This is a genomic window from Streptomyces sp. NPDC047841 (genome assembly GCF_040704085.1).
Lineage (GTDB): Bacteria > Actinomycetota > Actinomycetes > Streptomycetales > Streptomycetaceae > Streptomyces > Streptomyces argyrophylli.
Genome location: NZ_JBEYRP010000012.1, coordinates 227,866 through 338,858 on the forward strand (window position 1 = coordinate 227,866; position 110,993 = coordinate 338,858).

Consider the following 110,993-nt stretch of genomic DNA (forward strand, 5'->3'; position numbering starts at 1 on the left):
CCGGCCCGCTCGAAGAAGCCCCAGCCGTAGGCCGAGTTGAAGGTGTCGGCATCGCTCACGCCCTTCACGCCCGAGTCGTCCTTGATCGTGAGGGCGATGGGGAACGTGACCTTCTTCGTCGTGCCGACGATCACGTTCCCGCCCTTGTTGACGACGGTCTTCACGACGCGGATGTCTCCCCTGCCCTCCGCGTGGGCGCCCGTCGCGGTCAGCAGCGTCAGGGCCGTGGCCCCGCCCGCCAGCGCCCAGGCCGTTCGAGACGTTCTGCCTCGCATGTTCCCTCCCCTTGTGGTGTGGAGAGGAGAGGTTACACAGCGGGGAGACAGGGATCTCACACGCGGCTTCCGTCAGGCGGCGCGGGCCGCGCCGTGGCGCCTCCTGTGGGGCTCGGGCTCCTGCGCCGGCCCGGTGGTCCGGGGTGCCGCCGGCCGCTCGGCCGCCCTGAGCTGGCGGTCGATGCGCCGGTCGCGCACGATGCCGAGCACGGACGGGAGGACCAGCAGGACCAGGATCCCGAAGGTGGCGAGCATTCCGATCAGGCCTTCTATCTGGTTTCCGTTCATGTACACCACTGTCGCTCCGGACACTCCTTACCGGGAGTGGCAGGACTGCCGTAGAGCCTCGAATTCCTGCCAGCGCCGAGGCACACTGGCAGCATGCTGAAGAACGTGGCCGCCGTGCTGCTGGACGGAGTGCATCCCTTCGAGCTGGGTGTCGTGTGCGAGGTGTTCGGCATCGACCGCAGCGACGACGGGCTGCCCGGGTACGACTTCGCCGTGGTGTCGGCGGAGGGGCCCGTCCTGAGCACCCACTGCGGGTTCACCGTGTCCACGCCGTACGGCCTGGAGCGGCTGGAAGAGGCCGATCTGATCGCCGTGCCGGCCGGGGAGACCTACACGCGGCGCGAGTATCCGGAGGAGCTGCTGGCGGCGCTGCGGCGGGCCGTGGACCGGGGCGCCCGGGTGCTCAGCGTCTGCTCCGGGGTGTTCGTCCTCGCGGCGGCGGGGCTGCTGGACGGGCGGCGGTGCGCGGCGCACTGGCACAACGCCGAGCAGCTGACCCGGCGCTACCCGCGGCTCACGGTCGAGCCGGATGTGCTGTACGTGGACGAGGACCCCGTGATCACCTCGGCCGGCACCGCCGCCGGGATCGACGCCTGTCTGCACCTCGTGCGCAAGGAGCAGGGACCGGAGGTGGCCAACAAGATCGCCCGTCGGATGGTGGTGCCGCCGCACCGGGACGGCGGGCAGGCGCAGTTCATCGAGCGGCCCCTGCCGAAGGCGCCCTGCGACACGGTCGGTGAGGTGCTCGCCTGGATGGAGGCCCACCTCGACCAGGAGGTGACCGTCGAACAGCTCGCCGCCCGCGCCCACATGGCGCCGCGCACCTTCGCCCGGCGCTTCCAGCAGGAGACCGGTACCACGCCGTACCGGTGGATCTTGCGTCAACGCGTGCTGCTGGCCCAGGAGTTGCTGGAGGGCACGGACGAGACGATGGACGCCATCGCCTGGCGCACCGGGTTCGGTACGGCCGCCGCGCTGCGCCACCAGTTCGTCCGGGCGCTGGGGACGACCCCGAACGCCTACCGGCGCGCGTTCCGGGGCCCGCAGGCCGCCTGAGCGCGCGCCGGTGCGGGCGGCCTACCAGGGCATCGCCCGCAGCAGCAGGTTCTGCGGGCGCAGCGTGATGCCCACGCGGGTGGTGTCGTCGGACCCGCCGGCCTGCTCGAAGCGGTACTTCGCGGAGATCGCCGCGGTGATCAGGCTCAGCTGGGCCATGGAGAAGTGGTCGCTGGGGCACTTGCGGTTGCCCACGCTGAACGGGCTCATCGCGTACTTCGGCACCTCCCTGGCCCGCTCGGGCAGCCAGCGGTCGGGGTCGAAGTCGAGGTGGCGGGCGTAGGAGCGGGCGTCGCGCTGGATGGCGTACGGGCTGTAGACGATGTCCGCCCCGGCCGGAATGCGATAGCCGCCGAGCGCGGTGTCGCTCACCGCGCGCCGCGTCAATATCCATACGGCGGGCCGGAGCCGCATGGCCTCGACGACGACATTGTTGGTGTGTGTGAGCGAGCGGACGTGCTCGAATCCGACCGGTCGGCCGCCGGTCACGGATTCGACCTCGGTCCGTACCTTCTCGGCGTGTTCCGGATGTGCGGCGAGGACCTGGAGCAGCCACATGATCGTGGACGCGACTGTTTCGCTGCCGGGGGTGAGTATGGCGACGACCTGGTCGTGGATCTCCTGTTCCCCGATGGGGTCGCCATTGTCGTCCTTCGCCTCCAGCAATGCCGTCAGCAAATCGTCCGGCTTTTGACCAGATGCCCTGCGCTCGGCGACGATCTCGTCCACCAGCAGATGCAAATCGGCCAGCGCCCGGTTGAATTCGCGGTTGGCCGGGAACGGCAGCCGGTAGAGCGGGCCGAGCGGGATCACCATCCGGCGGTACATACCACGGAAGACGGTGGCGAGATCGATGCTGAGCCGTTCCGCGCGCTCGTCCATGCAGTCGCCGCGCAGCAGGCAGCGGGCCGCGATGCGGACGGCGACCCGGAAGGACTCGGAGGTGCAGTCGATGGTGCCGCCGGGTTTCCAGCGGTCGGTCAGGGCGTGCGCCTCCTCCTCCATGACCGGGCCGTAACCGGGTATCGCGTCCAGCCGGAACGCGGGCTGTATGGTGCGCCGCTGCCGGCGGTGCCGGGGACCGTTCGCGGTGGCCACGCCCTCCTTGCCGAGCAGGCCTTCGAGCGATTCCCAGAGCGGGCCGTCGATCTTGAAGTCGGGGTTCAGGGCCAGTGCTCCGGTGAGCGCCGGGGTGGTGACGGCGTACACCGTCTTGGGGCCGAGCTTCAGCCGGACGACGTCTCCGTGCTCACGCAGCCCGGACATGAAGGCGAGCGGGTCGCGGACCAGTTTCAGACCGTGCCCGAGGACCGGTACGGCACCTCCGGCCAGGGGCGGTTCACGCAGGCCGGACGCCTCGGGGTTCGCGGGCGTCCCGGGGTTCGCGGGCGTCCCCGCGTTCGCGGGCGTCCCGGGGTTCGCGGGCTGTACCGACTCGACGGTCATTTCTCACCTGCCGCTTCGTTCGTGACGTACGGGGGCGTGGAGCGGTCGTCCCAGCTGTCGACCATGTACCGGCCGGACTCGTGGTGGAACCAGTAGACGGAGCTGAACCAGTTGCGCATAGCGCCGACACAGGACTGGACCGCGGCGCCCAGCTCCTTTCCGCGGACCGTTCCGTCGTCGATGTCGCGGGCGAACCCCAGGGCGTCCTGTTCGGCCAGGAGGAATGCACCGATGCATTCCTCGACGCGCCGCCGGACGTCGTCCACCGCTTCTTCCAGGGTCAGCCCCTTGTGGGTGATGAGGCTGATTCCGAGATTGTGCACCTCGTCGCCCGCTATTTCCTTCGGAAGCGAGCAGAGGTCGTTGTACCAGGCGGCGAATTCCTGACTGAGGAGGGCCGCCCGGCGGTAGGCCGGGTTCTTCCGCACGGCGTCCGGGAGTTCGCATCCGGCACTGGGTTCGAGCAAATCCGTCCATATCCAGTGCGCGAAGGTGAGCCGGCGCAGCGCGAGGTATTCCTCGACACCGGGTATGTATCCCTCGGTGCGGTTGCGGAATTCACGGTCGTAGGCCTCGACGACCGCGTGGAAGTGGCGGGCGAACCGCTGGTTCCAGGTGGGTGACAGGAAGCCGTACAGCCGCAGCACGCAGTCCGCGAAGCCCGCCACCAGCGGGTCGGGGTGGTGCAGATGGTGCCTGGGCGCGTCCAGGGCCGCGTGCAGCCGGTGCCGCAGCCGCCGCCAGTCCCCCGCCCGGCCGTGCACGATGTCGCGGTCGTGGCGGTCGTCCCAGACGAAGAACCAGGCGCTGTAGTCGGCTATGGCCTGCAGGACGTCGTCGGGCGCACCGGTGTAGTAGCCCGCCATGAGGTCGGTGTAGCACAGGCCATCGGCATATTCCCGAACCTTGGCCGGCGGCATGAGCCGCTTTTCCAGGAGCCAGAGCCGGGTCTTCTCCTGGAGCCGTGGCCAATACGGATGCAGTTGCCGTGGAAAGGCGGACTCGATCACCGGGAGTACCAGTGAGGGTGGGACTGTGACCGCCGTCTGCGTCGCTGTGGTGCTGTGTGGGAAAGCCTGCACGAACAAACCCCTCTCAGCCGCCAGGTGCGCACACCCCTCCCGTTGTGCCGGGCGTGCGCCGTTGCGTGTCCCGCACTTCCATTCAGCACCACAACTGACCGCCGTGGGAACGGATTTGCCTCATTCACCACCCCAAGGCGCCTCGAATCCCCCCTTGTGTGACTGGTTAAGGATCACCAGGGGGCGCAGAAGGGACCGTTTGTACGACGCGCGAACGAGCGGGATGCGGCAACGCGAAGGCGCCCCGCCCAGGAAGGATCCGGACGGGGCGCCCCGAGTGCGCGGCGTCGCTCAGTCGTTGGCGACCACGGGGTAGCGCGGCTCGTTCTCCGCCATCTGCCGCAGCGCGTCCTTGCGGTCCCGCTTCGACAGCCGGTCGATGTACAGGTAGCCGTAGAGGTGGTCGGTCTCGTGCTGCAGACAGCGGGCGAAGTAGCCGGTGCCGCGGACCTTGACCGGGTTGCCCTGCTCGTCCTGGCCGGTCACCTCGGCGTAGTCGGGGCGGGCGAGCGACGCGTACGCCGTGGGCACGGACAGGCAGCCCTCGTTGCTGTCGTCCAGCCGGCGCTTCTCGGCGGGCAGGTCGACGAGCTTGGGGTTGCAGACCACGCCCACGTGCCGGACGCCCGCGTCGTCCTGGCAGTCGTAGACGAAGACCTTCAGGTCGACACCGATCTGGTTGGCGGCCAGGCCCACGCCCTCGGCGGTGCGCTGGCTGGCGAACATGTCGGCGACGAGCTGCTGGAGATCCTCGCCGAACTCGGTGACGTCCTTGCACTCCTTGTGCAGCACCGGGTTGCCGACGACCGTGATCGGCCGGGAGGTGCCGCGCTCGCGCCAGGCCCTCTCGCGCTCCTCGCAGTCCTCCGTGTCGACGACATAGCCCTCGCCGTCGACGGGGAGCACGCCCGCGTGCTGCTGACCGGTGTCCTGCTGCGCCATGACCGACGTACGCCTTCCTCAAAGAACAGGGCAGAGATGTTGCTGATACAGGGTACGGCGCCCGCTCAGCAGACCTCTTCCAGATCGCGCCAGTCCCGCGAGTCCGGGCTGTCGGCGACCCATCCGTCGAGCAGCCCCCGCACCAGGGAGGCCGGGGCCGCGACACCGCACTCCCGCTCCGGCACCCACAGCTGCCCGTCCGTCCGGTGCCCGAGCGGCCCGGGGTGACCCGGCTCGCTGTGGTCGTGCGGGTCCAGGTGCACCCCCTCGCCCTCGTCGGACGGCATGCGGGACTCGCTGCACATCCGGCACAGCAGCCGTACCGACGAGGACCAGTCCTCCGCTGCGAAGCCCGCGTCCGCGGCGAGTTGCTCCAGCGCGTCCCGGTCGGCCTCGGTGGCCGCCTCCAGCAGGACCACCCAGGTGGGGACGGGCGACGGCGCCCACAGTTCGATCTCGTCGAAGACCGGGTAGGAGTGCCCGTCCGAGGTGGTGCGCTCGCCGTGCGGGACGCCGTCGTGCAGCACGACCTCCCCCCAGCGCCGCCCGGACGAGGGCAGCGGGATCGACAGCACCTCGATCCGTGCGGGGTCCAGCCGGCGGCCCCAGACCACCTCGGCCTCGCCTTCCGGGGAGAGCCGTACGGCCGCGCTGCCCAGCTCCATGCCGACGGGCTCGGCGGAGGCCGCGGCTCCGCCGGGCACCTTCAGCCCGTACGCCTGCCAGGCCCGGCGGGCCAGCGGCCAGTCCTGAAGGGCGGTCGCGGCGATGCCGACGTTCCACCAGTCGGGCGCCCCGGTCTCCCGTTCGAGCAGGGCGACCGCACGCAGTCCGGCCGCGCGCGCCTGCTCCCAGTCGTGCCGGAACTTGTGCAGCAGGGCGAGGTTGAACCAGGACTCCGACAGCCAGGGTTCCAGATCGGCGGCGCGTGTCAGCAGCTCACCCGCGTCCTCGTACCGGCCGTCGCCGATGAGCGTGAACGCCCGGTCGGTGGCCTGCCGCCAGGAGGCGGAGGGCCGGTGCCGTCCCTTGCCGAAGATCCTCACGATTCCCGCCTGCCAGTTCCATTTCCCGCTGTGGGCTGGCTTGTGCCCCCTGACACCCTCTCCCTCGCATCCAACCACGTGCCGCGGGAAAGGCGCTCATTACCCATGGGTTACCCAGCCGGGCGCGGGTCAGACAGTCCCGTTCGCCGCGGCGGCACCCGCTCCCGCACGCCCGGTGGCCTGGCCAGCACCCGGGCGAGCGACTCCACGACCTCGGGAGCGTAGTCGCCGGCGGTGCCGAGCCGCAGCTCCTCCAGTGCCCGCAGCGGGCCTTCGGGACCGGCGTCACGGGTCCGCTCCTCGTAGGCGTTCACGGCCCGGACGATCCGGGCGGCGAGCGGCTGCTCCCGGTAGGGGTCGGCCTGCCGTTCCACGACGACGGCGACGGCCGCGTCCACGCCGGTCTGCCGGACGACGGCACCGCCGAGCAGGGCGATGCGCCGCTGCTCCGCGGCGGGCAGGCCGGCGGTGGCGCCGGCCGGGACCGGGTCGACCAGGCTGAGCTGGCCGATGTCGTGCATCAGGGCCGCGTACTCCAGGACGGTCAGCTCGGGTCCGGTCAGGCCGAGGTCCCGCCCGACGGCGAGGCTGAGCGCGGCGACGCGGTGGGCGTGCCCGGCAGGGGTGCAGCCGGCGATCTCGGTGGCGCGGGCGAGGGAGGCGATCGTCTGCCGGTAGGTGGCGCGGACCGCCGCGTACCGGCTGAGGGAGAGCTGGACGAGCAGCATGGGCAGGCAGAACACGGGCAGCGCCCACAGGCCGACGACGGCGACCGCGAGGGCCATCACGGCACCGGTCGCGCAGATGGCGGAGCCGATGCCGAGCAGTCCGCGCAGTTCCTCGCGCAGCAGCGGGCCGAACGGCCAGCGGGTGCGGCAGTGGGCGAGCGCGGCGGCCAGGACCGCACCGCACAGGGAGGTGAGGGCGAGCAGGGTGAGCAGCAGCAGGGCGTAGGCGGGGCCGCCCCAGCGGGCGAAGACGCCCTGGCTGTAGAGGGGTTGGAAGCAGACGGCGGCGAAGCCGACGGTGAGGATCCGGCGGGCCAGGTGGTCGACGGTGGGGCTGCGGCCGGACCAGATGTGCGGGACGGCGCCGAGCACGGTGGCGAGGAGGACGACGGTGACGACCTGGGCGGCTCCGTGCTGGCCGGGCCGTCCGGCGTCGGCGCCCAGCAGGGCGTACGACAGGGCGCCGGCGGCACCGAGGGGCGCGGCCTGCCGCTGTCCCTGCTCGTCGCTCCAGCGGGTCAGTTCGCCGGCGGCTATGAGCACGCCGAAGGCGAGCGCGACGCCCCGGTCGTGCAGGCCGGTTCGCAGGGTGACGGCGAGGGAGCCGGCCGCGACGAGGGCGGCGGCGCCGTGGATCAGCCGCAGGGCGGTCATCGGGGCGCCCCGGTGCTGGGGGTCCGCTCGGCGGGCGCGGTGCCGTACGCGGGTTCGTCGGCGGTGACCGCCGGATGCCAGCCGGAGCGGCGCAGGGCGCGGACCAGCGCGCCGACCATCCGGGGGTCGAAGTGGGCCCCGGCGCAGCGCTCCAGCTCGGCGACGGCGGCCTCGACCGGGCGGGCCCTGCTGTAGCAGCGGGTGGAGGTCATGGCGTCGAAGGCGTCCGCGACGGCGACGATCCGGGCGCACTCGGGGATACGGTCGCCGGCCAGGCCGTACGGGTAGCCGCTGCCGTCGAGCCGTTCGTGGTGGTGGAGGATGGCCGCGCGGGCCTCGCCGAGGAAGGAGATGCCGCGGACCATCTCGTGGCCGTACTCGGGGTGCAGTTCGATGATCCGCCGCTCCTCCGGGGTGAGCGGGCCGTCCTTGCGCAGCAGCCGGGTGGGCACGCCCAGCTTGCCGACGTCGTGCAGGATGCCGGCGAAGCGCAGCACCTCGACGCGGTCGTCGTCCATGCCGAGTTCGCGGGCGATCAGCACGGAGGCGTGTCCGACGCGTTCGCTGTGGCCACGGGTGTAGCCGTCCTTGATGTCGACGGCCTGGACAAGGGCGCGGATGGTGGCCTGGTGGGCGGCGCGTTCGCGGTGGTACAGGGCGAAGACCCACCAGGAGACGCCCATCGGCAGCAGCACGAGCAGCGCGGCGACGGGGCCGTAGGGGCTGCGCCAGAGCACGGCCATCATCAGCCCGGCGAGTCCGTGCACGGCGACCGGGGCCGGCGAGCGCGCCGGCAGCCCGCGCCAGGCCCGCCGCAGCGGCACCAGCCCGACCGCCGCGCGCAGGCCGCCGTCGAGCGCGGTGAGCACCAGGCAGAACGCGAGGAGGGCCGCGCCCGCGGGCAGCAGCGCGGAGGGGAAGTCCGAGCCGAGGACGGCGTCCTCGCCGCCGAGTGCGCGGTGCGTCCGGGCGGCGGCCCACACGGCGAGCGCGGGCTGCGCGGCCCGCCACACGCGCCGGAGCAGGACGGGCGGGTGCTCGACCGGGGAGAGCAGCGCGGCGGGCACCGGGACGAGCGCGGCGGCCGCCGGGGGCAGCAGGAACGCACCGGCGAGCAGCACGGGGTAGAAGGTGCCGCCGAAGCGGCGGCGCCCGGCGTGCTCGCAGGCCGCGTAGAGCCCGGCGAGCAGGGCCGGCGCCCCCCACGGGGTGTGCGTGGCCGGCAGGGGCAGCAGGCACAGGACGGCCGACAGGGCGACGGCGGCGACGTAGCCGCGCGCCCTTGCCGGTACCGCGTCCATCACGCCCCTCCCCGACCGTGCCTCCTCCAGGGCTCGGAGCCTAGGGCGGAATCGGGGGATGAGGGGCTTATGACCTGAGGATTAGCACGTTCGGGTGATATGCCCCGGCGTGTCAGGACTCCTGCTGTGCCGCCGGGGCCTTGGTGACATCGTGCTCCGGCACGGTCTGCCCGGAGCGGATCAGGTCGATCCGCCCCATGACCTTGGCCCGCAGGTCGGCGGGCACGTCGTCATGCCCGCAGCACCGCTTCACCAGCTTCTTCACGGCCTGCTCCAGGCCGTACTTCTCCAGGCACGGCGAGCATTCCTCGAAGTGGTGCTGGAACTTGTCGCGGTCTACGTCCGGCATCTCGCTGTCGAGGAACTCGTACAGGTGGTCGAGGACCTCACTGCAGTCCGTCTCGTGCGGCTCTCCGCAGCTCATGAGCCCGAGCCTTTCGCTTCGTTCGACTCTCCGGCGCCGGCCGGGACCAGCCCGCGCTCACGGGCGTAGTCCTCCAGCATGCCGCGCAGCTGACGGCGGCCCCGGTGCAGCCGGGACATCACCGTACCGATGGGTGTCCCCATGATGTCCGCGATCTCCTTGTAGGCAAACCCCTCGACGTCCGCGAGGTAGACGGCGATGCGGAACTCCTCGGGGATGGCCTGGAGCGCGGCCTTCACGTCCGAGTCGGGCAGGTGGTCGAGCGCCTGCGACTCGGCGGAGCGCAGGCCGGTCGACATGTGCGACTCGGCACGGGCGAGCTGCCAGTCCTCGATCTCCTCCGCGGCGGAGCGCTGGGGCTCGCGCTGCTTCTTGCGGTAGGAGTTGATGAAGGTGTTCGTGAGGATGCGGTACAGCCACGCCTTGAGGTTGGTGCCCTCGCGGAACTGGTGGAAGGACGCGTACGCCTTGGCGTACGTCTCCTGCACCAGGTCCTCGGCGTCGGCCGGGTTGCGCGTCATGCGCAGCGCGGCCGAGTACATCTGGTCGAGGAATTCGAGCGCGTCCCGCTCGAAGCGCGCGCTGCGCTCCGCGGTCGACTCATCGGACGCGTCCGCGCTGACGCCCTGGCCCTCGGGCAGCTCCGCCTGGCCGTTGTCGGTCCCTGCGTCGGTACCGGTGACCGGACCCACCTCCTCAAGATCACGGGTAGGACCGAAACCGATCCCACTCGATTCGGAGGATAGAACACGACCCGTGCCTGCCGCCGCTCGAATAGGAGCGGTCTTGGCCGCGTGCAGCACGGACCAGTCCAGGTCAGTGCGGCTGCTGCGGGCCGGGCAGATGGTCGAACCCATGCGGCGGACTTCCTCTCCTGCGACGTCGGTGCCGAAGGCGTCGGCACTTCCGATCGAGTCAACAGGGCCCCACCGCACAACATTCCCGGGTCACCCGAGTGACGCGGTCCACTCCCGTACCGCGCCGGTGACGACGTCCAGCGCCCGCTCCTGGGTGATCTCCGCGCGCTTGGGCACGGCGAACCCGTGATCGCCGTGCGGCACCTCGATGAGCCGGAAGTCACCCTCCGGGAACTCCGCCGGCTTCCCGAAGGGGTCGTTGCCGCCCTGGACGACCAGCGTGGGCACCCCGGCCCCCAGCAGTTCCTCCGCCCGGGACTTCTCCGGCCTGCCCGGCGGGTGCAGCGGGAAGCTCAGCGCGAGCACGGCGTGCGCGCCGAGCTCGGCCGCCGTGCGGCAGGCGACCCGGGCGCCGGCGCTGCGGCCCCCGGAGATCACCGGCAGCCCCGGCCCGGTGAGCGCGGGCCACACGCCCCGCCAGCCGGTGTCCAGGGTCTTCGGCACCGGCGCGACCTTCTTGCCGGCGACCCGCCAGGGCTGCTCGACGAGGGCGACGGTCACGCCGTCGGCGGGCAGCGCTGCCGCGAGCGCCTGGAGGTCGCGTACCTCGATGCCGCCGCCGGCGCCGTGGCCGACGGCCAGCACCAGCCGGGGCTTCTTCGCCGGGTGCCAGGTGATCCGGGCGTCCCCGGCCTCCGTACCGACGGTCTGTGCGGTCGCCTCTGTCACGTCTGTCGCCTTGGTCACGTCAGAAGAGTGTGCCCTCTTCCGGGCCCTCCAGCTCCTTCAGCAGCTCCGGGCCGTTGTTGCGGACGTTGCTGACGGCGGTGGAGACCGGGTAGGCCCGCATCAGGCCGGCCGGCGGCGGGGCGAGCAGCCCGCGCAGATCGTCGGGGTCGGTGCGGGAGGGGTCGAGCCAGGCGTCCCAGCGGTCGGGGGTGAGCATCAGGGGCATCCGGGGGTGGATCTCGGCGAGGGAGCCCGGACCCTCGGCGGGGGCCACGGCCAGCGGGGTCTTCTCCGCCTCGGTGGTGATCACCGAGCAGGTGACCCACCAGGCGCGCGGGTGGTCGTCGGGCAGGGTCCGGTCGCGCCAGAACTCGTACAGGCCGGCCATCGCGAACACCGAGCCGTCGGCGGGCAGCACGAAGTACGGCTGCTTGCGCGGCCGCTTCTTCCTGCCCTCCACCTCCAGGTCGCGCTCCTGGGCGCCGGTGACCCACTCGTAGTAGCCGTCGGCCGGCAGGATGCAGCGGCGGGCGGCGAAGGCGCGCCGGTAGGCGGGCTTCTCGTGGACGGTCTCCGCGCGGGCGTTGATCATCCGGGCGCCGCCCTCCGGGGTCTTCGCCCAGGACGGGACCAGGCCCCACTTCAGCCGGCGCAGCTGGCGAACCGGACGCGGGGAGTCCGCGTCTTTCAGGGGGCGGTCCAGGACGGCGTAGACCTCCTTGGTCGGCGCCACGTTGTAGTCGGGCGCCAGGGTCTCCTCGGGCTCCCACACCTCGGCCTCGAAGACTCCCGCGAGATCCTCGGGCCTACGACTCGATGCATACCGTCCGCACATACGTGCCACACTGCCAGATTCCGTACCAGTACAGGGAGCCACTCCGACCGATGGACAGCCTCGCCGCCACCGCGCTGCCCGACCTCTGGGACCGGCTCACCGGCACCCAGCCCGATCCCGGCCTGTGGGTGGTGCTGGCCACGCTGGCCGCCGCCCTCGCCGTGGTCGTCCCGCACCCGGTGTGGCGGATATCCCGCAACGCGATCACCATCGCGCACGAGGGCGGTCACGGTCTGGTCGCCCTGCTCACCGGCCGGCAGCTCACCGGCATCCGGCTGCACTCCGACACCAGCGGACTCACCGTGAGCCGGGGCAAGCCGTACGGGCTGGGCATGATCCTGACGGCCGCGGCGGGCTACACGGCACCCTCGCTGCTGGGCCTCGGCGGGGCCGCGCTGCTGGCCGCCGGGCGCATCACCCTCCTGCTGTGGGCGGCCACCGCCCTGCTGGTGGCGATGCTGGTGATGATCCGCAACGCCTACGGCGTGCTGACCGTGGTCCTCGCGGGCGGGGCCTTCCTGCTGGTGTCCTGGCTGGCGGAGCCGCAGGTGCAGGCCGCGTTCGCGTACGCGGTGGTGTGGTTCCTGCTGTGCGGCGGGGTGCGGCCGCCGTTCGAGCTCCAGGCCAAGCGGTCCCGGTCCGGGGCGGGGGACTCGGACGCGGACCAGTTGTCGCGGCTGACGCACGTGCCGGCGGGCCTGTGGCTGTTCCTCTTCCACGCGGTGTCGCTGTGCTCGCTGATCGGCGGCGGCCGCTGGCTGCTGGAAGGTTGACGGCGCGCCCTCCTTATAAAGTGGCCCCATGGCCCCGAACACCTCCTCCACCGCCCTCTGGCCCGCCCCGCACGCGAGCGGAGCCGTCGACGCGACGGTCCACGTGCCGGGGTCCAAGTCGGTCACCAACCGCGCTCTGGTCCTCGCGGCCCTGGCCTCCGAGCCCGGCTGGCTGCGCCGCCCGCTGCGGTCCCGCGACACCCTGCTGATGGCCGGCGCGCTGCGGGCCATGGGTGTGGAGATCGAGGAGGGGGTGGGCCCCGACGGCACCGGTGAGGCCTGGCGGGTGCTGCCCACGGGTCTGTCCGGCCCGGCCACGGTCGACGTCGGCAACGCGGGCACGGTGATGCGGTTCCTGCCGCCGGTGGCCGCGCTGGCCGACGGGCCGGTCCGGTTCGACGGGGACCCGCGGTCGTACGAGCGTCCCCTGAACGGCGTGATCGACGCGCTGCGGGTGCTCGGTGCCCGGATCGACGACGACGGCCGGGGCACGCTGCCGCTGACCGTGCACGGCGGCGGGGCCCTGGACGGCGGCCCGGTGTCGATCGACGCCTCCTCGTCCTCGCAGTTCGTCTCGGCGCTGCTGCTGTCCGGCCCCCGTTTCAACCAGGGCGTGGAGGTCCGCCACACCGGCGCCAGCCTGCCCTCGGTGCCGCACATCCGGATGACGGTGGACATGCTGCGCGCGGTCGGCGCCCAGGTGGACACCCCGGAGTCGGGCGGTGAGCCGAACGTGTGGCGGGTGACGCCGGGCGCGCTGCTCGGGCGGGACCTGACGATCGAGCCGGACCTGTCCAACGCGCAGCCGTTCTTGGCGGCGGCCCTGGTCACCGGCGGCAAGGTGGTGATCCCGGACTGGCCCGCCCGGACCACCCAGCCGGGTGACCGGCTGCGGGAGATCTTCACCGAGATGGGCGGTTCCTGCGAACTCACCGAGTACGGCCTGGAGTTCACCGGTTCGGGGGCGATCCACGGCATCGACGTGGACCTCGGTGACGTGGGCGAGCTGACCCCGGGCATCGCGGCGGTGGCCGCGCTCGCCGACTCGCCGTCCACCCTGCGGGGCGTGGCCCACCTGCGGCTGCACGAGACCGACCGGCTGGCCGCGCTCACCAAGGAGATCAACGAGCTGGGCGGTGACGTCACGGAGACGGCCGACGGCCTGCACATCCGCCCGCGCGCGCTGCACGCCGGGACCTTCCACACCTACGAGGACCACCGCATGGCGACCGCCGGTGCGGTCATCGGCCTGGCCGTGCCGGGCGTGCGGATCGAGAACGTGGCGACGACGGCGAAGACCCTGCCGGACTTCCCCGAGCTGTGGACCGGGATGCTCGGGCAGTAGGGACGTACATCATGCGCCGCTACGGCAAGCACACCGACGAGGACGACATCCGCAGCCGTCCCAACCGCAAGGGCAACCGGCCGCGGACGAACATCCGGCCCAAGCACGAGGACGCGGCCGAGGGCATGGTCCTCACCGTCGACCGGGGACGGCTGACCTGCCTGGTCGAGGACCGGATCGTGATGGCCATGAAGGCGCGCGAGCTGGGCCGCAAGGCAGCCGTGGTGGGCGACCGGGTGGCCCTGGTCGGTGACCTGTCCGGCGCCAGGGACACGCTCGCGCGGATCGTCCGCATCGGGGAGCGCACGTCGGTGCTGCGCCGCACCGCCGACGACGACGATCCGTACGAGCGGGTGGTCGTCGCCAACGCCGACCAGCTGGCGATCGTGACGGCCCTGGCCGACCCCGAGCCCCGCCCGCGGCTGATCGACCGCTGTCTGGTCGCGGCCTTCGACGGCGGTCTGGAGCCGCTGCTGGTGATGACCAAGTCGGACCTGGCCCCGCCGGACAAGCTGCTGGAGCTGTACGGCGCCCTCGACATCCCGCACGTCGTCACCAGCCGCGGGGAACTGGAGAACGGGGACGCGGCGGACCGGGTACGCGAACACCTCGCGGGCAAGATCACCGCGTTCGTAGGTCACTCGGGCGTCGGCAAGACGACCCTGGTCAACGCGCTGGTGCCGCAGGAGCGCCGGCGTCTGACGGGCCATGTGAACGCGGTGACGGGCCGCGGCCGGCACACCACCACCTCCGCCCTCGCCCTGCCGCTGTCCGGAATGGACGGCTGGGTCGTCGACACCCCCGGGATCCGTTCCTTCGGACTCGCGCACATCGATCCGTCGCGCGTGATCCACGCCTTCCCCGACCTCGAACCCGGTACGGCGGGCTGCCCGCGCGCGTGCAGCCACGACGAGCCGGACTGCGCCCTGGACGCGTGGGTGGAGGAGGGGCACGCGGACCCGGCACGGCTGTACTCGCTGCGCCGGCTGCTGGCGACCAGGGAGCGCAAGGAAGGCGACTGAGCCTCGCGTTGTTTGCCGGGGTGCCCGGCCGGTAAGTGCATAATCGCACCGAGCCGGAGATCCGGATCAACGGGAGGACCGCACATGGCGTGGCTGCTGGTCATAGTGGCCGGGATACTGGAGACCGGCTTCGCCGTGTGCCTGAAGCTCTCGCACGGGTTCACGCGCATGTGGCCCACGATCGCCTTCGCGTCGTTCGCCCTGGGCAGTTTCGGTCTGCTCACCCTGTCGCTGAGGAAGCTGGACGTCGGCCCCGCCTACGCGGTGTGGACCGGCATCGGCGCGGCGGGCACCGCGATCTACGGCATGGTCTTCCTCGGCGACCTGGTCTCCACCCTCAAGATCGTGTCGATCAGCCTGGTCATCATCGGCGTGATCGGACTCCAGCTGTCGGGCTCCGCCCACTAGGCCGGCGCGGCCCGTCCACCGGGGGCCCAGGAGGCGCGGGCTCACACCAGGTGCCGTGGCAGCACCGCCCGCACCAGCTCCGCCACCCCGCCCTCACGGGAGCGCAGCAGTTCCGCCCCCCGGCCGGGTCGGCGCCAGGACCGGCCAGCGCGGCCGCCGCGCGGTCCCGGACGATCCGCAGGCCCTGTCAAGCCCAGGAGGCGCGGGCTCACACCACGTGCCGCGGCAGCACCGCCCGCACCAGCTCCGCCACCTCGCCCTCCCCCGGCGGCGCCGCCACGCAGGACAGGGCGAGGCGTACCACCAGTTCGCAGGAGCGCAGCAGTTCCGCGGTACCGGCCGGGTCGGCGCCGGGACCGGCCAGCGCGGTCGCCGCGCGGTCCCGGACGATCCGCACGAAGTCGCGGGGCGCGGGCAGCGGCCCGTCCGCGCGGCGCTGCGCCGGTACCGCGGTGGCGGAGGGCACGGCGGTGAGCGGCGGACTCGGCAGCCACTCGGTCCAGCAGCCGGTGAGCAGGGCCCGGACCAGCACGTTGTCCCGGGCGGCGGTGGCCGTCCACTCGGCGGTGGCGGTGAGCCGGTCCCGCGCTCCCGAGGAGCCGGCGAGGGCCCGCTCGACGCCGGCGAGGTAGCCGTCGGCCTCCCGCCGCACCAGCGCCCGGGCCAGGCCGTCCTTGCTGCCGAACTCGTTGTACAGGGTCTGCCGGGACACCCCGGCCGACGCGGCCACGTCGACCATCCGCACGGCGGACCACGGCCGGCGCGCGAGCGCCGTGTAGGCGGCGTCCAACAGCGACTCCCGGGCAGCAGGCATCCTCGCCTCCCTGGACCACACCGACTCTGCGCCCAGATTTGACGCGCTTGTATGCACTGTCAAGGGTTTGCGACAGGGCGGACGGTGCGTTGGGCCGTCCGCCGGCCGGGCGGGAGTGCCCCGCCCGGCCGCGCGGTTCCCGCGCCCCTTCGGGGCACTCCCGCCGCCCCCGGTGGCCCCGCGCCGGCCCCGCCCGATACCGTTCTGCACATGCCCGACTACCTCGACGACCTCCGCCTCGCCCACGTCCTGGCGGACGCGGCCGACGCCGCCACCACGGCCCGGTTCAAGGCCCTCGACCTCAAGGTGGAGACGAAGCCGGACATGACCCCGGTGAGCGAGGCGGACAAGGCCGCGGAGGAACTCATCCGCGGTCAGCTCCAGCGCGCCCGCCCGCGGGACTCCGTCCTCGGCGAGGAGTACGGCGTCGAGGGCACGGGCCCCCGCCGCTGGGTGATCGACCCGATCGACGGGACGAAGAACTACGTACGGGGCGTCCCGGTCTGGGCCACCCTGATCTCCCTGATGGAGGCGGGCGAGGGGGGTTACGAGCCCGTCGTCGGCGTGGTCTCCGCACCCGCGCTCGGCCGCCGCTGGTGGGCGGCGAAGGGCCACGGCGCCTTCACCGGCCGCAACCTCACCTCCGCGACCCGGATCCACGTCTCGCGCGTCGGCAGGCTCGCGGACGCCTCCTTCGCGTACTCCTCGCTCACCGGCTGGGAGGAGCGCAACCGCCTGGACGGCTTCCTGGAGCTGTCCCGCCAGGTGTGGCGCACGCGCGCGTACGGCGACTTCTGGCCGTACATGATGGTCGCCGAGGGCTCCGTGGACATCTGCGCCGAGCCGGAGCTGTCACTGTGGGACATGGCCGCCAACGCGATCATCGTGACGGAGGCGGGCGGCACCTTCACCGGCCTCGACGGCCGCCCGGGTCCGCACAGCGGCGACGCGGCGGCGTCCAACGGCCTCCTCCACGACGAGCTGCTGGAGTACCTCGCCCCGCGCCCGTGAGGAACGGGGACAGCACCGGAGTACTCCCGTCACGCCCTCACCTCGCGTCGCGCGCCCCCTTGTTGACCCGCCCTTTACCTGGCACTCTGGGCCCACCCCCACTTGTGAACTTGTGAATCCCTGAACTTTTCCAGGGGTTCCTAGGAGGTGCTCCGTCCATGCTCGTCCGTGACGCCATGAGCACGGTGATTCTCACCCTCGGCCCCGCCCACACCCTCCGCCAGGCAGCCGCCCTGATGTCCGCCCGCCGCGTCGGCGCCGCCGTGGTCCTCGACCCGGACGCCGGCGGCATCGGCATTCTGACCGAACGCGACATCCTCAACTCCGTCGGCCTCGGGCAGAACCCGGACGCGGAGCGCACCCACGCCCACACCACCACCGACGTCGTCTTCGCCGCCCCCACCTGGACCCTGGAGGAGGCGGCCCGCGCCATGGCGAACGGCGGTTTCCGGCACCTCATCGTCCTCGACCGGGGTGATGTGGCCGGCATCGTCTCGGTCCGCGACATCGTCCGCCGCTGGCTCCCGGCCCGCGAGCCCACGCCCGCGCTGTGACACGCGAAGCGGGCCGGACCCCGAGCACCGTGGGGTCCGGCCCGCCCAGCCGCGAGGGCGGCCGGCTCAGCCGCGCAGCTCCCGCACCGCCGCCTCCAGCCGCTTGCCGAAGTCGGCGTCGGCGTTCGCGAAGTTGCCGATCGCGCGCTCGGCGATGTCCTCGCGCGAGACCTGCGAGATCGCGCCCGCGAGGTTGGCGATCAGCCGCTCCTTCTCCGCCTCCGACATCAGCCGGTAGAGGTTGCCCGCCTGCACGAAGTCGTCGTCCTCGGCGTGCGCGGGCGTCGGGTGGCTGCCGGTGCCGGCCGTGAAGCCGTCGAACGGCTGCCAGAGCGGACGGCCGGTCTGCTGCGGCCCGCCGAAGCTGTTCGGCTCGTAGTTCTTCGCACCGCCGTGCCGGCCGTCGTAGAGGAAGCCGTCACGGGAGTTGGTGCGCGCCTCGGTGGCGTGCGGGCGGTTCACCGGCAGGTGGTCGGCGTTGATGCCGACGCGGTAGCGGTGGGCGTCGCCGTAGGCGAAGAGCCGGCCCTGGAGCATCTTGTCGGGCGAGGGGCCGATACCGGGCACGAAGTGCGCCGGGGAGAAGATCGACTGCTCGACCTCGGCGAAGATGTTCTGCGGGTTGCGGTTCAGCTCCAGCTTGCCGATCTCGATGACCGGGTAGTCCGCGTGCGGCCACACCTTGGTCAGGTCGAACGGGTTGAAGCGGTACGTCGCCGCGTCCGCCGCCGGCATGATCTGCACGCCCACGGTCCAGCTCGGGAACTCCCCGCGCTCGATCGCCTCGCGCAGGTCGCGCTGGTGCGAGTCGGGGTCCTTGCCCGCGAGGACGTCCGCCTCCTCGGCGGTGAGGTTCTTGATGCCCTGGTCGGTCTTGAAGTGGTACTTGACCCAGAAGACCTCGCCGGCCGCGTTGTTCCACTGGTAGGTGTGCGAGCCGAAGCCGTCCATGTGCCGGTAGGACGCCGGGATGCCGCGGTCGCCGAACAGCCAGGTCACCTGGTGCGTCGACTCCGGCGACAGCGACCAGAAGTCCCACACGTTGTCGGCCTCGGTGCTGCCGGTGTACGGGTCGCGCTTCTGGGTGTGGATGAAGTCCGGGAACTTGATCGCGTCCCGGATGAAGAAGACCGGGGTGTTGTTGCCGACCAGGTCGTAGTTGCCCTCCTCGGTGTAGAACTTCAGCGCGAAGCCACGCGGGTCGCGGACGGCGTCCGCCGCGCCGAGGTTGCCGGCCACAGTCGAGAAGCGCAGGAACACCTCGGTCTGCTTGCCGGCCTCGGAGAGGAAGGCGGCGCGGGTGTACGGCGTGACATCGGCGGTCACGGTGAAGGTGCCGTACGCGCCGGCGCCCCGGGCGTGCACCACGCGCTCCGGGATGCGCTCGCGGTTGAAGTGCGCCAGCTTCTCCAGCAGCAGCTGGTCCTGGACGAGGACCGGCCCGCCGACGCCCGCCGTCTCGCTGTTCTGGTTGTCGGCGACCGGGGCACCGGCCTCCGTGGTGAGCGGTCCCTGCGTCACGTGCGCCTCCTGCGTCATCCCTGACTAGTCCTGTCCTGTGGCCAAAGCCGGTTCCGATCCTACAATGGACATTGTCTAAGTCAAATAGCGATCCAAAATCACACCTATTCCCGACCTGGGGACTCTTCCTGTTAGGCTGGTGGCCATGAGCGACCTTCTGGAACGGCTGCGTGGACGCGGATGGCGGATGACCGCGCAGCGACGCGTGGTGGCCGAGGTCCTGAACGGCGAGCACGTCCATCTGACGGCCGACGAGGTCCACGCACGGGCTGTCGCCAAGCTGCCCGAGATCTCCCGGGCGACCGTCTACAACACCCTCGGTGAGCTGGTCTCGCTCGGCGAGGTGCTGGAAGTCACGACGGACAAGCGCGCCAAGCGGTACGACCCGAACGCGCACCGGCCGCACCACCACCTGGTCTGCGCCCGCTGCGGCGCCATCCGCGACGTGCACCCGAACGGCAACCCCCTGGCCGACCTCCCCGACACCGAGCGCTTCGGCTTCACGGTGTCGGACGTCGAGGTGACGTACCGGGGACTGTGCCCGAACTGCGCGGGCGCGTAAGCAGAGCGCGCACGTACACCGCTTCCCTGGAGCCCCGGCATCCGCCGGGGCTCTTCGCGTAGGACCGTCACCGCGCACGACCGGACGCACGAAAACACCGAGGGCCGGAACCCATCTCTGGATTCCGGCCCTCGGCCTTCAGTAGCGGGGACAGGATTTGAACCTGCGACCTCTGGGTTATGAGCCCAGCGAGCTACCGAGCTGCTCCACCCCGCGTCGGTGAACACGACACTACGTGAGGGAAGCGCCGAGAGGCAAATCAATCAAGGCCGGGGTGTCCGGCGTCACGCCGAGAGCTCCTCCCGCAGCGCGTCCCGCAGCCGTCCCGCCCGCTCGGCCACCTCCGCCGGCCCCAGCGCCACCGCCCTGTCGGCCCACCGCTGCCCCTCCGCCAGCTCACCGCGACGCGCGTAGACGAGGGCCAGCCGCAGGGCCGCCCGCCCGTGCCCGGCGTCGGCGGCCCGGGCCCACCACACCGCCGCCTCGGGCTCGCTCCCCTCGCGGGCGAGCAGCAGCCCCAGGTTGAAGGCGCCGTTGCGCGACCCGGCCTCGGCCGCCGCCCGGTACCAGCGCGCCGCCTCCACCACGTCACCCCGCGCCGCCGCGTGCATGCCGACCCGCACCTGCGCCCGCCGGTGCCCCTGCGAGGCGGCACGCTCGTACCACTCCTCGCACTCGGTCTTCTCCTGCACGGTCTCCCCCAGCTCGTGCGCGGGCTCCGGCGGCCGGCGCGCGTCGAGCAGGGTGGCCAGCCGGTATGCGCCCTCCGCGCTGCCGCCGCCCGCCGCGCAGCGCAGATGCCGTTCGGCCTCCTGCTCGTCGCCCTCGCGCAGCCGGGCGATCCCGACCTGGAGCGCGGCCTCGGCGTGCCCGGCGGCCGCCGCCCGCTCGTACCAGCGCAGCGCCATCGCGTCCTCGCCGCGCCCGGCGTAGAGGATGCCGAGGTTGAACGCGGCGTCCACGCTCCCGGCCTCGGCGGCTTTGGAGAACCAGGGCTCGGCCCCGGTCGGGTCGCCGTTCTGGAGCAGCAGGATGGCCAGCGCGTTCGCGGCCTCGCGGTGCCCGGCGTACGCGGCGCGCCGGTACCACTGCTCGGCCTGCGCGGTGCGGCCCTGCTCGGCGCAGAGCAGCCCGAGGTTGTAGGCGCCGTTGTCGTCACCGGCGTCCAGCGCGGCCCGGTACCACCGCTCGGCGGTCTGGGTCTCGCCGCGCTCGGCGTGCAGCGCGCCCAGCGCGTTGGCCGCGTTGCCGTCGCCGTCCTGGGCGGCGCGCAGCCACCACACGGCCGCGCTCTCGGTGTCACCGGCGTCGCGCAGCAGGAAGCCGAGCGCGCAGGCGGCCCGCGGCTCGCCGTCCTTGGCGGAGGTCAGGTACCAGCGCCCGGCCTCCTTCAGCTCGCCGCGCTTCTCCAGGATCGCCCCGAGCTGGAGCGCGGCCCGCCGGTGCCCGCGCGCGGCGGCCTGCCGGTACCACTGCTCGGACTCCGCGACGGGGGTGTCACCCCCGGTCTCCTCCCCGAGTCCGGCCGCGCGGTCGAGCGCGCGCGCCAGCCGGTAGGCGGCCTCCCGGTGCCCGCGCTCGGCGGCGGCGCGCATCCAGTGCTCGGCGCCGACGTCGCCGCGGTGCTCCAGCAGGTCGGCGAGCGCGTAGGCGCCGAGGACATGGCCCTGCTCGGCGGACTGGCGCAGCCAGTACTCGGCGGCCGGCTCGTCCCCGCGCTCGCGGTGGTGGCGGCCGAGCGCGTGCGCGGCGGCGGCGGAACCGGCGACGGCGGCGATCCGCCACCAGCCGGCCGCCTCCTCGGGGTAGCCCCGCTGGTGCAGCAGGACGCCCAGGTTGTTGGCCGCGGCCCGGTCACCGGCCGCGGTGGCCGCGCGCAGGTGCGGTTCGGCTCTGTCGAGGTCGCCGCGGCGCAGCAGCATGGCTCCGAGGACGCTCGCCGCCTCGGCGTCACCGCTCTGCGCGGCGAGCGCGAGGCGCGTCTCCTCGCCGGCTTCCCCCATGTCCGCCAACTCGTCGCGGGCCGGCTCCGCGTCGGAAGGCCGCACAAATCGCCCTGACTCGTACAGAGTTGCCTTGTCCCCCATAACGTCCATCGTCGCACCACCTGCAACCTGGGTACACCCGGTATACCGCAGCCCGTGAGGTCACTTGAGCGTTTTGTCGACATGCCCACAGAGAGACAAGTCAAACACACACCGCCCAACTCCCCACGGCGGCGCGGCCGGTCCCTCCCCTCAGCACATGAGTTCGCACACCACGAAGGCCCGGATCCGTTTCTGGATCCGGGCCTTCGACTTCAGTAGCGGGGACAGGATTTGAACCTGCGACCTCTGGGTTATGAGCCCAGCGAGCTACCGAGCTGCTCCACCCCGCGCCGTTGTGTGTCAACCGTACCACGGCGCGAGAGGGCCTTGATCAACTCTTGCTCTTGTCGCCGTTCTTGCCGCCGGTGCCGCCCGTCGCGGACTGGGCGTCCTCGGCACGCTTCAGCGCGTCCCGGAGGTCCTTCTGCGCCTTGGCGTACGCGTCCCAGTCCGGTCCGTTCTTCAGCGCCTGCTGCCCGGCGTCGAACGCCTTCTGCGCGTCTTCCAGCGCCTGCTTGACCGTCGGGTTGCCGGTGCCGGGCGGAGTCGTGGTGCCGGTCTGCGGGGGTCTGGTCGAACTCTTCACCCCGAACACCTCGTTGAGGGCCTCGTCCAGGGTGTCCTTGAAGGCGGTCCTGCCCCCGTAGGTGACCAGGACCTTCCTCAGCAACGGGTACTTGAGCGAGCCGCCGCGGACGTAGACCGGCTCCGCGTACAGCAGGCCGCCGTCCAGCGGCACGGTCAGCAGATTGCCGTACTCGACCTTCGAGTGCCCGCGGCTGAGGAGGCTGATGGTCTCCGCGATGTCCGATTCGGAGTTGAACTGGCTCTGGACCTGTTTGGGGCCGTCGACGGTCGTGTTCGTCGGCAGCTTCAGGACTCTGATCCTGCCGTAGTCGCTGGTGCGCGGGTCGGAGTCGACGGCCATGAAGGCGCTGAGGTTGTCCCGCCCGTTGGGCGTGAACGTCGTCGTCAGCGAGAACGCCTGCTCGCTCTGGCCCGGCATCTTCATGCTCAGGTAGTACGGCGGCACCGCGCTGCCCGAGTTGTTCGTCGGGTCGTCCGGGACCTCCCACACCTCGCTGCCGGTGAGGAAGGTCTGCGCGTCCGTCACGTGGTAGCGGGTGAGCAGCTCGCGCTGCACCTTGAACAGGTCCTGCGGGTAGCGCAGGTGGTCCATCAGCTCCGGGGAGATCGCGCTGCGCGGCTCCACCGTGTCAGGGAACGCCTTCATCCAGGTCTTCAGCACCGGGTCCTGGGTGTCCCACTGGTACAGCTTGACCTCGCCGGTGTACGCGTCGACGGTCGCCTTCACCGAGTTGCGGATGTAGTTGACCTGGTTCTGCTGGGCCACCACCGCGCGCGAGTTGTTCGTCGCGGTCAGCGAGTCGGCCGTGGTGTCCCCGAGGGTCGTACGGGAGGCGTACGGGTAGCCGTTCGACGTCGTGTACGCGTCGACGATCCACTGGATGCGATGGTTCACGACCGCCGGGTACGCGTCGCCGTCGATGGTCAGCCAGGGGGCGACCGCCTCCACGCGCTCCTTGGGCGTCCGGTTGTACAGGATCCGGGAACCCTTGCCGATCGCGCCCGAGTAGAGGATCTGCGGCTCGTTGAACGCCACCGCGTACGCGGCCCGGTTGACCGGGTTGTCGAGGTTGACCCCGCTCGCGCCCTGGTAGCTGGTGGTCATCTCACGCTCGTTGTCGGAGTAGTCGACCTCCTTCTGGGGGCCTCCGACGATCGAGTACGTGGTGGTCTTCTCGCCGTAGTAGATCCGCTGTTCGTACGTCCCGAGGTCACCCTGGGACGGCAGGTTCTTCTCGGTGAAGACGGGCCGGCCCTCGGAGTCGGCCTCGGTGCCCTTGGCGGCCACCACGCCGAAGCCGTGCGTGTAGCGGAAGTGGTCGTTGATCCAGTTGTTCTTCGGGATGCCGTCCAGGTTCAGTTCGCGCAGACCGATGACGGTGTCCTGCTCCTTGCCGTCCTTGGCGTACCGGTCGACGTCGAGGTTGGTCGGGAACCCGTAGTACGCCTTGATCTGCTGGAGCTGCTGGAACGTCGGCGAGACGACGTTCGGGTCCATGATGCGGATGCTGGCCGTGGCGTCGACCTGGTCGCGCAGCTTCGTCTTGTCCGAGGTCGTGGACCTGCCCGGGTACTCGGTGACCTTGGCCTGGTCGATGCCGTACGCCTCGCGGGTCGCCTTCAGGTTCTTCTGGACGTACGGCGCCTCCTTGGCCTGCTCGTTCGGCTGGACCTGGAACTTCTGCACGATGGCCGGGTAGAGGCCGCCGATCAGGATCGCCGACAGCACCATCAGGCCGAAGCCGATGACGGGCAGTTGCCACGTGCGCCGCCACAGGGTGGCGAAGAACAGCAGCGCGCAGATGACGGCGATGCAGAACAGGATCGTCTTGGCCGGCAGGTAGGCGTTGGCGTCGACGTAGCGCAGGCCGGTCCAGTTGCCGGTCGCCTTGAAGTCGCTGGACTTGACGGCGAGGCCGTACCGGTCGAGCCAGTAGGCGACCGCCTTGAGGGCGACGAAGATGCCGAGCAGCACCGACAGGTGTCCGGTCGCGGCGGCGGTGGCGCGCGCCCCCGGGCTGGTGACCCGCAGCCCGCCGTACAGGTAGTGCGTGAGCGCGGCGGCGATCAGGCACAGGATGGCGGCGGCGAAGCCGAAGCCCAGCAGGAAGCGGTACCAGGGCAGGTCGAAGGCGTAGAAGGAGACGTCCAGGTGGAACTGCGGGTCCTTCTCGTGGAAGGGCACGCCGTTCACCCACATCAGCCACGTCCGCCACTGGCTCGACGCGGAGGCGCCCGCGATCAGCCCGACCAGGGCGGTGACGGCGAGCAGCAGCCACTTCTTGTACGGCGCGATGGCCATGCGGTAGCGGTCGAGGCTCTGCTGCTCCATGGACATGGCGCTGAGCGGGGGCCGCAGCCGGTGCGCGAGCCAGATGTTGAGGCCGACCGCGGCCGCCATCAGCAGGCCGAAGACGAAGAAGAGCCCGACCTTGGTCGACAGCGTGGTGGTGAACACGGACGAGTAGTGCACCGACCGGTACCACAGCCAGTCCGTCCAGAAGCCCGCGAACATCGTGAACGCCATGCCGAGGACGGCAAGGACGCCCAGTGTCACGAGCAGGGCTCGGACCCTCCGGGACGGGCGGCCCGCTCTGATCCGTGGCCCCGTCGGGCCTCCGCCGCGGTCCGGCATCTGGAAAGCCAAGGTGCGCACCTCGAAGTTCGCTGTCGATCCGTCAGGCCCTCGGGTTCGCGGGCCCGCCGTGGCCCCCCTCTGATCGCGGGCCCACACCTATGCAACTTACTCACGGTTTACTCGGTTCCCGATTCCGGCCGGGAACGAGGCAGGATTGTGACCATGTCCAACACTCCCATGGCAGCGAGCCCGCTCACCCGGGCCGTACTCGAGATCGACGAGTACGTCTCCGGCCTCGGCTGGGACCAGCCCGCTCGCCTCTTCGCCCTCGTAGACACCGCACGGCTGCGGGTTCAGGAACCGTCGCTCGCGGCCCAGCTGGGCCTGCAGGACGAGTCCGAGACCGCGGGTCTCACCCCGATCGAGCAGGACGAGCTCCCGTCCGGCAAGCCCCTCGACGAGTTCCTCGGCACCATCGCCTGGCCCGACGCGGTGGCCGGCTGCGCGCTCGCCGTGGAGCGCCTGATGCTGCCGCCGTCCGCCGAGGCCCAGGTGCCCTCCGGTCTGGACGAGGCGGGGCTGGCCCGGTGGGTGGCCGAGCACCCCGAGCGCCAGGAGGTCCGGATGACGGTGGCCGTGCTGCGCGACGGCAGCCGGGAGTCGGCGCTGCGGCTGCGGGAGAAGGACTCCCCGACGGAGGTCCTGACCGGCCCCGACCTGGTGCCGGGCCTGGCGGACGCCCTGGTGGCGACGTTCGCGGACTGACCCGTCCCCTGCTGTACGGCGATGAGGGCGCCCCTGGTGGCCAGGGAGCGCCCCTACGCCGTGTCACGGCCCGTTCAGCCCTTGGTGGTGCACTTCGGCAGTGCGGCGGTGTCGCCGCTGCGGATGTCCTTCAGCGCGTCGAGGGCGTCGCCGATGGTCTTGACCTTGACGAGGGTGAGGCCGCCCGGGGTGTCCTTGGCGGCGGCCGCGCAGTTGTCGGCGGGGGTCAGGAAGTACTGGGCGCCGCGGTCGCGCGCGCCGACGGTCTTCATCTCGACGCCGCCGATCGGGCCGACCGTGCCGTTGTCGTCGATGGTGCCGGTGCCGGCGACGAACTTCCCGCCGGTGAGGTTGCCCGGGGTGAGCTTGTCGTAGATGCCGAGGGCGAACATCAGGCCGGCGCTGGGCCCGCCGACGTCGGCGAGCTTGATGTCGATGGTGAACGGGAAGGTGTGGTCGGTTCCGGCGGAGATGCCGACGACGGCCCGCGCGGCCCCGGTGTCGTGGGAGGTGGTCGTCGTGATGGTGACGTCCTGCGTCCTGGTCGCCGTCCGGTGCGCCTTCTCGGCGGCGGCCTGCTCCTTGGCGGGCACCACGGTGAAGACGACCTTCTGCCCCGGCTTGTGCTCGGTGACCAGCTTGGCGACGTCGGAGGGCTGCTTCACCGCCGTCCCGTCGACGGCCTTGATCACGTCACCGGCGTGCAGCCTGCCCTCGGCCGGGGAGCCCTTGACGACCGTGGAGACGATCACCCAGGACTTCACCGGGACGCCCAGCTCCTTCAGGGCGGCGACCTTGGCGCTCTCCTGGGACTGGCTGAACTCCTCGGCGTTCTCCTGGGTGGACTGCTCCTCCGTCTTGCCGTCCGGGTACAGCGTGTCGTGCGGGATGATCTTGCTGTCGTGGGCGAGCCAGCCGTAGACGGCCTCGACCATGTTCATCCGGTAGTCGGCGCCGGTGACCCGGACGGTGGTCATGTTCAGGTGGCCGTCCGCCGGATAGGTCTTGTGCCCCGAGATCTGCAACACCGGCTCGCCGTCGTGCTCGCCGAGCGTGTTCACGGTCGGGCCGGGAGACATCTCCGCGTACGGCACGGGGATGAGGACTCCCGCGCACAGGAGCGCGATCAGCATCAGGGTCGAGGCGAGCATCGTCGCGGTGCGGCGTGGCATGCCACGACAGTACGGGACGCCTCTGTCAGCGCACCGTCAGGGCACCCCCGTCAGGCGCCGCGCGCACCCGTGTGGGACTTCTCCATGGCCTCGCGGAACCGGGCGTATCCGTCCAGCTCAGGGCCGTCGCTCCGCGTCTTGCGGGTCCGATTGGCCCAGGTACCCCACAGCCCGCCGCCGATCGCGGCCAGAAGCGGGATCAGCAACCAGACAAGCACCCCCATGCCGACCTCCCATACGCCACGAGCGTCCGCAAATGACTGATCAGCAGATTAACGGTCTGCACGGACAACGCTCACGCTAGGGTCCCGGTTACGCAACCGGAGCAAAGCGTGTGCCGCGTGTGACGCCTTCGAGGGACCCACGAAAGCCCAGACGGATCAGCGGACGGGTGTGAAACGGGGGCTCGGGCGGGCCGGGCCGGCACCGGGCGGGGCCGCGGGCGCCGGTCCGCGGTGGGCGCGCACCCGGCGGGGACTGCGGGCGCCGGGGCGGGGCTTACGTCGTCGCGCGGAGGACACCGAGCGCAGGCCGCCGGACCAGCGGCGGACGGCCGGGAGGCATCACAGCGCGCCGGACGGGGAGCCGGCGGCCGCCGAGCCCGGATCGGCGGGCGGCCGTCCGGCACCGGAGGGCTCCGGACATCCAGCGGGCGCCCGCGCCGGGACGAGCCGGCGACGGGCCGGGGGTCAGCAGGCGCCGACCCACTCCTCCGTGCCGTCCGAGAACTTCTGCTGCTTCCAGATGGGCACCTCGTGCTTGAGGTCGTCGATCAGCTTGCGGCAGGCGTCGAAGGCCTCCGCGCGGTGCGGGCAGGCCACGGCGACGACGACGGCGAGGTCCCCGATCCGCAGGTCCCCCACCCGGTGCACGGCGGCCAGCGCCCGCACGGGGTAATCCGCGACGACCTTCTCGGCGACCCGCCGCATCTCGGCCTCGGCGCTCGGGTGGCAGGAGTACCCGAGCGCGTCCACGTCGGCACCCCCGTCGTGGTTCCGCACGGTCCCCACGAACAGCGCGATCCCGCCGGCCGCGTCGTCCCCGACGGCCTGGAACACCTCGTCAACGGAGAGCGGGGTCTCCCGGATGCCGATCAGCTTGATGGGGTCCTGAGCCGCCTGCTCACCGGGGTGATCGTTCGAAAGCGCCATGCCCCCATCGTGCCCCACGGGTGTGACAACGCGGAATACGAGTTTCCGCAGGCACGCGCGCGGGCCGTTTGGAGGCTCCTACAGCGCAGCTTCCGCATCGGCTGCTCCCCGCACGTCAGACGCGTCGCCGGGCCTTCCGGGCGCGCCGTACGACGGCTGCCGCGCCCAGCAGGGCGACCGTCGCCCCCGCCGCACCGGCGGCCGTCGCGTCCTTGCGGCCCAGCCGCCGCCCGGCCACCGTGTGCCGGCCGGCCACCTCCTCCAGCAGCTCGGCGAGCACCTGCTCGTTGGTCCACTTCGGCCGCCACCCGGACTCGTGCAGCCGGCTGCCGCTGACCACCCAGGGGTACATCGTGTACGCGAGGTCCCCCGCCGGGGACGGGGTGAGCCCGATCCGGTGCAGCCGGGCCGCCGCGCCGAGCGCGACCGTCGAGGGCAGCTCCATCCGCCGGATGCCGCTCAGCTCCTCGACCTCCTCCTGCTCCAGCCACCCGTCGCAGCCGACGGTCAGTTCCCCGTCGACCTTCTCCAGCACGGCGTACTCCAGGGCGCTGCACAGGTCCTCGACGTGGCAGAACTGCCACGCGGGCCGCGACCCGGCCACGACCAGCAGCCGCGGCGACTCGAAGTACCTGGTCAGGGCGGTGTCCGTGCCGCCGACCAGGACGGCCGGCCGCACCACGGTGACGTTCAGGCCCGGGTGCGCGCGCGGGGCGCGCCGCGCCAGGCGCTCGATCTCCAGCAGGTCCCCGACGCCGGTCGCCTCGGCGGTGGCGCGCAGCTCGGCGTCCTCCGACAGCGGCAGCTCGTTGTCGGGCAGCGCGCCGTAGACCATCGCGGAGGTGCACAGCACCACCCGGTGCACGCCGGCCGCGGCGGCGGCGGTCAGGACGGTCTGCGTCCCCCGGACGTTGTAAGCGGTGCGCGCGGCCGGATCGGTCTCCAGGTCGAGGTCGAGCGCGAGGTGGACGACGACGTCGGCGCCGCGCAGCTTGTCCGCGATGGCGGGGTCGCGGACGTCGAGGACGTGCCACTGCGCGTCGGCGCACTCGCCGCGCCGTTCGTCGATGGCGAGGACCTGTCTGATCTCCTCGGACGCGGCGAGTCGCTCGGTGAGCAGGGCGCCGACCCCGGTGGCGGCGCCGGTCACCGCGACGACGGGCCCGCGCGCGGCGGGAGAGGTTGAGAGGTTTCGCGCTGCGCGAACCTGCGGATCTGGGGAACTCACCGGGCGTCTCCAGCGGTTGTCTTCAGTACGGGCGCGAGTGACGCGCACGTACCAGGTGCATCCATCCTGCCGCAGGCGTTCCGTGGGCGAAGCACCGAGGCCCGATCGGGCCGGGGTGTCTACGCTGGGTGGTGTTGTCGGGCAGCCGCGCCACCGGAGCGAAACCGGTGGCCTTACCAGCCGAGGATTCCCGTGAGTGACACCCCATTCGGTTTCGGCCTTCCGCCGGAGGAGCCGGAAGACGGCGACGAGGGCAAGAAGAAGGACCAGCAGAGCGGTGGTGGGCAGGGACCGGCCAATCCGTTCGGTTTCGGCGGCCTGCCCGGAGCCGGCGGCTTTGGCGGCCCCGGCGCCGACAACCCGCTCGCAGCCATGTTCGGTTCCCTGAACCCCACCGACCTGGGCGCCGCGTTCCAGCAGCTCGGCCAGATGCTCTCGTACGAGGGCGGCCCGGTGAACTGGGACATGGCCAAGCAGATCGCCCGCCAGACGGTCGCCCAGGGCACGTCGGACGGCACGAAGGACGCGAGCGTCGGCCCGTCCGAGCGCAGGGCGGTGGAGGAGGCCGTCCGCCTGGCCGACCTGTGGCTGGACGACGCGACGTCCCTGCCGTCGGGCTCCGGCTCGGCGGTGGCCTGGTCGCGCGCGGAGTGGGTCGAGGCGACCCTGCCCGCCTGGCAGGAGCTGGTCGACCCGGTCGCCGAGCGGGTCGGCGCGGCCATGGGCGACGTCCTGCCGGAGGAGATGCAGGCCATGGCGGGCCCGCTGATCGGCATGATGCGCTCGATGGGCGGCGCCATGTTCGGCACCCAGATCGGGCAGGCCGTGGGCGTGCTCGCGGGCGAGGTCGTCGGCTCGACCGACATCGGCCTGCCGCTGGGCCCGGCGGGCAAGGCCGCGCTGCTCCCGGCCAACGTGGCGGCGTTCGGCAAGGACCTGGGCGTCCCGCAGGAGGAGGTGCGGCTGTACCTGGCGCTGCGCGAGGCCGCGCACCAGCGGCTGTTCGCGCACGTGCCGTGGCTGCGCTCGCACCTGTTCGGCGCGGTCGACGGCTACGCGCGCGGCATCAAGGTCGACACGGCCAAGCTGGAGGACGTGGTCGGCCAGTTCGACCCGCAGAACCCGGAGCAGTTGCAGGACGCACTCCAGCAGGGCATGTTCCAGCCGGAGGACACGCCCGAGCAGAAGGCCGCCCTGGCCCGTCTGGAGACCGCTCTGGCGCTCGTGGAGGGCTGGGTGGACGCGGTGGTCCACGCCGCCGCGAAGCCGCGCCTGTCGTCCGCCGACGCCCTGCGCGAGACGCTGCGCCGCCGCCGCGCGACCGGTGGCCCGGCGGAGCAGACGTTCGCCACGCTGATCGGCCTGGAGCTGCGTCCGCGCCGGCTGCGCGACGCCTCCCGGCTGTGGGCCTCGCTCACGGACGCGCGCGGGGTCGACGGCCGGGACGGCCTGTGGGCGCACCCGGACATGCTGCCGACCGCGACCGACCTGGACGACCCGGACGGCTTCGTCCACCGCGAGCAGCTGGACTTCTCCGAGCTGGACAAGATGCTCGGCGAGGCGGCGGGCGGCTCCGCGGGCAAGCCCGACCTGAACAAGAAGGACGGCGGGGAGAAGGACGTGGCCGACGGCGACGGCGGCGAGAAGGGCGGCTCCGACGGCGCCGGGGGCAAGGGCGACGACGCCGAGTGAGCCTGTACGACGACGCGGTCCTCGTCCTGAAGGGGTACGAGGGCCAGGAGGAACTGCGCGAGGCCTACCTGGATCATCTGGCGGCCCACCCGGACGGCCTGTGGAAGGCCTGCCACGCGGGTCATCTCACGGCCAGCGCCCTGGTGGTCGACCCGGAGCGCGGCCGGGTGCTGCTCACACTGCACCGCAAGCTGCGGATGTGGCTCCAGATGGGCGGCCACTGCGAGCCGGGCGACCCGACGCTCGAGGCGGCGGCCCTGCGGGAGGCGACCGAGGAGTCCGGCATCACCGGGCTGACGGTGCTCCCCGGCGGGCCGGTGCGGCTGGACCGGCATCCGATCCCGGCGCCGTGCCACTGGCACTTCGACGTCCAGTACGCGGTCCTGGCCCCGCCCGGCGCGGTGCACGGGATCAGCGACGAGTCGCTCGACGTGCGCTGGTACGCCTACGACGAGGTGGCGGGCGTGGCCGACGCGTCGGTCGTCCGTCTGCTGGACGCCACGCGCGCCCGGCTCTGAGCGTGCGAGGGGTGGCCGCCGAGGCGGTCACCCCTCGCCTCGGGCGGCTCAGCTCCAGACGTTGCCCTGGTTCTGCCCGCGCGCACCCTGCTGCCCCATGCCGAACTGGGCGGCGAGGCCCTGCCCGATCACCGCGTTCTGCGGCGGCAGCAGCTCGCTGGGCTGGACCAGCGCGAACCCGGTGCCCATGAAGCTCAGCTCCCAGCCCTCACCGGTGCTGCCGCGCCGGCGCCACACGCCGGAGGAGTGCGTCTGGGCCTGCATCTGCACGCGCAGCCCGGTGGACCAGGCCACGATCGCGTCGGCGTCGCAGTTGACGTACCGGTCGGGCGTGACCTGCATCAGCAGCGGCGCCCCGGAGGTCATGAGGGCGACCCGGCCGCGGCCGGTGATGTTGAGCTGGTACTTCCCGGAGCCGGAGATGCCGTAGAGGCTGTCGACGGCGACGACCTCGTGGTGCAGCGAGGAGTCCATGGCGAGGACGTAGGAGCTGTCGACGGTCAGCCCGTCCGGCTCGACGTCCATGATGTGCACGTGCTGGGCGAGGTTCGCGAGGTAGACGGTGCCCTGTCCGTGACAGCGCATCAGGTCCAGGCCCTCGCCGGTGTACGCACGCGCGCGTGCCTGGCCGTTGCTGCGGTACTCGGCGTCGAACTCGACCAGGCCCTGGTAGGCGACCATGGTGCCCTTGCGGGCGAGCAGGTCGTCCTGGCCCTCCAGGGTGACCCGGAGCATCTGCGGGTTCTGCAGGCTCCAGCGCTCCTGCGTCTGGACGTCGTTGTGTGCGAAAAGCGGGCTCTGCATGGTGTTCTGGCTCCCCCTCAGCCCCGGAACCGGAGGCGGTCGGTGCTGTCCTCGCTGGGCTGGACGACGACGATGCCCTGGCCGGAGAAGGCCATCTGGTAGGCCTCGCCGCTGCCCCGGCCGATCAGCGACTGGGCCTTGAAGCTGCGCTTGCCCTTGACCTTCAGGTTCGGCGACCAGGCGACGAGCGCGTCCGGGTCGACGTACGTTTCGTCCTCGCCGCCGCCGCAGTCCACGACGATCGGCTTGCCCCGGGAGGTCAGCGCGACCCAGCCCTGCCCGGAGATCCTCGTGTTCCACAGGCCCTGGCCGGCGAACTTCGCGAGCCCCTTCACCCGCTCCACGCCCCAGGTCAGGTGCGCGTCGAAGGCGAGGAGGTTGGTGGCGTTGACGGAGATGCCGTCGCCGTCGAGGTTGATCACGACGACGTCGGCGCCGTAGTCGGCGAGGTAGAGCAGGCCGTCGCCGGAGCACTTCATCAGCGGCGCGCCCTCGCCGGTGACCCAGTCGCGGGCGATCTGGCGGACGGCGGGCGGGTTCGGCTCGTACTGGATGAAGCCTTCGTAGGCGACCATCGACCCCACGCGCGCGAGGAGGTCGTTCCCGGTCTGGAGGGCGACCTTCAGCATGTGGTTGCCGTGGTTCTCCATGCGGGCGGTGACGGGTGCGGGGGCGAAGCCCGCGAGCGGCTGGTTCATGACGGGCTCCTTCAGACCTCGTAGGGCTGGACGACGATGAAGTTGCCGGGCGCGCCCCGGAACTGGAGGTTGACGCTCTCGCCGGTGTCGCCCGGGTAGGCGTTGCGGCGCATGCGGACCTGGCTGGAGACGATCACCTGGGAGGCGGCCGACCAGGCGACGACGGCGTTGCAGTCGGCGAAGGTGGTCGGCGTGACCGGCAGCACCACGGGTGTGCCGTGCGTCTTGACGACGATCGTGCCCGTGCCCTGGAACTGCATGGTGAACAGCGCGCCGCCGGGGATGCCGTGGCCCTCGATGCGGCGGACCTCGTGCTGGAGGCTCTCGTCGAAGGCGAGGACGTTCTCGGCGGACACGCAGATCGCGTCGCCCTGGAGCTCCACCGGGTGCAGGTGGGTGGAATCGTCGGCGAGGAACACCTGGCCCTGGCCGGTGCAGCGCATCAGCTGCATCTCCTGGCCGGTGGCGTTGCCGACGATCCGCCCGGCGAACCCGGCGCCCTTGTAGCTGAAGTCGACCTTGCCCTGGTAGAGCACCATGCTGCCCTGCTTGGCCAGCACGGGCTGGCCGCCGATGCCGAGGTCGACGCGGATCAGCTTCTTGTTCTGCTGGGTCCAGCGCTGCCCGGTCGGCGTCTCCTTGAACGCCTGGAGCGCGGCCGTCACCCCGGCACCGCCCTGGGGCGCGCCCTGCGGCACCCCGTACTGGGCGGGCTGCCGGCCGGGGACCTGTCCGTAGCCCGGAGGCATGGGCGGGGCGGGCTGACCGCCGTAGCCGGGGGGCAGCGGCGCGCCGGGCTGGCCGCCGTACGACGGCTGCTGCGGCGGCTGGCCGTAAGGCGCGGGGGCCGGCGGCGCGGCCGGCGGCGGGACGGTGCCGGCTCCGGGCGGGGTCAGGGGCGCGACGACCGTCGGCGCGGCGTGCACGTCCGGGCCGGGCGCCGGGGCCGGGGGCGGGGTGGGACCGGGCGGCGGGGCGAACCCCTGCGGCGCGGGCGCCGGGGCCGGCGCGGGGGCCGGGGCGCCGAACGCGGGCGGGGGCGTGCTCTGGGCGGGCGGGGCGAAGCCGGGTGCCACGCCGGCCTGCGGCTGCGGCTGCTGCGCGGCGGCGGGCGCCTCCTCCTCCAGCACCTCGCCGCCGAAGTTCTTCAGCAGCGCCTCCAGACCGCCGTCGAACCCCTGTCCGACGGCGGCGAAGCGCCACCCGTCCTTGAAGTAGAGGTCACCGAGCATCACGGCCCGCTCGGTGGAGAACTCCGCGCCGCTGAAGGAGTACCGCGCGACCTCCTCGCCGCCCGCCACGATGCGCAGGTATCCGGGAGCGATCTGGGACATCTGTCCGGCGCCGTCGACGGTCGCCGTGAAGGACAGCTTGCGGATGTGCGAGGGGATCCGGTCGAGCGTGACCCGGAACGACTCCGTGTCACCCGCCTGGGCGCCCAGCAGCTGGAGGGACTCCTCCGGGGACTTCGGCTGGTTGAAGAAGACGAAGTACCGGTCGTCCGAGAGACGCTCGTCGGCGTCCAGACCGAAGCAGCTGATGTCGAAGGTCAGTCCCGGGCCGGAGATCTGCACGCCTACGTACAGATCCGTGCCCGCCGTGAGGTCACTGATCCTGGCCTTGTGGCCGCGTTGGAATTCCCTGGCCATGCGTTACGACCGTCCCCCATCCCGAATGCGAGTGCGTCGCGCCAGGCTAACGGCAAAGACCGACAGTGACCCCCGGGGGTGCTGGTCGGTACAGACCCGGTACACAACCGCACCCGCCCGCTCACACAGGCGGCGCCCGGCGCGCGGGGCGGCTCCCGCTCACCCCGGCAGGACGCCGGACGCCCGGAGTCCGCTCAGGTCTCCTGCTCGTCGCGCGCACCCGGCACGTGCGGCAGCCGGGCGGCGGCGACCACCCCTTCCAGGTAGCCGCGGGCCCGCTCCGTACGCGGGTAGGCCTCCAGCAGCCGCCAGAAGCCGGGACCGTGACCGGGGACGAGCAGATGCGCCAGCTCGTGGCAGAGCACGTAGTCGACCACGTACTCCGGCATCCCCTGCAACCGGTGCGACAGCCTGATGCTGCCCTCGGCCGGGGTGCACGAACCCCAGCGGGTGTTCTGGTTGGTGACCCAGCGCACGGAGGCGGGCCGGGCCCGGCCGTCGAAGTACTGGGCGGACAGCCGCTCGGCACGCTCGGCCAGCTCGGCGTCGCCCAGCACCCGCTTGCTCTCCTGGGCGGCGAGCTTGTCGAGCATGAGGGTGACCCAGCGCTGCTCCTCCGCCTTCGACATCCGGGCGGGGATCAGTACGACGGTGCGGTCGCCCTCGCGGTACGCGGAGACCGTCCGGCGGCGCCGGGCACTCCTGCGGACCTCGATCGCGCTCGTCCCCGAGCCTCGGGGCGGCTGGCTCGTCGTGCTGCGCTGTGGTTCACCGGCACGGTGCAGTGGGTCGGCGGGCACGCCCCGACGTTACCCGCTGGACAGGGGCAAAGTCCCGGCCCGGGGACGGGTCACTCCGGATCCCCCACCATGTGTTTGATTCGTACGACCGGTCCATTCATCCTTTTCGCACCACTTCGCCCCGCCCGATTCATAGGAAGAACACCCCCAACCTGTGGATAACTCCCGACGCCCCGACCGCACCCCGGGCATGCTGGCGCAGACACGCACTCACGGACACGGGGGACCAGTCATGCATCCGGTGGTGAAGCCCGCGCTGCGGCGCGGCTGGCGCGACCGCAACACCGTGCAGTTCGGAATGACCCCGGCGCACGCCCTGACCCTGGGCCCGGTCGCCACGGCGACCGGCAGCTTCCTGGACCTGCTCGACGGCACCCGCGGACTGCCGCTGCTGCGCGAAGAAGGGCGCCGGGCGGACGTGCCGCCCCATCACGTCGACGCGCTGGTGGAGCGGCTGGGCCGCGCGGGCCTCCTCGACGACGCGCGCGGCGGCGGACCGGCCGCCGACGCGCTGCGGGCGAAGACGGGCGTCCTCGAACGGCTGCGCCCCGACCTCGCCTCACTGTCCCTCCTCACACCCGAGCCGGGCGGCGCGCTCGCGCGGCTCGCGGCCCGGCGCGCGCTGCGCGTCCGGGTGCGCGGCGCGGGCCGGGTCGGCGCCCTGATCGCATCGGTGCTCTCCGGCGCCGGCGTCGGCGAGGTCGACGTGTGCGACGTGGGCCGGGTGGAGCCGTGGGACCTGGCGCCGGGCGGACTGACCAGCGAGTCGCTGGGCGACCGCCGGGACGCGGCTGCCCGGGCCGCCGTCCGCCGCGCCGCACCGGACCGTCCACCGCGCCACGCCCACTCCCCGGGTTCCGGCGCCGACGAGCCCGGCCTCTCCCTGGTGATCTTCGCCCCCCGCGACGATGTCGCCGTGCACGCCCCGGACCCGTTCACCGCCGAACCGCTCATGGCCACCGGCACCCCCCACCTCTACGCCGGGGTCGTGGAGGGCACGGGTGTCGTCGGCCCGCTCGTCCTGCCCGGCGAATCGGGCTGCGCCGGCTGCCTGGACCGGGACCGCACGGACCGCGACCCGGCCTGGCCCCGCCTGGTCACCCAGTGGCGGTCCGGAAGGGCCCGCCGGGTCGGGGCCTGCGACCTGGCACTGGCCACGGCGGTGGCCGGTCTCGCCGCGGCGCACGCCCTGGCCTTCCTCGACGGCTGTTCACCGTCCGCCGCCGGCACCCGCTGGGAGGCGTCCCTGCCCGGTCTGGACTGGCGCGCCCGGCCGGTCCGGCCGCATCCGGAATGCGACTGCGGGGCGGCCGGGAGAGAGAAACGGCAGCACTCCGCAACCGACGGCGGGACGCGCGCGACAATGGCGGTGCGACGGCCGTCGACGAAGCGGCGACGCGAAGCAGGCGCGGCACGGCCGACTGGCACCTGGAGGGCGCATGTCTGATCTTCCCCGCAAGGCGGTCACCCGTACCGCCAAGCTCGCCGCGCTCCCGCTCGGCTTCGCAGGCCGGGCCACCTGGGGGCTGGGCAAGCGGATCGTGGGCGAGTCCGCGGAGATCGTCGGCCGTGAGCTGCAGCAGCGCACGGCGGAGCAACTGTTCAAGGTGCTCGGTGAGCTGAAGGGTGGCGCGATGAAGTTCGGGCAGGCCCTGTCCGTCTTCGAGTCGGCGCTGCCGGAGGAGATCGCCGGCCCCTACCGCGCGGCCCTGACCAAGCTCCAGGAGGCAGCCCCGCCGATGCCGACCCGCACCGTGCACGCGGTGCTCGAGGAACGGCTCGGGCCGGACTGGCGCGACCTCTTCGAGGAGTTCGAGGACAAGCCGGCCGCCGCGGCGTCGATCGGCCAGGTGCACCGGGCGGTGTGGCACGACGGCCGTGAGGTGGCGGTCAAGGTGCAGTACCCGGGCGCGGGTGAGGCACTTCTCTCCGACCTCGGTCAACTGAGCCGGTTCGCCCGTCTGCTGGGTCCGCTCATCCCGGGCATGGACATCAAGCCGCTGATCACGGAGCTGAGGGACCGCGTCTCGGAGGAACTGGACTACGGGCTGGAGGCCCAGGCGCAGAGCGCCCACGCGGAGGAGTTCGCGGACGACCCGGACGTGGTCGTCCCGGCGGTGGTGCACCAGTGCGAGCAGGTGCTGGTGACCGAGTGGATCGACGGCATCCCGCTGTCCGAGGTCATCGCGGACGGCACCCGGGAACAACGCGACCGGGCCGGCCAGCTCCTGGCCCGCTTCCTCTTCTCCGGCCCGGCCCGCACCGGCCTGCTGCACGCCGACCCCCACCCGGGGAACTTCCGTCTGCTGCCCGGTGGCCCCGGCGGTCCGGACGACTGGCGCCTGGGAGTGCTGGACTTCGGCACCGTCGACCGGCTCCCCGGCGGTCTGCCGGCCCCGATCGGCGTCTCGCTGCGGATGACGCTGGACGGCGAGGCGGAGACGGTCTACGAGCTGCTGTGCGCCGAGGGCTTCGTGAAGGAGACCGTCGAGCTGGACCCGGAGGCGGTCCTCGACTACCTGCTGCCCATCATCGAGCCGGCCCGCGTGGAGACGTTCACCTTCACCCGCTCCTGGATGCGCAGCCAGGCCGCCCGCATCGCCGACCCCCGCTCCCCCGCCTACCAGCTCGGCAAACAGCTCAACCTGCCGCCGGCCTATCTGCTGATACACCGGGTGACCCTCAGCACGATCGGGGTCCTGTGCCAACTGGGCGCCGACGTACGCCTCCGTGAAGAACTGGAGGAATGGCTCCCGGGCTTCGCCGCCGACACACCGGAGGACACCGGCACCGAGGACGCGGAGTCGGCGGAGGGGGCGTAATCGGCGTGCCCTGAGTTCGGGGGGGTGGGGGGCGGCGGGGGGCGGGGGCGGGGGGGGAGGCCCCCCCGGAGAGCGAATCTCACCACCAGGCCGAGTCCAGCCGCCCCTCGATCGCCCGGAGGTTCTCCCGGGAGCAGGCGTCGCAGAAGTACTGGCGGGCGCCGTTCTCCACCGAGCAGGTCCAGGTGACCGGCTGGGGGCCGTCGGCGGGGGTGCCGCAGCGGGCGCACACCAGACGGTGGCGTTCCGCGGTGGAGCCGCCCTGATCACTTCCGCCGGGAAGACTCGTCACCCGGTGACGATAACCCCGTGACCGGCGGATCGTCCTGCGCAACGCACCGCGGGGGCCGGTCCGTTCGGCCGGACCGGCCCCCGCGGAGAGGCTTCGCCTCCCTGCTCCGGGAGGCCACCGCCGCTCAGGTGTGTTCGTTACTGCATGACGGCCATGGCGAGGGCGCGGCGGGCGCGCAGCGAGGCGCGCTCGGCTCGCCGCTGCATCCGCTGCGCGACCGCCAGGCGGACGGCCCGGCGTTCCTGCGCGGCGTCATGGAGTCGCTCGTGCATATGGGCACGAGCCAGGGCTTCTTGCATGAGTTGCATCTCACGGTTCCTGTTCTGGCGCGCTTCGGTCGCGCCGGTGGTGGTGAAGTCTGTGGTCGCGGAGCCGGCGGGCTCGCTGGTGGACGGCTTCATCGGGGCCTGCTTCTTGGGGTCGTGCGTGAGGGGGCGGTCGATCGTTCCTGCGGTGTTCATGCCGTGACCGGGTTCTTCCGCGGGCGGCCACGGGGCCGCTTCCGGGCGACGACGACGCCCTGGACGAACAGCTCGCCACCCCAGACGCCCCAGGGCTCACGCCGCTCCTTGGCGCCGGCGAGGCAGGCCTCCATCAGCGGGCAGGTGCGGCAGAGGGACTTGGCGTACTCCACGTCCGCCGGCGACTCGGCGAAGAAGACCTCCGGGTCGTAGGAGCGGCAGGGGACGGGTACGCCGAGGTTCTCGATGGCGTCGTCGAGCGCGGTGAGCGCGGTGAGGGGGGTCAAGGTGGAGTCCTCCGTGAGGCCGGGCGGGGGAATGGTTTGCGAAGGCGGTACGGACGGGGCGTGCGCTTCGAGTTGCACGGGTGGTCTTCCTCGTCTGGTCGGTCCGGCCGGTTGACCGGGTGTCGGCTGGGTACCGGGTTCTCTTCCTGTCCCGAGGCCCCTTCGCTCCGTCGTCCCCGTTCGGGGAAAACAGAAGGGCCGCGGATCCCGGATGGGGTTCCGCGGCCCTGAAGGCGCCGGCCTGATCGGCGATCAGGCTGGATCACTCCAGGGTTCTGGCCCACGGAAGGCCCACATCAGGTGGTGCTGCGTCGTCTGCTTCCGGAATCCGGCACCGGCCGCCGCAAAGGCATAGGCGTGCGCCTGTGCCGCTACCGCTTCCAGTGCCTTGGTCGGTCGCTCATTGCGCTCACGGACGGGAAGACCCGCGAGGGCAGGGGAGGACGCCGGGCGGACGGCACGAATGCCGGACAGACCGGTGCCCTGGTTCGAGGCGCCGAGCATGCACGTGGAGACGGTCGAGCGATCGGTCAGTTTGGCCGTGCTGACGGTGGTGCTGGTGTTGATGCTGATCACTGGACTCGCCTCCTCTCGGCGTCTCAAGGGACCGGAGTGAACCGGTCTCGTTCGGATGTGCAAGTACATCACGGAACCCGGGCCTCGGAGAAGGCCGCTGCTTCCGTGCCTAGAACCTATGGGGATTCGCGGGGCGCGCGCAAACTATTTTTTCGACGAGTTGGCATCAGTTGCCGCCGTCGTCTCCACCGGGTTCTTGACCTGCGCATATGGCCAGAACGTCGGCTCCGTAGCTGCGCAGCTTGCGGTTGAGGACGCCGGGGATGCGGGCGAGTTCGGCGGGGCTCTCCGGACACGCCTCCGCGATGGCCATCAGCGTCCGGTCGGTGAAGACGCAGAAGTCCGGCTGGCCGCTGCGCTCGGCCTGTACCGCGCGCCATTCCCGGAGCCGCTCGTAGAGACCTTCGTCCATGTCCGAGGGGCAGTCCGCGCAGCGCATCAGTTTCATCTCGCCCGCGTCGGTGAGGGTGCGGCCGCAGACCCGGCAGCGGGCGGGGGTGCGCTGGGTGCGCCGGGGGGTGACGGCGGCGCTCGCCGGGGTGCCGCGTTCGACGCCCGCGCCCGTGCCGGCGCCGGTGCGGCCGACGGTGGGGGTGGTGCCGGGGCGCAGCCCGTCGAGGAAGCGGCTCGGCCGCCGGTTGGGTCGTCCGCCGGGTGAGCGGGACAGGGCCCAGGACAGATGGAGTCGTTCCCGGGCGCGGGTCACGCCGACGTAGAGCAGGCGGCGTTCCTCCTCGATCTGCTCGTCGGTGCGGGCGTAGGTGATGGGCAGCATGCCCTCGGCGACGCCGACCAGGAAGACGACGTCCCATTCCAGGCCCTTGGCGGCGTGCAGGGAGGCCAGGGTGACGCCCTGGACGGTGGGGGCGTGCTGGGCGTTGGCCCGTTCGTCCAGTTCCGCCACGAAGTCGGCGAGGGTGACTCCGGGTCTGGCCGCGGCGAGGTCGTGGGCGAGGTTGACCAGGGCGGCCAGGGATTCCCAGCGCTCCCTGACGGCGCCGGAGCCGGCCGGGGGTTCGCTGGTCCAGCCCTCGCCGGAGAGGACGGCGCGCACCTGGGAGGGCAGGTCGACGACGTCGTCGAGGAGGGAGTCGTTGCCGCCGAAGCGGGCCGCGCCGCGCAGGGCGACGCTGGCCTTGCGGACCTCCGGCCGGTCGAAGAAGCGCTCGGCGCCGCGCAGCTGGTAGGGCACGCCGGCGTCGGCGAGCGCCTGCTCGTAGGTCTCGGACTGGGAGTTGGTGCGGAACAGGACGGCGATCTCGGCGGCCGGGACGCCCGCGTCGATCAGCTCGCGGATGCGGCGGGCGGCGCCTTCGGCCTCGGACGGCTCGTCGGTGTACTCGGTGTAGACGGGTTCGGGCCCCGGGGGTCGCTGGGAGACGAGTTCCAGCCGGTGGCCGGCGGCGCGTCCCCGGGCGTGGGCGAGCAGGCCGTTGGCGAGGTGGACGACCTGGGGGCTGGAGCGGTAGTCGCGGACCAGTTTGACGACGGTCGCGCGGGGGTGGCGGGCGCGGAAGTCGAGGAGGTGGTCGGGTGTTGCTCCCGTGAACGAGTAGATGGTCTGGCTGGCGTCACCGACGACGCACAGGGTGTCGCGGTCGCCGAGCCACAGGTCCAGCAGCCGCTGCTGGAGGGGGCTGACGTCCTGGTACTCGTCCACGACGAAGTGCTGGTACTGGGCGCGGACCTGTTCGGCGATGTCGTGCCGGTCCTGGAGGATGGCGACGGTGAGCAGCAGGACGTCCTCGAAGTCGATGACGGCGCGGCCGCGCTTGAGGTCCTCGTAGGCGGCGTAGAGGTGGGCGATCTCGGCCGGGTCGCGGGGGGCCTCTCGGCCGGCCTTCGCGGCCGCGTACGGATAGTCGGCGGGGACGGTCTGGGTGACCTTGGACCATTCGATCTCGGCGGTCACGTCCCGCAGCTCGTTGCGGTCGAGCCGGGTGCCGAGGGCGGCGGCCGCGTCGGCGACGAGCTGGATCTTGCGGTCGACGAGCCGGGGCATGGAGCCACCGATCGCTTTCGGCCAGAAGTACTGGAGCTGGCGCAGGGCGGCGGAGTGGAAGGTGCGGGCCTGGACGCCCTGGGCGCCGAGCTGGCGCAGCCGGCCGCGCATCTCTCCGGCGGCGCGGTTGGTGAAGGTGACGGCGAGCACGCTGGACGGCTGGAGGATGCCGGCGCGCACTCCGTAGGCGATGCGGTGGGTGATCGCCCGGGTCTTGCCGGTGCCCGCTCCGGCCAGCACGCACACCGGACCGTGCAGGGAGGTGGCCACCTCGCGCTGCTCGGGGTCGAGCCCTTCGAGCACCGCGTCGGCCCCGCTCGGCGGAGCCGCATGGGCAAAGGCGCCGGTGCCCTGCGGGAAAAGGGTGGAATGCGCTGCTGCTGTCACCCCGCCATGCTGCCAGGTCGCCCGGGACGGCTGTGCCGGTTGTCCACAGGCTGGGGCTCGCAGTCGTACTAATGCGGCAGGCGTCACAGCCGGGAGCGGGTGCCGGGCCTGCGGGCGGGTCGGCCGGGAATCGGCGCGGTTCGCCTGGCCGGCGGGGCGGACTGACGTGGCCGGCGGGCGGACGCATGGGAGCGGCAGGGCGGATGCAGGTGAATGGCGAGGCGGACGCACGGGACCGGAGGATCCGTCGCACGAGACCTGCGACCTGGTCGCACAGGACTGGCGGCCCCGTCGCACGAGACCTCCGGCTTGGTCGCACAAGACCGGCGAGCCGGTCGCACGGAACAGAAGGGCTGACGCACAGGACCGGCCACCCCGTCGCACAAGACCGGCGAGCCGGGAGCCCGGGAATGGCGCGGCGGTGCCTTACGTTCATCCCACCGGACGACCTTTTCCGAGCTGCCTGAGGAGCGCGAGAGACATGCAGGGCACTGTGACGATGTACAGCACGACTTGGTGTGGCTACTGCCGGCGGCTGAAGAGCCAGCTGGACCGGGAGGGCATCGCCTACACCGAGGTCAACATCGAGCAGGACCCCGAGTCCGCCGCCTTCGTCGAGAAGGCGAACGGCGGGAACCAGACCGTCCCGACCGTGCTCTTCGCGGACGGCTCCACGCTGACGAACCCGTCGCTGGCCCAGGTCAAGCAGAAGCTCGCCGCCTGAGTCCGAGTGCGCCGAACGGCGGCTCCCGAGTCCACAACCGGCTCGGGGGCCGCCGTTCGCCGTTTCAGACGAAGCTGCGGGTCGGCAGGGGCTTGCCGTACCACATCTCGATCAGGCGGGCCGCGATGGAGATGCCGTAGGGCGGCAGCACCTCGCCGGCCTCGAAGGCCGCGTGCAGTTCCTCGCGGGAGAACCAGCGGGCCTCGTGGATCTCGTCCCCGTCGACGTCGATCTCGGTGGAGGTGGCGCGGGCCATGAAGCCGAGCATCAGGCTGGACGGGAAGGGCCAGGGCTGGCTGGCGACGTACTCGACCGGGCCGACGGTGACGCCGACCTCCTCGGACACCTCGCGGCGCACCGCCTGCTCGATGGACTCGCCGGGCTCCACGAAACCGGCGAGGGTGGAGAAGCGGCCTTCGGGCCAGTGGACCTGGCGGCCGAGCAGGATGCGGTCGTCCTCGTCGGTCACGGCCATGATCACGGCGGGGTCGGTGCGCGGGTAGTGCTCGGCGCCGCAGGCGGGGCAGCGGCGGATGTGGCCGGCCGCGGCGATGACCGTGCGCTCGCCGCAGCGGGAGCAGAAGCGGTGGGTGCGCTGCCAGTTCTCCAGCCCGACGGCGTGCACCATGAGCCCGACGTCGCGCGGTGACAGCAGCAGGCCGGCCTCCCGCAGCCCCGCCGGGCGCGCGGACTGGTCGATGCGGCCGGGCAGCGCGTCCTTCTGGAGCGCGAAGTAGCTGACACCTTCGGCGTCGATGCCGAGGAAGTAGCGGTGGGCCTCGGTGAGCGGGGCCTCGAAGGACGGCGTCATGACGAGTTCGGTCCGGCCGTCCGGGGTCTCGTCGATGAGCACCTGGCCGCCGGACACCACGAAGCAGCGGGTCGTGGGGTGGCTCCACGCCGCCGCGAGCCAGGCCTCGTCCAGCCGGTGGTGGGCGGCGCGGTCGATGCCGCTCGGGGCGGTCAGTGAGATGGGTCGGTCGGCTGTTTGGTCGGTCCAGGTGGTCACGGGTGCTTCCAACTCCCCCAGTGCGGCGGTTCTTTCGGCGGGCGGTTCGGCGGGACGTAGGGCGGGAGGGCACCGGGCCGGGCGCGGCCGGGGCGGCGGGTCGGTCGGGGCGGTCCCTCCAGTGTGCCCCGCGCGCGGTGCCCGGCCGTACGGCGCCGGCCGGTCAGGGTGCGGTGCGCCAGTTCCGGGCCAGGTCGCCCCACAGGTAGGCGCTGGTCTCGACGCCCTTGAGGAGGAGGTCGAGCTCGACCTTCTCGTTGGGTGCGTGCCAGCCGTCGGAGGGGACGGAGATGCCCAGGAAGAGCACGGGTGCGCCGAGGACTTCCTGGAGGTCGGCGGCGGGTCCGGAGCCGCCCTCCCGGGTGAAGCGGACCGGCTCCTGGAAGGCGCGGCCCATGGCGCGGGCCACGGACTGCAGCGCGGGGTGGTCGAGCGGGGTCAGGCAGGGGCGCGTGGCGGAGCCGAAGTCGATCTCGTGCCGGATCCCGGCGGGCACCTGTTCGGCGGCCCAGGCGCGGACGGCCTTCTCGATGTGGTCGGGCTCCTGGCCGGCGACCAGCCGGAAGGACAGCTTGACCATGGCCGTGGCGGGGATGATCGTCTTGCTGCCGGGGCCCTGGTAGCCGCCGCCCATGCCGTTGACCTCGGCGGTCGGGCGGGCCCAGATGCGTTCCAGGGTGGAGTAGCCGGCCTCGCCGTGGAGGGCGGAGGACTTGGCGGTGCGCAGCCAGCGCTCCTCGTCGAAGGGCAGCTCGGCGAAGAGTTCGCGCTCGCGGTCGGTCAGCTCGACGATGCCGTCGTAGAAGCCGGGGATCGCCACGCGCGCGTGCTCGTCGTGGAGGGCGGCGACCAGGCGGGCGGCGGCGGTGGCCGGGTTGGGCAGAGCGCCGCCGAAGGAGCCGGAGTGGATGTCCTGGCCGGGGCCGTACAGCCGGATCTCGCACTCGGCGAGGCCGCGCATGCCGGTGCACACGGTCGGGGTGTCCTCGGACCACATGCCGGTGTCGGAGACGATCACGACGTCGGCGGCGAGGCGCCCCGCGTGCTGTTCCACCAGGGCCCGGAAGTGCGGGGAGCCGGATTCCTCCTCGCCCTCGATCAGCAGTTTGAGGTTGACGGCCGGCGCGGTGCGGCCGGTCGCGGCGAGGTGGGCGCGGACGCCGAGTGTGTGGAAGAACACCTGGCCCTTGTCGTCGGCCGCCCCGCGCGCGTAGAGGCGGTTTTCTCGGACGACCGGTTCGAAGGGGTCGCTGTCCCAGCCGTCCTCGGGGGCGGCGGGCTGCACGTCGTGGTGGCCGTAGACCAGGACCGTGGGTGCCTCGGGGTCGCCGGACGGCCACTCGGCGAAGACGGCGGGGGCCCCGGGGGTCTGCCAGACCTCGGCGGTCGGGAAGCCGGTGTCCGACAGCTTGGCGGCGAGCCAGTCCGCGCTGTGCCGTACGTCGGGGGCGTGCTCGGGCTGGGCCGACACGGAGGGGATGCGCAGCCATGCGGCGAGGTCGTCGAGGAAGGCGGCGCTGTGCTGGTCGATGTACGTGCGGACGGCGCTGTCCGGGGTCTGGCTCATGCTTCCGAGCCTAGCCGCCCGCGGCGGCATCCTCGGCGGGCGGTTCGTCACACTCAGCTTGCCTGCGGTGTGCGCTCCGTCTCACCGGTGAGCAGCCGCTCCAGGGCGGCCCGGTCCGGCAGTCTCTCGGGGCGTACGGCCTCGCCGCTGCGCACGTACAGGAACGTGGCGGTGACCGACTCGGGCGGTATGCCCTGCTGCTCGGCCCAGGCCAGCCGGTACACGGCGAGCTGGAGCGGGTCGGCGGTGCCGGTGCGGCCGGTCTTCCAGTCGACGATCTCGTACGTCGCCCCGTCGCCGTCGCCGTGCCGGTAGACGGCGTCGATGCGGCCGCGGACGACGCGGCCGGCGAGGGTGAGCTGGAAGGGGGCCTCGACCCGGTACGGGGTGCGCCGGGCGTACTCGGTGCGTTCGAAGGCGGCCTTGAGGGCTTCCAGGTCGCGTTCGTCGGCGATCTCCGCGTCGCCACCGGGCAGCTCGTCCGGTTCCAGCAGGGGCAGGGTCAGCTCCTCGAAGCGGGTTTCCACCCAGGCGTGGAACCGGGTGCCCCGGCGGGCGGCCGGTTGCGGGGGGCGGGGCATGGGGCGCGCGAGTTCCTGTGCGAGCCCGTCCGGGTCCTCGGCGAGCCGCAGCAGCTGGGTGGCGGTGAGCGTCGTGGGCAGGGGGACCTCGGTGACCGTCTGCCGGGCGCGCAGCAGCTCTCCGGTGAGCGCGTCCAGGTCGCGGTCCCAGGAGGCGACGGTGCGGGCCTCCTCCGGGGTGAGGGCGGCGGCGAGCCGTGGTTCGGCGGCACGGGGGCGTTCCTGCGGGGCGGGCGCCTGGTGCGGGACCGTGGGCCGTCCGGCGTTCCAGGCGTCCTGGCCGAAGGGCTCGGCTTCGATGGCACCTGTGGTGGGGGCACCGGCGGGGAGGTCACCGGCGAAGGGGTCGTCGCCGAACGGATCGTCGGGCGGACCTTGCTGAGGGAGGTCCGCGTACCGCTCCTCGTCATACGGCCCATCGCCGTACGGGTCCTCACCGTACGCGTCGTCGCCGTACGGGTCCTCACCGTATGGGTCGTCGCCGTACGGGTCCTCACCGTATGGGTCGTCGCCGTACGGCTCGTCCTCCGGTGGGGCGGGCCAGTCCGGGTCCTCGGCGCCGGCGGGGTCGTGCGGGGCAGCTGGCCGGTGCCCGTCGGCGGGTCCGGCGGCGAGCGCGTCCAGGTGGGCGAGGACGGTCTCGGCAGCGGCGCGGCGGCGGGCGAGAGCGGCGGCGTCCAGCGGGAGCGGCCACACCTGGTCGGCGGTGGCGGCGTGCAGGGCCGGGTTCTCCTCGCTCTCGGCCGGCGGGTCCGCCCAGACCTCGATCTCGCCGTACCCGTCGGCGCAGTGGTCGTGCAGGGCCGTGAGGAAGTCCGACGGGCCGCGCGGCTTCTTCTGGCTGGGCCCCCACCAGTGGCCGGAGCCGAGCAGGAGCGAGCGGGGACGGGTGAAGGTGACGTAGCCGAGGCGGAGCTCCTCGGTGTGCTGGTGCTCCTTCATGGCCTCGTGGAAGGCCTTCATGCCGCGCGAGTCCCACGACCGCACGTCGGGCAGGGTGTCGGTGTCGCCGCGCAGGGCGTGGGGCACCACCTTGGCCTGGGCGGTCCACTTCTCGCGGCCCTGGGCGCTGGGGAAGGTGCCGGTCACGAGCCCGGGGACGGCCACGACGTCCCACTCCAGGCCCTTGGACTTGTGCGCGGTGAGCACCTTGACGGTGTTCTCGCCGCCGGGCAGGGCGTTGTCGAGGCCCTTCTCGTACTGGGCGGCGGTGCGCAGGAAGCCGAGGAAGGCCAGCAGGGTGGCCTCGCTGTCGCCGGCGGCGAAGGAGGCGGCGATGTCCAGGAAGTTGGACAGGGTCTCGCGGCGGCGGGCGGCGAGCGCGTGCGGCGACGCCGACAGCTCCACCTCCAGGCCGGTGACGGCGAGGACGCGGTGCAGGACGTCCATCAGCGGGTCGGACAGCGAGCGGCGCAGGTCGCGCAGCTCGGCGGCGAGCCGGGCGAAGCGCACGCGCGCGTCCGGGGAGAACGGCAGCCCGTCGTCGTCGCCCTCCTCCATGGGTGCTTCCAGGAAGGTGTCCAGGGCGTCGGCGAGTGAGATCACCTCGGACGGGTCGACGCCCTCCACGGCCTCGGCGAGCCTGCGGTCCGGGTCGTCGGTGCCGTCCACGCGCGCGTGGGCGACCAGCAGCCGGGCGCGGCGGCCCAGCAGGGCGAGGTCGCGGGGGCCGATGCGCCAGCGCGGTCCGGTCAGCAGGCGCACCAGGGCGGCGTTGGCGCCGGGGTCCTGGAGGACCTCGCAGACGGCGACGAGGTCGGCGATCTCGGGCAGGTGGAGCAGGCCGGAGAGGCCGACGACCTCGACGGGGACGTCGCGGGCGACGAGGGCGCCCTGGATCTCGGCGAAGTCGGTCGCGGTCCGGCACAGCACGGCGATCTCACCGGGTGGCGTGCCGGTACGCACGAGGTGGGCGAGGGAGTCGGCGATCCAGTCGATCTCCTCGGCGTGGGTGGGCAGCAGGGCGCAGCGGACCGTGCCGTCGTACTCGGCGCCGGGGGCCGGGCGGAGGGCCTCCACGCCCGCGTGCATGGCGCGCAGGGGTGCGGCGAGGCCGTTGGCGAGGTCGAGCAGGCGTCCGCCGCTGCGGCGGTTCTCGCTGAGCGCCTGCCGCGTGGCGGGGCTGCCGTCGGCGTGCGCGAAGTGGTCGGGGAAGTCGTCCAGGTTGGCGACGGAGGCGCCGCGCCAGCCGTAGATGGCCTGGCAGGGGTCGCCGACGGCGGTCACGGGGTGGCCGGTGCCGCCGCCGAACAGGCCGGCGAGCAGGACGCGCTGGGCCACGGAGGTGTCCTGGTACTCGTCGAGGAGCACCACGCGGAACTCCTCGCGCAGCAGGCGGCCCACCTCGGGGATGCCGGCGAGGCGGGCCGACAGGGCGATCTGGTCGCCGAAGTCGAGCAGGTCCCGCGCGCGCTTGGCGGCCCGGTAGCGCTGGACGAGCTCGGCCAGTTCCCGGCGCGCCGCGGCGGTCTCCGGGACCTTGCGCAGGTCGGCGTTGGTGAGCTTGGCCCCTTCCAAGGTGCGCAGCAGGCGGGTGTCCCAGGCGCGCAGTTCCTCCGGGTCGACGAGGTGTTCGGCGAGTTCGGAGTCGAGCGCGAGCAGGTCGCTGACGAGGTCGGCGAAGGAGCGGGTCAGCGCCGGGTACGGGCCCGGGGCCTCGCGCAGCACACGCGCGGCGAGCTGGAAGCGGGTGGCGTCGGCCAGGAGGCGCGAGCTGGGCTCCAGGCCGAGCCGCAGGCCGTGGTCGGTGAGCAGGCGGCCGGCGAAGGAGTGGTACGTCGAGATGACCGGCTCGCCCGGGGGGTTGTCGGGGTCGATGACGTCGGGGTCGGTGACGCCGGCCTTGATCAGGGCCTTGCGGACGCGTTCGGCCAGTTCACCGGCGGCCTTGTTGGTGAAGGTCAGGCCGAGGACCTGTTCGGGGGCGACCTGGCCGGTGCCGACGAGCCAGACCACGCGGGCCGCCATCACGGTGGTCTTGCCCGACCCGGCACCGGCCACGATCACCTGCGGGGCGGGCGGCGCGGTGATGCAGGCCGTCTGCTCCGGGGTGAACGGGATGCCGAGGAGCTCTTTGAGCTGCTCGGGGTCGGTGATACGGGCGGACATGTCGAAAGAGGCTAGCGGCGAGGACTGACAACCGGGACCCGATCGGTCGACCGTGGCGGAAGAAGCGCAGGTCAGCGCCTGTGGTGCGGTACGTCACGCGGGCCGTGCGGATCACTCGACCACGTGCTGTCCCTCCGGGCGGGCGCTGCACGACGCCCGGAACGCGCAGTGCGCGCAGTGCTGGCCGGCGCTCGGTGTGAACCGCTCGTCGAGGACCTTTCCGGCGGCGGTGGCCAGCAGCTCGCCGACCCACTCCCCCGTCGGCGGCTCCTGGGTCTGCACCTTGGGCAGGCCGTCGCCCCCGTCGCGCTTGGCGGCGCCCTGTCTGAGGTGGACCAGCTCCGCGCCGCCCGGTTCGGGGCGTGCGCCGTCGAAGGCCGTGTCGACGGCGCCTTCGCGGACGGCGAGCTGGTAGACGGCGAGCTGGGGGTGCCGCTCCACCTCGCCCGCGGTGGGCGCCTGCTTGCCGGTCTTGAAGTCGACCACGTAGGCGCGGCCCTCGGCGTCCGTCTCCACACGGTCCATCTGGCCGCGGATGCGGACCTGGTAGTCGCCCGCTTCGAGGGTGACGTCGAAGTCGTGCTCGCTCACCACCGGGGTCCGGCTCGCCCGGTTCAGTACGTGCCAGTTCAGGAAGCGTTCGAGTGCCACGCGCGCGTTGTCCTTCTCCTGCCGCGACTTCCACGGCGCGTCGAAGGCCAGCGCGTTCCACACGGAGTCCAGGCGTTCCATGAGGACGTCGAGGTCGGCGGGCGTGCGGCCGGAGGCGACCTCGTCGGCGAGGACGTGGACGACGTTGCCGAAGCCCTGGGCGGTGGTGGCGGGGGCGTCCGCCTTCACCTCGCGGCCCAGGAACCACTGCAGTGCGCAGGTGTTGGCGAGCTGGTCGAGGGCGCTGCCGGAGAGCACCACGGGCTGGTCCCGGTGGCGCAGCGGCACCTTGCTCTCGGTCGGGTCGAACATGCCCCACCAGCGGTAGGGGTGTGCGTTCGGCACCAGCGGGCGGCCGTCCTCGTCGGCGAGCGCGGCGAGCCGGGCGAGCCGGCGGGCCGCTGCCTCCCGCAGCGGGGCCGACGCGCGCGGGTCGACCGTGGTCGCGCGCAGCTCGGCGACGAGTGCGGCGACGGACAGCGGCCGGCGGGGGCGTCCGGTGACGTCCCTCGGCTCGACGCCCAGCTCGGTGAGGAACCGGGACGGCTGGTCGCCGTCGTCGGCCGGTGCCTTCACCGCGGTGACGACGAGGTGGTCACGCGCGCGCGTGGCGGCGACGTAGAACAGACGGCGCTCCTCGGCGAGCAGCGCGCCCGGGGTGAGGGGCTCGGCGAGTCCGTCACGGCCGATGCGGTCGGCCTCCAGCAGCGAGCCGCGGCGCCGAAGGTCGGGCCAGAGCCCCTCCTGGACGCCGGCGACGACGACCAGCCGCCATTCCAGGCCCTTGGCGCGGTGCGCGGTCATCACGCGGACGGCGTCCGGGCGTACCGCGCGGCGGGCGAGCGTGTCGGCGGCTATGTCCTCGGCCTCGATCTGCTCCAGGAAGTTCAGGGCGCCGCGGCCGCCGAAGCGCTCCTCCGCGCGCGCGGCGGTGGCGAACAGCGCGCACACGGCGTCCAGGTCCCGGTCGGCGTTGCGGCCGGCGGCGCCGCCGCGCCGGGCGGCCCGCTCCAGGCGTCCGGGCCACGGTGTGCCCTGCCACAGGTCCCACAGCGCCTCCTCGGCCGTACCGCCGCCGGCGAGGCGCTCACGGGCCGTGCGGAGCAGCGCGCCGAGACGCTGCGCCCCGCGCGCGTACGCCGGGTCGTGCACGGCCAGGCGCTCGGGTTCGGCGAGCGCCCGCGCGAGCAGTTCGTCGGACGGGGGCGGCAGGGGGTTTCCGGCGGCCCGCTCCTCCTCGCGCAGGGCGCGCCCGAGGCGGCGCAGGTCGGCGGCGTCCATGCCGGCGAGCGGGGAGGCGAGCAGGGTGAGAGCGGTCTCGGTGTCCAGCCAGGAGGAGTCCGGGGCCGGTTCCGCGGCGGTTCCGGCACGTTCCGCAGCGGTTCCGGCACGATCCTCGGGGGTTGCGGCGCGTTCCTCGGCGGCGTCGGTATGTTCACCGGCGGTGTCTCCATCAGCCGGTTCGCCGTCTCCCGCGCCCGTCGCCGGGTCCTCGCCCCGGTGCCGTGCCTCCGCCGTGGCCACCGCGCGGAGGGCCGTCAGCAGCGGTGCGACCGCGGGCTCGTGCCGCAGGGGCAGCTCGTCACCGTCGATGTCCAGGGGGACGCCGGCCGCGGTGAGGGCCCGGCGGAGGGTGGGGAGGCGGGAGCCCGCGCGCACCAGGACGGCCATGTCGCTCCAGGGGACGCCGTCCTCCAGGTGCGCTCGGCGCAGGATGTCCGCGATGTTGTCCACTTCCGCGCCGGGCGTCGGGTACGTGTGGACCTCGACCCGGCCGCCGTCCCGTACGGGGGCCGGCTCCCGGTGGGCGCGGACCTTCTCGGCGGGCAGCCGGGTCAGCGGCATGCGCTGGGTGATCAGGCGGGTCGCGGCCAGCAGCGCGGCACCGGAGCGGCGCGAGGTGCGCAGCACAGCCACGGGGGCGGGACGGCCGTCCGCGCGCGGGAAGGCGGCCGGGAAGTCGAGGATGCCGTTCACGTCGGCCCCCCGGAAGGCGTAGATCGACTGGTCGGGGTCGCCGAAGGCGACCAGGGTGCGCCCGCCGCCCGCCAGGGCGCGCAGCAGCCGGACCTGGGCGGGGTCGGTGTCCTGGTACTCGTCGACGTACACGGCGTCGTACTGGGCCGCCAGCCGTGCCGCGGTCGTTGGGCGGCGGGCGAGCAGGACCGCGCGGTGGACCAGTTCCGCGTAGTCCAGGACGCCCTGGAGGTCGAGGGTGTCGAGGTACTCGGCGAGGAACGCGGCGGCCGCCCGCCAGTCGGGGCGGCCGATGCGGCGGGCGAAGGCGTCCAGGGCGTCCGGGCCGAGGCCCAGTTCCCGGCTGCGGGCGAGGACGGCACGGACCTCGTCGGCGAAGCCGCGCGTGGTGAGGCAGGCGCGCAGTTCGTCGGGCCAGCGCACATGGGTCAGGCCGAGCCGCTCCAGTTCGGGCTGGCCGGCGAGCAGCTCGCGGACGGTGACGTCCTGTTCGGGGCCGGAGAGCAGCCGCAGGGGTTCGGTGAACCGGCCGCTGTCCTGGTGGGCACGGACCAGCGCGTAGCAGTACGAATGGAATGTGGTGGCCCTGGGGGCGCGGGCGGCGCCCATGCGCAGGGCCATGCGGTCGCGCAGGTCGACGGCGGCCTTGCGGCTGAACGTGAGCACCAGGATGCGCTCGGGGTCGCCGCCCTGGGCGATCCGGGCGGCCACGGACTCGACCAGCGTGGTGGTCTTGCCGGTGCCGGGACCGGCGAGGACGAGGAGTGGTCCGGTCCGGTGGTCAACCACGGCACGCTGTGCCGCGTCCAGAGGAGGGGGGTCCACGACGGCCGGAGGGGTACGGACCAGTCGGTAAGCGCCACGGTTCCCCTGCCGCACCGGTGGGTGCGGCGGGCGCCGGGTGGAGGAAGAGGAGCTCACGTGATGTGCCGGTCCTGGTGGTCGTGCTGGCGGGCAGGCGGTCACGCGCGCGAGGCGGTGGCCGCGGGATGACGGGGACACGTGCTGCCGACGCTACGCCGCCGCTCCGGACGGAAGCAGGGCTTCCGCTTCTTCCCTCGCGGCACCGCCGTCACGCGCATCCCACATCTCACGAACGTACGGCATGCCACGGACGTCCCCCATGTCCCCCGAACGGGCCACGGCCCCTCCACGGCGGCATCCGATGGCGGAAGCTGTCAGGTGTGATCCTCCGCACCCGCGCCGCCGTCCCAGCGGGCACGGCGCATGTCGAGCCGCGGCAGATGGCCCTCGGCGCCGCTGCTCGCCTGCTTCAGCGGGGTGCCCTCCGCGCGGTAGTGGGCGAGCGCGCGCAGCTCGTGCCCGGGCAGCAGCACGCCGTCGGCGCGTACGACCCGCCACCACGGGACGGCGCCGCCGTAGAGGGCCATCACCCGGCCGACCTGGCGCGGCCCGCCCTCCTCCAGCCACTCCGCGACGTCGCCGTAGGTCATGACCCGGCCGGGCGGAATCCGCTCGGTGACGTCCAGGACCCGCTCGGCGTACTCCGGGAGTGCGTCCGTGTGTCCCGGCGGCGCGTCCGCGCCCTCGGCACGGGCGTCCTCGGGAGGGCTCTGCTCGCTCATCCGCCCCATCCTGCCGCACCCCGCCGACGTTCCGGAGAGGGCCGTGCGCAACGGTCCGCTCGCCCCCGCCCGGTCCTTGGGGCAGACTGTGCGCCCGCGCATCCGCACCCTGATGCCCGTGAGTACCGGTGGGGCATGCCACCATCGTGCGGGCGGTGACTGGTGATACGAGACCACGAAGAGACCATGAAGGAGCAGGGCGTGCACCCCGAAGGAGCGGCGGGCACCCCTGACGCCTCCGCGCGCCCCGGTCCCGCCCGCGCGGACGGCGGCGGCACCGGCGCGCAGCAGGAAGACAGCGGCCGGCACCCCCAGGAGGACGCCGGTCAGCGCGAGGACGACGCCACGCGCGCGGAGGGCGACGGCGGAGCGGATGCCGCCGAGGAGCCGCCCGCCGCCGAGACGGCGCGGACCCCCGGGACCACGTCCCCGGACCCCCGTCCGTGCGCCGACGACGACCCCCACGCCGAGCAGGTGGAGCGCGACGAACCACTGCTGCCCGCGCGCGTGCACCGCCCCTCCGACCTGATGCGGCTCCTGGTCGGCCTGCTCAGCATCGTGGTGCTGCTCGCGATCGCCGCCTTCGCGCACGGCACCACCTCGGGCCTCGAACAGGACATCAACAAGGGCACCGGACAGGCTCCGGACCTGCTGATCAAGATCGCCGGGCTGGCCTCCAGCATCGCGATCCTGCTGGTGCCGGTCGCGTTCGCGATCGAACGGCTGATCAAACGCGACGGGCTGCGCATCGCCGACGGCGTCCTCGCGGCCGTCCTCGCGCACGGGGTGACGCTCGCCACCGACCTGTGGGTCGCCCGGGCCGCACCGGACTCGATCCAGGAGGCGCTCACCCAGCCCTCGCCGGGTGACATCCACGCCCTGACCGACCCGGTGCACGGCTATCTGGCGCCCGTGATCGCCTATATGACGGCCGTCGGCATGTCCCGCAGACCCAGATGGCGCGCGGTGCTGTGGATCGTGCTGCTGCTCGACGCGTTCTCGATGCTGGTCACCGGCTACACGACCCCCTTCTCGATCATCCTGACCGTGCTGATCGGCTGGACCATCGCCTACGGCACCCTGTACGCGGTCGGCTCCCCCAACGTCCGCCCGACCGGCCAGACCCTGATGGCGGGCCTGCGGCACGTCGGCTTCCACCCCGTCGGAGCGGCCCGCGAGGAAGTGGTGGAGACGGAGAACGGCGACCGGGGCCGGCGCTACTTCGTCTCGCTGGAGGACGGCCCGCCGCTGGACGTCACGGTCGTCGACCGGGAACAGCAGGCCCAGGGCTTCTTCTACCGCGCCTGGCGCAATCTCACCCTGCGCGGCTTCGCCACCCGCTCCAGCCTCCAGTCACTGCGCCAGGCACTGGAGCAGGAGGCGCTGCTGGCGTACGCGGCGATCGCGGCGGGCGCCAACGCGCCCAAGCTGATCGCCACCTCCGAACTGGGCCCGGACGCGGTCATGCTCGTGTACGAGCACACCGGCGGGCGCACCCTGGACTCGCTGGCCGACGAGGAGATCACCGACGAGCTGTTGCGGAACGCCTGGCACCAGGTGCGGGCGCTGCAGTCCCGGCGCATCGCGCACCGCAGGCTGGCCGGAGACGCGATCCTGGTGGATCGTTCCGGCAGGGTGATCCTCACCGAACTGCGCGGTGGCGAGATCGCGGCCGGCGATCTGCTGCTGCGCATGGACGTCGCCCAACTGGTCACCACGCTCGGCCTGCGGGTGGGCGCCGAGCGCGCGGTGGCCTCGGCGGTGAAGGTGCTCGGCCCCGACGCGGTGGCCGACTGCCTGCCGATGCTCCAGCCGATCGCGCTGACGCGCTCCACGCGCGCGACGCTGCGCCGACTGGCCCGGGAGCGGGCGCAGCGCGAACGGGAAGCCGTGCTGGAGGCCTCCCGGCAGGCCAAGGCGGCCCGTCTGGAGGAGGCCTCCGAGACGGCCCCGCCCGGGCCCGAGAAGCCCGACAAGAAGGCGGTCCGCGCCGAGCAGCGCGCCGAGAAGCGGGCCATCGACGAAGCCCTCGAAGAGGCCCGCGAGGAGGATCTGCTCACCCAGATCCGGCACCAGGTGCTGCGGATCAGGCCCCAGGCGCCCGTGGAACCGGCCCGCCTGGAGCGGATCCGGCCGCGCACCCTCATCAGTTTCATCGCGGGTGCGATCGGCGCCTACTACCTGCTGACGCAGCTCACCCACATCGAGTTCGCCACGCTGTTCGCGCAGGCCCAGTGGGGCTGGGTGGCCGCCGCGGTGCTGTTCTCCGCGCTCAGCTACGTCGCCGCCGCGATGGCCCTGCTGGGCTTCGTACCGGAACGGGTGCCGTTCCCGCGGACCGTGGCCGCGCAGGTCGCCGGGTCGTTCGTGAAGATCGTGGCGCCGGCCGCGGTCGGCGGTGTGGCGCTCAACACGCGCTTCCTGCAGCGCGCCGGCGTACGCCCGGGACTCGCGGTGGCGAGCGTCGGCGCCTCGCAGCTGTTCGGGCTCGGCTGTCACATCCTGATGCTGCTGTCCTTCGGCTATCTGACCGGCACCGAGAAGACGCCGTCGCTGTCGCCGTCCCGCACGGTCATCGCGGGTCTGCTGACCGTGGCCGTCCTGGTCCTCGTGGTCACCTCGGTGCCGTTCCTGCGGAAGTTCGTCGTCACGCGCGTGAGGTCGCTGTTCGCCGGTGTCGTACCGCGGATGCTCGACGTGCTCCAGCGGCCCCAGAAGCTCGTCACCGGCATCGGCGGCATGCTGCTGCTGACCGCCTGCTTCGTGATGTGCCTGGACGCCTCCATCCGGGCCTTCGGCGACGGATCGGCGTCGCTGAGCATCGCCAGCGTCGCCGTCGTCTTCCTCGCCGGCAACGCGCTCGGCTCCGCGGCGCCCACCCCCGGTGGCGTGGGCGCGGTCGAGGCGACCCTCACCGTCGGCCTGATCGCCGTGGGTCTGCCCAAGGAGGTCGCGGCTCCGGCCGTCCTGCTGTTCCGGTTGCTGACCCTGTGGCTGCCGGTGCTGCCGGGCTGGCTGGCCTTCAACCACCTCACCCGCAAGGGAACCCTGTAAGAGGGCCTGCCCGGCGCGGTTCCGGCCCCGCCGACGGGTTACCTCTTACGGCCCGCGTCCCGCGCGCCCCGGCGTGCGCGCCCCCACGATGGGGGTATGGCGAACCCGTTCCGGCTGCGCGCCGCCGCGCTGACCACCACCGCTGTGCTGCTCTCCGCCGTACTGGCCGGATGCGGAGGCGACGGCAAGGACGGAGATCTCACGGCGCAGAAGCTGGACTGGAAATCCTGCCCGGCCCCCTCGGAGGCGGAGGGCGGCGGCAGCCCTCCCTCGCCGCTGCCGAACGGCGGGGAGTGGCAGTGCGCGACCATGCGGGCGCCGCTGGACTGGAGCAGGCCGAAGGGCGACACGATCGGCATCGCCCTGATCCGCGCCCGGGCCAGTGGCCCCGCGAGCAGGCGGATCGGCTCGCTCGTCTTCAACTTCGGCGGCCCGGGAGGCAGCGGCGTGACCACGCTGCCCGCGTTCGGCGCGGACTACGCGGCCCTGCGCACCCGCTACGACCTGGTCAGCTTCGACCCGCGCGGGGTCGGCCGCAGCGCACCGGTGGAATGCGAGAGCGACGCCCAGCTGGACGAGTACTTCCAGCAGGACGCGATCCCGGAGGACCACGCCGAACAGGTCCAGCTCCTGAACCGCACCAAGCAGTTCAACGCGGCCTGTGAGAAGAACTCCGAGACGATCCTGCCGCACGTGCGCACCACGGACGCGGCCCGCGACATGGACCTGATGCGCCGGGTCCTCGGCGACGACAAGCTGCACTACTTCGGCATCTCCTACGGCACCGAGCTCGGCGGTGTCTACGCCCATCTGTTCCCGAAGAACGTCGGCCGGGCCGTCCTGGACGCGGTCGTGGACCCCACGCAGACCCCGGAGCAGGGCGCGCTCGGGCAGGCCAGGGGCTTCCAGCTGGCGCTGGACAACTTCGCCAGGGACTGCACCTCGAAGACCGAGGAGTGCCCGATCGGCAGCACCGAGCAGGAGGTGAAGGACCGCATCGCCAAGCTCCTCGCCGACCTGGAGAAGAAGCCGATCCCCGGCATCTTCCCGCGTCAGCTGACACAGACCGCCGCCACCAACGGCATCGCGCAGTCCCTGTACTCGAAGGACTTCTGGGAGTACCTCACCGAGGGCCTGGAGCAGGCGTACGACGGCGACGGCAAGATCCTCATGCTGCTCTCCGACTCGATGAACGGCCGCAACGAGAACGGCGAGTACAGCAACCTCACCGCGGCCAACACCGCCATCAACTGCTCCGACGAGAAACCCCGGTACACCGCGGACGACGTCCGGCGGAAGCTGCCCGAGTTCCGCGCCGCCTCCCCGCTGTTCGGCGACTTCCTGGCCTGGGGCATGGTCAGCTGCACGGACTGGGCGGTGCCGGGCGCGGCCGACCACCCCGACGTCAGCGCCCCGGGGGCGGCGCCCATCCTCGTCATCGGCAACACCGGCGACCCGGCCACCCCCTACGAGGGCGCGCGGAAGATGGTGGACGCACTCGGCAAGGGCGTCGGCATCGAGCTGACGTACAAGGGCCAGGGGCACGGCGCGTACGACAGCAAGAACAAGTGCGTGCAGAGCGCGGTGAACGGCTACCTGCTGGACGGAAGGAAGCCGAAGGCCAACACGGTCTGCTCCTGACAGACCCCCGACGACAACAGACCCTCACGGCAGGCGAATCCCCAGCTCACAGGGTTATCCACAGGCCCCCACAGGCCGGGCCCGGGGCGCCTACGATGGCCTGAACGCCCGGCGCGGCACGATGCGGCGGGCCTGTCAGGGGGGTGCGCATGATGCGATTGCCGCGGTGGACGGCCGCGCTGGCGGCGGGGCTGCTGCTGGCCGGATGCGGGGGCTCGTCCGACGGGGGCGGGGACGAGGGCAAGGGGACGGGCTCGGCTCCCGCGTCGCCGTCGCGCTCCACGACCGCGCCGACGCAGGCGGCCCTCCCGGCCTCCCTCACCTCCCAGCGCCTCGACTGGCACCGCTGCGAGGCCACCGGGACCTCGTCCGCGCCGGGCGACGCCTGGCGGTGCGCGACGCTCAAGGTGCCGCTGGACTGGTCCCGGCCGAACGGGAAGACGATCGGGCTCGCCCTCGTCCGCGCGCGGGCGACCGGCGGCGACCGCATCGGCTCGCTGCTGTTCAACTTCGGCGGCCCGGGCGGCTCCGGTGTGTCGACGATGCCGTACTTCGAGCCTTCCGTCTCCTCCCTCCACGAGCGCTACGACCTGGTGAGCTGGGACCCCCGAGGGGTCGGCGCGAGCGAGGGCGTCCGCTGCCGCGGCGACCGGGAGATCCAGGCCGCCGAGTCCGTGGACGCCACACCGGACACCCCGGCCGAGGAGAAGGCGTACCTCCAGGACGCCACCGACTTCGGCAAGGGCTGCCAGAAGGCCGCCGGCCCGCTGCTGGCCCATGTGTCCACCACCGACACCGCACGCGACATGGACCTGATGCGCCAGGTCCTCGGCGACGACGAGCTGCACTACTTCGGCATCTCCTACGGCACCGAACTCGGCGGTGTCTACGCCCATCTGTTCCCGCAGCGGGTGGGCAGGCTGGTCCTCGACGCGGTGGTCGACCCGGCCGCGGACACGGTGGGCCACGCCGAGAACCAGGCGCGCGGCTTCCAACGGGCCCTGGACGACTACCTCAAGTCCACCGGCCAGGACCCCGAGCAGGGCTCCCGGAAGGTGGCCGGCCTGCTGGGACGGATCGACGCCGAACCGCTGCCGACCTCATCCGGCCGGAAGCTCACCCAGACGCTCGCGGTCACCGGGATCATCCTGCCGCTGTACAGCGAGTCGATGTGGCCGAGGCTGACCGGCGCCCTGAAGTCGGCGGAGCGGGGCGACGGTTCGGGGCTGCTGGCGCTCGCCGACGAGTACAACGACCGGGACGCCTCGGGGCGCTACGGCACGACGACGCACTCCCAGCGGGTCATATCGTGCCTGGACGACAAGCAGCGGCCCACGCTCGCCGACACGAAGCGGCGGCTGGCGGAGTTCAGGCGGATATCGCCGGTCTTCGGGGACTTCCTCGGCTGGGACACGGCGGGCTGGTGTCACGACTGGCCGGTGCCGGGCCAGTACGACACTCCGGAGGTCAGCGCACCGGGCGCGGCGCCGATCCTGCTGGTCGGCAACACCGGCGACCCGGCCACCCCGTACGAGGGCGCCCGCAGGATGGCCGACGAACTGGGCCGGGGCGTAGGGGTCGAACTCACCTGGAAGGGCGAGGGACATGGGGCGTACGGCAACGGGAGCGACTGCGTCGACTCGACGGTGGACGCCTACCTGCTGAGCGGGACGGTGCCGAAGGACGGCAAGGTCTGCTCCTGACGCGAACGGGGGCTCCGGGCGCCGTACGCACCCGAAGCCCCCGCCACGCAGACCGGGTCACCGGCTCAGTAGACCGGCTTCTCCGGCTCGATCTGGTTGACCCAGCCGATCACGCCGCCGCCGACGTGGACCGCGTCGGAGAAGCCCGCGGACTTCAGGACCGCGAGGACTTCCGCACTGCGGACACCCGTCTTGCAGTGCAGGACGATCTTCTTGTCCTGCGGGAGGCCCCCCAGAGCGGTGCCCATGAGGAACTCGTTCTTCGGGATCAGCTTGGCGCCCGGGATGGAGACGATCTCGTACTCGTTCGGCTCGCGGACGTCGATGATCTCGATGTTCTCACCGTCGTCGATCCACTCCTTGAGCTGCTTCGGAGTGATCGTGGAGTCGGCCGCCGCCGCCTGGGCCTCCTCGGAGACGACGCCGCAGAAGGCCTCGTAGTCGATGAGCTCGGTGACCGTCGGGTTCTCGCCGCAGACCGCGCAGTCGGGGTCCTTGCGGACCTTGACCTGGCGGTACTGCATCTCCAGGGCGTCGTAGATCATCAGTCGGCCGACCAGCGGCTCACCGGTGCCGGTGAGGACCTTGATCGCCTCGGTGACCTGGATGGAGCCGATGGACGCGCACAGCACGCCCAGGACGCCGCCCTCGGCGCAGGAGGGGACCATGCCGGGGGGCGGGGGCTCCGGGTAGAGGCAGCGGTAGCAGGGGCCGTGCTCGGACCAGAACACCGAGGCCTGGCCGTCGAATCGGTAGATCGAGCCCCACACGTACGGCTTGTTGAGCAGCACGCACGCGTCGTTGACCAGGTAGCGGGTCGCGAAGTTGTCGGTGCCGTCGATGATCAGGTCGTACTGGCTGAAGATGTCCATCACGTTGTCGGCTTCGAGCCGCTCCTCGTGAAGGATCACGTTCACGTACGGGTTGATGCCCTTGACGCTGTCGCGCGCGGACTCGGCCTTGGAGCGGCCGATGTCGGACTGGCTGTGGATGATCTGACGCTGCAGGTTCGACTCGTCGACCTCGTCGAACTCCACGATGCCGAGGGTGCCGACGCCCGCGGCGGCCAGGTACATCAGCGCCGGCGAGCCCAGGCCGCCGGCGCCCACACAGAGCACCTTGGCGTTCTTCAGCCGCTTCTGCCCGTCCATGCCCACGTCGGGGATGATCAGGTGGCGGGAGTACCTGCGGACCTCGTCTACGGTGAGCTCAGGAGCTGGCTCGACCAGGGGTGGCAGCGACACGGGGACTCCGTTGGTCGGTCGATCACTACGGTTGTTCTTCTCGTAACACTGCCACGGCCTTCTTCATTCCGAGACACCCGTTCCGAGGCGCGAGACGATGTCGTCCCAGTAGCCGGGCATGGTCTCCCAGGGGTCCACGCGACCGTTCCTGTCCGTACGGTCCGTGAAGTAGATCGTGGCCGCTCCCTGCCAGCGGGCGATCCGCAGCGCCTCGTCCAGGTGGCCGCGGGGCACACCGTGCACGAAGTGGCAGAAGCGGTCGGACGGGTAGTCGGCGGTCCACTCGGCCGCCTGGGACCAGCGGTAGTCGGACCAGGGGCCGGAGAAGGTCACGAGCTGGTCGGCGTTCTCGGCGTAGCCGGGGTGCGGGTGGCGGCCGTGGCCGAGGACGATGTGGGCGCTGTCACTGATCGCGCGGAGCGTGGTGATCGCGCGGCGCACCTCGGGGAGCGGGGTGCGTTCGGTGGGGCAGCGGTCCAGCAGGAAGCCGTCGACGCCGTACCAGTCGAGGTGGCGGTGGGCGTCGGAGAGCAGGTCACCGAAGGCACGGGCGCCGTAGGTGAGGTCCAGGTGGCCGAGGACGCGGACGCCGGCGGCGCGGAGCCGGCCCGCGGCTTCCAGGCAGTGCGGGTCGGGGCGGGTGCCGGGGCCGGCGGCGACGTCGAGGACCACCCAGTCCAGCGGGGTGCCGGGGCGGGCCAGTTCCGCCCACTGGGCCGGGGCGACGAGCGGGTGGGCGTAGCCGGGGATGCCGAGGGCGGTGCGGACGCCGGTGCCGGTGGTGTCCGCGGCGGTGCTGGTCAGATGCGGCATGCCGCCTCCATCCAGATGTCGGCCAGGGATTCCTCGAGGTTGATGCGGGGCCGCCAGCCGAGCCGGTCGCGCGCGGTGCGTACGTCGGCCTGCTGCCAGCTGCCGCAGCCGTCCGGGTACGCCACCGGGACCGCGTGCTCGGAGTCGCCACGGGGGTGCCCGATGGCGGCGCGCAGCGGACCGGGCGGGGCGTCGAGTTCGTGGAGGGCGCCGCCGTATCCGGCCACGCGCGCGAGGACGGCGGCGGCGTCTCTGAGCCGGACGGCGCGGCCGGAGCCGATGTTGATCACGCCCTGCGCGGCGGAGAGCGAGGCGGCGTGCACGGCCCGGGCCACGTCGCGGACGTCGACGAAGTCGCGCTGGACGCCGAGGCCGCCGAGCTTGAGTTCGCCGTCGCCGGACTGCATGGCGCGGCGCATGGCCTCCGCGAGCCGGCCGAGCGGGGAGCCGGCCGGGGTACCGGGTCCGGCCGGTGAGAAGACCCGCAGGACGACGGCGTCCAGTCCGGAGCCGAGGACCAGTTCGGTCGCGGCGAGCTTGCTGACGCCGTACGGGCCGCCGGGACGCGGCACGGCGTCCTCGGCCGTGGAGGAACCGGGCTGGCTCGGGCCGTACTCGGAACCGCAGCCGATCTGCACCAGGCGGGCACCGCAGCCGCTGCGGCGCAGGGCCTCGCAGACCGTGGCCACGGCGACCGTGTTGTGCCGGGTGAGGTCGCGGGCGCCCCCGCGCGTGGCGCCGGCGCAGTTGATGACGACTCCGGGGTGGACCGCGTCGAGGAAGCGGGTGAGTGCGCCCGGGCTGCCGGTGGCGAGGTCGAAGCGGACGTCGGCGTCGTCGCCGCGGCCGAGTGCGGTGAGCTGGACGGCCGGGTCGGCGAGCAGGCGGTCGGCGACGAAGCGGCCGATGAATCCGTTGGCTCCGATCAGCAGGACCCTCATCGGCCGGCTCCCGGGGTGTGCGCGCCGGTGGTACCGGCCGTCTCGACGGCTCCTTCGGCTGCGCCGGGCGCTCCGGTGGTTCCGGGGGTGCCGGGCGCTCCGGGTCGGGAGGTGGTCATCTGGTGTTCTCCTTCAGGGGGTGATGCGGTTGCCTCCGGCGGTGCGTCGGGCCGGTGGCGGAAGGTTCAGCCGGGGGTTCCCGTCGGCGCGTGGGCCGAGGCCTGGGTGAGGGTGCGGCCGGCGTGCCAGAGCAGGGTCAGGGCCGCGGTGCCGCAGGCGAGGGCCGGTACGGCGGCCTCGCCCGAGGCGTCGACGAGGGTCTCGACGGGAGTCGCCAGGAAGGCGCAGCCGGGCAGCCGGCCGGCCAGTGGCAGCGCCAGGGCCGCCGCCTCCGTGGCCACGGCGGCGCCCAGCGCCAGGGCGGGGGCGTGCCGGTGGCGGTGCACGGTGAGCAGGCGGGCGAGCAGGAGCAGGGCGCCCAGGGAGAGTGCCTGCGGGTAGGCCGCGGGCGCGTGCAGGAGGGTGCCGCAGAGCGCGATCAGCGCGGCGAGGGCGCCCAGGAACACGGCGAGGACACCGAGCAGCAGGGGTTTCGCGGCGGCCGTGAAGTCCGCCAGGCCCCGGCTGCGGGTGAGCCTGCGGCGGGCGCCCGCGGCGAGGAGGTGCGCGGAGCAGGCCGCCGGGGCGCAGGCCAGCAGGAGGGCCAGGACGGGCGCGGCGGTCGTGGGCCAGGGGCCGTGCGGGGCCACGGTGGGCGGGGTGTCGGGGCCGCCCGTCAGGACGGCGTGCAGGAGGCCGTCGCCGAGGAGGGCGTATCCGAGCAGCCAGACCGTCCACGCGCGCGTGGCGATCCAGGCGCCCCACGCGCGTGTGCCGGGTGGGCCGGCGAGCGGGCCGTGGCGCAGTGCCGCGCGCGTGGCGAGGGCGACGGCGAGGAGGCCGCCGAGTGCCACCGACTGGCGGGGGTGTCCCTGGGTGAGGCGCACTCCGGTCACCGTGGCCGCGCCGAGGACTCCGGGCAGGAGGGTGAGCAGGACCCAGCCGGGGCGGACGCGGGGGGCCGGCCGGGGCTCGGGTTCCGGGCGTGGCTCGGCGGTGCGCGGCACGCGCGCGTACAGCTCTTCGGCGAGCGAGAAGACGTCACGGTGCCGGAAGCGGGCGGCGGTCCGGTCGGTCAGGCCGTGCGCCTCAAGCCCCGCGGCGATCTCCAACGGGTCCACGGCCCGCTCGCACAGTTCCCGGTGCCGGTGCAGCAGCGATTTCACCGGGTCGACGGGCCCACGGCGGGGCCCTGGCGCTCCTCGCCGACGGCTCCCCTCCCCCGGGCTCGCGTCCGGTACGGCGCGGGAGCCGGGCGGGGAGGGTGAGGGAGAGGGCTGCCCGGCCGGGGCGAACGGCGATCCCGTGGCTCGCGCGGAGCGCTCGTCGGGTACGTCCGCCAGCCACTGCCCCGACCGCGTGTCCCACGGATCGGCTCCGCTCGGCATCCCCGGCCGGTCCGCTCCGGCAGGCTCGCCCCGGTCCGGCGTACCGCCGCCCCTGACGAAGTCGGCGCCCGGTTCACCTGCCGGGCCAGTGCCCGGCCCGTCCGCCGGACGGGCGTCCAGCTCGCTCATCGGGCGCCCTCCGTCGCCAGCGGGGTCGCCCGGACCGGGGTGTTCGTGGCCCAGGTGGGCAGGCCACGGGGGAGGACGCGGGGGGTGGGGCCGGTCCAGCGGCCGGGGACGTGGGACTCGGCGGGGGCGGCGAACGGCAGGGGTTCACCGGACTCGTCCAGGACCACCCGGCGAACCGGGCAGTGCGAGACGATCTCCAGGTAAATGCCGTGAAATGCCGTGATGTTCTGCTCGACGGTGAACAGTTCGAGCGCCCGGGCGCGCGCGGCGGCACCGAGGCGCTCACGGCGCTCGGGGTCGCGCAGCAGGGCCAGGCACGCCTCGGCGAGCGCCCTGGGGTTGCGGGGTGGGACGACCAGTCCCGTGCCGCCGATGACCTCCACCACCGCGCCCACGTCCGTGGAGACGGTGGCCCGGCCGCAGAACATCGCCTCGACGAGGCTGATCGGGAAGCCCTCCACGACGCTGGAGAGGACGACGACCGCACCGGCGGCGTAGGCGTCGGGCAGCGTCGGGAGGTCGGGTCCGCCGATCTCCTCGAAGGAGACGGGGTTGTCGCCCACGGCGTGCGCGCCCTCCGCCTCGTCCGGGAACAGTTGCGCGGCGAGCGCCCGGCAGTGGCCCAGGTAGGCCCCTCCCTCGGGGCCGGAAGGCGTGCCGACGATCCGCAGACGGGTCTCGGGCTCGGCCTTGCGCACCTCCGCGAAGGCGTGCAGCAGCGACACCAGGTCCTTGGCGGGGTCCACGCGTCCCACCCAGACCAGGGTGTGCGGGTCGGCGCGGTCCGGGGACTCGCCGATCTCGGTGAACCGGTCGGCCGGCATGCCGGGGTACACCGTGCGGACACGGGAGCGGTCGGCGCCGCAGCGTTCCTGCCAGCGGCGGGCGTGGGCGTTGCCCGGGGTGAGGATCTCGGCCCCCCGGTAGACCTCGGCGGCGAGCCGCCGGTGGAAGGAGCCGAGCAGGGCGCGTACGGCGGGGGTGGCGGTGTCGGGGCCGAGGGTCAGGTAGTGCGAGCGGAGGTGCACGCCGTATTCGGTGACCAGCAGCGGTACGCCGGAGAAGTGCCGGGCGAGGAGGCCGCAGAGGGCGGCCGGGCCGCCGGAGGTGGCGTGGCAGAGGTCGGCCGCGCCGAGGCCGTCGTCGCCGTACCAGTCGAGGGAGAGGGGGCGCAGGGCGCGTTCGAGGTGCGCGGCGACGGTGAGCAGATCGGGTACGCGCGCCTCGCGCGCCGTGCGCAGCGCCCGGGGGGCGCGGCAGGCGCGTTCGAGTGCGCGCACGGCCGCGTCGGAGCGCAGGGCACCCACGAGTCCGCCCTGCTCGCGGGCGAGTTCGGCGAGCGCGTACAGGGCGCTGCCGAAACGGTCCGCCAGATCGGCGGAAGCGTCCTGCGACCGGATGTCCGACGCCGTTCCTGGCCCGACCCCGGGCCCGGGCCAGGCCCCGGCCACGGTGCTCCTCGAAGACCCGGCCCCTCCCCCGTCGGCCCCGGCGCACACCGCCGCCACCAGCTCCCCGTAGCACTCGGCGAAGCGCCGGCGTGCGCGTCGTCCGTACGCGACCCCGTCGTCCGCGGCGGTCCACAGCGGCGCCGTACACACCCGGCTGACCTGCGGTGGGAGCGGAACGCAGCCGCCGGCCTCCTGGTGCGGGCCGCGGCTGAGCGCGTAGACGTCGAACGCGTGCCGGTCGAGCCCGTGCACGAGCCGGTCGCACCAGAGCATGGCGTCACCGCCCACATAGGGATAGCCACCCTCGGTAACCAGTCCTATGCGCACGTGTGCACCCCCGATCTCCCGTCTGGGGAGCCGCCGTTGTCCTGGCGGCTCGCAGCGGGACGAACGTAAGGGGACAAGGCGGTGGTGCGACGGACGGTTGTCCGTCGCACCACCAAAAGGGGTGAACGGTCGTAACTTTCGCGTGCGGGTCGCGTTCCGTCGCGCTAAGGGATCAGACAGTGATCACCCGAGCGCGAAACGTTACGCCAGTCCGCGGAGCTGCCGCCGCCGGCCGCCACGGCGCCGCACCGCTACACCGCCGCCGGCTGGCGCCGGGCGGCGCGCCGCCGGGCCGCCAGTTCCGGGTCGAGCGCGGGTACGGCGGCCAGGAGCTGCTTGGTGTACGGCTCGCGGGGGCTGTCGTACACCTCGTCGGCGGGCCCGTACTCGACGAGCCGGCCGCGCCGCATCACCGCGACCCGGTCGCTGACCTGGCGGACGACGGCGAGGTCGTGCGCGATGAAGACCAGCGCGAGGCCGAGTTCCCGCTGGAGTTCGCCGAGCAGGGCGACCACCTGCGCCTGCGTGGTGACGTCGAGCGCGGAGACGGGCTCGTCGCAGACGATGGCGCGCGGCTCGGCGGCGAGCGCCCGCGCGATGCCGATGCGCTGGCGCTGTCCGCCGCTGAACTCGTGCGGGTACCGGTCGTAGTGCGCCCTGTCGAGCCCGACGCGCTCCAGCAGTTCCCTCACGCGCTCCCGGATGCGCTCCTCGTCCCGTTCGCCGCGCGCGCGGATCGGGTCGGCGATGGACTCACCCACGCTGCGGCGCGGGTTGAGGGAGGAGACGGGGTCCTGGAAGACCATCTGGACGGACGGGTCCACGCCGGTGTGCGGGCGCCCCTCGTAGCGGATCTCCCCGGCGGTCGGCTCCAGCAGCCCCACGAGCATGCGGCCGAGCGTGGTCTTGCCGCTGCCGCTCTCGCCGACCACGCCGAGGGTCTCGCCGCGCCGGACGGTCACCGAGACGTCGTCCACGGCCGCGAACGTCCGCTTGCCGCGTCCGAACTCGCGCCGCAGGCCGGTGGCCTCCAGCACTGCCTCCTCGCCGGCCGGGGAGCCGGTGCGGCGGGCGTCCACGCGCGGGACGGCGTCGAGCAGTTCCCGGGTGTACGGCTCGGCGGGTGCCGTGAGGATCGTGCCGACGGGGCCGCGCTCGACGGCCCGGCCGTGCCGCATGACGAGGACGTCGTCCACGGACTCGGCGGCCACGCCCACGTCGTGGGTGACGAGGAGCAGGCCCATGCCGGTCTCCTCGCGCAGCCCGTGCAGCAGGTCGAGGATCTGCGCCTGGACGGTGACGTCGAGGGCGGTGGTCGGCTCGTCGGCGATCAGCAGCTCGGGCTCGCAGGCGAGGGCCATGGCGATGAGGGCGCGCTGGCGCATGCCGCCGCTGAACTCGTGCGGCCGGGACCGGGACCGGCGGGCCGCGTCCGGGATTCCCACCCGGTCCAGCACCTCCACGGCACGCGCGCGTGCGGCACGGCGCGACACGCGCGTGTGGACGCGGTGGACCTCGGCGATCTGGTCCCCGATGGCGTAGTACGGGTCGAGCGAGGACAGCGGGTCCTGGAAGACCATGGCGGCCCTGGCGCCGCGCAGCCGGCGCAGTTCCTCGTCGGAGGCCGCCTGTACGTCGGTGCCGGCCACCCGCACCGAGCCGCCGATCCGGGCTCCGGTGCCCCGGTGCAGGCCCAGCAGGGCGCCCGCGACCGTGGACTTGCCGGAGCCGGACTCGCCGACCAGGGCCAGGGCGGCGCCCTTCGCCAGGCGGAAGGAGAGCCCGTCGACGGCGCGCAGGGCGCCGAACTCGACGGTCAGGCCCGACACCTCCACCAGGCTGTCGTCCGCCGCTTCCAGGCTCGTGCCGGCCGCTTCCACCAGGCTCATGCGAGCACCACCCGTCGGTCGGCCACCGCGTACAGGACGTCCGCGACGGCGTTGGCGAGGACCACGAAGAAGCCGGTCACCAGGACCATGCCGACGACCACCGGCAGGTCGACGACCTTCACCGCGTGCACCAGCTCCTGGCCGATGCCGGGCAGGCCGAAGAGGGTCTCGGTGAGGACGGCGCCGCCGACGGCGGAGCCCACGTTGTTGGCGTTCAGCGCGATCACGGGCGCGAGGGCGCCGCGCAGCGCGTGCCGGCCGACGATGGAGCGCTCCGGGACGCCGTACGCGCGGAAGGTGCGGATGTGGTCCTCGGCGAGGGTCTCCAGCATGGACGCGCGGGTGAGGCGGGCGAAGGCCGCCGCCTCGATCAGGGCGAGCGAGAGCCAGGGCAGCAGGAGGTTCCACGCCCACTGCTCGGGATCGTCCGTGAAGTTCACGTACTGCGGGAAGGGCAGCAGGCGCAGTTGGCCGCAGACGACGATCATCAGCACGAGGCCGATGACGAAGACGGGCGTGGCCGTTCCCGCGAGGGTGACGGCGGTCAGCACGCGCTCGGAGACCCGGCCGCGTCGCCAGGCGGACAGCACTCCGGTGCCGATGCCGAGCAGGAGCCACAGCACCATGGCGCCGACGACCAGCGACACACTGACCGGGAGCTTCGCCAAGATGATGTGCAGGACCTGCTGGTCGGTCTGGTACGACTGCCCGAGGCAGGGCGCGGCGCAGTGCTCGACCGAGGTGCCCGTGGAGAAGTCCTGGCCGACGAACAGTCCCTGGAGGAAGTGCCAGTAGCGCAGGTAGAGGGGGTCGCCCAGCTTGAGCTGCTCGGCGACCTGGTGCACCTGCTCCGGAGAGCAGCGCGGGCCGCAGGTGATCTGGGCGACGTTGCCGGGGGTGACGTAGAAGACGACGTAGACGATCACCGAGATGGCGAGCAGGGTGACGACGGCGCCGGCGGTACGGCGCAGCAGGAATCCGCCGAAGCCGCTCATGCGGAGGCCTCCTTCTCGGTCGCGTTCCCGGCCGCGTTCCCGGCCGCTTTCCCGGTCCCGCTGGCGTTCTTGCGGCCGGTGCCGACGCGCAGGCGGGAGGCGGCGCGCGGGTCGAGGGCGGTGCGCACGCCGTCGCCGAGGACGGTGAGGGCGAGGACGGTGACGAACAGGGCGCCGGCCGGCAGCAGCAGGTACTGGGGTGCCGCCTGGTACCAGACGTCCGCGGCGGTCAGCATCTGGCCCCAGGACGGGGTGGGCGGCTTCACGCCGACGCCGAGGAAGGACAGCGCCGCCTCTACGGAGATGTTCGTGGGCACCAGCAGCGCAGCGTACGTGATGACGGGCGCGGCGAGGCCGGGCAGGAGTTCGCGGCGTGCGATCCGCCAGGTGCCCCAGCCGCTCAGCCGGGCGGCGGAGACGTAGTCGAGGCCCTTCAGGGAGAGGGTCTGGGCCCGCACGATCTTCGCGATGGTGCCCCAGGCGATCAGACCGATGACCAGGGTCACCAGGACCGGCCGGGGGAAGCTGGACGGCACGATGGCCAGCAGTGCCAACGACATGATCATCAGGGGCATCGAGACGATGATGTCCGTGGCCCGGCTCAACAGTTGATCAACCCATCGGTTGCCGAGCGCGGAGGCCACGCCGACCGCGACGCCGATGGCGACCTGGACCACCGTGGCGGCGAGCGCCACACCCAGCGAGACCCGCGCGCCGTAGACCAGCCGGGCGAACATGTCGCGTCCGGTCTGCGGTTCGACGCCCAGCCAGTGGTCGGCGCTGATGCCGCCGAGGGAGCCGATGGGCACACCGCCGCGCGCGGAGTCGATCAGGGTGGGGTGGTACGTGGTGGGGTCCTGGCCCTCCAGCGCGGTGAGCAGCGGCGCGGCGAGCGCGACCAGGACGAGCAGCGCGACGACGGCCGCGGCGACCAGGGCGGCGCGCTGCGCCCGCAGCCGCCGCCAGAACTGACGTGCCCCCGAGACCACCGGGACGGAGGTGCCCGTCCCGGCGGTCTCGACGACGGCAAGTGCCTCGCTCACGGTGCTACTTCACCGCGACCTGGGAGATGTCCAGGACGCCGGTCCAGTCGCTGATGACGATGTTCTTGACGTCCTTGCCGTACAGGCGCTTGTACACCGGGTGGAACAGCGGCACGACGAGGGCCTTGTCGCCGATCTTCTTGTCCAGTGCGCCCCAGCGCTGGGCCGCGGCGTCAAGGTCGGTCAACTTGTTGATCGCGTCAATCTCGTCATTGACCGACTTGTCGTTGAGCTGGCCCGTGTTGAAGTTCGCTCCGTCCTTGACGATCTGACGGCCGTCGAAGATGGGGGCGAGGAAGGGGCCGCCGGAGGGCCAGTCGGCACCCCAGTGGGCGAGGAAGAGACCGGGCTCGGTCTTCACGCTCTGGATCTTGTCCCGGTAGTCGTTGTCCTCCAGGCCCTGCAGCTTGACCGTGATGCCGGCCTTCTTGAGCGCGTCCTGGACGGCGGTGGCGATCTCCGGGCTGGTCTCGAAGTCCTTGCTGTTGGAGTGGGTCAGCGTGATGGTGAGACCGTTCGCGTAGCCGGCCTGCTTCAGCAGTTCCCTGGCCTTCGCCGGGTCGCCGGACTTGCCCGCCGGGAACGGGTCGTAGGGCGTGTAGCCGAAGGACTTCTGGTTCGGCAGGAACGTGGTGGCGGGCTCGGCGAGGGCGCTGCCGCCGGCCGCGTTGACCACGGAGGACCGGTCGATGGCGTACGCGACGGCCTGGCGCACCTTGGGGTTGTCGAACGGCTTCACCTTCGGGTTGAAGGCGAGGTAGTTCGTGTAGCCGAAGTGGCCGGTGCCCACGCGCGCGGCCAGGTCCTTGTCGCCGGCCACCTTGGCGAGTTCCGCCGGGCCGAGGTTGGTGTCCGTGGTGACGGCGGTGGCGTCCGCACCCTGGGACGCGGACAGCCGCTGGTTGATCACCGAGGAGTCCAGGCCGGAGCGCACGTCGATGCGGTCCGGGTACGCCTTGCGCTCCTCGTCGGTCGCCGCCGACCAGTGCGTGTTGCGCTCCAGGACGAGGTGCTCGCCATCGTTCTCGTTCTTGACGACCTTGTACGGGCCGGACGAGACCGGGTGCGACTCGTACTTGGTGCCCGTGTCCTTGCTCCGGGGCACCGGGGTGAACTGCGTCTGCGTGGCGAGGTACGGGAACTCGCCCTCGGGCTTGTTCAGATGGAAGACGATCGTCCGGGAGTCCGGCGTCTCGATCGCGGACAGGCCCTTCTTGTCCTTGTACGGCCCCTGGTAGTCGGCGGCGCCGACCAGCCAGTCCCGCAGGTAGGGGGCGCCGCCGGACAGCTCGGGGGCGAAGGAGCGTTCGATGCCGTACTTGATGTCGGCCGAGGTGATCGGCGTGCCGTCCTCGTACGTCAGGCCCTTCTTCAGGGTGTACGTCCACACGGTCGCGTCCTTGTTGGGGCGCCCGGTGTCGGTGGCGAGGTCGGGGACGACCTTGGCGCCGGCCGCGCCGTTCTCGCGGTTGCGCGTGGTGAGGGTGCGGAACACCAACGAGGGAACGTTTCCGCCGCCGGAGGTGTACAGGCGCGCGGGGTCGAAGTCCGACTGCGGCTGTGAGTTCAGGACCGTGAGCGTGCCGCCCTTGTGGGGCGTGGAGTCGCCACCGGAGCCCTTGGCATCGTTGTCCTCCGGGCCGCAGGCGGCGGCGCCCGCTGCCACGACCAGGGTGACGGATGCCACTGCCACGCGGCGCGCTATGACGGACGGTTGACGCATCGGAATGACGACCTCTCGGGGTGACGTGGTGGGGCTCGTCGAGGGTTTCTCGACTGATGAGACATGTGGACGAGGAGTGAGACGTCTGCGGACAGACGTCGGCCCCGGCGTCGGGTCGTCGAAGAAATCCGTGACGCGGTCACGGAGAGAAGGAGGAGAAGGTCGCGACGCGAACGCCGGGGAGGCGGCGTCAGCGACAGTGGATGTCGGCCACGCAGAGCGCGGTCACGCCGATGAGCGCCAGCTCGATGGCGGCGCTGCTACAGACGGCATGACTGGACCACATGGGCAGAAATATGGACGACCGTGCGGCTGATGTCAATGTGACATATGCGGTGCCTGTCAACTCGTGGGGTAAGGCCAGGGGTTGGGCCGGCAGTGGATCCCGTCGTGGTCCAGGAACTTGGTCTGCTGCTGCATGACGGGCGCCAGCTCGCCGTCCTTCTGGCAGCTGACGTGTCCGTGGCCGAGCCGGTGGCCGACCTCATGGTTGATCAACATCTGCCGGTACGCATGGATCCGGTCACCGTATGTCTTGCTCCCTTGAGCCCACCGGTACGCATTGATCATGACGCGTTCGGTCGCGGCCGAGTCGCAGGAAACGTTGTCCTGCGTGGTGTCCAGGCCCGACTTGGCACACCACGTCGCCGTGGTGCCGGGGCTGGCCAGCGTGATCACGAAGTCCGGCTTGCCGGAGGAGATCCGCTCGAAGGTACGGGCGCCGCCGTGGGCCCAGCTGCGCTTGTCGTTCAGGGTCCGCTGCACGGCCTCGGCGAACAGCGCGCCGTCCAGTCCCAGCCCCTCCTCGACGTCGACGCGGTACCGGTACTTCTGCCCTGTGCCGGGCGCCTTGTCGGACCCGGGCACGGCGTCGAACTTCCCCGGGCCCTTCAGCGTGGCGTCGAGCGGGTACGTCCGGCCCATCTTCTGGTCGTACGGCAGTGTCACCGCGCTCGGCGCGGCGGAGGGCGTCGGCGCACCCGGCACGTCCCCCGGGAGACGCGCCTCACCGGCCGCGCCGGCGGCCGGCCGCGCGCCGGTGCCGTCCTGCCCCTTGGTCACCTGTCCGGCGACGACCACCGCGAGCACGGTGGTGACGGCGGCCGCCGCGATGCCGGTGAACGCCCACCCCTTGGTCCCGCCGCGCTGCGCGGGCACACCGGCGCCGGGCGCGGGGGCCGCGGCGTTCCCGGTGTCCCGCGGGCCGTCTCCGGAGCCACCGGGGCCACGGGAGCCGCCGGCGTCGAAGGCTTCCAGGTACTCCTGACGGGGCCCGGGGCGGCGCCGTGCCCCGCCCGGACCCGGGGCACCCGGTTCGGCCTGCCGCTGCCGGGGCAACACCACACCGGTCCCGCCGGTGCCGGCCCGCCGCCCGGCCAACTCGCCCCAGCCCCCGCCGGCTTCCCGCTGCTCGGGATGGCCGCCCCGGGCACCCCGAGCCGACGCGTCACCGGCCGGCCCCGGCACGCCGTGGGCGGGGGTGCCGTCGGCGGCCTTGGACACACCCCGCGCCGGAGTGCCGTCGGCAAGCTTGGACGCACCCCGCGCCGGGGCGCCGTCGGCAGCCCTCGGAACCCCACGGGCCGCGGTACCGTCGGCAGCCCTGGGCACACCGCGCGCAGGGGTGCCGTCGGCCGGACGGGCCGCACCAGCGGGGCCGCCGCCCGGCACCCGGGCCGCGCCACCGCCGTCGCCCCCGTCGCCACCGTCTCCCCAGTCGCCGCTGTCGCGCCGGTCGGCCCTGCCGGGCCCGTCGCCCCTGGCGTCCTCCGAGCGCGCGCCGCGCCCGTCCTCGGAGCGCGCACCGCGCCGCTCCTCCCGCCGTGCGGCTATGTCCGCGGAGTCGCCCTTCGGGGCCGGTCCGCGGCGGCTGTGGCGTCCCACCCCGGACCTCAGCTCCTCGTGTCCGTGCCGGCCGGGCGGCCTGCCTCGCCGGCGCCGGCCGTCTGCGTCAGCAGTTCCCGGAAGGCGCCCGCCACCACGTCGGGGTACTCCATCATCGCGACGTGCCCGGCGTCCGGCAGGGTCAGCAGCCGGGAGTCGCGGAAGGCCCGGGCGGCCTTGCGGGCCATGCGGAAGCCGACGAGCTGGTCCCGGCCGCCGTAGACCAGCAGCGTGGGGGCCAGCACCCGCTCGGCCTGGCGCCACAGCCCGTGCTGGCCGCCGAGCGTGTAGGCGTTGACGATCCCGCGCGCGGAGCGGGTCATGGCGTCCCAGAAGTACGGAAGGCGCTGCCGCCGCTCCAGTTCCTCCACGGCGTACCGGAACGCCTCCGGCGAGACCCGGCCCGGGTCGCCGTAGCAGAGCGCCATGACACCGCGCACGCGCTGCTCCGCCGTCCACTCCCTGGTGAGCCGGGTGAACAGCGCGGCGATGCCCGGGACGCCGAGCAGGGCGGTCGGCACCGCGCTGCGCTGCACCCGCAGTTCGGGCAGGGCGGGCGAGACGAGCGTGAGCGTCCGGACGAGGTCGGGCCGCACGGCGGCGACGCGCGTGGCGACCGCGCCGCCCAGCGAGTTGCCGAAGAGGTGGACCGGGCCGCGGCCGGCCGCGTCGAGGTAGCGGATCACCGCGCGCGCGTGCCCGGTGACGGAGTAGTCGCCGTCGTCCGGGGGCGGGGAGTCGCCGAAGCCCGGGAGGTCGAGTGCCTCGCCGTCGACGACGCCGTCCAGTTCCGCCATGAACGACGACCAGTTCTGCGAGGAACCGCCGAGCCCGTGGACGTACAGCGCGGGCGGCAGGTCCTCGCGCGCGGGGGGCCGGGAACGGACCGTCAGGGTGACGCCGGGCAGGCCCACGGACCGCAGCCGCTCGCCCTCGCCGACCCGGACGGGCGCCACCCTGGGGAGCACACTGGCGGCCGGCACGGAGGGCGACTCGGTCGGAGACATGCGGCAATGTTACGAGGTGATCACGTCACGGTTGATGTGTTCGCCGTCACAGACTGAACCGGCCGGATCCGGAGAACCAGGCACCGAACGGGCCCGACGGCATGGCGTCCGGATCAGCCGTCTCCTAGTCTCGTACAGAGGGCACCCGCGTGTGGCCCCTGTCGCTTCCGGGGACGTTCGTAGGAAGGGAGCCCACCATGGCCTATGACCCCACCGAGCCCGACGCGATCGAGGACATCGAGGACCTGGAGCCCGACGCGGCAGTGGAGAGGGACGTCGAGGCGCCCGAGGTGGACGCCGCCGAGCAGCACGCGGACATCGCGCCGGACCGTGACGACCCGCTGACGGGCGTGGACCCGTACCGGGGGAACGAGGCCGATCTCGTCGAACAGGCGCGCGTGGTCTCGCTCGACGAGGACGACTACCGCTAGCCGCGCCGAGGCCGGCCACCGCGCCAAGCCGACGCCGGCCACCGCCGGAAGCCCGAGGACGGCCACCGCCGCCCCCGAGAAGGGGCACTGTCGCGCCGGCGACGGCCACCGTCCGCGCCCGACGAGGGGCGCTCTGCGCCGACCTCGCAGGACCGCGCGGCCCGCCGCCCGGCCCCGGCCGGCGGGCCGTACGGCTTTCGCCACCCGTCCGGTACGTGAAATTCTGCGCTCGCACCGCGCACACCACGGTTACCGAAAAGTACGATGGCCGCGCGGCCTACACCGCATGTGGACGACTTTGGGAGGCGGCGTGACAGCCATCGAGCAGACTGAGGCGGCACGCCCACGGGGCACGCGCCTGCCGCGCCGGGCCCGGCGGAACCAGTTGCTGGGCGCCGCCCAGGAGGTTTTCGTCGCGCAGGGCTACCACGCGGCGGCGATGGACGACATCGCCGAGCGGGCCGGCGTGAGCAAGCCGGTGCTCTACCAGCACTTCCCCGGCAAGCTCGACCTCTACCTCGCGCTGCTGGACCAGCACTGCGAGTCGCTGATCCAGGCGGTGCGCACCGCGCTCGCGTCGACGACCGACAACAAGCAGCGCGTCCGGGCGACGATGGACGCCTACTTCGCCTACGTGGAGGACGACGGCGGCGCCTTCCGCCTGGTCTTCGAGTCGGACCTGACGAACGAGCCCGCGGTGCGCGAGCGCGTGGACAAGGTCACCAACGAGTGCGCCGAGGCGATCTGCGACGTCATCGCCGAGGACACCGGCCTCTCGCGCGCGGAGTCGATGCTGCTCGCCTCCGGTCTCGGCGGGCTCGCCCAGGTGGTCGCCCGCTCCTGGCTGCACAGCGACCGCAGCGTGCCGCGCGACCAGGCGGTGCAGCTGCTGACCTCGCTGGCCTGGCGCGGCATCGCCGGTTTCCCGCTGCACGGCAGCGAGCACCACTGACGGCCGTTTGTTCCCGCGCGGTGTTCGCTCCTGGCGTTCCGGCCCGCAACGTGTACGCCCCCCTCACCGGGCTAATGTGTGCAGCGTAGGGCGCGGAAGATCGCGCACATCACTGACCGTCGGAGGGACATAGCCGTGGAGGTCAAGATCGGCGTGCAGCACGCGCCCCGCGAGATCGTTCTGGAGAGCGGTCAGAGCGCCGAGGAGCTCGAGCGCGTGGTGGCCGAGGCGCTGGCCGGCAAGACGGGGCTGCTCAGCCTCCAGGACGAGAAGGGCCGCAAGGTCCTCGTGCCGACGGACCGTCTGGCGTACGTGGACATCGGCGAGCCGACCGTGCGCAAGGTCGGCTTCGGCACGCTCTAGGCCGCAGTCGTGGGAAGGGCCCGGCGGCCGTGTGCCGCCGGGCCCTTCCGCGTGACCTGCACACGGATGGAGCACAGGTCCCTCACAGGCAGGATTGCAATTCGCAGGTCACGGGTAAGACGGGCTACGACCGTCGAGCCAGACCGGCCGTGGGAGGGACCCCCGACATGATCCTCGAAGCACTCGGCTCCGCCGTGCTCGGTCTGATCCTCGCGTGGGCGGCGGCCCAACGCCTCGCCCACCGGCTGCCGGCCCGCCCGCTGGTGTACTGCACGGGCATCGCCGGAGCCCTCTTCGGCGACTTCGTCACCCACACCGCCCTGGGCCCCGGCACGGCCCTGCTCAGCCTCCTGGGCGCGGCGGTCATCTCGGTCGCCTCCCTGTCCCTGCTCCTGCGCCCCGCGGGCCGCCTGCGCCGCCGGTCGGCGACGGCGTGAGGGCTGTTCCCGAAGGGCGCGACCGCCCCCGCCGGAGCGCTACGCCGCCAGGCCCAGCGCGGCCATCCGCTTCGTGTGCGCCTCGGTGATCCGCGAGAACATCCTGCCGACCTCGGCGAGGTCGAAGCCGTCGGCCACCCCGCCCACGAGCATCGTGGACAGCGCGTCCCGGTCGGCGACCACCCGCTGGGACTGCGACAGCGCCTCCCCCATCAGCCGCCGCGCCCACAGTGCCAGCCGGCCGCCCACGCGCGGGTCGGCGTCGATGGCGGCCCGCACCTTCTCCACCGCGAACTCGGCGTGCCCGGTGTCGTCGAGGACGGCGAGCACCAGCTCGCGCGTGTCGGCGTCGAGCCGGGCCGCGACCTCGCGGTAGAAGTCGCTCGCGATCGAGTCGCCGACGTACGCCTTGACCAGGCCCTCCAGCCAGTCCGAGGGCGCGGTCTGCCGGTGGAAGCCGTCGAGCGCGGCGACGAACGGGTCCATCGCGTCCGTGGGCTCCTCGCCGATCTCGGTCAGCCGGTTCCGCAGCCGTTCGAAGTGGTGGAACTCGGCCGAGGCCATCTTCGCCAGCTCCGCCTTGTCCGCGAGGGTCGGCGCCAGCTTGGCGTCCTCCGCGAGCCGCTCGAACGCCGCCAGCTCCCCGTACGCGAGGGCGCCGAGCAGATCCACGACCGCGGCGCGGTACTGCGGGTCGGCGGACGCCTGCGCCCAGTCCTGGGCGGCGACACCGGTGGGTTCGGCGGGTTCGGCGGACGCGTTCTCAGGCTTGTCAGAGCTAGTCATGAGGCGCACAATAGCCCGCTCTACGCCCCGCTCAAGCCCTGGTCAGCGAGTGTGACCACGACTACGTGACCAAATCGGCCATCGCATGTGCGCGATTCCGGGGTATGGTGGTAATGCGCCTGCCAGAGTGCGTCGACAATGCTCGACGTGTCACGACAGGCCGCACGCATGAGGATGCCCGGTCGGTGGCCCGATCGGCTCCGACCCGACAGCCCTCCAAGGCCGTACGGCAGTGACGTACGACGGCAGGAGGGAACCCTCAGCGGTACGAGCGCTAGAGCGTCGGCAGAGGTCCCGTGTCATACGGCTTGCCCGAGTGGTTCGTCCGTACGGCAGCCGACGTCCCCGGCACGGTCAGACATGACCCCCGCTCGCTCGCCTCGCACCGCGCACACAGAAGAGGCAGCACCCTGACTACGACGTTTCGAGAACTCGGAATCCTCCCCGAGACCGCCGAGGCCCTGGAGGCCGTCGGCATCACCACCCCCTTCCCCATCCAGGAGATGACACTCCCCGTCGCCCTCTCCGGCACGGACGTCATCGGCCAGGCCAAGACCGGCACCGGCAAGACGCTGGGCTTCGGTCTTCCGCTCCTGGAGCGCGTGACCGTCCCCGCCGACGTCGAGGCCGGACGCGCCACCCCCGAAGACCTCACGGACGCCCCGCAGGCGCTCGTCGTCGTCCCCACGCGCGAGCTGTGCACCCAGGTCACCAACGACCTGCTGACGGCCGGCAAGGTCCGTAACGTGCGCGTGGTCGCGATCTACGGCGGCCGGGCCTACGAGCCCCAGGTGGAGGCCCTGAAGAAGGGCGTCGACGTGGTCGTCGGCACCCCGGGCCGCCTGCTCGACCTCGCGGGCCAGAAGAAGCTCGACCTGAAGCACGTCAAGTGCCTGGTGCTCGACGAGGCCGACGAGATGCTCGACCTGGGCTTCCTGCCCGACGTCGAGAAGATCGTCAACATGCTGCCGGCCAAGCGCCAGACGATGCTGTTCTCGGCCACGATGCCGGGCGCGGTCATCGGCCTCGCCCGCCGCTACATGTCCCGGCCCACGCACATCCGCGCCACCGCGCCGGACGACGAGGGCGTCACGGTCGCGAACATCAAGCAGTTCGTCTACCGCGCGCACAACATGGACAAGCCGGAGATGGCCGCCCGCATCCTCCAGGCCGAGGGCCGCGGACTGGCGATGATCTTCTGCCGCACCAAGCGCACGGCCGCCGACATCGCCGAGCAGCTCCAGCGCCGCGGGTTCGCCTCCGGCGCGGTCCACGGCGACCTCGGCCAGGGCGCCCGCGAGCAGGCCCTGCGGGCCTTCCGCAACGGCAAGGTCGACGTCCTCGTCTGCACCGACGTCGCCGCGCGCGGCATCGACGTCGAGGGCGTGACCCACGTCATCAACTACCAGTCCCCGGAGGACGAGAAGACGTACCTGCACCGCGTCGGCCGCACCGGCCGCGCGGGCGCCAAGGGTACGGCGATCACGTTCGTCGACTGGGACGACATCCCGCGCTGGCAGCTGATCAACAAGGCGCTGGAGCTGGACTTCAACGACCCGGTGGAGACGTACTCGAGCTCCCCGCACCTGTTCTCCGACCTCGGTATCCCCGAGGGCACCAAGGGCACCCTGCCCCGCTCCGCGCGGACCCGCGCCGGGCTGGAGGCGGAGGTGCTGGAGGACCTGGGCGAGACCGGCGGACGGGGCGGCGGTCGCGGCCGGGGTGGCCGCGGTGGCCGCGCCGAGTCGGCCCCGGCCGAGCCCGAGCGTCCGGCTCGTACGCCGCGCCGCCGTCGGCGCACCCGCGGTGGCACCGCGCTGGACGCCTCCCCGGCCGCGCCGGCCACGGAGACCTCCGGTGAGGAGACGCCGGGCGCGACCCGCACCCCGCGCCGCCGTCGCCGTACGCGCGGCGGAGCGTCGGCGGAGCCGGTGACGGCCGCCGCCACGCCGACGACGGCTCCCGAGGCCGCCGTCGAGACGGTGACCACGGCCGAGGGTCCCGCGGGCCTCGACACCCCGGACAAGCCGCGCCGCCGCCGCACCCGCCGGTCGGCCGCGGCCGAGTCCCCGGTGACCGAGTCTGTGGTGACCGAGTCCGCCGTGGCCCCGGCCCAGGCCGAGCCCCCGGCGACCGAGCAGACCGTGGACAGGGCCCCGGCGACCGAGCCCGTCACCGCACCCGTGACCGCGGACACCCCGGCGACGGAGCCCGCCGCCGAGGCCGCCCCGGCCGCGGAGACCAAGCCGCGCCGCCGTACCCGCAAGACCGCCGAGCCGGCCGTCCCGGCGGATGCGGCGCTGGACACGGCCGAGGCCACCGAGGCCAAGCCGCGCCGGACCCGCAAGACCGCCGCCGCCGAGCCGGAGACGGCCGAGGCCGAGGCTAAGCCGCGCCGCACGCGCAAGACCGCCGCCGCCGAGCCGGAGACGGCCGAGGCCACCGAGGTGAAGCCCCGCCGCACGCGCAAGGCGGCGGAGCCGGCCACGCCGGACGCCCCTGAGGCCGAGGCAGAGGTCAAGCCGCGCCGCACCCGGAAGACCGCGGCTGCCGCCGAGACCGCCGTCGATACCACCGAGGCCACGGAAGCCAAGCCCCGCCGCACGCGGAAGGCCACGGTCGCCGCGCCGGAGACGGCCGAGGCCGAGACGAAGCCGCGCCGGACCCGCAAGGCCACGGTCGCCGCGCCGGAGACGGCCGAGGCCGAGGCCAAGCCGCGCCGCACCCGGAAGACCGCCGCTGCCGCCGAGACCGCCGTCGACACCGCCGAGGCCACGGAAGCCAAGCCGCGCCGCACGCGCAAGACCGCCGCCACGGCACCCGAGGCCACCGAGACGGAGGCCGAGGTTAAGCCGCGCCGGACCCGCAAGGCCACGGTCGCCGCGCCGGAGACGGCCGAGGCCGAGGCCAAGCCGCGCCGCACCCGGAAGACCGCCGCTGCCGCCGAGGCCGCCGTGGACGCGGTCGACGGGGAAGCGGTCACCGCTCCCAAGGCCCGGCGGACCCGCAAGGCCGTCGCCGAGGCGGCTACTCCGGGGATCCCGGCGCAGGCCACCGAGGAGCCGGAGGTCAAGCCGCGGCGCCGGGCCCGCAAGACCGCGGCGTCCGCTGCCGAGGCGGCCGCCGGTGTCGGTGAGGCCGTCGAGACGACGCCGAAGCCGCGCCGGACCCGCAAGGCCACGGCGGCCGTGGAGGCTCCCGAGGCCTGACCGGCCCTGCGCCACGATGGCCGGGTTCACGACAGTGGACCCGGCCATCGGCGTTTCCGGAGGGGCCCGGCGCCACCCCGCGCACCCCGTCCCCCACCCGCCCGCTCCCGATCAGCCGGCCCCGCCCCCTCCCGATACCCTCTCCCCCATGAGCAGGCCCCCCACCTTCGTCCCGCCCCCCGGCGCCCGCGCGTACCCCCTTCGGACGGCGCGCGGTGAGTTCGCCGTGGTCGACGCGCCGGTGGCCGCCGGTGTCGAGCCGAGGGGCGTCGCGCTGCTGCTGCCGGGGTTCACCGGCAGCAAGGAGGACTTCAATCCGCTGCACGTGCCGCTCGCCGAGCGCGGATACCGGACCGTCGCCGTGGACGGGCGGGGCCAGTTCGAGTCGGACGGACCGGCGACGGACGAGGCGGCCTACGCGCAGGAGGAGTTGGCGCGGGACGTGCTCGCGCAGGCGGAGGCGATCGGCGGCCCGGTGCACCTGCTGGGCCACTCACTCGGCGGCCAGATCGCGCGCGCGGCCGTCCTGCTCGACCACGCCCCCTTCCTGTCGTTCACCCTGATGGCCTCGGGCCCGGCGCAGATCTCGGCGCACCAGCAGGAGCGCGTGAAGCTGCTCCGGGACGCGCTCGCGGTGCTGAGCATGGCGGAGGTGTGGGAGACCATCCAGGCGATGGAGCCGCCGGAGGAGACGGAGACCCCCGCGCTCGACGCGGGCCTGGACGACCGGGCCGACCTGCGGCGCCGCTGGCTGGGCACCAAGCCGGCGCAACTCCTCGCCACCGGCCGCCAGTTGTGCACGGAGCCGGACCGCGTCGCGGAACTGGCGGCCGTACCGCTGCCGTTCCACGTGCTGTCGGGCGCGCGGGACGACACCTGGCCGCTGCCGCTGCTCGACGGCATGGCCGTGCGGCTGGAGGCGCACCGGACGGTGGTCGAGGGCGCCGAGCACTCCCCCAACACCGACCGCCCGCTGGAGACGGCCCGCGCGCTCGCCGACTTCTGGGACGGCACCGCCCCGGGCATCGCACGGCAGGAGGAACGCCCGGGTGCTGCGGACGACGGGGCCTAGTACTGCGACTGAAGATGCTCCCAGAACCCGTCCCTGAGCGCCCGTCGCAGGTCCGCCTGGCCGCGCAGGGAGTACTGGAGCAGTTCCTCGGCCTCGACCAGCAGGTCCTGGTCGACGGAGCCGGGCAGGTACGGGTGGCCGGGGAACAGCTCGACCATCGCGTCGCGCCCCCGGGAGGCGAGCCATCGCGCCGCGATCTGGGCGCCGACGAACCGGACGTCCTCGCGGCTGGGGCGGGCTCCGCCGGCGGGCTCGAACGCGGCGGCCGTGCGCCGGGAGACGTACGGCTTGAAGAACTGAAGGTCGAAGGTGCGCTGGCTGTCGACCTCCCAGAGCAACGGCTCGGCCTGGTTGCGGCCTTCGGGCGCCTCGATGCCCCACAGGTGGACGCGGGCGCCGTAGCCCTGGGCCGCCTCGACCGCCGAGACCAGGTCCTCGTCGCCGCCGAGGAGGGCCGCGTCGCTGATCGCGCGGTGCCGCGCCAGTGACTCCAGGTCGGTCCGGATCAGCGAGTCGACGCCCTTCTGCTGGTTGTTGGCGTTGAGGTTGCCGAGGCGGACCTTGACGTCGGGCAGTTCGGCGATGACCTGCTGCTCGGCGGTGTGGATGCGGCGCCGGGCGCCGTCGTACCAGTAGACGCGCAGCAGCCGGCTGTCCGCGAAGATGGTGCGCGCCTTGTCGATGAGGGCGTCGATCAGGCCCTCGGCGTCCAGGTCGAAGGCACGGCGGTCCTCGGTCCCGGCGACCAGCCGGCCCACGGCCGCGTACAGGTAGCCCGCGTCGACGAAGATCGCGTGGGTCGAGGGCGTCTTGGCCACCTCGGCGAGCATGCGTTCCAGCAGCTCGTTCGTGCGGGCGATACGGGCACCGAGGCCGGCCAGGTCGTCGTTCATCACCTCCATTGTCCCGGTGGTCACCGTGCGGACACAACCGGTCCCGGTGGGTCCCGTCCCGGCGTACGCCATGTCGCTTACCGGTCGGTAATTAGTTGTTCGAAAAATTTCTTTAGCGTAGGGAATGTTTGTAACAAGCGGCGCGTTGACTACGTACGACGCTGGATACACCAGAGGTCACACGAAGTAGTTCTCCGCAGGAGGATGACCAGACGAAGGGAGAAGCCATGCGCTTCGAGATCATGCGACTCGACGAGGTCGACGGCACCGCCGTGGACAGCACCGTCGTGGACGCCGCCTCCGTCAACCGGATCGTTCAGCAGGCCGCCGCCGTAGGGCAGCGCCTGTGGATCCGCCCGGCCGAGACCCCGGCCTCGTAACCCGCACGCGGGCGACCCGCGCACGGGCCCGTCCGCCACTCAAGCTTTCCGGGGGAGCCGAGCCGCCGACGGCTCAGCTCCCCCGGATCACCTGAGTGACCCCGTTGATGATCTGCTGCACGGCGATCGCGGAGAGCATCATGCCCGCGAGCCGCGTCACCAGGACGACACCGCCGTCCTTGATGACCCGGATGATCAGCAGCGAGTAGCGCATCACCAGCCACAGCACCACGTGGATCGCGAGGATCGCGGACCACACCGAGAGCTGTGCCGGCACGCTGTCGGCCTTCTGCACGGCCAGGATCACGGACACGATCGCACCGGGCCCCGCCAGCAGCGGCATGCCCAGCGGTACGAGCGCCACGTTGACGTCCTTGGTCTGCTGGGGCTCGTCGTTCTTGCCCGTCAGCAGGTCCAGCGCGATCAGCAGGAGCAGCAGCCCGCCCGCGATCATCAGGGCGGGCACGGACACGTGCAGGTAGTTCAGGATCTGGTGGCCCAGGACGCCGAAGACGGCGATGACCCCGCCCGCGACGCAGACGGCCTGGAAGGCCATCCTCCGCTGCACCTTGGCCGGCCGCCCGGCGGTCAGGGCGAGGAAGATCGGGGTGATCCCGGGGGGATCCATGATGACGAAGAGGGTCAGGAACAGCGAGCCGAACACGGCGATGTCGAACATGGGGAAGTACAGGCCTTGCGGGAAGAGGAACTACGGGCGTGAGGCGGTCCGGACCGCGGGCATGAGGCAGTACGGACCGCGGGTGTGAAGCGGTACGGCGGGACGGCCCCCCGGGGGCCTCAGGCTCCGCCGGTCCCCGGCACCGGGAACGCGCCCGTCGCCCGCCGGGTGATCTCCCCGTAGACCTCGGGGTCGGTCGTGAAGGCGCCGAGCGCCACGGTCTTGCGGCTGCCGTGGTAGTCCGAGGAGCCCGTGACCAGCAGCCCCAGCTCCTTCGCCAGGCCCCGCAGGCGGTCCCGGGCGTCGGCGTCGTGGTCCATGTGGTCGACCTCGATGCCGTCCAGGCCGGCCTCGGCCATCTCCGCGATCCGGGACTCCGGCACGGTGCGGCCGCGCTTGGCGGCGGCCGGGTGCGCGAACACGCTGACCCCGCCCGCGGCCTTGACCAGCCGGATCGCCTCGAAGGGGTCGGTCTCGTGCTTCTCCACGAAGGCCCGCCCGCCGTCGGCCAGCCACTCCTCGGTGAACGCGTCGCCCACCGTCGGTACGACACCCAGCTCGACCAGCGCCGAGGCGACGTGCGGGCGCCCCACCGACCCTCCGGCGGCGATCCGCTCGACCTGTTCCCAGGTGACCGGCACGCCGAGCGCGTTCAGCTTGGCGACCATCGCCCTGGCCCGCGGCACCCGGTCGTCCCGGACCAGCTCGCGCTCGGCGAGCAGGGCGGGCTCCTCGGGGTCGAAGAGGTAGGCCAGCAGGTGCATCGAGACGCCGTCGACCCGGCAGGACAGCTCGGCCCCGGTGACCAGCGTCAGCCCCTCGGGCAGCGCGCCGATCGCCTCGCCGTACCCCCGCGTGGTGTCGTGATCGGTCAGCGCGACGACGTCCAGGCCGGCGGCGGCGGCGTTGCGCACCAGCTCGGCCGGGCTGTCCGTACCGTCGGAAGCCGTGGAGTGGCAGTGCAGATCGATACGCACGACGACTCCAGGACACGGACGGAAGCAGGGGGACACCTAAGGATAGCGGTGTTTTCGACCCCCACTGTCACACCCGCAACCGGTGAGCGCCCTTTACTTCAACGCTCCGGAAGGGGCGCGGGCCACCACGGCTCACCCGCGGGCGCGAGCCACGGAACCGGGCGCCCCGTGGGCGTCACGGCCGGAGCAGGCGCGGCGACAACGCCCCGCAGGGCACCAGGTCCAGCTCCGCCCCCGCCTCCCGCAAGTCGGTCAGCACCAGCTCGTCGTACATGAGCAGACCGGACTGCTCGGGCCACATGACCGCCCACAGCCACATCCCGAGCGCCTCGCCGGCGAAGACGGCGCGGTCGTCCGGGGTGCGGTAGACGTGCCAGAGCGGGGTGGGGCGCCCGGCGGCCAGCACCTTGGCCTCCGGCGGCTTCTCCACGTTCATGTACGACCCCGGGTCCGGGCCGTCGATGCCCGCGTAGTGCGCGCCGAGGCCGACGCCCAGCTCCTCGGCGATCAGGATCAGCTCGCCGGGCCCGCCGAGCGGTCCGGGGCCGGAGCAGGCCACCGCGGTCGCCCGGCCGCCGCTGCGGTCGTCACCGGCGTACGCCACCCCCGTGAACAGCCAGCCGACGGGCAGCGGCCACGGCATCCACACCGGCACCTGCGTGCGGTGCACGACGGCGTTGAGCGCCTCGACGCTGGGCGGGATCACGGGCTGCAGCGGATACACCGTGCCGTGCACGTCGCACTGCCACGCATCGGCGAAGAGTCCGGGAGCCCTGACCCGGCCACCGCACCTCGGGCAACTGGGTTCGCCCCTCATAGGGCTCCACGGTCCTACCCCTGCCCGCCCACGTCAAGGACGATCACCCGTCCGGACCGAAGAGCCCTCCCTGTGCCCCGCCGAGGTGCCCCGTCTCCAGGAGACCGAGCGGGATAGATGCATCTTGCATTAATTAGCCGACCTAACTTAGTATGTGCATAGCCCAACTATCTATCGTGAGGATGGGAGAAGCACATGGACCCCCTCGACGCGGGAGCCGGCGGCATCCTGCGGCAGCCCAAGGCGGTCTGGGCCACGGCCGGCGCCTCCGTCGTCGCCTTCATGGGCATCGGTCTCGTCGACCCGATCCTGCCGTCGATCGCGCAGGGCCTGCACGCCACCGCCAGCCAGGTGTCCCTGCTCTTCACCTCGTACTTCCTGATCACCGCCGTCGCGATGCTGCTGACCGGCTTCGTCTCCAGCCGCATCGGCGGCCGCAAGACCCTGCTGCTGGGCCTCGCCTTCGTGGTCGTCTTCGCCGGCCTGGCCGGCACCTCCAGCTCGGTCGGCCAGCTCGTCGGGTTCCGGGCCGGCTGGGGGCTCGGCAACGCCCTCTTCGTCTCGACCGCCCTCGCGGTGATCGTCGGCGCGGCGGCCGGGGGCAGCGCGGCCGCGATCCTGCTCTACGAGTCCGCGCTCGGCCTCGGCATGGCCTGCGGCCCGCTGCTCGGCGCGGTCCTCGGCAACGTGAGCTGGCGCTACCCGTTCTTCGGCACGGCCACGCTGATGGCGATCGGCTTCCTGTGCATCACGGCGTTCCTGAAGGAGCAGCCGAAGCCGGCCCGGAAGACCTCGGTCCTCGACCCCCTCAAGGCGCTCGGCCACGGCGGCCTGGCCTCGGCGGCGGTCTCGGCGTTCTTCTACAACTACACGTTCTTCACGGTGCTGGCCTTCACGCCGTTCGTGCTGAACATGACGCCGTACCGCTCGGGCGCGGTCTTCTTCGCCTGGGGTGTGCTGCTCGCCGTCTTCTCGGTGATCGTCGCCCCGCGGATGCAGGCCCGGTTCGGCTCGCTGAAGGTGCTCGGCGGCTCGCTGGTGCTGCTCGCGGCGGACGTCCTCGTGCTCGGCTACGGCGGTCACACCGCGGCCGTCGTCTGCACGATCCTGTCCGGTGCCTTCATCGGCGTGAACAACACGGTCTACACCGAGCTGGCCCTCGGGGTGTCGGACGCGCCGCGCCCGGTGGCGAGCGCGGGCTACAACTTCGTCCGCTGGTTCGCCGCCGCCGCCGCGCCCTACTTCGCGCCGAAGATCGAGGAGTGGACCGACATCCACGTCCCGTTCGCGGTCGCGGCCGTCACGGCGCTGCTGGGCGCGCTCGTGGTCGCCGTCCGGCGCAGGGCCCTCACCCACGAGGCGGAGGAGCTGGAGCCGAAGCACGCCACCGAGGACGGGGTCGGCGTCTTCGCCAACTGACCGGATCCGGCCTTGTGTTGGTGAGTTCGGTCACGCACGGCCGGGGCCGGATCAGTCCAGCGGGACGGATACGCGGGCGGGGTCCCTCAGGTCCGTCCCGTGTCCGAGCCAGCGCTCCTGGAGGGCCTGGGCGCCGTGCACCCGCTTCCAGGCGGCCTCGTTCGGGGTCATCGGCAGCAGCGGCAGGAACCGCACCGGGTCCATCGGGGCGTCCAGCTCCAGGTCCTGAACCAGCCCGCCGGGCTCGCCCACCAGCACGGAGGTGAAGGGGGCGCCCGGCCACAGCGGCTCGCCCACGTCCAGCGAGGCGCCCGGGGTCACCACCAGCCCCTCCACCTGCGGAGTCGCGGCGAGCACGGCGAGCGGGCGGAGCACCTTGCCGGTGTCGGCGAGGCCCGCGCGGACCGACAGGACCAGTTCGGCGCGGGGGCCCTTGACCGGATCGGCGAGCATCGCCGTGGGGTCCGCCATGGGGTGCCGGGACATGCCGAGGGTGGCGTAACGGACGACGTCCCCCTCCTGGAAGCGGAGCACCTCGATGCGGTCCGCGCCGAGGAAGGTGACCGCGGCGCGGGCGTCCGGCTCGCCCAGCGCGGTGGTCAACCGGGCCTCGACAAGAGGAAGAACATCAGCCATGCGCCGAGCATAGAACTCGTCAGCGGCGGGCAAAGCGGCGCCTTGACAGTACGGGCGGCTGGTACTCTGAGCCGGTGGTTCGGGGCCAGCACGCCGAAGCGTGCCGTCGGGTCCCGACGCCGATGGGACTCCCTTACGAGGGACCGGCCGGAGGAGGTGGGGCTGTCATGGATCGAAGTCGACCGTGCAGTACCACTCGCTCTTCCGGCTGCTGATGTAGTTACCGGCTGGCCGCCGCCTTCCCTTGCGCTCCGTCGTTCGGAAGAGCACTTCGTTTCGCTTTGCCTGATCTGTCTGACCTGAATCAGTTCTGCGTCAGCAGCGAAGTCGCCACCGTGACGGTGCGGTGCTCCCCGCTTTGTGGACGTGCCGAACACACGCACTCAGGACGTCCCCATTCCGGGTAGTTCCACCCGTCGCCGCGTGCCCTCGCTGCCCGCCCGCGAAGGAGCCTGCCCATGTCGATGATCCGCGACCTGCGCGCCGTGGTCCGCCCGTCGTCCCGTGTCTCGCTGCGCAAGGACACGAGCACGTCGTACGACGCCACGCGCGCCCCCGGCTCGCCCTCGGCCGTCGTCGACTGCGCCGTCTACCGCGACGGCGCCCGTGTGCAGAGCCCGGGGCCGCTCAGCCCGCAGGAGGCCATGCGGCTGGTGCGCCGCGACGGCGGCTTCGTCTGGATCGGGCTGCACGAGCCGACCGAGGCCGAGTTCGCCGGTATCGCGAGCGAGTTCGGACTGCACCCGCTGGCCGTCGAGGACGCGGTGCAGGCCCACCAGCGGCCGAAGCTGGAGCGGTACGACGACTCGCTGTTCACCGTCTTCAAGACCATCCACTACGTCGAGCACGACCGGCTCACCGCCAACAGCGAGGTCGTGGAGACCGGCGAGGTGATGTGCTTCACCGGCCGGGACTTCTTCATCACCGTCCGGCACGGCGGCCAGGGCTCGCTGCGGGCCCTGCGGCACCGCCTCCAGGACGACCCCGAGCTGCTCGCCAAGGGTCCCTCGGCCGTGCTGCACGCCATCGCCGACCACGTCGTGGACGGCTACATCGCGGTCGCCGACGCCGTCCAGGACGACATCGACGAGGTGGAGACCGAGGTCTTCTCACCCGGCCGCCGGGGCGGGGTCTCGCGCGGTGTGGACTCCGCGCGGATCTACCAACTCAAGCGCGAGGTACTGGAGTTCAAGCGGGCGGTGGCGCCGCTGCTGCGGCCGATGCAGCTGCTGAGCGAGCGGCCGATGCGGCTGATCGACCCGGACATCCAGAAGTACTTCCGGGACGTCGCCGACCACCTCGCCCGGGTCCAGGAGCAGGTGCTGGGCTTCGACGAACTGCTGAACTCCATCCTCCAGGCCAACCTCGCGCAGGCCTCCGTCGCGCAGAACGAGGACATGCGCAAGATCACCGCGTGGGCGGCCATCATCGCCGTGCCGACGATGGTGTGCGGGGTGTACGGCATGAACTTCCAGTACATGCCCGAGCTGCACTGGAAGTACGGCTACCCGGTGATCATGGGCATCACGGCCGCGCTGTGTGTGGGCATCCACCGCACGCTGAAGCGCAACGGCTGGCTCTGAGCGGGCCGGTACGGCCTGGTTAGGCTGGGGCGCATGACAAGCGAGCTGCTCGACCGGGCCCTCATCGAGGAGGCCGCGAAGAAGTCCGGCCTGATCTGGGTCAGGGGCGCCGGGGCCACGGCCGCGCGTGCGCTGTGGCACGTGTGGCACGAGGGCGCGGTGTGCGTGGTCGGTGACGGGCCCGGTGAGCAGCCGCTGGAGGGGCTGGCCGACGGGGGCTCCGCCGAGGTGAGCGTGCGCAGCAAGGACAAGGGCGGCCGGCTGGTGACGTTCGCGGCGACCGTGTCCGAGCTGGCGTCCGGTTCGCCGGAGTGGGAGGCGGCCGTCGCCGAGCTGAAGGGCAAGCGGCTGAACGCCCCCGACGGCGAGCGGATGCCGGCCCGCTGGGCCCGCGAGTGCCGGGTGCTCCGCCTGGCACCGGCCGGAGAGGTGGCCCCGCTGCCGGACGGGAACCTGGCGCAGCGCCCGGTCACGACTCCGGCGACCACCCGCAGACCGGTGCCGGCGGGCCTGCCGAAACTGTTGCTCAGACGCCGCAAGGGCAAGTGACCGGCCGCCCCCGCGGCAACCGTCCCACGGCCCCGCGGCTCCCCTACGACGCCGGCAGCTGCCTGCCGTAGTCCACCGTCTCCGACTTGGCCGGTTCCTCGACGGTGAAGTTCCTGCCCCAGTCGGAGAAGCGGAGCGTCCCGGCGTCGCCGGCGCGGACCAGGCGCAGGGGGTAGGGCGTGCCCTCGAGGGACACGTCCAGCGTGCCGCCGGCGCCCTTGTCGCCGGTGACGCGGACCGTGCGGGTACCCGTCCCGTCGGTGTGGTGGCCGTCCGTCGCCAACGTGCCGTGCAGCGTGAGGAGACCGTCGAGGAGGACGTCCTTGTCCGTGAAACCGCTGAACTTCTTGTACGAGGGGTCCCCCTGCGGCACCTTCACGTACTTGCCGCCCAGCTTGCCCGCGGCGCCGTCGCTGCCGTCGGCGTGGCTCCAGAAGTCCGCGTCGGCCTTGAGGTACAGCTCCTCGCCGATCCGCAGCAGCTTGAAGGTCGCCCCCTGCGAGGTCACCGACCCGGTCCCGCCGTCGTCCTTGAGCCGCATGTCCAGCCGGTACGTACGGCCACTGGTCACCACGGTCCCGGCCAGCCGCACGGCCGACGCCGCCTCCGCCGCCGCCCGCGTCTTCGCCTCGATCCTGTCGGCGGGCAGCTTGCCCACCCCGTTGGTGCCCGCGTCCGGATCGTCGCCGCCGCACCCCGACAGCACCATCGCTCCCGTCACCGCCAGGGCGCAGGTCGCGGTCAGCAGCGCGGTCCGGCGGGCACGGCCCCGGGGCATCGCAGTCACGGGTGGGATCGCCTTTCTGACGGTTCCTGAGCGGCGTACCGCAGCGTACCGGTGCCCCGCCCGCCCGGCGGAGCCAGTCCGTCCGGACCCCCCACCAGGGCGTATCCGAGCGGTACGGGCTAGCCTGAAGCGCACCCCCGCGGGCAAATCCGAGCAAATTCCACCCACAGCAGTCCTCAGCGACTCCCAGGCAGATTCCCAGCGACTCCCAGGCAAAGGAAGCACAGCCATGGCAGCCGGCGCCCCCCGGATCTTCGTCTCGCACCTCGCCGGGGTCCCCGTCTTCGATCCGACCGGCGACCAGGTGGGTCGCGTCCGCGATCTGGTCGTCATGCTGCGCGTCGGGCGACGGCCCCCGCGCATCCTCGGGCTGGTCGTCGAGCTGTCCACCCGGCGCCGCATCTTCCTGCCCATGACCCGGGTCACCGGCATCGAGTCCGGCCAGGTCATCACCACCGGCGTGGTCAACGTCCGCCGCTTCGAGCAGCGGCCCACCGAGCGGCTGGTCTTCGGCGAACTGCTGGACCGGCGCGTGACGCTGGTGGAGACCGGCGAGGAGGTCACCGTCCTCGACGTGTCCGTGCAGCAGCTGCCCGCCCGCCGGGACTGGGAGGTCGACCGCGTCTTCCTGCGCAAGGGCAGGAAGGGCGGCGCCTTCCGCCGGGCGAAGGGGGAGACGCTGACCGCCGAGTGGTCGGCCGTCACCGGGTTCTCGCTGGAGGAGCACGGACAGGGCGCCGAGAGCCTGCTCGCCACCTTCGAGCAGCTGCGCCCCGCCGACCTCGCCAACGTCCTGCACCACCTCTCCGCGAAACGGCGGGCCGAGGTCGCCGCCGCCCTGGACGACGACCGGCTCGCCGACGTGCTGGAGGAGCTGCCGGAGGACGACCAGATCGAGATCCTCGGCAAGCTGAAGGAGGAGCGCGCGGCGGACGTGCTGGAGGCGATGGACCCGGACGACGCGGCCGACCTGCTCGCTGAGCTGCCCGAGGCGGACAAGGAGCGGCTGCTGAGCCTGATGCAGCCCTCCGACGCGGCCGACATGCGCCGCCTGATGTCGTACGAGGAGCACACGGCCGGCGGTCTGATGACGACGGAGCCGATCGTGCTGCGGCCCGACGCGACGGTCGCCGACGCGCTCGCCCGGGTCCGCAACCCGGACCTGTCCCCCGCCCTCGCCGCCCAGGTCTACGTCTGCCGCCCGCCCGACGAGACCCCGACCGGCAAGTACCTGGGCACCGTCCACTTCCAGCGGCTGCTGCGCGACCCGCCGTACACCCTGGTCAGCTCGCTCGTGGACGACGATCTCCAGACGCTGTCCCCGGACGCGGCCCTGCCGGTCATCGCCGGGTTCTTCGCCACGTACGACATGGTGGCGGCGCCCGTGGTGGACGAGTCCGGATCGCTGCTCGGCGCGGTGACCGTGGACGACGTACTGGACCACATGCTGCCCGACGACTGGCGCGAGACCGAGTTCCACCTCGATCAGGGAGAGGAGGCGCCCACGCATGGCTCCTGAGCGCGAGACCGCGACCCGCGAGCGTCATCCGGCGGGCGCCACGGCCGCCGGGCGGCCCCGGACCACCCGGCTGGACCAGCCGCGCGCGCCGCGCCGCCGGATCCTGCCCGAGTGGGACCCGGAGGCCTTCGGACGGCTGTCGGAGAAGATCGCCCGCTTCCTGGGCACCGGGCGCTTCATCGTCTGGATGACGGTCGTCATCATCGTGTGGGTGGTGTGGAACGTCGCCGCGCCCCGCCACCTGCGCTTCGACGAGTACCCGTTCATCTTCCTGACCCTGATGCTGTCCCTCCAGGCGTCCTACGCGGCCCCGCTGATCCTGCTCGCGCAGAACAGGCAGGACGACCGGGACCGGGTCAACCTGGAGCAGGACCGCAAGCAGAACGAGCGGTCCATCGCCGACACCGAGTACCTGACCCGGGAGGTCGCCGCCCTGCGCACGGGCCTGGGCGAGGTGGCCACCCGCGACTGGATCCGCTCGGAGCTCCAGGACCTGGTCAAGGAGCTGGAGGAGCGCCGCCGCCACGACGGGCACCCGGGTCACGTCGTATTCCCGGCGGAACGGGCGGAACGGCCGCCGGGACGTGACACAGACGACCGCTGAGGGGCATCCCGGACGCCCCCCGGCGCGCCGTACCATCGTCCTTATGGCTACGGAAGACGCGGTGCGCGAGGCACTGGCGACGGTGAACGACCCCGAGATCAACCGCCCGATCACCGAACTCGGGATGGTCAAATCGGTGGAGATCGGCGCGGACGGAGCGGTCGCGGTCACCGTGTACCTGACGGTGTCCGGCTGCCCGATGCGCGACACCATCACGCAGCGCGTCACCGAGGCGGTCTCCCGGGTCGAGGGCGTCACCCGCGTCGACGTCACCCTGGACGTGATGAGCGACGAGCAGCGCAGGGAGCTGGCGACGGCCCTGCGCGGCGGCCAGGCAGAGCGCGAGGTCCCCTTCGCCAAGCCGGGCAGCCTCACCCGGGTCTACGCGGTCGCGTCCGGCAAGGGCGGCGTCGGCAAGTCCTCGGTGACGGTGAACCTGGCCGCGTCGATGGCGGCCGACGGCCTGAAGGTCGGCGTCGTGGACGCGGACATCTACGGCCACAGCGTGCCGCGCATGCTGGGCGCCGACGGCCGTCCCACCCAGGTCGAGAACATGATCATGCCGCCGTCCGCGAACGGCGTGAAGGTCATCTCGATCGGCATGTTCACCCCGGGCAACGCGCCGGTCGTCTGGCGCGGCCCGATGCTGCACCGCGCGCTCCAGCAGTTCCTGGCGGACGTCTACTGGGGCGACCTGGACGTCCTGCTGCTGGACCTGCCGCCCGGCACCGGTGACATCGCGATCTCCGTCGCGCAGCTCGTCCCGAACGCCGAGATCCTGGTCGTGACGACCCCGCAGCAGGCGGCGGCCGAGGTGGCCGAGCGGGCCGGCTCCATCGCCGTACAGACCCACCAGAAGATCGTCGGCGTGGTCGAGAACATGTCCGGCCTGCCCTGCCCGCACTGCGGCGAGATGGTCGACGTCTTCGGCACGGGCGGCGGCCAGCTGGTCGCCGACGGTCTCACCCGCACCACGGGCGCGTCCGTTCCCGTCCTGGGCAGCATCCCGATCGACGTCCGCCTCCGCGAGGGCGGCGACGAGGGCAAGCCGGTCGTCCTGACCGACCCGGACTCCCCGGCGGGCTCCGCGCTGCGCGCGATCGCCGGCAAGCTGGGCGGGCGGCAGCGGGGGCTGGCGGGGCTGTCGCTGGGGATCACGCCGAGGAACAAGTTCTAGGTCCGCCACCACGTTCCGGGTCCGCCACGCCGAAGGGGCGCCGTCTTCACGGACGGCGCCCCTTCGCCGTACCCGGCGCGCTCACCTCGCCGTACCCGGCGCGCTCAACGGCTCTCGTGGCCGTCACGGCTCTCGTGGCCGTCCGCGCGCCCGGGGCAGAGGTCGAGCGTGGTGCACAGCATGATCTCCTGCACGGAGCCGCCCGCGGTCCCCGCGTCGTCCGGCTCCTGGCCGGCGTGCGGCACGAACCGCCACTGCGACGCTTTGGCGTGCCGCGTCCCGTCCGCCTTCTCGACGTGGGCGTGCAGTGTGCGGGCCACGGGGTCGTTCGTCTCCACCAGCACTTCACCGGCGCGCAGCGGGAAGTGGTCGTGCAGCAGGCAGAGTCCGAACCGGTCCAGATTCCCGTGCCTGGCCAGCACCGCCACCAGATCCTCGACGAACTCCGCGTCCTGGGGCCCCAGTCCTTCGGCCTCCTCGAACCGGGGAAGCGGAGTGCGCGGGACGCCCGTTTCGGTGTCGGTCATGGGTCCTCCGTCAATCGGCTGACGGTCACCGGGCTTCCATTGTCGGACGCCCGGCCAGCCCCCGCAAATGCCGCCGGCACGCCCAAGCAGGTGGGTGAGGGCGGTCCGCCGTGTGTCCGCGCATGACATGTACAACGCTTTGTCTACATTCGCCGGGACAGGGAGAGGTGGCGGCCCCATGGCGATGACTCGGTGGTGGCGGCTGCTGCTGCCGCTCCTGGTGCTGGCGGCATGGGCCGGGGGGTGCGGTCCGGCCCAGGCACGGCAGCGCGATGCCGGTACCGGCTGCATGGCGGACGGCCTCAGGGGAAGCACCGTCAGCGCCACCCTGCGGCTGGAGCAGCACAAGCGCTCGACTCCCCTGCTCACGTCCGACATGACGGTACGGGTGCCCCGACAGTGGCCGCACGCCAGGCATCTGACGTTCGGTGAGGAGTCCCCGCAGTACCGCCAGGCGATGCGGTGCCTGCTGCTCGGGGACGAGGCCCCCGGGGGCCGGAGCGAATGGCGCCCCCACGACCCGGTGGTGACCGCCACCGACGCCGCGGTCACGGTGCACTACGTCGCCTACAACTGGATCACGTCGGCAAACCCCGTCCTCGTGGGCCCCTGGCAGGTCATCCCCACGGGACGGACGTGGATGATCTACCTGTGGCCGCCGACGCTCCACACCGCCCGGTGGGAGCGGATCGAGGTCGATCTGGGCGGCCTCAGTTTCAACGACCTCGTGGAACACGCGTCGTTCTCCACCGGGACCCACCTGGTGTGGGAGGACAAGCTGCCCGAAGAGGTGCAGGTGGAGGTCGATCCACCCTGGCAGCGCCTGCTGCCGATGGAGCTCGGTCAGTCGCTCTGGGCCACCGCGGGCATCGCCTCGTGGTGGGTGTGCGCCTCGATCCTGATCGCCGTGGCCGCACTGCGTGCCGAGCCCGCCGAGCAAGCCACCGGGCGCGGCGCGGCACGGCGGCCGGCACCGGAGGAGGAGGCCCGGCCGTCCACGGCGGACGCCCCGGACACCGGCTCCGGACAGGACGTCAGCTTCACGCGCACGCTGCTGGAGTGGGCCGGTCTGAGCGCGGGGGTCGCTCTGGCACTGCTCCTGTTCGTCCCGCAGGGCCGGTTCTCCCCCCGGTCGCACGCCCTTCTGTGCATCCCCGCGGGCGTGGCCCTCGTCTTCGCCGCCCGCCCGTGGAGCCCGGCCGCGTCACGGACCCCGGCGGGCGCCGGCCCGGACGCGCCGGCCCGGCCGGCGGACAGCCGGCGTCGTCAGGCACTGGCCGTCATGGCGACCACGTGTGCGGTGGCGGGCACCGGCCTGCTGGTGATCCTGGCCCACGATGTCTTCGGGCTTCCCGGGAGCCTGGGGGCGAGGACGACGACCGCCTTCGGCCGCTTCGGGCTCGCCCTGCTGGGACTGGTGACCGTGTGGTTGTGGCTGGCCGCGATGGCCGCCTGGGCCTGGCGCTTCGTGCGCGAAGGAGGACTGCTGCGCGGGCGGCGCTGGACCAGGTGCTGGGACGACGACCCGGTCCGGTGCGTGGCCGTGGCCGGAAGCGTGCTGGCCGGCGTCGCCGTGGTGCTCCTCGCGTGCGCCTGGTGGGTGAACGAACGGCGCTGGGAACGCGTCAACTGGCTCGTCGAGCAGCCCGACCCCGCTGCTCACAACGCGGCCCTGAGCCAGATGTTCGCCAACTTCTTCTACACGGACCTGAGATGGCTCTACGCCTACAGCTGGGTGCTGACGGGGATCGCCCTGCTGGCTCTGCTGCGCTTCCGCAGCAGACCGCCCGGGACACCCGGCCGCCAGGGACACGAGCGGTTCCCGCTGGGGCCGAGCAGGCCGGATCTCCTGCTGACCGTCTCGCTGTTCGCCTTCTTCGTCGGCGTCCGGGCCGCGAGGTTCGCGGGCGCCGGCGCGCTGTACGGCGTCTGGCTGGGCCTGAACATCCTCGCCCTGTACGCCCTTCTCGCCCTGGGGCGGCGGTGGTCCGTGCTGAGCCGGATGGGGGAGCACTGGCGCGGGGAGCGGCTGCGCGGCGAGCAGGACAGGAACGAACTGCTGGAGAAGGCCCGCCAGTACCGCACCGCGAACCACCAGATGCACCTGCTGGACCAGGGTCACGCCGGCCAGGTGACCTGCGAGCAGTTGGAGGAGAAACTGAACGAGCTGCACCAGTGGGTGGTCACCGCGTACGAGGGGGACGACCCACCGGAGCAGATCTCGGTGCTGGACCTCGCGCTGGCCTGGGGACCTGAAGGGCACTGGTGGTCCAACGCGGTCCGCGCGGCCCGTCTGGCGTTCTGGTTCGGGACGCCGGCCACCGCGCTGCTCGTCTACTACCAGGCGCAGGACGCCTACGCCCGGCAGCAGGCCCTGTACTCCCCCATCGGCCTCCCGGAGTTCATCGCGGACCTGGTCCTCTACCAGCTGGGGTGGGCGGTCGCCGGCTTCACGCTGGGGGCGCTGTGGCGCCTGCTGCCCGGGCACCGCAGCCAGGGGCGGGCCTGGCTCCTCACGGCCGCCTACGGCTTCCCGGCGGTGCTGGCCGCCGCGCTCATCCACCTCATGGACACCGACCCCCGCCAGCTCCTCCTGTACGCCGCGCTGCTCCTCGCCATCCTGACGCTCACCAGCGTCTGGATGGACCTGGCGACGTTCCGGAGGGAGCGGAAGTACTGGCCCAGCGGTTTCGCCCTGCTGGTCTCCATCCACCAGCTACGCGGCTTGTCCGTGGGGGTCACCTGGATCCTGGCCCAGTTCGTGGCCATCGTGACGATCTTCAAGAGCCTGACCCGCTGAACGCACGGGCCGGCCCGGGCGGCGGCACACCCGGGCCCGGCCCGTCAGGCGTAGGCCGCGATGTCCTTGATGACCGAGAAGCCGAGGCCGTACGCGCTCATTCCCCGGCCGTACGCGCCCAGGTGGACCCCCGACTCCGTGGTGCCGGCCAGGACCCAGCCGTACTCGGACTCCCGGTAGTGGAACGAGGCGGACACGCCGTCCACGGGCAGGGAGAGCCGGGACCACTCCGGGCCCTCCAAGTCGTCGGCCAGGGCCCACGCCGTCTCCGTCTGCTGGTCCAGCCAGTCGTCCCGCAGACTGTGGTCCATCTGCCCGGGCCAGGTGAACGACAGCAGCCCCACCCCGGCCAGCCATGCCGCCGAGGACACCGAGGTGGCCTCCAGCAGTCCCGTGCCGTCGGCGCTCCGCCGGGACGGCTGTGCGGCGACGGTGACCACGACCGCGAACTTCTCCCGGGGCTCGCCGGCGGAACCGGTCTCGCCCCGCACCGAGGGCTCGTCGCCGTGCCCGATCGAGCCGTGCTCGACGGCGCCGTCGGCGGCCGTACCGACCTGCATCAGCCAGCGCGGCCCCGTGAACGCCTCGTCGAGCCCGTACCACGGGAAGGGCGCCCGCAGGTAACCGTCGACCGTACGCCCACCGGAGGGGAGTTGCTGTCCGCCCTCCCCGGCCGGCACCTGCGCGCCCACCCGACTAGTCGTCTCCATCTGCCCGGACGCCTCCTCGCTCTCGTCGGACCGGGGTGGCCCGCCCCCCATTCGGGCGTACGCGTCCGGTCCGCACAACAACTCGGCAGCATATCCACACCGCCGAAGGCAGCAGGGCAGGCGCTGGCGCGTGGGTCGCGCGTACGGCCTGTTCAGGTCGTGTGCGACGGGCGTGCGCTATGAAACGCGTCACGTGCGCGGCGTACGGACGCGCGCGTGTCGGCGGGCGGGAGCGCCGGCGGACGCAGCTACGTGGCGTCCGCGTCGAAGGGCGGGCGCTCGTCGTCCCCGGGGGTCTCGGGCTTCTTGGTCATGTCCACGCGCCCGCCGGAGGACGGCGAGGGCGAGGAGGACGACGTGGAGGACGAACCGTCGCGGCCGTGGACCGCGTCCGTGACCTCCGCCATCTCCTTCTTCAGGTCGAAGCCGTTGCGGATCTCCTTGAGCCCCAGCTCGTCGTTGTCCAGCTGCTTGCGGAGGAACGTCTTGGGGTTCAGATCCTCGAACTCGAAGTCCTTGAACTCGGGACCCAGTTCGGAACGGATGTCCTGCTTGGCGCTCTCCGAGAACTCGCGGATCTTCCGGATCGTGCGCATCACGTCCTGGATGACCTTCGGGAGCTTGTCCGGACCGAAGACGAGCACGGCGAGCACGATGATCGTCACCAGCTCCAGTGGTCCTATGTCATTGAACACCTGACGCTCCTTGCGATGTCCTCGGTCGCTCAACGGTACCCGGCGTTCCTGTCCGACCGGTACCGTCCCAAGGTGAGACTTCTGTCAGTTCTGCTCCGACACGCCCAGCACGAGTGACACCTCCCGCTCGCCGCCGTCCCGCTCGACCGTCAGCCGCAGCCGGTCCCCCGGCCGGTGGGCGCGGATCTTGACGATCAGTTCCTCACCGGTGTGGACGCGCTCACCGCCGACCGCGGTGATGACGTCGCCCGCCTTGAGCCCGGCCCGCTCGCCGGGTCCGCCCCGGGTGACGGCGGGACCGCCGTTCGCGCTCTTGCTGTCGACACGGGCGCCGTCGCCGGTGTAGCCCATGTCGAGGGTGACGCCGATGACGGGGTGCGTGGCGCGGCCGTCGTCGATCAGTTCCTCGGCGACGCGTTTGGCCTGGTTGACGGGTATGGCGAAGCCGAGCCCGATGGACCCGGCCTGGCCGCCCTCGGCCTCGGAACCGCCGCCGGCGGAGCGGATGGCGGAGTTGATGCCGATGACCTGGGCCCGGGAGTCGAGCAGCGGACCGCCGGAGTTGCCCGGGTTGATGGGGGCGTCGGTCTGCAGCGCGTCGACGTACGACACATCGCTGCCGTCGCTCTTCTCCCCGCCGGCGGTGATCGGCCGCTCCTTGGCGCTGATGATCCCGGAGGTGACCGTGTTGGCGAGGTCGAAGGGGGCGCCGATGGCGACGACCGGGTCGCCGACCTGGACGTCGTCGGAGTTGCCGAGGGGCAGCGGGGTGAGCCCGTGGACGCCGCGCACCTGGACCACGGCGAGGTCGTAGCCGCTGTCCCGGCCGACGACCCTAGCCTTGACGGTGTCACCGCTGCTGAACGTCACGGATATCTCGCCGCCCGTCCCGGCGGGCTCGACCACGTGGTTGTTGGTGAGGATGTGCCCCTGGGCGTCGAGGACGAAGCCCGTGCCGGTGCCCGCCTCGTCGGCCCCCCGGACGTGCAGCGTGACCACGCTGGGCAGGGCGCGGGCCGCGATGCCGGCCACGCTGTCCGGCGCCCGGCCGGCCGGCACGCTCCCGGCCTGCGGCAGCCGTACGCCGTCGCCGAGGCCCTCGCGCTGGACATAGGCGCCGGCGACTCCGCCGACGCCCGCGGAGATCAGGGCGACGACCAGGGTCCACGCGAACAGCAGGCGCCGCGCGCTCCTCTTGCGCTGCTGCTCCGTCGGCACGGGCTCACCGGTCTGCTGGAGCGGCCCCCGGGCCGGCGCCTGCTCGGTGGCGGAACCGGCGGCCCAGGGGTCGTACCGGCCCCAGGGGTCGGCCCCCTGCGCGGCGGTGCCGGGAGGGACGGGGGCGGTAGGGGCCGGTGCGGGGGCGGCCAGGTGCGGCGTAGGCGCTACGGGCGTGGGCGCGGCCGTGGGCGCGGACACGGCCGTTCCGTGCGCCGGGGTCGCCGCCGGATGCTGCACCGGCGGTGCGGGCGCCCAGGGGCCGGGCCGGCCGTACGGCGGGGTGCCGTACGGGTCGGGGTCGTGCAGCGGCCTGGGCCGCTCGGAGGGGGCCGCCCAGGAGGTCTCCCCGGCCGCTACGGCGTCGCCACCGACGCCTCCTCGCTCTCCACGGGTGTCTCCGCCGGCGCCTTCCCGGGATTCGCCACCGGCATCACTCCGGCCGTCGCCACCGGCATCTCCCCGGCCGTCTCCTTCGGCGTCTCCCCGGATGGCCGGCCCTGTTCCTCCCCCGGTCTCGCCCCGGACGGCTCCCTCGGTGCCGGTGCCGTGGGTTCCCTCTCCGTCCGCGGCCGCCGGTGGCCGCGTCGGCCTGGCCAGTTCGAAGTCGCCGTCGGACCCGGTGGCTTCCGGTACGGCGCCCCCGGGCGCCCCGGTCCGGCCGGCCGGTGCCGGCCCCGCCGCTCCCTCCGGTCCGTTCACCGGCGGGACACGGTTCCCCTCGTTCATGCTCTCCCCACGGCTGGGCCGCGACCGCGCGCTGCCGCGGCCTCGGAACGTCGTCCACCGCCCCCGGGTCATCGCCGCGGGAGCGGTCTCACAGGATTCAACCAGGTTCGCGGGCCCGGGCGCAGTGGCCCGTCAGGGGGACTGGTGGGGCACGGCGGGAGCGGGGGCGGTGGGAGCGGGGGTGGTGTCGGGGACGGGGGCGGACAGCAGGCCGGAGCCGGTGACCGCGGGGGCGGTGGGCCAGTCGGCGAGCGGCAGGGGCACGGTCTCGTCGAGCTTGCGTATCAGCGGGGAGACGGCGGCCACACCGGCCAGCATCGGCGCGGTGACGGGGCGCACCGGCTCGGTTCGGTCCTGCCCGGCGGCCGGGGCCGGGCCTCCGGGGAGCAGCGGCGCGGACAGGGTGGTCGGCGCCGGGGCCGGCGCGAGCAGCGCGCCGGCCTGGCCGAGCAGCGGCCCCACCTGGCGCCGGCGCTGGGTGTCCGGGGTGGCCGCGCCTCCGCCCGCGCCGGTGCCGGCCGGGCGGGCCGGGGTCACGTTGCTGCCGGCGCCGGTGCCGCCGCGGGCGTCCGTGGTCAGGTCGCCGGGGAGGGAGCTGGTCACGCCGCCGAGGGCGACCGCGGCCAGCGACACCGCACCGGCGGCGGCGAACGCGAACCGCAGTCCGCGCGAGGCGGAGCGGCCGTCGTCGGTGCGGCCGACGGGGTGGATGCGGAAGCCCCGGTCCTCGGGCGCGGCGACGCGGTCCGTGCGGGCCGGGAGGAAGCCGGGGGCACGGGCGGGGACGTAGCCGAACGGGAGACGCTCGCCGCGGCTCACGCCGAACGGCCCGGGGTCGTCGGACGGTGCGGCGGGGGTGCCGCCGCCGAGGAGTCCGCCCCCGGGTGACGGCGTGCCGCCGCCGTCCGGGTCACCTCCCCCGGGAAGGCCCTGGAGGCGGGCCAGGAAGCTCGCCGAGGGCGGGGGCGGGGCCGCCTCCGCGAACACGTTCTTCAGCGCGCGCTGGGCGTCCGCCTCCGCCTTGCACCGGGCGCAGGTCGCCAGGTGCGCGAGGACGCGCTCACGCGTCTCATGACCGAGCTCTCCGTCCACGAGGGCGGAGAGCCGGTCTCCCAGGTGCTGCTCTGCGAGGCGCGCCTCCTCGACAGGTTTCGGCCGAGATCCACTCACGCGGTCGCGCCCCCTCCCCCCAGAGCGGGGACACGGGGAGTCAGGAAGGAGCGCCGCTCGGCCGCGCGGGCCTCCGGCGAGCGGTGCGCGAGGGCCTTGCGGAGCTGGGAGCGGCCGCGGTGGATGCGGGAGCGGACCGTGCCGAGCTTCACGCCGAGGGTCGCGGCGATCTCCTCGTACGACAGGCCCTCGATGTCGCACAGGACGACGGCGGCGCGGAACTCGGGCGCGAGGGTGTCGAGGGCCTGCTGGACGTCGGCGTCGAAGTGGGCGTCGTTGAAGAGCTGCTGCGGGGTGGGCTCCCGGCTGGCCAGGCGGTCGGCGGCGTCCTCGCCGAGGGCGTCGAAGCGGATGCGCTGCTTGCGCCGGACCATGTCCAGGAAGAGGTTCGTGGTGATGCGGTGCAGCCAGCCCTCGAAGGTGCCCGGCGAGTACGTCGACAGGGAGCGGAAGACCCGGACGAAGACCTCCTGGGTGAGGTCCTCGGCGTCGTGCTGGTTGCCCGTCAGGCGGTAGGCGAGCCGGTAGACCCGGCCGCTGTGTGTGCTGACGATCTCCTCCCACGCGGGCGGAGTCCACGCCTGCGCGTCCGCGTCGGTGGCGAAGGTCGCGGTCTGGGTCTCGCCCGTGGCGAGGCCGGCGGCGTGGCTGTCGGCAGCGGTGTCGGTCACGGATTTCGGCCTGCCCGCCGACCCGAGGAAGCGCCGCAGCACTCCACCCCGGTCCCCGGGCGCAGCCGCACCTCCCCTGTCGGCTCTGGTGGTGTCCAGTGGAGCCCCTACCATAGCCACCTCGCCCGTTAGCTCCGGATAAGCGGTTTTACGAGAATTTGATACACGCTGATACGGCTCATGCGGCTGCGTCAGCAGTTGCTCGGCGTCCTGTCCCACCTCTCGCCCCCCGTCGCGTCCCCGGTCACCGGCTCATCCTTCTAAACGCCCGGTCCCATCTGCGGGTTCCCGACGCCAACGGATACAGTCACGCCCAGGCAACCACGGGGACAGGAGAGGGTCATTACCGGCAACCGGCAGACGAGCTGGGCGTTCGCCGACGCCTTTGTCGCCGAGGACGAAGCGCTGCGCTGGGCCCGCGACCGGGCCCGCGAGGCAGGGCTGCGCTCGGTGTCGCCCAGCACGGGCGCCGCGCTGCGACTGCTCGCCGCCTCCGTGGACGCGAAGGCGGTCGCGGAGATCGGCACGGGCTGCGGGGTCTCCGGCATCCATCTGCTGCACGGGATGCGGCCGGACGGGGTGCTCACCACGGTGGACCCGGAGCCGGAGCACCAGCAGTTCGCCCGGCAGGCCTTCCGCGTCTGCGGCTTCGCCAGCAACCGGGCCCGGTTCATCCCCGGCCGCGCGCTGGACGTGCTCCCGCGCCTCGCGGACGCCGGCTACGACCTCGTCTTCTGCGACGGGGACCGCCTGGAGTACCCGGACTACCTCGCTGAATCGTTGCGTCTGCTGCGGCCGGGCGGCCTGGTGGTGTTCGAGGGCGTGTTCGCCAACGGCCGTACGGTCGACTCCGGGCCGCAGCCCACCGAGGTGCTGCGGCTGCGCGAGCTGCTGCGCACCGTGCGGGAGAGCCAGGAACTGGTCCCCTCGCTGCTGCCGGTGGGCGACGGCCTGCTGTGCGCCGTCAAGCGCTGAGGCCCCGGCGGGGTGCGGGAACGCGGCTGCCCCGGCACCGCGTACGATGCCGGGGCAGCCGGAAGGACTGATCGCTGGGGCGTCAGACGACGACCTTCTTCAGGGCGTCGCCGAGCGCCTCGGCCTCGTCAGGGGTCAGCTCGACGACGAGTCGACCGCCGCCTTCGAGCGGAACGCGCATGACGATGCCCCGCCCCTCCTTGGTCACCTCGAGCGGGCCATCACCCGTCCGCGGCTTCATGGCCGCCATGCTCGTTCCCCTTCCTGAAACCAGCTCATCGTCTGCCGACGGCCCCACGGGGCACCCGCCATCCGGAACGGACACGCGACACCGGCATCGAACACATTGCTTCCAGGCCATTATCCCGCATCGCAGGACCCGATGACCAACATCGGTCGGCATCGCTTGGGCAACGCGCGCGAGCAAAACCACCCAATTCGGCGATGTGGCTGCGATACTGCGCCCCCGCACGAAGATCCGCCGACGGCTTCCGCTCCGGTTTTCTTTGACGCAGGTCACACGACCGGTCCGGCCCTCGGACGGCGATCTCCGCCATGCTGTCCTCAGACATGGACGTACTGAGCGGTACGTCACCAGCCGCGAAGCAGAGGGGATGCGCCATGGCCGACACCGTGCTCTACGAGGTCAGCGACGGACTCGCGACGATCACGCTGAACCGCCCGGAGGCGATGAACGCGCTGAACATCGCGACCAAGGCCGCCCTCCGGGAGGCGGCGGAAACGGCGGCCGGGGACACGGCCGTGCGGGCGATCCTGCTGACCGCCGCCGGGGACCGGGCGTTCTGCGTGGGCCAGGACCTCAAGGAGCACATCGGGCTGCTGGCCAGTGACCGGGAGACCGGGTCCGGGCAGACGATGACCACGGTCAGAGAGCACTACAACCCGATCGTGCGGGCGCTCGCCGGAGCGCCGAAGCCGGTGGTCGCGGCGGTGAACGGCGTGGCGGCGGGCGCCGGGTTCGGCTTCGCGCTCGCCGCGGACTACCGGCTGGTGGCGGACAGCGCCTCCTTCAACACGTCGTTCGCCGGTGTGGCCCTCACCGCCGACTCCGGGATCTCCTGGACGCTGCCCCGGGTGATCGGCCCGAGCCGCGCCGCCGACCTGCTGCTCTTCCCGCGCAGCATCAGCGCGCAGGACGCGCTGGAGCTGGGGATCGCCAACCGGGTCGTCCCCTCCGCCGAGCTGCGCGCGGAGGCCGGGAAGGTGGCGCGGGCGCTGGCCTCGGGGCCGACGGTGGCGTACGCGGCGATCAAGGAGGCGGTGGCCTTCGGGCTGACCCACTCCCTCGCCGAGACGCTGGAGAAGGAGGACGAGCTCCAGACCCGGGCGGGCCGGTCCGAGGATCACGCCATCGCCGTCCAGGCGTTCGTGAACAAGGAGAAGCCGAAGTACCTGGGCCGGTGACTCAGCGGGCGCTCCTGGCCACGCACGTCTCCAGGTGGTCGTCGACCAGGCCGCACGCCTGCATCAGCGCGTACGCCGTCGTCGGGCCCACGAATCTGAGCCCCCGCTTCTTCAGGGCCTTGGAGAGCGCCGTCGACTCCGGGGTCACCGCCGGGACGTCCGCGAGGGTCTTCGGGGCCGGGCGGGTGGCCGGGTCGGGGGCGTGGGACCAGATCAGCTCGTCCAGCTCGCCCGTCGGCCAGTCGGCGAGGACGCGGGCGTTGGCGAGGGTGGCGTCGATCTTGGCCCGGTTGCGGATGATGCCGGGGTCGGTGAGCAGGCGGTCGCGGTCGGTCTCGGTGAAGGCGGCGACCTTCTCGATGCGGAAGCCGGCGAAGGCCGCGCGGAAGCCCGGGCGGCGGCGCAGGATCGTGATCCAGGACAGGCCCGACTGGAAGGCCTCCAGGCTGAGCCGCTCGAACAGGGCGTCGTCGCCGTGGACCGGGCGGCCCCACTCCTCGTCGTGGTACGCCACGTAGTCGACGGTGGACAGGGCCCAGGGACAGCGCAGGGCGCCGTCCGGCCCGGGAACGGCCGCTTGGGTGGTCATCGCTGCTCCTCCGGGCCCTCGCTCCGGTCCGGCTGTGCGGGGTGCGCGTGCGCCGCTGCGGCTCTCGCGCCGGCCAGTGCGGACTCCAGGTCGGCGATGCGGGCGTCCCGCTCCGCCAGTTCCGCGGCGAGCCGGCCGAGCGCGTCGTCGACGTCGGCCATGCGGTAGCCGCGCGGGGCGAGGGGGAAGCGCAGGCCCTCCACGTCCGCGCGGCCCACCGGGCGGTCCGCGGGGAGGGGGTCCTGGAGCCGCTCGGGCGCCGCCTCGGGCAGCGGGGCGCTCTCCCCGCCGCCCACCACGGCCAGGGTCACCGCGGCGACCACGACGGCCAGCGCGACGACCAGGAACAAGAACATCACCATCGCCGTAGGGTCCCCACGCTCGTTCACCGGACGCTGTGCCGGAAGCCGAAACTGTCAGGGTCCGATCGTGCCATGCGAGTCTGACAGTTAGGGTCGCAGGCGGCCGTACTGCGGAACGTACTAGGAGAGGTCACAGCGGATGCTCAGGCTGGGCAGGCGGGAATTCGGGCCGCACGAGCCGGTGATCATGGCGATCGTGAACCGGACGCCGGACTCCTTCTACGACCGGGGAGCCACCTTCCGCGACGAGCCGGCCCTCGCACGTGTGGAGCAGGCGGTGGCCGAGGGCGCCGCGATCATCGACATCGGCGGGGTCAAGGCCGGGCCCGGCGAAGAGGTCACGGCGCAGGAGGAGGCGCGCCGGACGGTCGGTTTCGTCGCGGAGGTGCGGCGGCGCTTCCCCGACGTGGTCATCAGCGTGGACACCTGGCGGGCCGAGGTCGGCGAGGCCGTGTGCGAGGCCGGCGCGGACCTGCTGAACGACGCGTGGGGCGGGGTCGACCCGGGCCTCGCGGAGGTCGCGGCCCGCTACGGGGTGGGGCTGGTGTGCACGCACGCCGGGGGCGCGCAGCCGCGTACGCGTCCGCACCGGGTGACGTACGACGACGTCGTGGCCGACATCCTGGACGTGACCGTGGGGCTGGCGGAGCGGGCGGTCGCGCTCGGGGTGCCGCGCGAGTCGGTGCTGATCGATCCCGGGCACGACTTCGGGAAGAACACCCGGCACAGCCTGGAGGCGACGCGGCGGCTGGACGAGATGGTGGCCACGGGGTGGCCGGTGCTGGTGTCGCTGTCCAACAAGGACTTCGTCGGGGAGACGCTGGACCGGCCGGTGAAGGAACGGCTGATCGGCACGCTGGCGACGACCGCCGTCTCCGCGTGGCTGGGGGCGCAGGTGTACCGGGTGCACGAGGTGGCCGAGACCCGTCAGGTGCTGGAGATGGTGGCGTCCATCGCCGGCCACCGGGTCCCCGCCGTGGCGCGCCGGGGCCTGGCCTGACCGGCGGGAGGCCGGCCTGACCGGCCGGGGGGCCGAGGCGGGCGGACGCTCCCCTCGGCCCTCCGGTGCCGGCGCTTAGCGGGCCGCCTCCTTGGAGACCAGGGACACCGCCTCGTCCACCTCGTCCGTCACGTGGAACAGCAGGAGGTCCTGCTGCGACGCCTTGCCCTGGGCCACCAGCGTGTTCTTCAGCCAGTCCACCAGGCCGCCCCAGTACGCGCTGCCGAACAGGACGATCGGGAACCGGGTGACCTTCTGGGTCTGGACCAGCGTCAGCGCCTCGAAGAGCTCGTCGAGGGTGCCGAGGCCGCCGGGGAGGACCACGAAGCCCTGCGCGTACTTCACGAACATCATCTTGCGGACGAAGAAGTAGCGGAAGTTCAGGCCGATGTCGACATAGGGGTTGAGCCCCTGCTCGAAGGGAAGCTCGATGCCGAGGCCGACCGAGACGCCGCCCGCCTCGCAGGCGCCCTTGTTGGCCGCCTCCATCGCTCCCGGGCCACCGCCCGTGATGACCGCCCAGCCGGCCTGCACCAGCCCCCGCCCGAGCCGCACGCCCGCGTCGTACTCCGCCGAGTCCACCGGGGTCCGCGCCGAGCCGAACACGCTGATGGCGGGCGGGAGTTCGGCGAGCGTGCCGAAGCCCTCGATGAACTCCGACTGGATCCGCAGCACCCGCCAGGGGTCGGTGTGGACCCAGTCCGTGGGGGCGCGCTCGTCCAGCAGCCGCTGGTCGGTGGTGCTGGCCGTCACCTGGCCCCGCCGTCGGAGGACCGGTCCCAGCCGCTGCTCGTCCGGCGGCTGCTTCTTCCCCTCGGGATTGCCGGTAGGCATGTGCGCTCCCTCCGCTTGCCGGTAGTTCGACCTCAGACTAGATCTACGCGGGTTACGGCGGGGGGACCCGGGCGTGTCCGGCGTGCGGTGGCGCGTCCCGGGCGGGCTACGCGGTGAGCCAGTTCCGCAGCCGTTCCTCGCCCGCGAGGATCTTCGCGGTCTCCACGCGCTCGTCCCGCTTGTGCGCCAGGTGCGGGTTGCCGGGGCCGTAGTTGACCGCGGGGATGCCGAGCGCGGAGAAGCGGGACACGTCGGTCCAGCCGTACTTGGGCCGCGGGGTGCCGCCCACCGCCTCGATGAAGGCGGCGGCGGCCGGCTGGGAGAGGCCGGGCAGCGCGCCGGGGCTGTGGTCGTCCACCACGAACTCCTCCACCCCGCAGTCCGCGAACACCTCGTGGACGTGCGCGACGGCCTCCTCCTCGGTGCGGTCGGGGGCGTACCGGAAGTTGACCGTGACCACGCACTCGTCCGGGATGACGTTCCCGGCCACTCCCCCGCTGATGCCCACCGCGTTCAGGCCCTCGCGGTACTCCAGCCCGTCGATGACCGGCCGGCGCGGCTCGTAGGAGGCCAGCCGGGCCAGGACGGGGGCCGCCGCGTGGATGGCGTTGGAGCCCATCCAGCCGCGCGCCGAGTGGGCCCGCTCGCCCTTTGTCCTCAGCAGCATCCGCAGCGTGCCCTGGCAGCCGCCCTCCACCTCGCCGTCGGAGGGCTCCAGCAGGACCGCGAAGTCGCCCGCCAGCCACTCCGGGTGGGCCTCGGCGACGTGCTTCAGACCGTTGAGGTCGGCGGCGACCTCCTCGTTGTCGTAGAAGACGAAGGTCAGGTCGCGGTTGGGGGCGGGGACGGTGGCCGCGATGCGCAGCTGCACCGCCACGCCCGACTTCATGTCGCAGGTGCCGCAGCCCCACAGCACCCCGTCCGCGTCGAGCCGCGAGGGCACGTTGTCCGCGATCGGCACGGTGTCGATGTGCCCGGCGAGGATGACGCGCTCGGCGCGGCCCAGGTCCGTCCGGGCGATCACGTTGTTGCCGTAGCGGTCCACCGTCAGGTGCGGCAGGTCGCGCAGCGCGGCCTCGACGGCGTCCGCGAGCGGCTTCTCGGTGCCGCTCTCGGAGGGGAAGTCCACGAGCCGCGCGGTGAGCGCGGCGGCGTCCAGCGTGAGGTCAAGCGAGGTGTCGGCCATGGTCACGACCCTAGCGCGCCGCCCGCCGGGGCCCGGGGCGCGCGGGACGGCACGGTCGTGCGGACCCCGCGTGAGGGGCCCGGGGGGCTCCAGTACCTTGTACGCGTGTCAGAGCCGTCCCCCACCCGTCCCAAGCGCCGCGGGCGCCTCTTCCGTTACGCCGCAGCCCTGTTGGTCCTGTGCGGTGTCGCCGCGTACCTCGTGGTGCAGTACGTCACCGGAGGCGGCGGTGCGCGCGGCTGCACGGTGGTCTCGGCCTCGGACGACGGTGAGTCGTACGAGTTCACGCCCGAGCAGGCGGCGAACGCGGCGACGATCGCCGCCGTCGGCACCGGGCGCGGGATGCCCGAGCGGGCCGTGACGATCGCGCTGGCGACCGCCATCCAGGAGTCGGGGCTGCGCAACATCGAGCACGGCGACCGGGACTCGCTGGGCCTGTTCCAGCAGCGGCCCTCGCAGGGCTGGGGCACCGAGCGGCAGATCATGGACCCGGCCTACGCGGCGGGCATCTTCTACGCGCACCTGGCCAGGGTGCCGGACTACACCGGCCTGCCGCTGACGGTGGCCGCGCAGCGGGTGCAGCGCAGCGGCTACCCGGAGGCGTACGCCAAGCACGAGCAGGACGCCACGCTGCTGGCGGCGGCCCTGACCGGGCGGGCGGCGGCCACGCTGACCTGCGACGGACGCCCGCGGCGCACGGCCTCGGCGACCGGTCCGGACGCGGTGCGGGCCGCGCTGGTACGGGACTTCGGGCGGGACGCGCTCCAGGAGACCGGCGCGGTGGTGGGCGGGACGCCCGTGCCGTCGCCGTCCCCGTCGCCGAGCGTGACCGCGTCCGCGCGCGGGCGGACGGTGACGGTTCCGGTGCCGGAGGGGGCGAGGACGGACGCCACCGGGCGCGGCGAGCGGGAGCGGGGCTGGCAGCTGGCGCAGTGGGCGGTCGCCAACTCCTCGGCGCTGCACATCGAGCGGGTGGCGTACGCGGGCCGGGTGTGGACCGCGGGGAGCGACAGCGACGAGTGGCGGACGGCCGCGCCGGACGGGGCCGGGGGCGCGGAGGGCTCCGCGGGGACGTCCGGGGAGACGTCCGTGGGCGCGGTGCGGATCGTGGCCGGACAGTAGTACGGGCGATCACTCCGGCGGGTTGTGCGGCGCCGGGGCGCACGACGGTGCGGGCGGGCGGCGCACCCGTCTCGGAAACCCCTGGGAATCAAGGGCGGGAAGGATTCTGCACGATCTCCGGCGGAAGCCGTTTGCCCGTTTTTATCCACACCTGATAATGCGACGCGTTATCCATTCTTTACCGGGGGCGTCCGCAACCTTCGCGGGCTTCGAGCGGTAGTCACGGCGTCCGAGCCGCAGACGGGCTCGGACACCGACACCGTTCTCTCCCGTCGAATGGAGCATCATGTCCCTCCCCCTGACCCGCCGGATCGCCCGTGCCGCGCTGCTTGTCGCAGCGGGAGCGGCCGCCGGGGTCGGTGCGGCCGGCTCCGCCGGAGCGGCCACGAATCTGCCGGCGGCCACCCCGAACCTGGGCGGTCTGACCGCCCTGGACGGCGCGCACGTCGGCAACACCGTCGACGGTGCCGCGCAGAGCGTCACCTCGGTCGCGGGCCGCACGGGCGGCAAGGCGGTCGAGCAGGCGGTGCCGGCCGCGGGCAAGACCGGCGGCGGTGCCGTGAAGAAGGCGGCTCCGGCGGCGCAGAGGGCCGCGGGCGACGCGGCCGGGACGGCGGGCGGTGTCCTGGGCGACGCGGCCTCCGGTGCGACGAAGGGCGGGCTGCCGACGGACTCCCTCACCAAGGGCGGGCTGCCGACGTCGTCCCTGCCGACGTCCTCCCTGCCGACCAAGGGTCTGCCGCTGGGCGGCTGAGCGCCGGGCTGTGCACGCCGACGGGGTCCGGGTCTCCCCTCCCGGGCCCCGTCTGCGTTGCGCACCGGCACGACGCCGGGACGGAGCACCGGCGGGCTAGGGCCTGTCTGACAATTCGCGTCTGCCGCGCGACGCCATGCACGCTCCCCCACTGCCTCAACGGCGTGGGAGGTGCCCCCACTCGCCGCACCG

The 110,993-nt window shown here is 72.8% G+C and carries 100 protein-coding genes and 2 tRNA genes (1 of these 102 running past the window's edge); 36 read left to right on the forward strand and 66 right to left on the reverse strand.

The features are described from left to right. Nucleotides 1–275: the start of a hypothetical protein gene (locus tag AB0947_RS21795; protein ID WP_366751989.1), read on the reverse strand. The gene continues 511 nt to the left of window position 1, outside the view; only the first 275 of its 786 coding nucleotides appear in the window; its start codon is at nucleotides 273–275; its stop codon lies off the left edge, out of view. A 72-nt stretch (nucleotides 276–347) separates the two neighbouring features. Then, nucleotides 348–563 carry a hypothetical protein gene (locus tag AB0947_RS21800; protein WP_366751990.1) on the reverse strand — a complete coding sequence of 72 codons (216 nt, stop codon included), beginning with the start codon at nucleotides 561–563 and terminating at the stop codon, nucleotides 348–350. A 93-nt stretch (nucleotides 564–656) separates the two neighbouring features. Here AB0947_RS21800 and AB0947_RS21805 point away from each other — a divergent pair, with 93 nt between their 5' ends. Further along, nucleotides 657–1,619 carry a helix-turn-helix domain-containing protein gene (locus tag AB0947_RS21805; protein ID WP_366751991.1) on the forward strand — a complete coding sequence of 321 codons (963 nt, stop codon included), beginning with the start codon at nucleotides 657–659 and terminating at the stop codon, nucleotides 1,617–1,619. A gap of 21 nt (nucleotides 1,620–1,640) precedes the next feature. On the opposite strand, the gene AB0947_RS21810 is transcribed toward AB0947_RS21805, so the two are convergent. The 10 genes from AB0947_RS21810 to AB0947_RS21855 all read right to left on the reverse strand — a co-directional run bounded on the left by AB0947_RS21810 (nucleotide 1,641) and on the right by AB0947_RS21855 (nucleotide 11,663). Next, on the reverse strand, nucleotides 1,641–3,065 hold the full coding sequence (locus AB0947_RS21810; RefSeq protein WP_366751992.1) for a cytochrome P450: 1,425 nt from the start codon (nucleotides 3,063–3,065) through the stop codon (nucleotides 1,641–1,643). After that, complete coding sequence (gene cyc1, locus AB0947_RS21815) at nucleotides 3,062–4,147, reverse strand: epi-isozizaene synthase (protein WP_366751993.1); 1,086 nt, start codon at nucleotides 4,145–4,147, stop codon at nucleotides 3,062–3,064. The genes AB0947_RS21810 and cyc1 overlap by 4 nt, the downstream gene beginning before the upstream one ends. A gap of 291 nt (nucleotides 4,148–4,438) precedes the next feature. Further along, entirely contained in the window at nucleotides 4,439–5,089 is a 651-nt protein-coding gene (gene def, locus AB0947_RS21820; protein WP_366751994.1) for a peptide deformylase, read from the reverse strand. 65 nt (nucleotides 5,090–5,154) lie between these two features. Further along, the gene (locus AB0947_RS21825) at nucleotides 5,155–6,135 is read right to left on the reverse strand and encodes a tetratricopeptide repeat protein (RefSeq protein WP_366751995.1); all 981 of its coding nucleotides are present in this window, start codon (nucleotides 6,133–6,135) and stop codon (nucleotides 5,155–5,157) included. Nucleotides 6,136–6,245: 110 nt separating this feature from the next. Then, nucleotides 6,246–7,517, reverse strand: a complete 1,272-nt coding sequence (locus AB0947_RS21830; RefSeq protein ID WP_366751996.1) for a metal-dependent phosphohydrolase — start codon at nucleotides 7,515–7,517, stop codon at nucleotides 6,246–6,248. Continuing rightward, entirely contained in the window at nucleotides 7,514–8,818 is a 1,305-nt protein-coding gene (locus AB0947_RS21835) for an HD-GYP domain-containing protein (RefSeq protein ID WP_366751997.1), read from the reverse strand. The genes AB0947_RS21830 and AB0947_RS21835 overlap by 4 nt, the downstream gene beginning before the upstream one ends. A gap of 112 nt (nucleotides 8,819–8,930) precedes the next feature. Continuing rightward, nucleotides 8,931–9,242, reverse strand: coding sequence for a mycothiol system anti-sigma-R factor (rsrA, locus tag AB0947_RS21840; protein WP_366751998.1), 312 nt, complete (start codon nucleotides 9,240–9,242; stop codon nucleotides 8,931–8,933). Beyond that, entirely contained in the window at nucleotides 9,239–9,934 is a 696-nt protein-coding gene (gene sigR / locus AB0947_RS21845) for an RNA polymerase sigma factor SigR (RefSeq protein WP_014674890.1), read from the reverse strand. The genes rsrA and sigR overlap by 4 nt, the downstream gene beginning before the upstream one ends. A 255-nt stretch (nucleotides 9,935–10,189) precedes the next feature. Further along, the gene (locus AB0947_RS21850) at nucleotides 10,190–10,846 is read right to left on the reverse strand and encodes an alpha/beta family hydrolase (RefSeq protein ID WP_366751999.1); all 657 of its coding nucleotides are present in this window, start codon (nucleotides 10,844–10,846) and stop codon (nucleotides 10,190–10,192) included. A 1-nt stretch (nucleotide 10,847) separates the two neighbouring features. Continuing rightward, a complete protein-coding gene (locus AB0947_RS21855; RefSeq protein WP_366752000.1) occupies nucleotides 10,848–11,663 on the reverse strand; it encodes an SOS response-associated peptidase in 816 nt (271 codons plus the stop codon). A 50-nt stretch (nucleotides 11,664–11,713) separates the two neighbouring features. On the opposite strand from AB0947_RS21855, the gene AB0947_RS21860 reads away from it, so the two are divergent. The 4 genes from AB0947_RS21860 to AB0947_RS21875 all read left to right on the forward strand — a co-directional run bounded on the left by AB0947_RS21860 (nucleotide 11,714) and on the right by AB0947_RS21875 (nucleotide 15,211). Beyond that, complete coding sequence (locus AB0947_RS21860; protein ID WP_366752001.1) at nucleotides 11,714–12,436, forward strand: M50 family metallopeptidase; 723 nt, start codon at nucleotides 11,714–11,716, stop codon at nucleotides 12,434–12,436. 28 nt (nucleotides 12,437–12,464) lie between these two features. Then, nucleotides 12,465–13,781, forward strand: a complete 1,317-nt coding sequence (gene aroA, locus AB0947_RS21865; RefSeq protein ID WP_171152973.1) for a 3-phosphoshikimate 1-carboxyvinyltransferase — start codon at nucleotides 12,465–12,467, stop codon at nucleotides 13,779–13,781. Nucleotides 13,782–13,792: 11 nt separating this feature from the next. Further along, nucleotides 13,793–14,803: a ribosome small subunit-dependent GTPase A gene (rsgA, locus tag AB0947_RS21870; protein WP_366752002.1), complete on the forward strand. Its 1,011-nt coding sequence runs from the start codon at nucleotides 13,793–13,795 to the stop codon at nucleotides 14,801–14,803. A gap of 84 nt (nucleotides 14,804–14,887) precedes the next feature. Continuing rightward, nucleotides 14,888–15,211, forward strand: coding sequence for a multidrug efflux SMR transporter (locus tag AB0947_RS21875; RefSeq protein ID WP_366752003.1), 324 nt, complete (start codon nucleotides 14,888–14,890; stop codon nucleotides 15,209–15,211). A 208-nt stretch (nucleotides 15,212–15,419) separates the two neighbouring features. Here the strand turns inward: AB0947_RS21875 and AB0947_RS21880 are convergent, their stop codons facing one another. Next, nucleotides 15,420–16,025 carry a helix-turn-helix domain-containing protein gene (locus AB0947_RS21880; protein ID WP_366752004.1) on the reverse strand — a complete coding sequence of 202 codons (606 nt, stop codon included), beginning with the start codon at nucleotides 16,023–16,025 and terminating at the stop codon, nucleotides 15,420–15,422. A gap of 210 nt (nucleotides 16,026–16,235) precedes the next feature. Here AB0947_RS21880 and hisN point away from each other — a divergent pair, with 210 nt between their 5' ends. Beyond that, nucleotides 16,236–17,036: a histidinol-phosphatase gene (gene hisN, locus AB0947_RS21885; RefSeq protein ID WP_366752005.1), complete on the forward strand. Its 801-nt coding sequence runs from the start codon at nucleotides 16,236–16,238 to the stop codon at nucleotides 17,034–17,036. Nucleotides 17,037–17,194: 158 nt separating this feature from the next. Beyond that, a complete protein-coding gene (locus AB0947_RS21890) occupies nucleotides 17,195–17,590 on the forward strand; it encodes a CBS domain-containing protein (protein ID WP_366752006.1) in 396 nt (131 codons plus the stop codon). A gap of 66 nt (nucleotides 17,591–17,656) precedes the next feature. On the opposite strand, the gene AB0947_RS21895 is transcribed toward AB0947_RS21890, so the two are convergent. Next, entirely contained in the window at nucleotides 17,657–19,111 is a 1,455-nt protein-coding gene (locus tag AB0947_RS21895) for a catalase (RefSeq protein WP_366752007.1), read from the reverse strand. 145 nt (nucleotides 19,112–19,256) lie between these two features. Here AB0947_RS21895 and AB0947_RS21900 point away from each other — a divergent pair, with 145 nt between their 5' ends. Beyond that, complete coding sequence (locus AB0947_RS21900; protein WP_366752008.1) at nucleotides 19,257–19,673, forward strand: Fur family transcriptional regulator; 417 nt, start codon at nucleotides 19,257–19,259, stop codon at nucleotides 19,671–19,673. Between the two features lie 142 nt (nucleotides 19,674–19,815). On the opposite strand, the gene AB0947_RS21905 is transcribed toward AB0947_RS21900, so the two are convergent. The 4 genes from AB0947_RS21905 to AB0947_RS21920 all read right to left on the reverse strand — a co-directional run bounded on the left by AB0947_RS21905 (nucleotide 19,816) and on the right by AB0947_RS21920 (nucleotide 24,983). Beyond that, nucleotides 19,816–19,889, reverse strand: a tRNA-Met gene (locus tag AB0947_RS21905). A 68-nt stretch (nucleotides 19,890–19,957) separates the two neighbouring features. After that, nucleotides 19,958–21,769, reverse strand: a complete 1,812-nt coding sequence (locus AB0947_RS21910) for a tetratricopeptide repeat protein (protein ID WP_366752009.1) — start codon at nucleotides 21,767–21,769, stop codon at nucleotides 19,958–19,960. A 207-nt stretch (nucleotides 21,770–21,976) separates the two neighbouring features. Continuing rightward, a tRNA-Met gene (locus AB0947_RS21915) sits at nucleotides 21,977–22,050 on the reverse strand. 41 nt (nucleotides 22,051–22,091) lie between these two features. Further along, the gene (locus AB0947_RS21920) at nucleotides 22,092–24,983 is read right to left on the reverse strand and encodes a UPF0182 family protein (RefSeq protein ID WP_366752080.1); all 2,892 of its coding nucleotides are present in this window, start codon (nucleotides 24,981–24,983) and stop codon (nucleotides 22,092–22,094) included. A gap of 165 nt (nucleotides 24,984–25,148) precedes the next feature. Here AB0947_RS21920 and AB0947_RS21925 point away from each other — a divergent pair, with 165 nt between their 5' ends. Next, entirely contained in the window at nucleotides 25,149–25,691 is a 543-nt protein-coding gene (locus tag AB0947_RS21925; protein ID WP_366752010.1) for a PPA1309 family protein, read from the forward strand. A 74-nt stretch (nucleotides 25,692–25,765) separates the two neighbouring features. Here the strand turns inward: AB0947_RS21925 and AB0947_RS21930 are convergent, their stop codons facing one another. From AB0947_RS21930 to AB0947_RS21945, 4 genes are all read right to left on the reverse strand, one after another. Further along, on the reverse strand, nucleotides 25,766–26,863 hold the full coding sequence (locus tag AB0947_RS21930; RefSeq protein ID WP_366752011.1) for a PDZ domain-containing protein: 1,098 nt from the start codon (nucleotides 26,861–26,863) through the stop codon (nucleotides 25,766–25,768). Between the two features lie 50 nt (nucleotides 26,864–26,913). Further along, entirely contained in the window at nucleotides 26,914–27,087 is a 174-nt protein-coding gene (locus tag AB0947_RS21935; RefSeq protein ID WP_171152993.1) for a hypothetical protein, read from the reverse strand. 465 nt (nucleotides 27,088–27,552) lie between these two features. Then, entirely contained in the window at nucleotides 27,553–28,014 is a 462-nt protein-coding gene (locus AB0947_RS21940; RefSeq protein WP_366752012.1) for a molybdenum cofactor biosynthesis protein MoaE, read from the reverse strand. 115 nt (nucleotides 28,015–28,129) lie between these two features. After that, a complete protein-coding gene (locus AB0947_RS21945; protein ID WP_366752013.1) occupies nucleotides 28,130–29,242 on the reverse strand; it encodes an SDR family oxidoreductase in 1,113 nt (370 codons plus the stop codon). A gap of 192 nt (nucleotides 29,243–29,434) precedes the next feature. Here AB0947_RS21945 and AB0947_RS21950 point away from each other — a divergent pair, with 192 nt between their 5' ends. Beyond that, nucleotides 29,435–30,934, forward strand: a complete 1,500-nt coding sequence (locus AB0947_RS21950; protein WP_366752014.1) for a zinc-dependent metalloprotease — start codon at nucleotides 29,435–29,437, stop codon at nucleotides 30,932–30,934. Then, entirely contained in the window at nucleotides 30,931–31,452 is a 522-nt protein-coding gene (locus tag AB0947_RS21955; RefSeq protein WP_366752015.1) for an NUDIX hydrolase, read from the forward strand. Before AB0947_RS21950 ends, AB0947_RS21955 begins: the two co-directional genes overlap by 4 nt. A gap of 48 nt (nucleotides 31,453–31,500) precedes the next feature. On the opposite strand, the gene AB0947_RS21960 is transcribed toward AB0947_RS21955, so the two are convergent. The 4 genes from AB0947_RS21960 to AB0947_RS21975 form a co-directional block, all read right to left on the reverse strand. After that, the gene (locus tag AB0947_RS21960) at nucleotides 31,501–32,256 is read right to left on the reverse strand and encodes an AIM24 family protein (protein WP_366752016.1); all 756 of its coding nucleotides are present in this window, start codon (nucleotides 32,254–32,256) and stop codon (nucleotides 31,501–31,503) included. A 17-nt stretch (nucleotides 32,257–32,273) separates the two neighbouring features. Continuing rightward, complete coding sequence (locus AB0947_RS21965) at nucleotides 32,274–32,954, reverse strand: AIM24 family protein (RefSeq protein ID WP_366752017.1); 681 nt, start codon at nucleotides 32,952–32,954, stop codon at nucleotides 32,274–32,276. Nucleotides 32,955–32,965: 11 nt separating this feature from the next. Continuing rightward, nucleotides 32,966–34,603: a TerD family protein gene (locus AB0947_RS21970; RefSeq protein ID WP_366752018.1), complete on the reverse strand. Its 1,638-nt coding sequence runs from the start codon at nucleotides 34,601–34,603 to the stop codon at nucleotides 32,966–32,968. Between the two features lie 194 nt (nucleotides 34,604–34,797). After that, complete coding sequence (locus tag AB0947_RS21975) at nucleotides 34,798–35,403, reverse strand: M48 family metallopeptidase (protein ID WP_366752019.1); 606 nt, start codon at nucleotides 35,401–35,403, stop codon at nucleotides 34,798–34,800. A gap of 232 nt (nucleotides 35,404–35,635) precedes the next feature. Between AB0947_RS21975 and AB0947_RS21980 the strand changes: the two genes are divergently transcribed. Continuing rightward, complete coding sequence (locus AB0947_RS21980; RefSeq protein WP_366752020.1) at nucleotides 35,636–36,850, forward strand: TOMM precursor leader peptide-binding protein; 1,215 nt, start codon at nucleotides 35,636–35,638, stop codon at nucleotides 36,848–36,850. Next, nucleotides 36,843–38,225, forward strand: a complete 1,383-nt coding sequence (locus AB0947_RS21985) for an AarF/ABC1/UbiB kinase family protein (protein WP_366752021.1) — start codon at nucleotides 36,843–36,845, stop codon at nucleotides 38,223–38,225. Before AB0947_RS21980 ends, AB0947_RS21985 begins: the two co-directional genes overlap by 8 nt. A gap of 79 nt (nucleotides 38,226–38,304) precedes the next feature. Here AB0947_RS21985 and AB0947_RS21990 read toward each other — a convergent pair whose 3' ends face one another. The 5 genes from AB0947_RS21990 to AB0947_RS22010 form a co-directional block, all read right to left on the reverse strand. Further along, nucleotides 38,305–38,517, reverse strand: coding sequence for a hypothetical protein (locus AB0947_RS21990; protein ID WP_366752022.1), 213 nt, complete (start codon nucleotides 38,515–38,517; stop codon nucleotides 38,305–38,307). 137 nt (nucleotides 38,518–38,654) lie between these two features. Continuing rightward, on the reverse strand, nucleotides 38,655–38,978 hold the full coding sequence (locus AB0947_RS21995) for a hypothetical protein (protein ID WP_171153015.1): 324 nt from the start codon (nucleotides 38,976–38,978) through the stop codon (nucleotides 38,655–38,657). Then, nucleotides 38,975–39,343: a WhiB family transcriptional regulator gene (locus tag AB0947_RS22000; RefSeq protein WP_103817702.1), complete on the reverse strand. Its 369-nt coding sequence runs from the start codon at nucleotides 39,341–39,343 to the stop codon at nucleotides 38,975–38,977. The genes AB0947_RS21995 and AB0947_RS22000 overlap by 4 nt, the downstream gene beginning before the upstream one ends. A 174-nt stretch (nucleotides 39,344–39,517) precedes the next feature. Next, nucleotides 39,518–39,841, reverse strand: coding sequence for a hypothetical protein (locus AB0947_RS22005; RefSeq protein ID WP_078865124.1), 324 nt, complete (start codon nucleotides 39,839–39,841; stop codon nucleotides 39,518–39,520). Between the two features lie 166 nt (nucleotides 39,842–40,007). Continuing rightward, nucleotides 40,008–42,317, reverse strand: a complete 2,310-nt coding sequence (locus AB0947_RS22010) for an ATP-dependent DNA helicase UvrD2 (RefSeq protein WP_366752023.1) — start codon at nucleotides 42,315–42,317, stop codon at nucleotides 40,008–40,010. 394 nt (nucleotides 42,318–42,711) lie between these two features. Here AB0947_RS22010 and AB0947_RS22015 point away from each other — a divergent pair, with 394 nt between their 5' ends. Then, entirely contained in the window at nucleotides 42,712–42,954 is a 243-nt protein-coding gene (locus AB0947_RS22015) for a mycoredoxin (protein WP_103817699.1), read from the forward strand. Nucleotides 42,955–43,018: 64 nt separating this feature from the next. Here AB0947_RS22015 and nudC read toward each other — a convergent pair whose 3' ends face one another. The 5 genes from nudC to AB0947_RS22040 all read right to left on the reverse strand — a co-directional run bounded on the left by nudC (nucleotide 43,019) and on the right by AB0947_RS22040 (nucleotide 53,433). Next, the gene (gene nudC / locus AB0947_RS22020) at nucleotides 43,019–43,963 is read right to left on the reverse strand and encodes an NAD(+) diphosphatase (protein ID WP_366752024.1); all 945 of its coding nucleotides are present in this window, start codon (nucleotides 43,961–43,963) and stop codon (nucleotides 43,019–43,021) included. A gap of 163 nt (nucleotides 43,964–44,126) precedes the next feature. Next, nucleotides 44,127–45,530, reverse strand: coding sequence for a dipeptidase (locus AB0947_RS22025; RefSeq protein ID WP_366752025.1), 1,404 nt, complete (start codon nucleotides 45,528–45,530; stop codon nucleotides 44,127–44,129). Between the two features lie 53 nt (nucleotides 45,531–45,583). Next, nucleotides 45,584–49,219 (reverse strand): UvrD-helicase domain-containing protein, encoded by a 3,636-nt coding sequence (locus AB0947_RS22030; RefSeq protein WP_366752026.1) that lies wholly within the window; start codon nucleotides 49,217–49,219, stop codon nucleotides 45,584–45,586. 111 nt (nucleotides 49,220–49,330) lie between these two features. Continuing rightward, nucleotides 49,331–52,768 carry an ATP-dependent DNA helicase gene (locus AB0947_RS22035; protein ID WP_366752027.1) on the reverse strand — a complete coding sequence of 1,146 codons (3,438 nt, stop codon included), beginning with the start codon at nucleotides 52,766–52,768 and terminating at the stop codon, nucleotides 49,331–49,333. A 257-nt stretch (nucleotides 52,769–53,025) separates the two neighbouring features. Further along, entirely contained in the window at nucleotides 53,026–53,433 is a 408-nt protein-coding gene (locus AB0947_RS22040; protein WP_366752028.1) for an MGMT family protein, read from the reverse strand. 186 nt (nucleotides 53,434–53,619) lie between these two features. Here AB0947_RS22040 and AB0947_RS22045 point away from each other — a divergent pair, with 186 nt between their 5' ends. From AB0947_RS22045 to AB0947_RS22055, 3 genes are all read left to right on the forward strand, one after another. Then, nucleotides 53,620–56,487: a lysylphosphatidylglycerol synthase domain-containing protein gene (locus AB0947_RS22045; protein WP_366752029.1), complete on the forward strand. Its 2,868-nt coding sequence runs from the start codon at nucleotides 53,620–53,622 to the stop codon at nucleotides 56,485–56,487. Between the two features lie 96 nt (nucleotides 56,488–56,583). Further along, entirely contained in the window at nucleotides 56,584–58,128 is a 1,545-nt protein-coding gene (locus AB0947_RS22050) for an alpha/beta hydrolase (protein ID WP_366752030.1), read from the forward strand. Nucleotides 58,129–58,277: 149 nt separating this feature from the next. After that, nucleotides 58,278–59,831 carry an alpha/beta hydrolase gene (locus AB0947_RS22055; RefSeq protein ID WP_366752031.1) on the forward strand — a complete coding sequence of 518 codons (1,554 nt, stop codon included), beginning with the start codon at nucleotides 58,278–58,280 and terminating at the stop codon, nucleotides 59,829–59,831. Between the two features lie 65 nt (nucleotides 59,832–59,896). On the opposite strand, the gene moeZ is transcribed toward AB0947_RS22055, so the two are convergent. The 12 genes from moeZ to AB0947_RS22115 all read right to left on the reverse strand — a co-directional run bounded on the left by moeZ (nucleotide 59,897) and on the right by AB0947_RS22115 (nucleotide 74,764). Further along, the gene (moeZ, locus tag AB0947_RS22060) at nucleotides 59,897–61,075 is read right to left on the reverse strand and encodes an adenylyltransferase/sulfurtransferase MoeZ (RefSeq protein ID WP_366752032.1); all 1,179 of its coding nucleotides are present in this window, start codon (nucleotides 61,073–61,075) and stop codon (nucleotides 59,897–59,899) included. 63 nt (nucleotides 61,076–61,138) lie between these two features. Next, nucleotides 61,139–61,888 carry a spherulation-specific family 4 protein gene (locus AB0947_RS22065; RefSeq protein WP_366752033.1) on the reverse strand — a complete coding sequence of 250 codons (750 nt, stop codon included), beginning with the start codon at nucleotides 61,886–61,888 and terminating at the stop codon, nucleotides 61,139–61,141. Continuing rightward, nucleotides 61,876–62,829, reverse strand: a complete 954-nt coding sequence (locus AB0947_RS22070; protein ID WP_366752034.1) for an NAD-dependent epimerase/dehydratase family protein — start codon at nucleotides 62,827–62,829, stop codon at nucleotides 61,876–61,878. Before AB0947_RS22070 ends, AB0947_RS22065 begins: the two co-directional genes overlap by 13 nt. Nucleotides 62,830–63,014: 185 nt before the next feature. Continuing rightward, a complete protein-coding gene (locus AB0947_RS22075; protein ID WP_366752081.1) occupies nucleotides 63,015–64,316 on the reverse strand; it encodes a hypothetical protein in 1,302 nt (433 codons plus the stop codon). Between the two features lie 125 nt (nucleotides 64,317–64,441). Next, nucleotides 64,442–66,223 carry a DUF3492 domain-containing protein gene (locus tag AB0947_RS22080; protein ID WP_366752035.1) on the reverse strand — a complete coding sequence of 594 codons (1,782 nt, stop codon included), beginning with the start codon at nucleotides 66,221–66,223 and terminating at the stop codon, nucleotides 64,442–64,444. 251 nt (nucleotides 66,224–66,474) lie between these two features. Further along, nucleotides 66,475–68,112 (reverse strand): ABC transporter ATP-binding protein, encoded by a 1,638-nt coding sequence (locus AB0947_RS22085; RefSeq protein ID WP_366752036.1) that lies wholly within the window; start codon nucleotides 68,110–68,112, stop codon nucleotides 66,475–66,477. Next, nucleotides 68,109–69,107: an ABC transporter permease gene (locus tag AB0947_RS22090; protein ID WP_366752037.1), complete on the reverse strand. Its 999-nt coding sequence runs from the start codon at nucleotides 69,105–69,107 to the stop codon at nucleotides 68,109–68,111. The genes AB0947_RS22085 and AB0947_RS22090 overlap by 4 nt, the downstream gene beginning before the upstream one ends. Then, on the reverse strand, nucleotides 69,104–70,150 hold the full coding sequence (locus tag AB0947_RS22095; RefSeq protein ID WP_366752038.1) for an ABC transporter permease: 1,047 nt from the start codon (nucleotides 70,148–70,150) through the stop codon (nucleotides 69,104–69,106). The genes AB0947_RS22090 and AB0947_RS22095 overlap by 4 nt, the downstream gene beginning before the upstream one ends. 4 nt (nucleotides 70,151–70,154) lie before the next feature. After that, nucleotides 70,155–71,873, reverse strand: coding sequence for an ABC transporter substrate-binding protein (locus tag AB0947_RS22100; RefSeq protein ID WP_366752039.1), 1,719 nt, complete (start codon nucleotides 71,871–71,873; stop codon nucleotides 70,155–70,157). A 190-nt stretch (nucleotides 71,874–72,063) separates the two neighbouring features. Then, complete coding sequence (locus tag AB0947_RS22105) at nucleotides 72,064–72,159, reverse strand: Ms4533A family Cys-rich leader peptide (protein ID WP_309550493.1); 96 nt, start codon at nucleotides 72,157–72,159, stop codon at nucleotides 72,064–72,066. 56 nt (nucleotides 72,160–72,215) lie between these two features. Continuing rightward, a complete protein-coding gene (locus AB0947_RS22110) occupies nucleotides 72,216–73,757 on the reverse strand; it encodes a DUF3152 domain-containing protein (protein ID WP_366752040.1) in 1,542 nt (513 codons plus the stop codon). Nucleotides 73,758–73,765: 8 nt separating this feature from the next. Further along, the gene (locus tag AB0947_RS22115; protein ID WP_366752041.1) at nucleotides 73,766–74,764 is read right to left on the reverse strand and encodes an alpha/beta hydrolase; all 999 of its coding nucleotides are present in this window, start codon (nucleotides 74,762–74,764) and stop codon (nucleotides 73,766–73,768) included. A 197-nt stretch (nucleotides 74,765–74,961) separates the two neighbouring features. On the opposite strand from AB0947_RS22115, the gene AB0947_RS22120 reads away from it, so the two are divergent. The 4 genes from AB0947_RS22120 to AB0947_RS22135 all read left to right on the forward strand — a co-directional run bounded on the left by AB0947_RS22120 (nucleotide 74,962) and on the right by AB0947_RS22135 (nucleotide 76,947). Continuing rightward, nucleotides 74,962–75,195, forward strand: a complete 234-nt coding sequence (locus AB0947_RS22120; protein ID WP_366752042.1) for a hypothetical protein — start codon at nucleotides 74,962–74,964, stop codon at nucleotides 75,193–75,195. Between the two features lie 310 nt (nucleotides 75,196–75,505). Continuing rightward, nucleotides 75,506–76,147, forward strand: coding sequence for a TetR/AcrR family transcriptional regulator (locus AB0947_RS22125; RefSeq protein ID WP_366752043.1), 642 nt, complete (start codon nucleotides 75,506–75,508; stop codon nucleotides 76,145–76,147). A gap of 135 nt (nucleotides 76,148–76,282) precedes the next feature. Then, a complete protein-coding gene (locus AB0947_RS22130) occupies nucleotides 76,283–76,510 on the forward strand; it encodes a DUF3107 domain-containing protein (protein WP_366752044.1) in 228 nt (75 codons plus the stop codon). 167 nt (nucleotides 76,511–76,677) lie between these two features. Continuing rightward, nucleotides 76,678–76,947 carry a hypothetical protein gene (locus AB0947_RS22135; protein WP_014674831.1) on the forward strand — a complete coding sequence of 90 codons (270 nt, stop codon included), beginning with the start codon at nucleotides 76,678–76,680 and terminating at the stop codon, nucleotides 76,945–76,947. A 39-nt stretch (nucleotides 76,948–76,986) separates the two neighbouring features. On the opposite strand, the gene AB0947_RS22140 is transcribed toward AB0947_RS22135, so the two are convergent. Further along, entirely contained in the window at nucleotides 76,987–77,742 is a 756-nt protein-coding gene (locus AB0947_RS22140) for a ferritin-like fold-containing protein (protein WP_366752045.1), read from the reverse strand. A 494-nt stretch (nucleotides 77,743–78,236) separates the two neighbouring features. On the opposite strand from AB0947_RS22140, the gene AB0947_RS22145 reads away from it, so the two are divergent. Next, a complete protein-coding gene (locus AB0947_RS22145; protein ID WP_366752082.1) occupies nucleotides 78,237–80,942 on the forward strand; it encodes a DEAD/DEAH box helicase in 2,706 nt (901 codons plus the stop codon). A 148-nt stretch (nucleotides 80,943–81,090) separates the two neighbouring features. Next, nucleotides 81,091–82,014, forward strand: coding sequence for an alpha/beta hydrolase (locus AB0947_RS22150; protein WP_366752047.1), 924 nt, complete (start codon nucleotides 81,091–81,093; stop codon nucleotides 82,012–82,014). On the opposite strand, the gene AB0947_RS22155 is transcribed toward AB0947_RS22150, so the two are convergent. Beyond that, on the reverse strand, nucleotides 82,011–82,916 hold the full coding sequence (locus AB0947_RS22155; protein WP_366752083.1) for an NYN domain-containing protein: 906 nt from the start codon (nucleotides 82,914–82,916) through the stop codon (nucleotides 82,011–82,013). The two genes, AB0947_RS22150 and AB0947_RS22155, sit on opposite strands and share 4 nt — an antisense overlap. A gap of 218 nt (nucleotides 82,917–83,134) precedes the next feature. Here AB0947_RS22155 and AB0947_RS22160 point away from each other — a divergent pair, with 218 nt between their 5' ends. Beyond that, nucleotides 83,135–83,287, forward strand: coding sequence for a hypothetical protein (locus AB0947_RS22160; RefSeq protein WP_171153060.1), 153 nt, complete (start codon nucleotides 83,135–83,137; stop codon nucleotides 83,285–83,287). A 73-nt stretch (nucleotides 83,288–83,360) separates the two neighbouring features. Here the strand turns inward: AB0947_RS22160 and AB0947_RS22165 are convergent, their stop codons facing one another. The 3 genes from AB0947_RS22165 to AB0947_RS22175 all read right to left on the reverse strand — a co-directional run bounded on the left by AB0947_RS22165 (nucleotide 83,361) and on the right by AB0947_RS22175 (nucleotide 85,760). Then, complete coding sequence (locus tag AB0947_RS22165) at nucleotides 83,361–83,966, reverse strand: MarC family protein (RefSeq protein ID WP_366752049.1); 606 nt, start codon at nucleotides 83,964–83,966, stop codon at nucleotides 83,361–83,363. 119 nt (nucleotides 83,967–84,085) lie between these two features. Further along, nucleotides 84,086–84,943: a PHP domain-containing protein gene (locus tag AB0947_RS22170; protein ID WP_366752050.1), complete on the reverse strand. Its 858-nt coding sequence runs from the start codon at nucleotides 84,941–84,943 to the stop codon at nucleotides 84,086–84,088. Between the two features lie 175 nt (nucleotides 84,944–85,118). Further along, nucleotides 85,119–85,760, reverse strand: coding sequence for a DUF6758 family protein (locus tag AB0947_RS22175; RefSeq protein ID WP_058081818.1), 642 nt, complete (start codon nucleotides 85,758–85,760; stop codon nucleotides 85,119–85,121). Between the two features lie 195 nt (nucleotides 85,761–85,955). Here AB0947_RS22175 and AB0947_RS22180 point away from each other — a divergent pair, with 195 nt between their 5' ends. Beyond that, a complete protein-coding gene (locus tag AB0947_RS22180; protein ID WP_366752051.1) occupies nucleotides 85,956–87,179 on the forward strand; it encodes an MFS transporter in 1,224 nt (407 codons plus the stop codon). A gap of 51 nt (nucleotides 87,180–87,230) precedes the next feature. Here the strand turns inward: AB0947_RS22180 and AB0947_RS22185 are convergent, their stop codons facing one another. Continuing rightward, nucleotides 87,231–87,815, reverse strand: a complete 585-nt coding sequence (locus AB0947_RS22185; RefSeq protein ID WP_366752052.1) for a suppressor of fused domain protein — start codon at nucleotides 87,813–87,815, stop codon at nucleotides 87,231–87,233. Nucleotides 87,816–88,273: 458 nt separating this feature from the next. On the opposite strand from AB0947_RS22185, the gene AB0947_RS22190 reads away from it, so the two are divergent. Further along, on the forward strand, nucleotides 88,274–89,398 hold the full coding sequence (locus AB0947_RS22190; RefSeq protein WP_366752053.1) for a magnesium and cobalt transport protein CorA: 1,125 nt from the start codon (nucleotides 88,274–88,276) through the stop codon (nucleotides 89,396–89,398). 33 nt (nucleotides 89,399–89,431) lie between these two features. Beyond that, on the forward strand, nucleotides 89,432–89,947 hold the full coding sequence (locus AB0947_RS22195) for a hypothetical protein (RefSeq protein ID WP_366752054.1): 516 nt from the start codon (nucleotides 89,432–89,434) through the stop codon (nucleotides 89,945–89,947). A gap of 43 nt (nucleotides 89,948–89,990) precedes the next feature. Here the strand turns inward: AB0947_RS22195 and AB0947_RS22200 are convergent, their stop codons facing one another. Further along, nucleotides 89,991–90,734: a hypothetical protein gene (locus AB0947_RS22200; RefSeq protein WP_366752055.1), complete on the reverse strand. Its 744-nt coding sequence runs from the start codon at nucleotides 90,732–90,734 to the stop codon at nucleotides 89,991–89,993. A gap of 229 nt (nucleotides 90,735–90,963) precedes the next feature. Between AB0947_RS22200 and AB0947_RS22205 the strand changes: the two genes are divergently transcribed. Genes AB0947_RS22205 through AB0947_RS22215 form a run of 3 tightly spaced genes read left to right on the forward strand, consistent with a single transcriptional unit; the run spans nucleotide 90,964 to nucleotide 94,034 of the window. After that, the gene (locus AB0947_RS22205) at nucleotides 90,964–92,253 is read left to right on the forward strand and encodes a CBS domain-containing protein (protein WP_366752056.1); all 1,290 of its coding nucleotides are present in this window, start codon (nucleotides 90,964–90,966) and stop codon (nucleotides 92,251–92,253) included. Beyond that, the gene (locus AB0947_RS22210; protein ID WP_366752057.1) at nucleotides 92,243–92,857 is read left to right on the forward strand and encodes a DUF1003 domain-containing protein; all 615 of its coding nucleotides are present in this window, start codon (nucleotides 92,243–92,245) and stop codon (nucleotides 92,855–92,857) included. The genes AB0947_RS22205 and AB0947_RS22210 overlap by 11 nt, the downstream gene beginning before the upstream one ends. Before the next feature lie 43 nt (nucleotides 92,858–92,900). Continuing rightward, nucleotides 92,901–94,034 (forward strand): Mrp/NBP35 family ATP-binding protein, encoded by a 1,134-nt coding sequence (locus AB0947_RS22215; protein ID WP_366752058.1) that lies wholly within the window; start codon nucleotides 92,901–92,903, stop codon nucleotides 94,032–94,034. Between the two features lie 104 nt (nucleotides 94,035–94,138). Here AB0947_RS22215 and AB0947_RS22220 read toward each other — a convergent pair whose 3' ends face one another. Further along, nucleotides 94,139–94,561, reverse strand: coding sequence for a hypothetical protein (locus AB0947_RS22220; RefSeq protein WP_366752059.1), 423 nt, complete (start codon nucleotides 94,559–94,561; stop codon nucleotides 94,139–94,141). 178 nt (nucleotides 94,562–94,739) lie between these two features. Between AB0947_RS22220 and AB0947_RS22225 the strand changes: the two genes are divergently transcribed. Continuing rightward, a complete protein-coding gene (locus tag AB0947_RS22225) occupies nucleotides 94,740–97,361 on the forward strand; it encodes a DUF6185 family protein (RefSeq protein ID WP_366752060.1) in 2,622 nt (873 codons plus the stop codon). Between the two features lie 44 nt (nucleotides 97,362–97,405). On the opposite strand, the gene AB0947_RS22230 is transcribed toward AB0947_RS22225, so the two are convergent. The 5 genes from AB0947_RS22230 to sigE all read right to left on the reverse strand — a co-directional run bounded on the left by AB0947_RS22230 (nucleotide 97,406) and on the right by sigE (nucleotide 102,596). Beyond that, nucleotides 97,406–98,071, reverse strand: a complete 666-nt coding sequence (locus AB0947_RS22230) for a hypothetical protein (protein WP_366752061.1) — start codon at nucleotides 98,069–98,071, stop codon at nucleotides 97,406–97,408. Nucleotides 98,072–98,319: 248 nt separating this feature from the next. Beyond that, a complete protein-coding gene (locus AB0947_RS22235) occupies nucleotides 98,320–98,766 on the reverse strand; it encodes a sec-independent translocase (protein WP_366752062.1) in 447 nt (148 codons plus the stop codon). A gap of 84 nt (nucleotides 98,767–98,850) precedes the next feature. Then, nucleotides 98,851–100,785, reverse strand: a complete 1,935-nt coding sequence (locus AB0947_RS22240) for a trypsin-like peptidase domain-containing protein (RefSeq protein WP_366752063.1) — start codon at nucleotides 100,783–100,785, stop codon at nucleotides 98,851–98,853. A 60-nt stretch (nucleotides 100,786–100,845) separates the two neighbouring features. Beyond that, nucleotides 100,846–101,883 (reverse strand): zf-HC2 domain-containing protein, encoded by a 1,038-nt coding sequence (locus AB0947_RS22245; RefSeq protein WP_366752064.1) that lies wholly within the window; start codon nucleotides 101,881–101,883, stop codon nucleotides 100,846–100,848. Then, nucleotides 101,880–102,596 (reverse strand): RNA polymerase sigma factor SigE, encoded by a 717-nt coding sequence (gene sigE / locus AB0947_RS22250; protein ID WP_366752065.1) that lies wholly within the window; start codon nucleotides 102,594–102,596, stop codon nucleotides 101,880–101,882. The genes AB0947_RS22245 and sigE overlap by 4 nt, the downstream gene beginning before the upstream one ends. Nucleotides 102,597–102,830: 234 nt before the next feature. On the opposite strand from sigE, the gene AB0947_RS22255 reads away from it, so the two are divergent. Beyond that, entirely contained in the window at nucleotides 102,831–103,529 is a 699-nt protein-coding gene (locus tag AB0947_RS22255) for an O-methyltransferase (RefSeq protein WP_078611812.1), read from the forward strand. Nucleotides 103,530–103,611: 82 nt separating this feature from the next. Here the strand turns inward: AB0947_RS22255 and AB0947_RS22260 are convergent, their stop codons facing one another. Then, complete coding sequence (locus tag AB0947_RS22260; protein WP_018544333.1) at nucleotides 103,612–103,779, reverse strand: DUF3117 domain-containing protein; 168 nt, start codon at nucleotides 103,777–103,779, stop codon at nucleotides 103,612–103,614. Between the two features lie 371 nt (nucleotides 103,780–104,150). On the opposite strand from AB0947_RS22260, the gene AB0947_RS22265 reads away from it, so the two are divergent. Beyond that, a complete protein-coding gene (locus AB0947_RS22265; RefSeq protein WP_366752066.1) occupies nucleotides 104,151–104,954 on the forward strand; it encodes an enoyl-CoA hydratase-related protein in 804 nt (267 codons plus the stop codon). Nucleotide 104,955: 1 nt separating this feature from the next. Here AB0947_RS22265 and AB0947_RS22270 read toward each other — a convergent pair whose 3' ends face one another. Continuing rightward, nucleotides 104,956–105,543, reverse strand: coding sequence for a DNA-3-methyladenine glycosylase I (locus AB0947_RS22270; protein WP_366752067.1), 588 nt, complete (start codon nucleotides 105,541–105,543; stop codon nucleotides 104,956–104,958). Next, a complete protein-coding gene (locus tag AB0947_RS22275) occupies nucleotides 105,540–105,905 on the reverse strand; it encodes a DivIVA domain-containing protein (RefSeq protein ID WP_366752068.1) in 366 nt (121 codons plus the stop codon). Before AB0947_RS22275 ends, AB0947_RS22270 begins: the two co-directional genes overlap by 4 nt. 139 nt (nucleotides 105,906–106,044) lie before the next feature. Here AB0947_RS22275 and folP point away from each other — a divergent pair, with 139 nt between their 5' ends. Continuing rightward, a complete protein-coding gene (gene folP / locus AB0947_RS22280; RefSeq protein ID WP_366752069.1) occupies nucleotides 106,045–106,905 on the forward strand; it encodes a dihydropteroate synthase in 861 nt (286 codons plus the stop codon). A 75-nt stretch (nucleotides 106,906–106,980) separates the two neighbouring features. On the opposite strand, the gene AB0947_RS22285 is transcribed toward folP, so the two are convergent. Beyond that, on the reverse strand, nucleotides 106,981–107,739 hold the full coding sequence (locus AB0947_RS22285) for a TIGR00730 family Rossman fold protein (protein WP_366752070.1): 759 nt from the start codon (nucleotides 107,737–107,739) through the stop codon (nucleotides 106,981–106,983). Nucleotides 107,740–107,845: 106 nt separating this feature from the next. Then, complete coding sequence (dapE, locus tag AB0947_RS22290; RefSeq protein ID WP_366752071.1) at nucleotides 107,846–108,925, reverse strand: succinyl-diaminopimelate desuccinylase; 1,080 nt, start codon at nucleotides 108,923–108,925, stop codon at nucleotides 107,846–107,848. A gap of 105 nt (nucleotides 108,926–109,030) precedes the next feature. Between dapE and AB0947_RS22295 the strand changes: the two genes are divergently transcribed. Then, entirely contained in the window at nucleotides 109,031–110,047 is a 1,017-nt protein-coding gene (locus AB0947_RS22295; RefSeq protein ID WP_366752072.1) for a heavy metal transporter, read from the forward strand. A gap of 286 nt (nucleotides 110,048–110,333) precedes the next feature. Then, a complete protein-coding gene (locus AB0947_RS22300; RefSeq protein ID WP_366752073.1) occupies nucleotides 110,334–110,801 on the forward strand; it encodes an ATP-binding protein in 468 nt (155 codons plus the stop codon). Nucleotides 110,802–110,993: the final 192 nt, after the last annotated feature.

Coding starts and splice junctions, on each gene's coding strand:
- AB0947_RS21800 (WP_366751990.1), bottom strand. CDS start 563: ATGAACGGAAACCAGATAGAAGGCCTGATCGGAATGCTCGCCACCTTC.
- AB0947_RS21805 (WP_366751991.1), top strand. CDS start 657: ATGCTGAAGAACGTGGCCGCCGTGCTGCTGGACGGAGTGCATCCCTTC.
- AB0947_RS21810 (WP_366751992.1), bottom strand. CDS start 3,065: ATGACCGTCGAGTCGGTACAGCCCGCGAACCCCGGGACGCCCGCGAAC.
- def (WP_366751994.1), bottom strand. CDS start 5,089: ATGGCGCAGCAGGACACCGGTCAGCAGCACGCGGGCGTGCTCCCCGTC.
- AB0947_RS21830 (WP_366751996.1), bottom strand. CDS start 7,517: ATGACCGCCCTGCGGCTGATCCACGGCGCCGCCGCCCTCGTCGCGGCC.
- AB0947_RS21835 (WP_366751997.1), bottom strand. CDS start 8,818: ATGGACGCGGTACCGGCAAGGGCGCGCGGCTACGTCGCCGCCGTCGCC.
- rsrA (WP_366751998.1), bottom strand. CDS start 9,242: ATGAGCTGCGGAGAGCCGCACGAGACGGACTGCAGTGAGGTCCTCGAC.
- AB0947_RS21855 (WP_366752000.1), bottom strand. CDS start 11,663: ATGTGCGGACGGTATGCATCGAGTCGTAGGCCCGAGGATCTCGCGGGA.
- AB0947_RS21860 (WP_366752001.1), top strand. CDS start 11,714: ATGGACAGCCTCGCCGCCACCGCGCTGCCCGACCTCTGGGACCGGCTC.
- aroA (WP_171152973.1), top strand. CDS start 12,465: ATGGCCCCGAACACCTCCTCCACCGCCCTCTGGCCCGCCCCGCACGCG.
- rsgA (WP_366752002.1), top strand. CDS start 13,793: ATGCGCCGCTACGGCAAGCACACCGACGAGGACGACATCCGCAGCCGT.
- AB0947_RS21875 (WP_366752003.1), top strand. CDS start 14,888: ATGGCGTGGCTGCTGGTCATAGTGGCCGGGATACTGGAGACCGGCTTC.
- AB0947_RS21880 (WP_366752004.1), bottom strand. CDS start 16,025: ATGCCTGCTGCCCGGGAGTCGCTGTTGGACGCCGCCTACACGGCGCTC.
- hisN (WP_366752005.1), top strand. CDS start 16,236: ATGCCCGACTACCTCGACGACCTCCGCCTCGCCCACGTCCTGGCGGAC.
- AB0947_RS21890 (WP_366752006.1), top strand. CDS start 17,195: ATGCTCGTCCGTGACGCCATGAGCACGGTGATTCTCACCCTCGGCCCC.
- AB0947_RS21900 (WP_366752008.1), top strand. CDS start 19,257: ATGAGCGACCTTCTGGAACGGCTGCGTGGACGCGGATGGCGGATGACC.
- AB0947_RS21910 (WP_366752009.1), bottom strand. CDS start 21,769: ATGGACGTTATGGGGGACAAGGCAACTCTGTACGAGTCAGGGCGATTT.
- AB0947_RS21920 (WP_366752080.1), bottom strand. CDS start 24,983: ATGCCGGACCGCGGCGGAGGCCCGACGGGGCCACGGATCAGAGCGGGC.
- AB0947_RS21925 (WP_366752010.1), top strand. CDS start 25,149: ATGTCCAACACTCCCATGGCAGCGAGCCCGCTCACCCGGGCCGTACTC.
- AB0947_RS21930 (WP_366752011.1), bottom strand. CDS start 26,863: ATGCCACGCCGCACCGCGACGATGCTCGCCTCGACCCTGATGCTGATC.
- AB0947_RS21935 (WP_171152993.1), bottom strand. CDS start 27,087: ATGGGGGTGCTTGTCTGGTTGCTGATCCCGCTTCTGGCCGCGATCGGC.
- AB0947_RS21940 (WP_366752012.1), bottom strand. CDS start 28,014: ATGGCGCTTTCGAACGATCACCCCGGTGAGCAGGCGGCTCAGGACCCC.
- AB0947_RS21960 (WP_366752016.1), bottom strand. CDS start 32,256: ATGCAGAGCCCGCTTTTCGCACACAACGACGTCCAGACGCAGGAGCGC.
- AB0947_RS21965 (WP_366752017.1), bottom strand. CDS start 32,954: ATGAACCAGCCGCTCGCGGGCTTCGCCCCCGCACCCGTCACCGCCCGC.
- AB0947_RS21970 (WP_366752018.1), bottom strand. CDS start 34,603: ATGGCCAGGGAATTCCAACGCGGCCACAAGGCCAGGATCAGTGACCTC.
- AB0947_RS21980 (WP_366752020.1), top strand. CDS start 35,636: ATGCATCCGGTGGTGAAGCCCGCGCTGCGGCGCGGCTGGCGCGACCGC.
- AB0947_RS21985 (WP_366752021.1), top strand. CDS start 36,843: ATGTCTGATCTTCCCCGCAAGGCGGTCACCCGTACCGCCAAGCTCGCC.
- AB0947_RS21995 (WP_171153015.1), bottom strand. CDS start 38,978: ATGAACACCGCAGGAACGATCGACCGCCCCCTCACGCACGACCCCAAG.
- AB0947_RS22015 (WP_103817699.1), top strand. CDS start 42,712: ATGCAGGGCACTGTGACGATGTACAGCACGACTTGGTGTGGCTACTGC.
- AB0947_RS22025 (WP_366752025.1), bottom strand. CDS start 45,530: ATGAGCCAGACCCCGGACAGCGCCGTCCGCACGTACATCGACCAGCAC.
- AB0947_RS22030 (WP_366752026.1), bottom strand. CDS start 49,219: ATGTCCGCCCGTATCACCGACCCCGAGCAGCTCAAAGAGCTCCTCGGC.
- AB0947_RS22040 (WP_366752028.1), bottom strand. CDS start 53,433: ATGAGCGAGCAGAGCCCTCCCGAGGACGCCCGTGCCGAGGGCGCGGAC.
- AB0947_RS22045 (WP_366752029.1), top strand. CDS start 53,620: ATGAAGGAGCAGGGCGTGCACCCCGAAGGAGCGGCGGGCACCCCTGAC.
- AB0947_RS22050 (WP_366752030.1), top strand. CDS start 56,584: ATGGCGAACCCGTTCCGGCTGCGCGCCGCCGCGCTGACCACCACCGCT.
- AB0947_RS22055 (WP_366752031.1), top strand. CDS start 58,278: ATGATGCGATTGCCGCGGTGGACGGCCGCGCTGGCGGCGGGGCTGCTG.
- AB0947_RS22065 (WP_366752033.1), bottom strand. CDS start 61,888: ATGCCGCATCTGACCAGCACCGCCGCGGACACCACCGGCACCGGCGTC.
- AB0947_RS22070 (WP_366752034.1), bottom strand. CDS start 62,829: ATGAGGGTCCTGCTGATCGGAGCCAACGGATTCATCGGCCGCTTCGTC.
- AB0947_RS22075 (WP_366752081.1), bottom strand. CDS start 64,316: ATGCCGAGCGGAGCCGATCCGTGGGACACGCGGTCGGGGCAGTGGCTG.
- AB0947_RS22085 (WP_366752036.1), bottom strand. CDS start 68,112: ATGAGCCTGGTGGAAGCGGCCGGCACGAGCCTGGAAGCGGCGGACGAC.
- AB0947_RS22090 (WP_366752037.1), bottom strand. CDS start 69,107: ATGAGCGGCTTCGGCGGATTCCTGCTGCGCCGTACCGCCGGCGCCGTC.
- AB0947_RS22100 (WP_366752039.1), bottom strand. CDS start 71,873: ATGCGTCAACCGTCCGTCATAGCGCGCCGCGTGGCAGTGGCATCCGTC.
- AB0947_RS22105 (WP_309550493.1), bottom strand. CDS start 72,159: ATGTGGTCCAGTCATGCCGTCTGTAGCAGCGCCGCCATCGAGCTGGCG.
- AB0947_RS22115 (WP_366752041.1), bottom strand. CDS start 74,764: ATGTCTCCGACCGAGTCGCCCTCCGTGCCGGCCGCCAGTGTGCTCCCC.
- AB0947_RS22120 (WP_366752042.1), top strand. CDS start 74,962: ATGGCCTATGACCCCACCGAGCCCGACGCGATCGAGGACATCGAGGAC.
- AB0947_RS22135 (WP_014674831.1), top strand. CDS start 76,678: ATGATCCTCGAAGCACTCGGCTCCGCCGTGCTCGGTCTGATCCTCGCG.
- AB0947_RS22145 (WP_366752082.1), top strand. CDS start 78,237: ATGACACTCCCCGTCGCCCTCTCCGGCACGGACGTCATCGGCCAGGCC.
- AB0947_RS22150 (WP_366752047.1), top strand. CDS start 81,091: ATGAGCAGGCCCCCCACCTTCGTCCCGCCCCCCGGCGCCCGCGCGTAC.
- AB0947_RS22155 (WP_366752083.1), bottom strand. CDS start 82,916: ATGGAGGTGATGAACGACGACCTGGCCGGCCTCGGTGCCCGTATCGCC.
- AB0947_RS22160 (WP_171153060.1), top strand. CDS start 83,135: ATGCGCTTCGAGATCATGCGACTCGACGAGGTCGACGGCACCGCCGTG.
- AB0947_RS22165 (WP_366752049.1), bottom strand. CDS start 83,966: ATGTTCGACATCGCCGTGTTCGGCTCGCTGTTCCTGACCCTCTTCGTC.
- AB0947_RS22175 (WP_058081818.1), bottom strand. CDS start 85,760: ATGAGGGGCGAACCCAGTTGCCCGAGGTGCGGTGGCCGGGTCAGGGCT.
- AB0947_RS22180 (WP_366752051.1), top strand. CDS start 85,956: ATGGACCCCCTCGACGCGGGAGCCGGCGGCATCCTGCGGCAGCCCAAG.
- AB0947_RS22185 (WP_366752052.1), bottom strand. CDS start 87,815: ATGGCTGATGTTCTTCCTCTTGTCGAGGCCCGGTTGACCACCGCGCTG.
- AB0947_RS22190 (WP_366752053.1), top strand. CDS start 88,274: ATGTCGATGATCCGCGACCTGCGCGCCGTGGTCCGCCCGTCGTCCCGT.
- AB0947_RS22195 (WP_366752054.1), top strand. CDS start 89,432: ATGACAAGCGAGCTGCTCGACCGGGCCCTCATCGAGGAGGCCGCGAAG.
- AB0947_RS22205 (WP_366752056.1), top strand. CDS start 90,964: ATGGCAGCCGGCGCCCCCCGGATCTTCGTCTCGCACCTCGCCGGGGTC.
- AB0947_RS22210 (WP_366752057.1), top strand. CDS start 92,243: ATGGCTCCTGAGCGCGAGACCGCGACCCGCGAGCGTCATCCGGCGGGC.
- AB0947_RS22215 (WP_366752058.1), top strand. CDS start 92,901: ATGGCTACGGAAGACGCGGTGCGCGAGGCACTGGCGACGGTGAACGAC.
- AB0947_RS22220 (WP_366752059.1), bottom strand. CDS start 94,561: ATGACCGACACCGAAACGGGCGTCCCGCGCACTCCGCTTCCCCGGTTC.
- AB0947_RS22225 (WP_366752060.1), top strand. CDS start 94,740: ATGGCGATGACTCGGTGGTGGCGGCTGCTGCTGCCGCTCCTGGTGCTG.
- AB0947_RS22230 (WP_366752061.1), bottom strand. CDS start 98,071: ATGGAGACGACTAGTCGGGTGGGCGCGCAGGTGCCGGCCGGGGAGGGC.
- AB0947_RS22240 (WP_366752063.1), bottom strand. CDS start 100,785: ATGACCCGGGGGCGGTGGACGACGTTCCGAGGCCGCGGCAGCGCGCGG.
- AB0947_RS22260 (WP_018544333.1), bottom strand. CDS start 103,779: ATGGCGGCCATGAAGCCGCGGACGGGTGATGGCCCGCTCGAGGTGACC.
- AB0947_RS22265 (WP_366752066.1), top strand. CDS start 104,151: ATGGCCGACACCGTGCTCTACGAGGTCAGCGACGGACTCGCGACGATC.
- AB0947_RS22270 (WP_366752067.1), bottom strand. CDS start 105,543: ATGACCACCCAAGCGGCCGTTCCCGGGCCGGACGGCGCCCTGCGCTGT.
- AB0947_RS22275 (WP_366752068.1), bottom strand. CDS start 105,905: ATGGTGATGTTCTTGTTCCTGGTCGTCGCGCTGGCCGTCGTGGTCGCC.
- folP (WP_366752069.1), top strand. CDS start 106,045: ATGCTCAGGCTGGGCAGGCGGGAATTCGGGCCGCACGAGCCGGTGATC.
- AB0947_RS22285 (WP_366752070.1), bottom strand. CDS start 107,739: ATGCCTACCGGCAATCCCGAGGGGAAGAAGCAGCCGCCGGACGAGCAG.
- dapE (WP_366752071.1), bottom strand. CDS start 108,925: ATGGCCGACACCTCGCTTGACCTCACGCTGGACGCCGCCGCGCTCACC.
- AB0947_RS22300 (WP_366752073.1), top strand. CDS start 110,334: ATGTCCCTCCCCCTGACCCGCCGGATCGCCCGTGCCGCGCTGCTTGTC.